Below are 114,528 nucleotides of genomic sequence, written 5' to 3'. Positions count from 1 at the left end.
TTTGGCGGAACGAATGCGAGCTTGTCGACCGGAGTATCATCATCCAGCGCAAAGAACGTATCGACCACGGGCAGGCCGTATTTGCGGCAGAAATCCAGATCGCGCTGATCATGGGCCGGGCATGCGAAAATCGCGCCGGTGCCGTAGTCCATCAGGATGAAGTTCGCGATCCAGACCGGCAGTTCCCAGTTCGGGTCCAGAGGGTGTTTGACCTTGATGCCTGTGTCGTAGCCCAGCTTATCGGCGGTTTCGATCGCTTCTTCGGTGGTGCCACCCTTCCGGCATTCAGCAACGAATTCAGCGACTTCCGGGTTTTCAGCCTCAAGCTGTTTGGCAATCGGGTGATCTGGCGAGATACCGACAAAAGACGCGCCCAGCAGGGTGTCGGGGCGAGTCGTGTATACGGTGATCGGCTCACCGCCATCGGTGCGTTCAAAGCCAAATTGCAGGCCACGCGACTTGCCGATCCAGTTCTCCTGCATCAGTCGGACTTTGGCGGGCCAGTTTTCAAGCGTGTCCAAGGCGTCCAGCAGCTCCTCGGAATAGTCCGAGATCTTGAAGAACCATTGCGTCAGCTCGCGCCTTTCCACCAAAGCGCCCGAGCGCCAGCCGCGTCCGTTTTCGACCTGCTCGTTGGCCAGAACGGTCATATCGACCGGGTCCCAGTTCACGACGGCGTTCTTGCGGTAGACCAGACCGGCTTCGAGCATATCGAGGAACAGTGCTTGTTGCTGGCCATAATATTCCGGGTCACAGGTGGCGAATTCGCGCGACCAGTCGATCGACAGGCCCAAAGGCTTCATCTGCCCGCGCATGTCGGCGATGTTGCCATAGGTCCAGTCTTTTGGGTGGCCGCCAATCGCCATCGCAGCGTTTTCTGCCGGCATCCCGAACGCGTCCCATCCCATCGGGTGCAAGACGTTGTGACCGGTCGCCAGCTTGTGCCGCGCGATCACGTCGCCCATCGTGTAGTTGCGCACGTGACCCATATGGATTCGGCCAGACGGGTAGGGGAACATCTCAAGCACGTAGTATTTGGGCTTGTCCGCCTTGTGGTCGGCGGTGAAGATTCCGGCCTTGTCCCAGACCTTTTGCCATTTTTTTTCGATTTCACTGGCCGAGTAGCGCGACATCATGCGGTCCTTCGTAACTGAAAACGCCGGGTATGAACCCGGCGTGGTCTTTAGAGCGATTTTGATCGGGTTGCTAGAACTTGTTGTCTGCAATCCGTAGCTGTCTTGCACGCGAGAGGATCGCATCCTCGACCGCGCGGGTGGTTGCGGCGCTGACCGGAGAGCCCCCGCTGGACTGCAGCGCAACCGAAAGAGAGCGCGCGGCAAGCGCCGGGTCACTTATATGCACGGTGGCGCGATACTGCCGCCCACCGCCCGGAGGGGTGCCGTAACCCGTTACGATCACACCGGTAAACGGGTCAACCTCTTGCACGGGCAGGAAATTCAGAACATCCAGCGACGCCGCCCAAAGGTAACGGTTCACATTGGTGGTCTGCTCGGCATTGTTGGCACTAAAGATATCCCAGATCGTGGTGCGTTCGGGATCGGCCAGCTCGCGCTCATCCGTACGCGTGCCCGTAGCCAGAATGTCTGAGCTGTTGACGACGCTCCGATTTTGCCCACATGCCGCCAGTGTCGCAGTCAGAATGATCAAACCCAAAGTCGTCGGCAAACGCATCGTCTATTGGTCCTATTTCACTAATATTGCGGTCTTTGGAAGCTACTCCTAGCCAAGCAAACCGCGCGCAACAAGCCTATTCTTCTCAATTACCAGTGTATACATCCGATCCGGGTTGAGCAGACTGTGGCATCCTTGCACCAATCCAACCTCAATGCGGTCAGCTTCTTTAGGCTGAGCTTGCGCAAAGGGGGGTAAACAAGCGAAACGATGTCCGTGCTGAGACGCATGCTTAGGTATGTGTCGAGTAGAAAACTCTTAAATGAAACCGAGGGTAACAAGATGAAAAAAGTTCTTCTCGCAACGACGGCGCTGGTAGCGACCGCAGGCGTTGCAGCAGCTGAGGTCAGCTTCAGCGGTTTTGGTCGCTTTGGTCTTCAGTATATTGAAGACAACGCCACCACCGAAATCGTTTCGGACACCAACACCACAAGCGGTGACACCGAGCGTACAGTCGTAACCACGGATGAAGACGATGCGTTCCTGGACTCGCGTTTCCGCCTGAACATCGACGCAAACGCTGAAACAGATGGCGGCGTAGGCTTCTCGGGTCGTGTACGTCTGCAGGCTGACGACAATGCTGACGGCTCTGCCGGCACTGCAGGTCTGAACGGCGCAGTCTTCACAACCACATACGGCGGTCTGCGTGTTGACGTTGGCAACATTGCCGGCGTTATCGACAACCTTCAGGACTACTATGGTTTTGAACCCGGCCTGACCCTGTTCACTGGTCAGTACGTTGGTGCCAACTTCGCGTTTGACGCTTACACCTCGACTGGTGCTGGCGAAAACGGCGTGTACGCTGGTTACACCTTCGGCGACTTCAACGTTGCTGTTTCGTACTCGGGTGACGACGCTGGCGACGATTACGAAATCATTGCCGACGATTTTGTCTGGGAAACAGGCGATTCCGAGCAGTGGGGCATCAGCGCAGCTTACGCAGGCAGCAACTGGGGTGTGGCTGTAGGCTACGCACAGTCTGACGACCTGGAAGCAACCATCGCGGACTATGATCCCGCCACTGGTGTCATCGACGACGCAGGCGCAACAACTGTTGCCGCTGATGCGGACATGGTCGTTCTGACCGGTCACGTCACGTTTGGCGATCTGACCATCACTGGTCTGGTTGGCGACGAAAGCTCGGATGGTGACCCGGACAATCTGGTGTTCGACACCTTCTGGGGTCTGTCGGCTGGTTACAACCTGGGCGCAGCGACTCAGATCCTGTTCTCGTATGGTGACGGTAGCGCCGAGTTTGACACCCAAGCCTTCGGTCTTGGTGCAATCTATGACCTGGGTGGCGGTGTATCGCTGCGCGGCGGCATCGGCAGCAACAAAGTTGGTGATGGCGACACCACCACTGTTGCAGACCTGGGTGTCCAGTTCAGCTTCTAAGTTGATCTGAACCACACGGTTCAAGGGCGGGTCTTCGGACCCGCCCTTTTCTTTTGTGCCGACTTGGTGTTTGTCTCGCTGCAAACCAGATTTGAGGATCGCCATGTCGCTGTCAGAGATTTCCGCCCGTATCGCAAAAGCCGAAGCCAAAGCAGGGCGGGCTGCCGGGTCGGTGAAGCTGATCGCCGTATCCAAGGTGCAGCCAAATGAGCGCGTGCAGGATGTGCTGGAACAAGGTCATCGGTGCTTTGGCGAGAACCGCGTGCAGGAAGCGGCCGGTAAATGGCCCGCGTTCAAGGAGCAATTCGCCGGCATTGATCTACACCTGATCGGCCCGCTGCAAACCAACAAAGCCCGTCAGGCGATGGAGCTTTGCGATGCGATCCACTCGGTCGATCGCCCGAAACTGGCCAAAACTCTGGCGCGCTTGGCGCAGGAGCTGGGCTCCAGCCCGGACCTCTTCATTCAGGTCAATACGGGGGAAGAGGAACAGAAGGCCGGTATCCTCCCTGCCGATGCGGATGGGTTCATTGCAGAATGCCGGACGTTGGACCTGCCAGTTCGCGGTCTGATGTGCATCCCGCCGGTCGAGGAAGAACCAGCGCTGCATTTTGCCTTGTTGGCGAAGATTGCTGCCCGCAATGACCTTAAGGGTCTTTCGATGGGCATGAGTGGCGATTTCGAACAGGCGATTGCGCTGGGGGCCACCCATGTGCGCGTCGGCTCAGCCATCTTTGGTGAACGGGTCAGACCTCAGGAATGATCAGGCGGGTGCCGGGCGTGATCCGCTCGGCTATCCAGCGCAGGTGGTCGCGACGGAAGGCGACACAGCCCTCGGTCGGATAACCCGGTCTCCGCCATTGGTGCAGGAAGATTGCCGAGCCTTTGCCCGGCACCGCATTCGGCCAATTCCAATCGGTCAGCAGCACCAGATCGTACAAAGGGTCCGCGCGGCGCAGCCGTTCATGACTGAACGTGTAGGGGGCAGTGACCAGTTGGTTGTAACGACTGTCTTTCGAATCGTCCGACCACAGGTCTCGCGGGCCGATCGGAATGGCCCATGACGTGGGGGCCGAGATCCGATCCGCGCGGTAGAGCATGCCGACAATGCGATGAACACCGACCGGCGTGGCGCCATCGCCTTCGCGTTTCGCAGTGCTCCGCCCGCCTTTCCCGATTGAGCAGGGAAAGGACCGTCCCCGGAACCGAATACCCCGCGGGGTCAGCACCAAATCTGCGGTTGTCACAGCAAATGCCCGGATTTTGCGGCCTTAGTCTCAAGATATCCGCGGTTATGGGCGGTCTCCCCGACTTTCAGCGGAACCCGCTCGGCGACGGCGATCCCCGTGCGCTCCATCATGGCGATCTTCGCGGGATTGTTGGTCAGCAACCGGACCGAGCTGAAGCCCAGCGATTTCAGAATATCCGACCCGAGGCGGAAGTCGCGCTCATCATCTTCAAACCCAAGGCGATGGTTGGCTTCGACCGTGTCAAAGCCCTGATCTTGCAGGAAATAAGCGCGCATCTTGTTGGCCAGCCCGATTCCGCGCCCTTCCTGATTCAGATAGAGCAACACGCCTGCGCCCTCCGCCCCCATCTGAGCCAGTGCGCCGCGCAGTTGAGGGCCGCAGTCACATTTCAGGCTGCCCATGATGTCGCCGGTAAAACAGGCCGAATGAAGCCGAGCCAAGACGGGCTTGCTGCGATCCGGTCGCCCGACCTCGACCGCGTAATGCTCTTCCCCGCCGTCTTCAGGGCGGAAAACGTGCAACCGGCCAGCTTCAGAAACTTCCATTGGTAAGCGCGCGGCGACAACCGGGTGCAGAGCGCTGCGATCTGCAAGATGCGGCGCCGCCCGGGAGTGATCTATGCAGGTCAACCCGTGGGTCGCCACGAAATTGCGGCCGTCTTCGACTGGCAGCACCACGGCGGCAGGCAGCAAGCGGGCGGATTTGGCCAGCGCGATAGCAATGCGATGCAGATTGGCATTGCCCTGCCTTTCCGTCATCAGCGGGCCTTTCATCGGCGCATTCAGATCGTCCGATGGGTCCGCCACAGCTTGTACCCATGCCATGTCAGCATCTGCCGGGATCAACACCCGCGCCAAATCGCCATCGTAAGCGCGTGCTTTCAGCGTTTCCGCCCGTCGCCCGGTGATAGCTACCACAGGTGCCCCACCCAAACTGCGCAGATCGGCCAATCGCTGGGGCGTGATGGTTTCGGCCGAGATGGCCAGAACGCTGCCGCCATTGTCATCCACCAGCACGATTGGCACGCCCATCCGCAGGTCAGCCCGCGCGCGCGCCAGCAATTCGGTGATATCGGGGATGAGACTCATCTATGTTACCCTATAACGTTCGACCCTTTTCCTAGCGCTTTCGGCTGGAATTGTGAAACATTTCCGCTGCGTCTGACACGAAGGCGTGAGACGGTTGCAGTAAATCTTGTTGATTGCATATTCCACACGCAAGTGATGGGAAAGGCTTTGGAGGACCCAAGAATGGCTCAGCTCAAGAAAATCCTGTTGGTGGATGATGACGAGGACCTGCGCGAGGCGCTCAGCGAGCAACTTGTGATGACCGAGGATTTCGACGTGTTCGAAGCCTCTGACGGAGCGTCCGCGATGGAGCGCGCGCGCGAAGCGATCTACGACCTCGTGATTCTGGATGTGGGTCTTCCCGACACGGACGGTCGAGAGCTGTGCCGCCTGATGCGCAAACAGGGTGTCAAAAGCCCGATCCTGATGCTGACGGGCCATGACAGCGATGCCGACACGATCCTGGGTCTGGATGCTGGTGCCAACGATTATGTTCCCAAGCCGTTCAAATTCCCGGTTCTGCTGGCCCGCATTCGCGCTCAATTGCGTCAGCATGAACAGTCCGAAGACGCGGTATTCGTACTTGGCCCCTACACGTTCAAGCCTGCCATGAAGATGTTGATCACTGAGGAAGACCGGAAAATCCGTCTGACTGAGAAGGAAACCAACATCCTAAAGTTCCTCTACCGCTCGACCGATGGCGTGGTGGCGCGCGATGTGCTGCTGCATGAGGTCTGGGGCTACAATGCGGGTGTTACGACCCACACGCTTGAGACGCACATCTACCGCCTGCGCCAGAAGATCGAGCCTGACCCGTCAAATGCGCGCCTTTTGGTCACAGAGTCGGGTGGATATCGACTGGTCTCTTGATCCGAGGTGGATTGATTTGGATCAAAGTGATACCCTGAACTCATAATTAGGTTGCTCCCAACCCGTGCATGTCCGGGTAATGACATGTACCTCCCTGTTGGACTGCCGGGCCAGATGGCCCGGCTTTTTTTGTTTTCGATGAAGCGGTCTCTTTGTACCCTTATTGGATTGCGGGCTACGAAAAAAGACACATTGAGCTATGTCACTGATCCAGGACCTCGAACAAGTCGTGTCAAAAGTTCTGCCGGCCGATCCAAGTTTTCGAGCGGTCGACCGCGAGATGGTGGATGTCTGCGTTCGTGATGCTCGGCGCAATGCGCTGCTGAATCGCAAAGACGAATTTCTACTTTCACTAATGCGTCTCATGGCGCTTCCGGGGAATGGGCATTCGCGGTTGATCCCAAATGATGCCATTTCGATTTTGCCACTTAGACTTGCGACTATAGGAACCAAAGTACGCCTTCTTGACGCCTCCTCGAACTTCCTTAGTGCGGTTGGAGGAGAATTGATGAGCATTAATGGCGTTTCGACCGGAGAAATCGAACGCGCGTCGAGGAAGTTCTTGGCAGGGACGAGACAGCGTCAGCGCGTGATTGGACCAATTCTCTTTGTATGGCCTGCTGCGTTAAAGAACTTCGGAATTCCGTCGAGCCACGGCGCGTTTCGATACCAGATTGCGGATGGGGAAGGTCGTACCATTGAGCTGCAGCTGAGTTCGACGAAGGTCGTCAATGGTTCGGTTTTCTATCCATTGAACGAGCACGGAAGAACCGACGCAGCATGGTCCCCGCGTGAATACTTGATGATAAAAGACTTCGGCAGTTCCGGCGTGCTAATGTCCCTGCCTAGCTTTTTTGACCCCAGCAAGGCCGCATTGTCCGATGCAATAGCCAAGGCGACCGAATTGGCTAAAGTGCGCTCTGACATCCCTCTGGTTTTAGACATCCGAGGAAACACGGGAGGCGATTTTCTTCGGACTTTGCCTTTGATTGACGCGATTTCACAGGGCAACAAAAACCGAAAAATGGCTGTACTTGTCGACAAATTCTCCTTCTCAGCGGCAATCGTTTTTGTGGCACTCTTAAAGTATCGTATAGGACGACGGCTCATGATTATTGGTGAAGAGATGGGGGATGGTCTGACGTTTTTCGCTGAAGGAGAAACAATCAAGTTACCTTTAAGTGGCGCGCAGGTTCGGTATTCATCAGCCTTTCATGATTGGGCGAGTGGACGTATCGACGAAACGACTCCCGAAGAAGTTGCAAGAAAAATTGTTCCGGTCGGAACGCTGGAAATAGACCGTAACTGGACAGCGAACCCGATCGGCGCAAATGAGTTGGATCTGTTTTACCGGGACGTTCTCGACAGCTTGAGCGTCTAGTCAAACGGCTGTTTGGTCTACACAAAGGCGTTTTTCAGATCGAGGGTATTTTGGCTTCTTTTCTCGTAGCGCCTTATTCAATGTCGGGCTAACCTCGCGCCCAACCGCGACAGAGGATTCCCTAATGCCCTTCACCCTTGCCACCTGGAACATCAACTCGGTCCGCCTGCGCGAGCCTATCGTGCTGAAACTGCTGCAGGAAGAAGCTCCGGATGTGCTGTGTTTGCAGGAATGTAAGTCTCCGGTTGAAAAGATTCCGACCGAAGGGTTTGCGGAATTGGGGTACACCCACATCGTAGCACGCGGGCAGAAGGGCTATAACGGTGTCGCAATCCTGTCGCGCATTCCGATGGAAGAGGTCGGCGACAAGGATTTCGCCGGTCTCGGCCATGCCCGCCACATCGCCGCGCGGTTGGAGAATGGCGTCACCATCCAAAACTTCTATGTCCCTGCAGGTGGGGATGTGCCAGATCGTGAGGTGAACGAGAAGTTCGGGCAAAAGCTCGACTACCTCACCGATATGCGCGACTGGTTCCATGCGGAAAAGCCTGAAAAATCCATTCTGGTCGGTGATCTGAACATCGCCCCGCGCGAGGATGATGTCTGGTCGCATAAGCAACTGCTCAAGGTCGTCTCGCACACGCCGATCGAGGTTGAGGCATTGGCTGAAACACAAGATGCGGGCGGTTGGGTGGATATCACCCGTCAGGATATCCCCGAAGGGCAGCTCTATAGCTGGTGGTCCTACCGAGCGCGCGATTGGGACGCTGCTGACAAGGGGCGGCGCCTGGATCACGTTTGGGCCACGCCGGATATCTCGAACGCTGGGCATTCCAGCCGTGTCCTGCGCGATGCGCGCGGGTGGGAAAAACCAAGCGACCACGCCCCCGTTTTCGCCAGTTTCGACCTGTAGACCCGCAACTCGGCCCTTGGTTTCTGCAGCAAGTGACTGCATATAGGGCGCACGTTTGAACCGGAGAGTGAATGCCATGGACCTTCTGAGCGGCGCGGAAAGCACCTCAGCCACCGATCTGATCAAGGACAGCAGCGAAGCCACCTTTATGGAGGATGTTGTCGAGGCGTCGCAGGAAATTCCGGTGATCGTGGATTTCTGGGCCCCTTGGTGCGGCCCCTGCAAGACACTTGGACCTGCGCTGGAAGAGGCGGTGACCGCGGCCAAAGGCGCGGTCAAGATGGTCAAGATCAACGTGGATGAGGCGCAAATGATCGCGTCTCAGATGCGCATCCAGTCGATCCCTACCGTTTATGCGTTTTTCAAAGGTCAGCCGGTGGACGGTTTTCAAGGCGCGTTGCCGGGGTCCGAGATCAAGGCCTTTATCGACCGCGTGATCGAGGCGGCCGGTGGCGAAAGCCCCGGTGGTCAACTGGAGGATGCCGTGCAGGCGGCCGAGGAAATGCTGGCAGAAGGCGCAGCCGTAGATGCGGCGCAGACCTTTGCCGCGATTCTGGGCGAAGACCCCAACCATGCCGCTGCCTATGGTGGTCTGGTGCGTGCGCATATTGCCTTGGATGATCTGGAACAGGCCGAGGCCATTCTGAATGGCGCGCCTGCCGAGATCTCCAACGCTCCGGAACTCGAAGCTGCCCATGCTCAGTTGGAATTGGCCAAGCAGGCGGCGGATGCGGGCCCGGTGGCCGAGTTGACCGCTGCCGTTGAGGCCGAGCCGGACAATCATCAGGCCCGGTTCGATCTGGCACAGGCCCTGCACGCCAATGGCGATGTGGAAGAGGCTGTGACGCAGCTGTTAGAGCTGTTCCGCCGCGATCGTGAGTGGAACGAGGGCGCGGCCAAATCGCAGTTGTTCACGATCTTCGACGCGCTCAAGCCCAACGATCCGATTGTTCTGAACGGGCGGCGTAAACTCAGCTCGATGATATTTGCCTAATTTCGGATCAGAGCTAGACTCGGGTCTATGATTCATCCCGCCGACTTGCCGGATACGATATCCGTGTTTCCACTGCCCGGGGCGCTGCTGCTGCCCCGGTCGCGACTGCCGTTGCACATCTTCGAGCCGCGCTACCTGCAGATGCTGGACGATGCCCTGAAAACAAAGGAGCGGCTGATCGGAATGGTTCAGCCGAACCCCTCGCTAAGCGATGACACAAAGCTGCATCGGATCGGTTGCGCCGGTCGCGTCACGCAATTCTCTGAGACTGAGGATGGCCGCTATCTGATCACCCTGACCGGTGTGTCCCGGTTCCGTATCAAGTCCGAACTGGATGCATTCACGCCTTATCGCCGGTGCGACGTGTCCTGGGAGGGGTTTGACCGTGATCTGGGCAAGGCCGAGAAGGACGATGTGTTCGACCGCAGCCGCTTTCTGAACCTGTTGGAACGCTTTTTCGACTCGCGCGATCTGTCGACGGATTGGGATTCGCTGAAAGAAGCAGATGATGAGCTTTTGGTGAATTCCCTGTCGATGCTGATGGATTTCGATCCGGAGGACAAACAGGCCCTTTTAGAGGCCCCCTGTCTGCGCACAAGGCGTGAGACGCTGGTGACATTGATCGAATTCGCGCTGCGGGGCGGATCAAACGAGGAAAAACTGCAATGAGCGAGCCTGAACACGCTTTTGACCGCCACATGCTTGAGGCGCTGATCTGCCCTCAGACGCATACGACGCTGCACTATGATGCTGAAAAGCAGGAGCTGGTGTCGAAGGCCGCCGGTCTGGCCTTTCCGATCCGCAACGGCATCCCCGTGATGCTGGTCGATGAGGCGCGCGCGTTGGACTGAGCGATTCTGAACGCTCAAATTCGCTCTAGATTGCCCGTCCTTGCAACAGCTTCGGCAGGTCGCCGGTCAACCCGGCAGCTTCGCGAACAAAGCCCCGGCGCAGGCCGGGCAGGGATCCGACAATGCCCATCCCGATGTCCCGTCCTAGACGCAGCAGCGGGTTGTCATTCGAAAACAGCTTGTTGAACACATCGGTCGCCATCGCCAGTGAGGCCGTGTCGAACCGCCGCCATTCCTGATAGCGTTCCAGCACCAGAACCGAGCCGATATCCTCGCCGCGCCGTCCGGCCAAGGTCAGCACTTCGGCCAAGGCTCCCACGTCCCGCAGCCCGGCGTTCAGGCCCTGGCCTGCAATGGGGTGCATCCCGTGGGCGGCGTCGCCAACAAGGGCCAGTCGATCCGAGATGAAGGAATTGGCGATGGTCAGGTTAAGCGGATAGGTAAAGCGGTCGCCTTGCAGGCGGATGTCGCCCAGAAAATCCCCGAACCGAGGGCGCAAGACCTGCAGATACTCGGCCTCGGGCAGGGCGTTGATGCGCTGCGCTACCTCGGTGCGTTCGCTCCAGACGATCGAGCTGCGATTGCCGGTCAGTGGCAGGATCGCAAGCGGGCCGGGGGGCATGAAGAACTGATGGGCAATGCCGTGATGCGGCAGGTCGTGTTCAATCGCGCAGACAAGGGCGGTCTGGCCGTAATCCCAGCCGGTTCGCTTGATCCCGGCGCGGGATGCGGTTCCACTACTGCGCCCGTCGCAGCCTACGATTAGATGACCCTCAACGGTCGCACCATCATCCAGCGTCAACGTCACAACAGTTGCATCGACCTGTTGCGAAACGACTGTTCTCCCGTTGATCTGGGTGATCCCTTTGTCTTGCCGCATTGCCTCAAGAAACGCGCGGCGCAGGTGACGATCTTCGACCATATAGCCCATCGGACCTTCCTCGATCTCGGCATGGTCGAAATGCATGAAAAAGGGGGACGGCCCGATACCTGCATGGCCATCGGTAACCTTGATTTCAAGCATGGGCTGAGCATGTTTCTCGACCCGCTCCCACACCCCGATTGCGTCAAGCAACCGTTTGGAGGCCAGCGCCAGCGCATAAGATCGCCCGTCGAATGCCGCGTTTTTGCGGAGCTTTTCGCCCAACGTGTCAATCACGCAAATAGAATGCCCGGTTTGCGCCAGTGCCAATGCCAGGGCCGCGCCGTTCAGGCCTCCGCCCACGATCAGGATTTTCGATGCCTGTGTCATGCCCTGCAATATGCGCGCCCTTTCGGGATTGTCCATGTGCGGTCCTGTCGCTACCGTCCCAGAAAGTCAGACGCAAGGAGGGGTGTGATGCAGGAATGGCTAACCATGACGGCCTGTGATTTGGGCCGAGGGATCGGCAAGGGGCAAATCGACCCCGTTGAACTGACCGAGACCTATCTGGCGGCCATTGACGCCCATCCCCACCGCGACCGTATCTATGCGTGCGTCACCCATGACCGTGCCCGGTCTGAGGCGAAAGCCGCGAAAGAGCGCGCCGCCTTGGGTCTGCGTCGGTCCTTGCTGGATGGCGTGCCGATCAGCTGGAAGGATCTGTTCGACACGGCTGGTATTGGAACCGAGGCGGGCTCGGCCCTGTTGAAAGGGCGTGTCCCGGACGCGGATGCTTTGGTCCTAAGAAACGCAACGGCCATGGGCACCGTGTGCCTCGGCAAAACCCACATGAGCGAACTGGCGTTTTCAGGGCTTGGTCTGAACCCGATCACGGATACTCCGCCCTGTGTAGATGATGAGGACGCCGTGCCGGGCGGGTCATCCTCGGGGGCCGGGGCCTCGGTAGCCTGGGGGCTGGCAGCTTGCGGGATTGGCTCCGACACGGGTGGGTCGGTGCGAATCCCGGCAGCCTGGAACAACCTGGTGGGGCTGAAAACTACGGCTGGTCGGCTCAGCCTTGAAGGGGTCGTGCCGCTCTGTTTGCGGTTCGACACGGTTGGCCCTCTGGCGCGTTCCGTCGAAGATGCCGCCCATATGCTGGCTTTGCTTGAAGGCGGCACGCCGGCGGATCTGCGGGGTGCCAGCCTGAAAGGCCGCCGTTTTGCCGAGTTGCAGAACGTCGCCAAGGACGACCTGCGAGATGCGCCGCGACAGGCGTTCGACGATGCGCTGGACCGTCTTCGCGATGCCGGGGCCGAGATCGTGCCGCTGGAAGTGCCTGAACTGCACGACGCAATGGCGCTTTCGGGTGTTCTCTACACGACCGAGGCTTACGGGTTGTGGAAAGACGTCATCGAAGCCAGCCCCGAGGCGATGTATCCCGAGATTCTTGAACGGTTCCGCGCAGGCAAAGACGTGTCAGGCCCTGACTATGTGGCCGCCTGGTCCAAGCTAAAGGCCTGCCGCGCGGCTTGGGATGCGGCGACCGCTGGGTTTGATGCGGTTCTGGCCCCAACCGCGCCCATCCTGCCGCCCAACCTGGATCGGCTCCTCAGCGATCACGACTATTACGTGACCGAGAATCTGCTGGCCCTGCGCAACACGCGTATCGGTAATCTGATGGGCCTTGCGGCACTGACCTTGCCGACGGGAACCGCGGGCTGTGGCTTGATGATGCTGGGCTATCCCGGCTCGGAAGAAGCGCTGCTGCGGTTGGGTTCGGCGGCGGAAACCGCATTGGCGTGAATGCCACAATCCCCTGATTCGGAACCTCTTTGTCTGGACGGGGCGGTGTTCGATCTGTAATCTGCCAATCAAACGGGGCGAAAACGATCCCGATATTGAGGCAGTAGATATGAATTTCCCCGAGCGGTTTTCGAACCTACCGGAATACGCATTCCCGCGTCTGCGCACCCTGTTGGACCACCATCAACCGGGCGGAGACGTGATTCACATGACCATCGGCGCGCCGATGCATGACTTTCCCGCTTGGGTCACAGGCGTCATCACGGAAAACGCGGCAGGGTTTCAGGGCTATCCCCCGAATGAAGGCTCGCCCGAACTGCGCGGTTCGATCACCGACTGGATCAAGCACCGCTACGGCGTGACGATGGATCCTGATACCAACGTGATGGCCCTGAACGGCACGCGTGAGGGGCTCTACAATGCCGCGATGGCGCTGTGCCCCGAACAGAAGAACGGGCAAGATCCCATCATTCTTTGCCCGAACCCGTTTTATCAGGTCTATATGGTCGCCTCGATCTCGGTCCGGGCGCAGCCTTATTTCGTGTCCGCCACCGCCGCGACCGGCCATTTGCCGGACTATACTGGCCTGTCTGAGGATGTGCTGAACCGGACGGTTGCTGCCTATATCTGCTCGCCTGCGAACCCGCAGGGGGCTGTCGCCTCGCGCGACTATTGGGCGGAACTGATCGGGTTGGCCGAGAAATACGATTTCCGCATTTTCGCGGATGAATGCTATTCCGAGATCTACCGCGATGAGGCTCCGAAAGGTGCTTTGACCGTCGCGCAAGAGCTGGGCGCGGATCCTGAGCGGGTCTTGCTGTTCAATTCTCTTTCGAAACGGTCGAATTTGGCCGGGCTGCGCTCGGGCCTGATTGCGGGCGGTCCGGACAGTATCAAACGGGTCAAACAGCTGCGCAACTATGCGGGCGCGCCTTTGCCGCTGCCGCTGCAGGCTGCCGCCGCGCGCGTCTGGACCGATGAGACGCATGTCGCCCAGAACCGCGCGCTTTATCAGGAAAAATACGCCATCGCGGATGAGGTCTTCTCGGGCCTGCAGGGCTACATGCCGCCCGAGGCCGGGTTTTTCCTGTGGCTGCCAGTCGAGAACGGCGAAGAAACCGCATTGAAGCTGTGGCAGGAGACCGGCGTTCGGGTCCTGCCGGGCGCATATCTTTCTCAAGGTGATCCGGGGCAAAACCCGGGCGAGCAATTTATCCGGGCCGCTTTGGTGGCTCCAAAAAAAGAGTTGCAGCAGGGGCTGATCAAGCTTCGTGACTGCATCTATTCGTGAGGTACGAGGGCAAAATGGCATCATTGAACGCGCGCAACCGCGATCCATTACTGGACAGCACGACTCAGGCCGCGATTGAGCGGCGTACCAAGGAACTGATCGGAATCGCTCTGATCCTGTTGGGGCTGGCCGCTGCGGCAATGATCTGGTCCTACACACCGGAAGATCCGAATTGGATGGTCTCGACCGACGCGCCAGTGCAGAACTGGATGGGGCGGATTGGTGCCTCGATCGCTGCGCCGTTGTTCATGATCGTTGGCTGGGGCAGCTGGGGGATCGCGCTGGTTCTAATCGGCTGGGGTGTCCGCTTTGCCGGTCATTTCGGCGAAGACCGCGCCGTGGCGCGGCTGATCTTTGCGCCGATCTGGATTGCCATTGTCTCGGTTTACGCCGCCACTCTGGTTCCAAGCGAGGTCTGGCGCGCGACACATAGCTATGGGTTGGGTGGACTGTTTGGCGACACTGTCATGGGGGCCTTGCTGACGCTTCTGCCTATTTCCTCGCACTTCCTGGTCAAGCTGATGTCGCTGGCCATGGCCGTCGGAATGCTGGCGCTGGGTATTTTTGTTCTGGGCTTCACCAAAGTTGATGTCGCGCGTGGAACGCGTGCTTTCCTACTGGGGCTGGTGATGTCCTACGACATGCTGATGAACCTGCTGGGTCGGGGTGCTTCGGCCACGGTACAGTCCGCGCGAGAGTGCCGTGAACAATGGAAAGAGCACCGCGCCGCGCGGATTGAACCCGTTTTCGACGATGAGATCGCGTTTGAAGACCCAATCTTCGAAGAGGCCGAGGAAGAACCCGAACCCGCCCCCAAAACCGGCCTGCTGGCGCGGATGCCAGCCTTGATCCGTCGCCCCGAGCCGCTGCCAGAGCCTGAATTGGTCGAAGCCATGCCAGTGCAGGGTTTTGATGAAATGCCGGGTGAAGATCGTATTCGCTCGAAGATTTCGGCCGCTGTGCGCAATCGTAAGGTGGCGACCGGTGAGATGGCCCCGGAACATGACCCCAACCTGCCTTTGACCAAGGGCCGCGGTCGTGGGCCGGACCCGCTGATCTTCAATCCCAGAGGGGCGGGTGAACTGCCGCCCGAGCCGCCCATGACCGCTGCTGGCCTGCCGCCCGAGCCTGTTTTGTCGGCGGAGCCGACGTGGCAAGACACGGCGCATGACTATCAGCCCGAGCCCGACTATGCGCCCGAGGCAGACTACATGGCCGAGGATGACTACGCCGCGCATGCCTACGATGATGACGCGGTGTTCGAAGATACGGCGACACCGGAAGCAGTTGTGCCACAGCGCCCAGCCGTAAAGATCCCGGTGGCCGAGCCGCGCAAGCCGGTTGTTGCCCAACCCGTCCGTCGTACTCCGCCACCGTCCCGTCGGGCACAGGCCGAGGCGCAGCCAACCCTGTCCTTCGAGGAACGCCATTCCGATTTCGAACTGCCCCCCTTGGGCCTGTTGTCCAACCCGGCCAGCATTCAGCGTCACCACCTGAGCGACGAGGCGCTGGAAGAAAACGCGCGGATGCTGGAAAACGTGCTGGACGATTACGGCGTGAAGGGTGAGATCGTCAGTGTCCGCCCCGGTCCCGTGGTCACCATGTATGAACTGGAACCGGCTCCGGGTCTGAAAGCCAGCCGTGTGATCGGTCTGGCCGACGATATCGCACGGTCTATGTCGGCGCTGTCGGCACGGGTTTCGACCCTGCCGGGGCGCTCTGTGATCGGGATCGAACTGCCCAATGAAAACCGCGAGATGGTGGTGCTGCGTGAAATCCTCGCCAGCCGTGATTTTGGTGATGGCAATCATGCTCTGCCCTTGGCATTGGGTAAGGATATCGGGGGCGAGTCCGTTGTGGCGAACCTGGCGAAAATGCCTCACCTCCTGATCGCGGGTACGACTGGCTCGGGTAAGTCGGTGGCGATCAACACCATGATCCTGTCGTTGCTTTACAAACTGAGCCCTGACGAATGCCGCCTGATCATGATCGACCCCAAGATGCTGGAACTGTCGGTCTATGACGGCATCCCGCACTTGCTGTCGCCCGTTGTGACCGACCCGAAAAAGGCGGTTGTCGCGCTGAAATGGGTCGTGGGCGAGATGGAGGATCGCTATCGCAAGATGTCCAAAATGGGTGTCCGCAACATCGCAGGCTATAATGGCCGGGTGAAGGACGCGTTGGCCAAGGGCGAGATGTTCAGCCGCACGGTCCAGACGGGCTTTGATGATGAGACCGGCGAACCCACCTTCGAGACGGAAGAGTTCGCGCCTGAGGCGATGCCCTATATCGTCGTTATCGTCGATGAAATGGCCGACCTGATGATGGTCGCGGGCAAAGAGATCGAAGCCTGCATCCAGCGTCTGGCGCAGATGGCGCGGGCCTCGGGAATCCACCTTATCATGGCCACGCAGCGCCCCTCGGTCGACGTCATCACTGGTACGATCAAGGCGAACTTCCCGACCCGGATTTCGTTCCAGGTGACCTCGAAGGTCGATAGCCGCACCATCCTGGGTGAGATGGGCGCCGAGCAACTGCTGGGGCAGGGCGACATGCTCTATATGGCGGGTGGCGCCAAGATCACCCGTTGCCACGGCCCGTTTGTCTCGGACGAAGAGGTCGAAGAAATTGTCAACCACCTGAAGCAATTCGGTCCGCCCGATTACATGAGCGGTGTGGTCGATGGCCCGGCTGAGGAAAAAGCCGACAACATCGATGCCGTCCTGGGCCTGAGCACCGGTGGCAACACCAACGGTGAGGATGCTCTGTACGACCAAGCGGTGGCGATTGTGATCAAGGATCGCAAATGCTCGACCTCGTACATCCAGCGGAAACTTGCCATCGGCTATAACAAAGCCGCCAGGTTGGTCGAACAGATGGAGGACGAAGGCGTTGTTTCGGCAGCAAATCACGTCGGCAAGCGGGAAATCCTCGTCCCCGAGCAGTAGGATATTTAATAACAAGGGCAGAAGCCTTATCTGAGTCTTATGAAACAGATTGCTTTTGCCCTTGCTTTGACACTGGCCGCGCCTGCCGCTTGGGCGGCGGACAAGCTGCCGCTGTCGGAGATCTCCAATTACCTGAACAAGATGAAAACGGTTCAGACCAGCTTTACCCAAGTGAATGATGATGGCTCGCTCAGTACCGGCAAGCTATGGATCCAACGACCCGGAAAGATGCGGTTCGAATATGATCCGCCCGACAGTGCTGTTGTTCTGGCGCGCACTGGCACTGTTCTAATCTTTGACCCGAAATCCAACCAGCCGCCCGAACAATACCCGCTGAAGCGGACGCCTCTGTCACTTGTGCTGGCCCGGAATGTGAATCTTGGGCAGGCCAATATGGTCGTTGGTCACGACTTTGACGGGACCGCAACCGTTGTGACGGCACAGGACCCAAAAAACCCTGAGTCGGGACGGATTGAGCTGATGTTCACGGACAAACCGGTCGAACTGCGGAAATGGGTGATCCACGACAATGCAGGCACCCAAACCACGGTACTTCTGGGAGAACTGACCGAGGGGGGACGCCTCGATCAGAGCTTATTCTCAAGCGGAAAGCGGGTCGGGTCAGGCAACCGCTGACCCAGCCAACTCAGTAGCGGCAGCTGGCCAGCTGAGCCTGATACAGGTTCGCCCGTGCATCAACATCGCTGGCCACATTCAACAGCCAGGATTTCTGGTTGTAGCTGCCGCGCGCATAACCTGTATGGCCTTCGTGATAGGCCAAATACTGGTTGCGCGTATCGCCCAGGTTGATGCCGTTCCGCTCGTAGGTCTTGTTCATGTACCAGCCGATGAAATCGGACGCGTCGCGAATACGGTCCCGCTTGGCGCGGCGTTTTCCGGTTTCACGCTGGTATTCTTCCCACGTGCCGTCCAGAGCCTGGCTGTAGCCAAAGGCGCTGCTTTGCCGACCCATCGGGATCACGCCCAGCACATAGCGGTGCGGGGTACGCGCATCGTGGCGGTAACGGCTTTCCTGATAGATCGTCGCCATCTGAACGTGAACGGGGACGCCCCATTTCCGCTCGGTTTTTTTGAAGGCTTTGATGTAGTCAGGTTTTTCGCGCGCAATGCTGCACGCGTCATTTAGTCTGCTGGGTGGCTGTTTAGACCCGCCACCACAGGATGCCAAAAGCAGCACCCCTAGGAGTACGAATAGAATTCTGCTCATGTGCCTCGTGCCTTTTTTCTGGCATTCTAGCGCAGATTGAGCGCTGAGGAAATCACAATCGTTACAGAACGATAGCCAAAACACCCGGTAACGCGGCGACAGACAGCACCGTCGAGACCATGACCATGCCTGCAACGGCGTCTGCGTCGGCCTCAAACCGCTCGGCCAGAAGGTATGAGGTGACCGCGACCGGGGTACACATTTGCAAGACCAGAACACCGAATGCGATCGTTTCAAGCCCGAAGAGGATCGCAACGCCCCATCCCAAGGCAAAGCAGACCGCCAGCTTGAGGAGCGACAGCCAAATGGCCCGGTGAAGACTGCGAGAGGTCAGGCGCGCGATCGCAACTCCGACGGTCACAAGCATCATCGGAACAGCCATTTGCCCAAGCAAATCCAGGGTGTTGGTTAGGAACAGAGGCGTTTCCCAGTCTTGCCACAGGAACAGCGCGCCCAGCAGCGTGGCCCAGACCATGGGCTGGCGGATGACTTGCCCGAACGCGCCTTTGCCCGCGACCAGATAGATCCCGTAGGTAAAGGAAAACAGCGCGGTCACGGCCAGAAAGATAACCGCATATCCCAAACCGGCCTGACCAAATGCAAAGATGCATAGGGGAAGGCCCAAATTGCCGGTATTTCCGAAGATCAGCGGCGAAAGGTAGGTGCGTTGCTCAAGCTTTAGCACCTTTACAATGACCCAAAACACGACCGCGAGAACCAGATTGGCCGCAATGGTGGCCAGAGTGAACCGTGAAAGGTCACCACCCGGAATTTCGGTCTGCATCAAGGCCACGAAAATCAGACTGGGGACTGCCAGCGTCATAGCAAAACGCGTCACAAACTGTAGGCGGTATTCAAAGCCTAGCTTGACCCAGACAAAGCCGATTGCTGACAAAAGGAACACGGGTGCCGCAATTTCGAACACTGTCAGTAAGAGGTTCACAGACTGTTTCCCTTAATTTCACATCAATGATTGGCTTTTCTGCCCGGAAAGAGGTAGTAACCTCTTTGGGGGCTGAAACAATGCTAAAGACACATGCCAAGTACGGCCTGGGACAAGTTGTGCGACATAAGAAACATCCCTTCCGAGGGGTGATTTTTGACGTGGATCCAGAGTTTTCGAATACCGAGGAATGGTACGAAGCCATCCCCGAAGACAGTCGGCCGATCAAGGATCAGCCGTTCTATCACCTGTTGGCTGAGAACGACCAATCCTTCTATGTAGCTTATGTTTCAGAACAAAATCTGATCGAGGACCGATCGGGTGAGCCGGTTGAGCATCCCGACATCCCTAACATGTTCGGCCCATTCGAAGATGGATCCTACCCGCTGCACTTCCATCTGAACTGAGCGGCGCGGCGCGACTGCGCGTTGATCAATACCCCAACGCGCAACCGTCCTTTCTGGGGTCACTGGCCCCCTCCAAAACACCGGCTTCACGGATTCGTATGGCCTGTGCGCCACCCAGTGGAGTTTCTGGGACCTCCACAGTGTGACCCATTTCGCTTAATTGTTGAGCAACCGCTTCGGGGAACCCGCGCTCGAGCTTCAGGATGCCTCCGTCGGCGAAGGCACGGGGGGCGTTGATGGCCTCTTGCAGGTCAAAGCCGAAATCCATCAGGTTTGACACGAACCGCGCATGTCCTGTGGGTTGATACGCCCCACCCATAACGCCGAAGGGAATCGTAACGCGGTTGTTCTCGGCCAGCATGCCGGGAATGATCGTGTGCATCGGGCGTTTGCCTCCGCCCAACTCATTTGGGTGCCCGGCTTGCAGGGTGAAGCCTGCGCCGCGGTTTTGCAGCAAGATGCCGTATTTCTCGGATGCGATCCCCGAGCCGAAGCTGTGGAAGATCGAATAGATCAACGACACGGCCATCTGATCGCGGTCGACGACAGTAATGTAGACGGTGTCCTTGTGAATCGCTTCGGTCAGCGGGGCGGCAGCGGGCATGGCCTGTTTCGGATCAATCAAAGCCGCGAGGGATGCGGCGATGTCTTTGTCCAAAAACCGCTCGGCCCGTGCCATATGATCGGGATCTGCGATGAAACGATTGCGCGCGTCATAGGCCAGTTTTGTCGCTTCGGCCTCGATGTGGACCCGTTCCGTGCCCAATGGGTTCATGCTGGCAAGGTCAAAATGCTTGAGGATATTCAGCAGCAAAATCGCCGTCGCGCCTTGGCTGTTGGGGGGATGCTCGACCAGATCAACGCCCTGATAGGTGCCGCGCATCGGATCAGAGGGGGTGCATTGGGTCGATTGGAAATCCTCGGCGGTGTGCGCCCCCCCCAAGGCGGAAAGGGCGGCGATCATATCCTCCGCGATTTCACCTGAATAGAAGGCCTCCCGGCCATCCTTTGCGATCCGCCGCAGGACCTCCGCCTGTTTTGGTGCTCGAAAGACCTGACCTGTCTTGGGGACTTGCCCGTGGATCAGATAGTGGTCCCGCGCGGCCCCTTGGAGGGTCGGTTCGCCGTTGTGCCAGTCGAAAGAAACGCGTGGGGCAACCGGCACCCCCTGTTCCGCATAGTGAATGGCCGGTTGCAGAATAGCATCCAGCCCCAGTCGGCCTTCGGTTTGGCTGAGATTACAGAACGCGTCGACCGCGCCCGGTATTGTAACCGCGTCGGGGCTGGTCAAAGGCACCGAGGTTAAGCCCCGATCCCGCAGCGCGCTGGCTTGCGCAGCAGCAGGTGCCCGGCCCGAGCCATTCAACGCTCGGATCTGGTTTTCCCCCGAACGGTTGTAGAGGACAAAGCAATCGCCACCCAAACCGGTCATCTGCGGCTCGCAAATCCCCAGCAAGACTGCCCCGGCAATGGCTGCATCCATGGCATTGCCGCCGCGTTCCAGAATGTCGACGGCGGTTTTCGCCGCAAGGGGGTGCGAGGTCGCACACATCCCGTTTGTGGCCAGAACTTCGGACCGGCCCGGCTTGTGTAAATCCCGCATCATCATCCCCTTACTTTGAACACCGCGAACCTATCGCGCAGGGAATGATTGTCCAGTTCTTCAATGAGGGGAGGGAGGTTCCTCGGCGCCGTTCACTGGGTGGGGGCTGTGACACTTGGCGCCGAGGGAAGCTATCTGAGCTACGGTGATATGTTTGACAGTCGTTTGGGGCGGCGCAATGGTTCGAAAAAGGCCTTATTGTGGCCATTTCGCGTCAAATCCCTTGGTTCATTCGGGTATTGGGACGTCAAACCGTAGCGACAACAGATTGCAACCATCGCGACGCTCATACCGAATCTCGCTGGTCAGTTCGTGAATCAGATACCACCCGAAACCCCCTTCTGGCAGGTCCTGCAGGCTGGTCTCAACCGAGGCCGCTGTCCCATCCGGAGGTTTGCAGCCGGGCAGCGGACGCCCAGTATCCGATATCAGAATATCCAGCTGGTTGTGCTCCAACCGGCAACACACCTGCACTTTGGCGGGTTCAATGCCAGAATAGGCATGCTCGACGACGTTGTTGATCGCTTCCGCCAAGGCAATCTTCACGTCGTCCGCTTTTTCGACAGGCAAGCCGTGGTGGGCCAGGCCTGCGCTCAACTCCGCAATGCCAGCGCTGGCTTCCGCTTCAATCGCCGGAAAACTCAGTTGCAGGCAGGTTTGATCACTGGACGGCGTTACACACATCTACGTTGGCCGCGTTAGTCTGCTTTTGCCGACAGCGCGTCGTCGAGGGAATCGAACAACCTGAAAACGGTGTCCATTCGTGTCAGACGAAACACTTTTTCGACCACGGGTTGCAGCCCGGCCAGATCCAGCCGGCGCTCGCTTCCGATTTGTTTCATCGAGGCGACGATGGCCCCCAATCCGCTTGAATCAATGAATTCCACGCCCGCTAGATCCAGAACGATGCGAGCTGCGTCGGTTTCTGTTTCGCGGCGCATGTCTTCCTTGAACTGGATCGCGATGGCCGCATCTATCCGTTCCGAATGAACGGTGATGATCTGAGCCGCGTCGGTTGTTGTGCTGGTCAGCCCCATGATTGACCGCCCTTTTCAGCTGAAATTGCGTCGTAGAAATACGCTAGACGGCAAATCTTACCATTCGGTATTCAAGTTCCGGCAAGAGGAGGGATTTCTGATGAAAGACGTAGTGATCGCAGGCGCGGCCCGTACACCTATGGGTGGGTTCCAGGGCATGTTCGATGGCATTCCTGCAGCGGAACTTGGCGGAACCGCGATTCGTGCCGCCTTGCAGCAGGCAGGTGCGGAGACTGTCGACGAAGTTCTGATGGGCTGCGTGCTTCCGGCGGGGCAGGGTCAGGCCCCGGCGCGTCAGGCGGGATTTGCCGCCGGATTGGGTGAAGAGGTGCCCGCCACGACCCTCAACAAGATGTGTGGCTCGGGTATGAAGGCCGCCATGATCGCCTTTGATCAGATCGCTTTGGGCCATACCGATACCATGATCGCGGGCGGGATGGAGAGTATGACGAACGCGCCCTACATGCTGCCCAAGATGCGCGGCGGTGCGCGGATCGGGCACGGGCAGGTTGTGGATCATATGTTTCTGGACGGGCTTGAGGATGCCTATGACAAAGGCCGCCTGATGGGAACGTTTGCCGAAGACTGCGCCGAGACCTATCAGTTCACCCGCGAGGCGCAGGATGAATACGCACTTCGATCGCTTTCGAACGCTCTGGCGGCGCAGGACAGTGGCGCATTTGATGGGGAAATTGCCGCGTTTACGTTGCAAACCCGCAAGGGGGCGTTGGTGCTCGATGCTGATGAGCAACCCAAATCCGCCCGGCCCGAGAAAATCCCGACGCTGAAACCAGCCTTCCGTCCGGATGGCACGGTGACGGCGGCAAACTCCTCTTCCATTTCCGACGGAGCGGCTGCTCTCGTTCTGGCCTCGGCCGACGCCGCTGAGGCGAAAGGACTAACCGTCCGTGCACGCGTTTTGGGCCACGCCAGCCATGCGCAGGCCCCGGGCCTGTTCACAACCGCTCCGGTTCCTGCGGCGCAAAAGCTGCTAAAGCGACTGGGATGGACCAAAGATGATGTGGACCTGTGGGAGGTGAATGAGGCCTTCGCCGTTGTCCCTATGGCTTTCATGCACGAAATGGGCCTGCCGGGCGACAAGCTCAACGTCAATGGCGGAGCCTGCGCCCTGGGCCACCCAATCGGCGCATCGGGCGCCCGGATCATGGTCACCCTTCTAAACGCTTTGGAAAAACGCGACCTGAAACGTGGGATCGCTGCGATCTGTATCGGTGGCGGAGAGGGCACGGCGATCGCCATCGAACGCGTTTGACCCACTGAGCTTTTGCAAATACTCCGGGGACTGGGGGCGTCGCCCCCCCAAGACCCGGATCGGAGCAACGCTAATATGACCGTCGACTATGACACCCTTGCCAAAACCATCGCCTCGCTGACCGAAGGCGAAACCGATCAGATCTCCTTGATGGCGACCGTTGCGTGTGAGGTGCATCACGCCGACAATCGCTTTGACTGGACGGGGTTCTACCGCGTCACCGAACCGGGCATGCTGAAAATCGGCCCGTATCAAGGCGGTCACGGTTGTCTGGTCATCCCGTTCGATCGCGGCGTGTGCGGCGCAGCCGCGCGCACGGGTGAGGTGCAGCTGGTTCCGGATGTGGATGCCTTTCCGGGTCATATCGCCTGCGCGTCTTCCACAAGGTCAGAGCTTGTTTTGCCGGTGCGCGATGCCTCGGGCGCCGTTATTGCCGTGTTTGACATCGACAGCGACCAGCCGGATGCTTTCACGGATGTGGACGCGTCCGAACTGACCAAAATTCTTCAGAACGTGTTCTCCGCCTAGCTGCAACCCTAACTAAATCCTTGTGTTACTTGGGTTTGGTCGCTGACCTACGATTTGCCGTGAAAAAATGCTTTGAAATTTCACGAAACTGAGGCATCGTGAAAAACGCAAAACGAATTTCACGAGAATCGGAGTCTGGCTTTGAACACGCAAACCCCTCAGCGCGCGACGCTCGGAGCGGACTTGCGGGCCTTGCGCAAGGCAAGGGGTTTGACGCTGACTGAAATTGCCGACCGCCTGAACCGCTCGGTCGGGTGGCTGAGTCAGGTCGAAAGGGACATGTCCGACCCTTCAATCTCGGACCTGCGTCAGATCGCGGAATGTCTGGGCGTTCCCATGTCGATGCTGTTTTCGCATTCCGCCGCTCCGGTCGAGGAGCAAGGTTATGTGGTTCGCGCCGTGTCACGACGCCCGATGGGTTCAGGCGAGGAAGGTCTGATCGAAGAACTGCTTTCACCGGATCTGACCGATGATTTCGAGATGGTGCATTCCACCTTTGAACCCCGATCCAAAATGCAAAAACCCGCTGACCGACCTACACAGGAGGTCGGATATATGATTTCGGGCCAATTGGACCTGACGATCGGTGCGCGGCACTTCACGGTCGGGCCGGGTGACAGTTTCCGCATCAAGCACGAACCCTATCAATGGGCAAACCCCTATGATGAGCCCGCCGTGGCCATTTGGGTCATTGCACCTCCGGTATACTGATGAGCTTTGAGGCCTGGACCATATTCGCGCTGTTCTGGGTGGTGTTCGTCACCACTCCGGGGCCGAATGCCGTCAATTGTATTTCAAACGGTATGAGCTTGCCTTTCCCCAAGGCGATGCTCGGTGTGCTTGCGATCCTGACACAGGCCAGCGCGTTTCTGATCTTGTCGGCATTGGGTGTAACGGCCTTGATCGCAGCCTCACCTACCGCCTTCTTCATTGCCAAACTGATCGGGGCGGGGTTCTTGATCTGGGTCGGTATTCGCGGATGGATCAACGCGAAACGGCCGGCGCCTGCCACTGAACGCCCGGCGCAGCATGTCTATCTGCATGCGCTGGCGGTGGCGACAATCAATCCAAAAAGCGTTGCTGGCTATCTGGCGGCCTTTTCGCAATTCGTGCAGCCCGACGTGCCGATCTGGCAGCAGATGGGGGTGATCATGCCGACCGCTCTGATCATCACGACGCTCAGCTATACCGGCTTCACCCTGTTGGGCGCGCTGATGGGCAAGGCGGCGTTGGGCGCTGTGTTCAATATCTGGGTCCGCCGGATCATGGCAACCTGTTTCATCATCTATGGCGTGTTGCTGGGTGCCAGCTCTGCGCCCGCAGCAAGGGGGTAGCTACATGCAGACGGGATCCTGCCTTTGCGGCAAAGTCGCGTTTACGATTGACGGAGACCTCTCGCCCCCCTCTGCCTGTCATTGCGGTCAGTGCCGCAAACAATCCGGTCATGTCTGGTCATCGACCTCAACACATCAGGACAACCTAAACTTCACCGCCAGTGACACGCTGCGTTGGTTCCGCGCCTCAGAGACCGCCCGGCGTGGGTTCTGCAGCGCGTGCGGCTCATTCCTGTTCTGGCAGCACAATGAAGAAGACACGATTTCGGTCTCGATGGGGGCGCTCAGCGAACCAACGGGCCTGAAACTCTCAAAGCACATCTTTGTCGCGGACAAGGGTGACTACTACGACATCTCAGACGATCTGCCCCAGCGGGCACAGTAACAGAGGATCAAAACACATGAGTGATTTTCCAACCAAGGCCCGTGTGGTCATCATCGGTGGCGGCGTTGTCGGCTGCTCATCCCTGTATCATCTGGCGAAGAAGGGCTGGACAGACTGCGTTCTGCTGGAAAAGAACGAACTGACTGCGGGGTCTACATGGCACGCGGCGGGTAACGTGCCGACCTTCTCGACGTCATGGGCGATCATGAACATGCAGCGCTATTCGACCGAGCTGTATTCGCGTCTGGCCGAAGAGGTCGACTATCCGATGAACTACCACGTTTCGGGGTCGATCCGTTTGGCGCACAGTAAAGAGCGCATGCAGGAATTCGAACGCGCGATGTCGATGGGTCTGTACCAGGGCATCCCGATGGAGATGTGGACCCCAGAGCAGGCGAAAGAGCGCTACCCATTCCTCGAAACCCATGACCTTGAGGGCGTGCTATACGACCCGACCGATGGTGATATCGACCCGGCGCAGTTGACGCAAGCCTTCGCCAAAGGCGCGCGTGATCTGGGCCAAAAAATCATCCGATTCTGCCCGGCCACCGATGCAACGCAACACGATGACGGCACTTGGACCGTTCACACCGAAAAGGGCGACATCGCTTGTGACTACGTTGTCAACGCAGCCGGATACTACGCGCAGCGCGTGGGTGAGATGTTCAAACCCTATGGCGGCCGCATGGTGCCTGCCATGGTCATGAGCCACCAGTACCTGCTGACCGATGAAGTCCCCGAGGTTGAGGCGTGGTCGAAGGAAAACGGCGGCAAGCTGCCTCTGCTGCGCGACGTGGATATCTCGTACTACCTGCGTCAGGAAAAGAACGGCTTCAACCTCGGTCCCTATGAGCCCAACTGCAAGGGCCATTGGATGACCGAAGACGATCCGATGCCCGAGGATTTCAGCTTCCAGCTTTGGAACGATGATCTCGACCGGATCGAAGACATCGTCACCGACGCGATGGAGCGGGTGCCGCTGATGGCAACCTCGGGCGTTGGTCGCGTGATTAACGGCCCGATCCCTTACGCGCCGGACGGTCTGCCGATGATCGGCCCAATGCCCGGCGTGAAAAACGCGTTTGAAGCGCACAGCTTTACCTTCGGCATCGCGCAGGGCGGCGGTGCAGGCAAAGTGCTGGCCGAATGGATCGTCGATGGCCACACCGAGTGGGATATGTGGGCCGTCGATCCGCGCCGCTACACCGACTACACCGATCAGGACTACTGCAACCAGAAGGGCATGGAGGTCTACGGCAACGAATACGCCATGCACTTCCCGCACCATGAATGGCCTGCTGCGCGCGACAAGAAGCTGTCGCCAGTCCATGCCAAGGTCAAAGAACTCGGCGGTGTCATGGGGGCCTATAACGGCTGGGAACGTGCCAACTGGTTTGCCAAGCCGGGCGACGACACCTCGCTAGAGGCTACGCATACATGGGGACGCTCGGGCCCGTGGGAGCAGCGCATCAAGGAAGAGTGCGAAGCCGTCCGCGACAATTGCGGCGTGCTGGACCTGCCGGGCTTCTCGCGTTTCATGGTCAAAGGTGAAGGAGCGGCCGAAGCTCTGCGTGGCCTGATCACCGGTGGTCTGCCCAAGATTGGCCGCATCAACCTCGTCTACATTTCGGACGACCGTGGCCGTATCCTGACCGAGATGTCCTGTATCCGTCTGGGCGAGGATGAGTTCGTGATGATCACTGCTGCCACCGCGCAGTGGCACGACCGCGACATCCTGATGTCCGCCATGCCCTCCAGCGTTTCTGTCGAGGACGTCACCACCACCCGCGACACGCTGATCGTGACCGGCCCGAAATCGCGCGAGATACTCTCGGGCCTCAGCAATGCGGATCTGTCCACCGGCTGGCTGACGCATCAGTCCGCGACCGTGGCGGGCAAACCAGCCTTCCTGATCCGCGTCTCCTTCGCCGGAGAGCTGGGGTGGGAGGTTCACGCCCTCAACGAAGACATGCCAGCCATCTACGAGGCGATCCTCGATGCGGGTGCCACGCCGTTCGGCATGTACGCCCTGAACTCGCTGCGTATCGAGAAAGGCTACCGTGCGTGGAAGGGCGATCTGTCGACCGACTACTCGCTGCTGGAAGGCGGGCTGGAGCGGTTCGTCAAACTGGACAAACCGCAGGACTTCCCCGGCAAGGCCGCGATCCTGAACGAAAAGCAGCAGGGCGTGAAGAAGTCCTTTGTCACGCTGACAGTGGACGCAGGCGATTGCGACGCGCCTTACATGTCCTGCATCTGGCAGGGCGATCAGATCGTAGGCGAGACCACCTCGGGTGCATGGGGCTATCGCGTTGGCAAGTCCATCGCGTTGGGCATGGTCAAGACCGACGTCGCAAACCCGGGCACAGAGCTTGAAGTTGAGATCTACGGCCAGAAGTACCGTGCCGTTGTTCAGGAAGACCAGCCGCTCTGGGATCCCGCCAACGAGCGTCTGCGCGCCTGATCCCTTTGGGGATTGCCAAATTGGCACAAAACTCCAAGCTGGGGCCCATGGCGGGCCCCAGTCTGCCTTTCACCAAAGTCCAAATCGGAAGGCTGAAATGACGATCCCTGCACATATGTCCGGCGTTTACCTCACCCATCACGGCGGGCCGGAGGCGTTGCAGTGGCGCGAGGATATTCCCGTTCCAACGCCCGGTCCCGGGCAGGTTCTGGTCCGCGTCGCAGCTGCCGGGGTCAACAACACCGATATCAATACGCGGGTCGGGTGGTACTCCTCGGACGTGACCGGGGCCACCGATGACGTCGATCAGGATGTCGACGCCGGAGGGTGGGGCGGTGCGCTACAGTTCCCTCGAATTCAAGGCGGCGACCTGTGCGGCATTGTCGAAGCGGTCGGTCCGGGTTCAGGGTTTCAACCCGGTCAGCGCGTGACCTGCCCGATCAATCTGCCGCGCCCGCGACCTGGCCATCCACAGGGGTTTATTGCCTTAGGCTCTGAGATTGATGGCGCCTTTGCCCAATACTGTCTGGTCGAGGCGTATGATCTTTACGATGTCTCTGCCTCGCCCCTGTTAGACACCGAGATCGCGGCCATTCCCTGCGCCTTTGGCACGGCCGAGAACCTTTTGACCCGCGCCGGGGTCACCGCTGGCCACAAGGTGCTGATCACGGGGGCTTCGGGGGGTGTTGGTCTGGCGGCAGTGCAACTGGCCCGCCTGCGCGGCGCGTCCGTCTGGGGCATAACCGGTGCCGCCAAGGCCGAGGTTGTGAAATCCCAAGGCGCGGTTGAGACCTTTGATCGCGATGCTGCGTTGCCTGCAGATATGTTCGACGTCGTGATCGACGTGGTTGGCGGCCCGACCTGGGCGGGCCTCGTGCTGGCCCTGAAACCTGGCGGGCACTATGCTGTATCAGGCGCGATTGCAGGCCCAATGGTGCAGGCCGATCTGCGCGACATCTACCTGCGCGATATCACCATTCACGGCTGCACCCAACAGTCGCCCGAGGTGTTTGGCCGTCTGGTTGAGCTGATGAATGCCGGTCGGATCAAGCCTTTGATTTCCCGTACCTATCCCCTAAGGGATATTGCCAAGGCACAAGAGGATTTCCAATCCAAAGCGTTGCCGGGGAAACTGGTGCTGATCCCGTAAGGAGTTTATGACATGGCCGAAATTACTCTGTTAGATGGCTCGATCGGGCAGGAGCTGGTCAAGCGCAGCGGCAAGCAACCGACGCCGCTCTGGTCGACGCGGGTGATGATCGATCAACCGGAATTGGTGCGCGATGTTCATGCCGAATACTTCCGGCGCGGGGCTACTGTTGCGACGACGAACACCTATGCCGTCCACCGCTCGCGCCTTGTGCGCGAAGGGATCGAGGACCAGTTGGCGCAATTGATCCACACCGCCGTGTCTCAGGCCGATCTGGCGCGCGCAGGAAACGGAGGGCGCATCGCTGGGGCGCTAGGGCCGCTATTGGCCTCCTACAGACCCGATCTTGAGCCTGATCCGGAGGAGGCCGGACGCAAATTCGCTGAACTGGTCGCGCTTATGGGGGATGGTGTGGACCTGATCCTGATCGAAACCGTCTCGTCGGTGATGGAGGCCGAAGGCGCCCTGAGGGGCACTGCTGGCTGCGGGAAACCTGTGTGGCTGGCCCTGTCTCCGATGGACGAAGACGGAACGCGTCTGCGATCCGGCGAGCCGTTGGATCAGATTGCCCCCTTGGTCGAGCGTTACAATCCGCAAGCCGTGCTGATCAACTGCACCCGCCCCGAAGCGGTTCCAGCCGGGCTTGAGATTTTGTCAGGGATGGGGCTGCCCTACGGCGCCTATGCCAACGGCTTCACCCATATCGCCGAGGGGTTTTTGCAAGACGCCCCCACGGTTGATAGTCTCGCACAGCGCCACGATCTCAGCCCCGAGGCCTATGCCGACCACGCGATGGTCTGGGTCGAGCAAGGCGCAACAATCATTGGCGGATGCTGCGAGATCGGCCCGGATCATATCGAGGCCCTCGCGCGTCGCCTGGAATCAGCCGGTCATCGGATCGTCTGAACCGACAAGGGAACGGTATGTCCGAGACACCATCGCCAGCCTCCGACACGCGTCAGACCAGTCCCGTGCATTTCGACATTCTGGTCGCGCCGGGCTTTGTGCTGCTGGAACTCGCGTCGCTGGTGGATGTTCTGCGGATTTCCAATCGGGTGTCTGCAACACCGCCGTTCACCTATACCTACCGATCCCTGCGTGGCGGTCCGGTGGCAAGCAGCAGCGACGCGACGGTGCAGACCGAAACCGTGCCTACCCAACCCGATGCCACTTATCTGTTTGTGATCGGCAATTCGAACCCGGATCACCCTGATCTGTCTTTGGGCCGTGTGGTGTCGAACTATACCTATCGCGGCGCGCAGGTGTTTTTGCTGGCAGAAGCGGCAAGCCGGTATATTGACGAGCAGGGCACCGCTGATCTCGCAACCCATTGGGAAAACGCCTCATTCCTGCGTGAACGCGGCGCGCGGTTCGAAGCGAAACTGTCCATCGCAACCGAGCGCGGCGCAGTTGTCACCTGTGCAGGTATGGGGGCCACCACCGATATCGCACTGGTCGTGATCGGGCGGCATATCTCGGGGCCCACGCAATTGACCGTGGCGGATGTCATGCTGCATGAAAACATCCGCGATTTTTCGTCGATGCAACCGTTCTCGGGAGCAAAAAACACCGCAACTGGGGACAAGAAACTGGATCAGTGCATCAAGCTGATGCAGGCCAACATCGAAGACCCTTTGCCGATCCAGGACCTCGTGGACAGCCTGAGCATCTCGAACCGGTCGCTGGAGCGGAAGTTCAAGGCGTTCTTCGGCACCACACCCAACGGATTCTATCGTGAAATGCGACTGGCCAAGGCGAACAACCTCTTGCTGAACACCACCATGAGCGTGCGCGAAATAGGCTTGGCCTGCGGCTTCCCGAACGGGTTCTCATCTGTTTACCGGAGTTTTTTCGGTGTGACGCCCTTTGTAATGCGCCAACAAAAGAGACAAGCCGCGCAGAGATGATTTTTGCGGATGCGATGACGTTTTTGATGGATTTCGCGCCGATTTTTCATGCCATTCAGGGACAAACCTGAACGAACGGAGTCTTCACTATGGTTGATCTTCCCAGCAAGGCCCGCGTGGTCATTATCGGCGGCGGCGTGATCGGATGCTCGGTTGCCTATCACCTGACCAAGAAGGGCTGGAAAGATGTTGTGCTGCTTGAGCGCAAGCAACTGACCAGTGGTACAACCTGGCATGCGGCTGGTCTGATTGCGCAGCTGCGCGCGACGGCGAACATGACCAAGCTGGCGAAGTACAGTCAGGAACTCTATGGCTCGCTCGAGGAAGAAACCGGTGTGGCGACGGGCTTCAAACGCTGCGGTTCGATCACTGTCGCGCTGACCGAAGAACGCAAGGAAGAGATCTACCGCCAAGCCGCCATGGCCCGCGCTTTTGGGGTCGAGGTCGAAGAGATCTCGAACGAGCGCGTGGCCGAGCTGTATCCGCATCTCAATATCGAAGACGTCAAAGGGGCTGTGTATCTGCCGCTGGACGGGCAGGGTGACCCGGCGAATATCGCGCTGGCGCTGGCCAAGGGCGCGCGCCAGCGCGGTGGCATTGTCAAAGAGCGCGTGAAGGTCACCGATGTCGTCAAGCAAGGGCGTAAGGTCACCGGCGTCGACTGGGTTGCCGACGATGGCAGCGCCTCGGGCCATATCGAATGCGATATGGTGGTGAACTGCGCCGGGATGTGGGGCCACGAAGTGGGTCGCATGGCGGGCGTGAACGTCCCGCTGCATGCTTGCGAGCATTTCTACATTGTGACCGAGGGCATTGACGGCCTGACTCAGCTGCCAGTTCTGCGCGTTCCGGATGAATGCGCCTACTACAAAGAAGACGCGGGCAAAATCCTGCTGGGTGCCTTTGAACCGAATGCCAAGCCTTGGGGCATGAATGGTATCCCCGATAGCTTTGAGTTCGATCAACTGCCAGAGGATTTCGATCATTTTGAACCAATCCTCGAAGCGGCGGTGAACCGTATGCCGATGCTGGCCGAAGCCGGGATTCATACCTTCTTCAACGGACCTGAATCTTTCACTCCCGATGATGCTTATCACTTGGGTCTTGCACCCGAGATGGACAATGTCTGGGTTGCGGCAGGCTTCAACTCGATCGGTATCCAGTCGGCCGGTGGCGCGGGCATGGCGCTGGCCGAATGGATGGACAGCGGTGAGAAGCCGTTTGATCTGGGCGATGTCGACATAAGCCGGATGCAGCCCTTCCAAGGCAACAAGCAGTACCTGTTCGAGCGCTCGAAAGAGACTCTGGGCCTGCTCTACGCCGATCACTTCCCGTATCGTCAGAAAGCCACCGCACGCGGGGTACGGCGAACTCCGTTCCACCATCACCTGCTGGAGCAAGGCGCGGTCATGGGGGAACTGGCCGGTTGGGAACGCGCCAACTGGTTCGCGAATGAAGGTCAGGAACGCGAATACCAATATAGCTGGAAGCGTCAGAACTGGTTCGAAAACTCTGCCGCAGAACACCGCGCCGTACGCGAAAATGTCGGCATGTATGACATGTCCTCCTTCGGCAAAATCCGCGTTGAAGGTCCGGATGCCGAGGCATTCATGAACTATATCGGCGGTGGCGACTACTCGGTGCCGAATGGCAAGATTGTTTACACCCAGTTCCTGAACCGCACCGGCGGGATCGAGGCCGACGTAACCGTGACCCGCCTGACCGAAACTGCCTATCTGGTCGTCACGCCAGCCGCGACCCGTCTGTCAGATCAAACATGGATGCAGCGCCATGCAGGCAACTTCAACGTGGTCATCACCGATGTGACCGCCGGCGAAGGCGTCCTGGCCATCATGGGACCGAACGCGCGTGCTTTGCTTGAGAAAGTCTCGCCCAACGATTTCTCAAACGCGACCAACCCATTTGGTACCGCGCAAGAGATCGAGCTTGGCATGGGCCTCGCCCGCGCGCATCGCGTCACCTATGTGGGAGAGCTGGGATGGGAGATCTATGTCTCTTCTGACATGGCAGGACATGCCTTCGAGACGCTGCACGCAGCCGGGCAGGATATGGGTCTAAAGCTGTGCGGTATGCACATGATGGACAGCTGCCGCATCGAAAAGGGCTTTCGTCACTTTGGGCATGACATCACCTGTGAAGACCACGTGGTTGATGCCGGGCTTGGTTTTGCCGTGAAGGTCGACAAGGGCTGTGACTTCATCGGCCGCGAAGCCGTGATTGCACGCAAAGAGAGCGGGCCCAAAAACCGTCTCGTGCAGTTCAAGCTGACCGACGCCGAGCCGCTTTTGTTCCACAACGAACCTATTGTGCGCGATGGTGAATATGTCGGCTACCTGAGTTCGGGCAACTACGGACACACGCTGGGTGGCGCTATCGGTCTGGGCTATGTGCCGTGCGAAGGCGAAAAAGCTGTGGATGTGCTGGGGTCGAGCTACGAGATCGACGTTTGCGGTGTCAAAGTGAAGGCCGAGGCGTCTTTGAAGCCTATGTATGATCCCAAGTCCGAGCGCGTGAAGGTCTGAGCCGCAGATCAGGGGGCTCTGCCCCCGCCGCGGCAAGCCGCGACTCCCCCGGGATATTTAGGGCCAGATGAAGCAAGGGATCCAGTCTTCATCTGGCTAAAAATATCCCGGAGCGCGAGGCAGAGCCTCGCTAAAAACGCGGTTTCGAAGTCGACCCATCACAATTCGTTATGTGCGACTTCACCGTTTTCAGAGTTTTCAACCCTTCAGAAACTGCCGTAAATGGGTCCGACACTTGTCGGAGATTTCCCGTGACGACTGCCTCCTCACCTTCACAGAATGCGGACACTCCAAAAGGGTTTGTGCTGGCGGTTTCTGCCTATGTCATGTGGGGTTTCCTGCCTCTCTATATGAAAGCCCTCAGCCATATTGGCCCGGTCGAGGTTGTGGCGCATCGTGTCATCTGGTCGGTGCCGGTGGCGGGGCTTCTGCTGGTCATTCTGGGGCGGACCCGAGATCTTAGGGCGGCGTTGGGCAATCCTAAGATGTTGGGAATGGCGGCTTTGACGGCGGCGCTGATCTCGGTGAACTGGGCGATTTATGTCTGGGCGATCTCAACCGGTCATGCGTTGGATGCGGCGCTCGGGTATTATATCAACCCTTTGTTCAGCATCGCCTTGGGCGCTGTGTTGCTGCGAGAACCTCTGACGCGCATGCAACTGGTTGCTGTCGGGCTGGCAGCTTTGGGCGTTTTGGTTCTGGTGGTCGAGGCGGGGCGTCTTCCTTGGGCGGCGCTGGGTTTGATGGTGAGCTGGGGGTTCTATGCCTTCTTCAAAAGGTCTCTGCCGATTGGACCCAATCAGGGGTTTTTGCTTGAGGTTCTGATCCTTTTGATTCCCGCGATTGCCTATGTGACGTGGCTGGGGGTGCAGGGGACTGGGCATTTCGGGGTGTTGGCATCGGATACGTTCCTATTGTCCTGCGCTGGTGTCGTGACGGCGGTGCCTTTGCTGGTCTATGCCAATGGGGCCAAGCTCGTCAGGCTGTCGACGATGGGTATCCTGCAATACATCGCGCCCACCATGATCTTCATAACCGCAGTTGCCGTGTTCGGAGAACAGATTGACCGGGGCCGTATGATTGCCTTTCCTCTGATCTGGGCGGCGCTTGTGGTGTATTCGATCCCGATGATCCGACAGGCGAGGGCTCAGGCCTGAAGCAGAAGACGCGCGGCGCTTTCAGCCCAAATCGCGTAGGTTTTGGGGCTGGGGTGGTATCCATCCGGTGCAGCCAGTGCCGGATCATCCGGTAAATCCAGCGACAAGTGTCGGAGTTGCGGATGGGCGGCAACGACCTGTTGCAGACCACGATCCAGGCGCTCGGATTGTCGACCCAATACCCATGCCAAAGGATGGGGCAGGGACGGAAACCGATTCATCTGTGGCACTGCTGTCACCACAACGCGTCGCGCACCGAAGCGTTGGGTCAATATCCTGGCCAACTGGTTTTGCCGTTCGACGAAGCGGGCGTAGGTCACGCCTCGGGTCACGTCGTTTACGCCGAGCGCGGTGACGACCGCATCGTATGTGCCTTCAATCGTTTGCAACCTCTCGAGCGTATCTCGGGTCGTGTGTCCGGTTGTCGCCTCAAGCCGCCATTCGACCGAGTGATGCCGCGCCAAGTGTTTGACCAAATGGCCCGACAGCGCCTGATCCTGTGTGCCCGCGCCGACGCCGGCGGCAGAACTGTCGCCCGCAATCAACAGGCGCAGGCGAGGCCCACGGCCCGTTCGCCCCTCGCGTGGACCGATTGGTTCCGGCAGCAACTGGGCCTTGCGGCGTACAGCCAAGCCCTGAGCCGCCAGAACTGGCAGCAGGGGCACACGCAGTATCTGATCAGCGGCAAGCGGAATTGACATGATTAGCTCAGGGCGGATTTGAATTCCAGAAACCGCGGGTCGGTCATCACACGGGCCATCATCGCTTCACGCAGGGCACCAATGGTCTTATGAGGGCGCATGACGACCTCGAATTGCTGGATCAATCCGTCGTCGTTCAGTGTGATCAGGTCCACGCCGACCGCATCCAGATCTCCGACCTTGCATTGAAACTCCAGCGCCCAGTCATTGCCGCTGCCCATGATCCGCCGGTAGCGAAAGTTGGAAAATACCTTGCCCACATGGCCCAACACCGCCGCAACCGGCGCGCGGCCGGTCCATGTGCTGTAGTAGGTGGGCGGCATGAAGCGGACGTCCTCGGCCAAAAGCTCGTGAATGAGGGCTTCGTCCGCTTTGGCGACAACCTCTTGCATGCGTTCGATTGTTGGATGCATGTCCTCTCCCCTCTTTGCCTCAACGGTTCACGATACGCGCGCCGCACGCAAGGACGACGTTGCGGGAAGTGGCGCTGTGGGATAGGCACGCGGGCATGAGCGAGACTTACGATCCCCCCCAGACACCGCTGGATGTGCTGCATGAAGATGCGCAACTGATTGTGGTGAACAAGCCCTCGGGCTTGTTGTCGGTGCCGGGGCGGGGTGCGCATTTGGCGGATTGCCTGTTGACCCGCGTGCAGGCGGTGTTTCCGCAGGGCCTGCTGGTGCATCGGTTGGACCGGGACACCTCGGGCGTGATGGTCTTTGCGCAGACACCCCACGCGCAACGCAATCTGAGCATGCAGTTCGAGCAGCGCCAAACCCGCAAAACCTACATTGCCCGCGTTTGGGGGAGGGTTGAGGGCAAAACGGGGACGGTTGATCTGCCGCTCATCGTCGACTGGCCGAACCGACCGCGTCAGATGGTGTGTCATGACACGGGCAAGCAGGCAGTTACCGATTGGCGTGTCGTCAAATACGAAGGGGATACGACGCGCATGCGTCTGTTTCCGAAAACCGGTCGCTCGCATCAGTTGCGCGTTCACATGCTGGCCTTGGGCCACCCGATTTTGGGTGACCCGTTTTACGCCGAAGGCGCAGCGCGCGATTTCCCACGCCTCATGCTGCATTCCGAGGAATTGCGCCTGAAAAGCCCCGAGGGCGGCGTGGCAATGAAGTTTCGTGCCAAGGCGGATTTCTAGGTTCAGGCCACGTTGGTCCACAGCAATTTCAGGTTCCCGAGGGAAAACCGCCGCGAACGTTTGCGGCGCGCGGGTTGTGCGCGGTGTCGATCTGCGGCTAGTTCACGCTCGATCTCATAGGCGCGAAGCGTGTGATCCTGCGACCAGCGTTCAAGTTTCAGGTGCATCAGAACATGGTTGTCCAGACTGGGCATATTGGGCCTCCGGGTTTTTGAAATTTGACCCAATCTCGCGCACCACTCCTGACACCCCCTTGTCAGGGGGATGTGCTAGGCTGTCAGCAGTTTGACAGGAGACCCCGACATGAGCCGCTCGACCCGGTTGTTCGAAATCATCCAGATGCTCAGGGCCGCAGATGCGCCCGTGACGGCTGATCAACTGGCCGAAAAGCTCGAGGTCTCCACGCGCACGGTCTACCGCGATATCGCCGAGCTACAGGCCCAGCGCACACCGATCGAGGGGGAGGCAGGTGTGGGCTATTTGATGCGGCGCGGCTATGATCTTCCACCGCTGAATTTTGACGCCGAAGAGGTTGAGGCGCTGTGGGTTGGGCTGTCGATGCTGGCGCGCACCGGGGACAGTCATCTGCAACGGGCAGCGCGGCGCATCTGTGACAAGATCGACGCGCTCCATTGTCCTGCCGATTGGCTGCAGGTCTCGACCTGGGGTGCGCCGGTTGATGATCCCGCGAAAGGATGCATCCCTGTGGCCAGTTACCGCGAAGCGATACGGGCCGAGCAGAAACTGCGCATCACCTATGTCAACGGTGCGGGCGAACGCTCGGAACGGGTCATTCGGCCTGTGGCTTTGGTCTACCACATCGAATGTACGATGCTGGCCGGGTGGTGCGAGCTGCGGGGCGGGTTCCGGCATTTCCGGACGGACCGTATCTGGGCCTGTGAAGACACGGGCCAAAGTTTCCGGGGCCAAGGCAGTTCGCTCCGGGATTTGTGGAACGAGCAGGAGGGCAAAGATCCGGCCCCGCAAACCGCCTGAGCCGCTATGGGCGGGGAATCGCCGACTTCACCGCTTTGTTGCTTGAGCCTGCGCAAGGCTGCCGTGATATACTGGCCTGCAACAAGGCAAACCCGATCAACGGGGGCCGGAGCAGAAGGTGATACCATGACGATTTCCAAGTTTTTTCTGGCAACCGGGCTATGCTCGGCCATGGCTTTGGCGGCCTGTACCGATCCGGGCACGTTAAACCTGCCCGCCGATCCGAATCAGAATGCAAAGCAGGGCGCAGTTTTGGGTGGTTTAGTCGGTGCTGGTGTCGGCGCAATCGCGAATAATTCGAACCCTCTTTTGGGCGCGGTAGCGGGCGGAGCCATCGGTGCAGCTGGCGGAGGCCTGATCGGCAACCAGCTTGATAAACAGGCCGCAGAATTGCGTCAGCAACTGGCCAATGACGGGATCACCATCGTCAATGCGGGCGACCGGCTGATTGTGACCGTTCCCAATGACATCACGTTTGATACCGACAGTGCGACGGTCCGCCCGGCCTTGCGCGCCGATCTGGTGCGGGTTGGTCAGAACCTCGTGAATTATCCGAACTCCAACGTGCAGATCATCGGTCACACCGACAGTGATGGCGAGGCTTCTTATAACCAAGGCCTGTCCGAGCGTCGCGCCAATGCGGTTGCAGACGTCCTTCAGGCGAACGGTGTGAACTACAGCCGGATCGTCACCATCGGGCGCGGTGAAGATAACCCGGTTGCCTCAAACCTAACACCGGAAGGGAAGTCGCAGAACCGCCGGGTCGAGATCGTGATCGTACCCAGCGCGAACTCGTAATCCTATATGCATTTCGGGCGGCCTTCGGGCTGCCCCTTTGCGCGCACAGTCTGTGCAAGAAATGGGGTTTGGATCGGGCGCGTCTCGGTCTACCTATTGGGAAACACTGAAACGGAGTTTCCCGCAATGTCCCAACCGACCCTTCTTGGCCTGTCCGGTTCCCTGCGTCAGTCAGCAACAAACCGTAAGCTTCTGCGCGAGGCGGCACGCCTTTTTGATCCTGCCAGCTTTGTCGAAGCGGATCTGAACCTGCCCCTCTATGATGGGGATCTGGAAGAGGGTGATGGCATCCCGGCCGCCGTGCAAATGCTGGCTGACCAGATCGCGCAAGCGGATGCGGTGATTATCTCCACACCGGAATACAACAAGGGGCCGTCGGGCGTGCTGAAGAATGCTCTGGACTGGGTCAGCCGCACGTCGGGCAACCCTTGGGCCGACAAGCCGGTTGCGGTGATGTCCGCCGCAGCGGGTCGGGCCGGAGGGGAGCGCGCACAAATGATCCTGCGCGCCTATATGGTGCCGTTCCAGCCGCGTATTCTGCAAGGTCCCGAGGTCCATCTGGCCGACAGCTCCAACGCGTTTGATGACGGGGGACGGCTGACAAGTGAGCGTTATGAAAAGACCATTCATGCGTTGATGCAAAAGCTGCGGGCCGAGGTCGAGCTTCTTTAGGCGGATTCGGTATGCAGGGGGATCTGCAAAGCGATGTGATGGACCCTGCCCGGGCGGCGGCCTTGCAGGTTGCGCTGGGGTTGGAGCCTACGGTCTCGGCCGGTTCCGCGTTGCCACCGTTCTTTCATCAGCTTTACTTCTGGTCCCCGCGTGCACCATCTGATCTGGGGCGTGACGGGCATCCTCGGGTCGGGATTGACTTGATCCCGGACATGGGCCTGCCGCGTCGGATGTGGGCCGGGGGGCGGTTGCACTTCCACACCCCCCTGCGGGTAGGCGCAGAGGCCAAGCGGCACTCAGTTCTCGAGAAGCAGAGCCGCAAAACCGGGCGCACCGGGCCATTGGGTTTTGTCACGCTTAAGCATGAGATCTGGCAGGTCGGGGCGCTCTGCGTCACCGAATGGCAGGATTTGGTCTATCGCGAAGATCCCGTTCTGGACGAGGTGAAGCCAACGCCGCCCGTGGCGCGTCGGGACGAAACGGAGCGCCGCGAGGTGCGTTTCGACAGCACCCTGTTGTTCCGGTATTCCGCGCTTACCTTCAACGGCCACCGGATTCACTACGATTTGGATTATGCGCGCGATGTCGAAGGGTATGGCGGGCTTGTCGTACACGGGCCGCTATTGGCGCAGCTGCTGATGTTGTTTGCTGAGGAGGTGATCGGCCCGCTAACGCGCTTTTCGTTCCGGGCGACCGCGCCGCTTTTGCATTTCGAGACGGCCACACTCTGCCGCAATGGGAAAGACCTGTGGGTTCGAGGCCCCGACGGGCGACAGTGCATGCAGGCCGAGGCGCAGTCAGAGTGATGCTTCGGGCCGAAAGTCCGAAGGGATTTCATCGCGACCGTCCAGCATGAGGTCCGCCATCACCTCGGCCACTTTCGGAGCCATGCCGAAGCCGATCTTGAAGCCACCATTGGCGATGAACTGACCGTCGTGCAGCGGGTGTGCGCCCAGCATCGGAGCGCGGCTTTTACTGCGGGGGCGGACACCGGCCCAACGCTCGATCACCTCGGCTCCGTGCAGCACGGGAACCGCGCGAGTGGCGCGGTCGATCACATCCTCAAGCGCGTCGTCGGTGCTGGTCGGATCGTCATAGTCCCGCTCAGAGGTCGAGCCGATGGCAAGCGTGCCGTCTGCATGCGGCACGATATGGATCGTGTCGGCAAATAGCTGCGGCACCGCGCCCGCATCAAAGCGCAGCAAGGCCGCCTGTCCCTTGACGCCATTGCCGACGGTTTTCCCGAAGCTCTGGCTGAGCTCCTGCAATCCGGTGACACCTGTTGCATGTAGCACATGGCCCTTGTCCGGGGCCTCACCAACCACCTCAACCCCCATGACCGAGAGCGCGGCAACCAGCGCGGCACAGGCCCTGCGCGGGTGCATCCGCGCGGTCAGGGTGTCGTGGATGACATAGCCGGTCGGGCTGGGTGGGCACCATTGGCCTGCCTCCGACGTGGAGAGCACCTGCCACTCGGCCAGGCCCTGCCAGAGCTCTTGCGCGGTGGCATGCCGTTGGTGCGCCAGCTGCAGGCTGCGCTCATCCATGATCGGTTGCAGACGTCCCAGACGCCCATAGCCGGCTGAGACCCCTCCGGTCGCTTCGACCTGCGCCCAAAAGGGGTCCGCCATGATCAGGCTGTCGAACTGAAAGGCTTTCTTGGCGTTCCAGTTCTCGGGCACATGCGGGGCCAGGGCGCCGACCAACCCTCCGCTGGAGCCCGCGCCGGGGCCAAAGGGATCGACAACCTGCACCTTCGCGCCGCGTCTGGCGCAGGTCCAGGCGATGGACAGGCCAAAAATGCCAGCGCCGCGTACCGTCACATCGACCATTGCCAAACCCTTCGTCCTTGTTCAGTGTCGCGCCGCTTAGCTACAGGATTCCCCGATGGCAGACCAGCACGCCGAATTGACATGGAAAGAGGACCGGATTCCGGTTTCGGACCAGTTCGATGACCCCTATTTCTCGTTGCAGAACGGGCTGGAGGAGACGCGACATGTCTTTCTGTCGGGCAACGACCTGCCCGCACGCTTTGCGCCAGGGTTTCATATTGCCGAACTGGGCTTCGGCACCGGCCTGAATCTGCTGACCGTCTGGTCCGCGTGGGAGGCCACAGGCCAGACCACCCCGCTGCGGTTCACCAGTTTTGAGGCCTTCCCCATGGCCCCCGAGGATATGGCGCGCGCCCTGGCCGCTTTCCCCGAGGTGCAACCCTGGGCCGACCGCTTCCTTTCGCGATGGCGCGGCGGATCCTGTCAGTTCGACACGCTGCACCTTGAGGTGATCGAGGGCGACGCTCGCCAAGCGCTGCCGGGCTGGATCGGCAAGGCCGATGCGTGGTTTCTGGACGGCTTCTCGCCCGCCAAAAACCCCGAACTCTGGGGCGCGGATCTGATGCAGCAGGTATCCGATCACACGGCACCGGGCGGCACCGCGGCCACCTACACCGCAGCAGGTTTTGTCCGCCGCGGGTTGGAGGAGGCCGGTTTCGCAGTCACCCGCGCGCCCGGATACGGTCGCAAACGGCATATGACACGGGCGGTAAAGGCGTGACGCAGCAGAACAATATCTCGGCCGGGATCGCGCTGATGGTCGCCTCGACAGTGGTTTTCGCCTTGCAGGACGGGATCTCGCGCCATCTGGCGGGGACGTATAACACCTATATGGTGGTGATGGTCCGCTATTGGTTCTTCGCGGCTTTTGTCATCGCATTGGCGGCGCGCGCTCCGGGTGGCTTGAAGGCTGCGGCGCGCACCGACCAGCCGAAACTGCAGATTTTTCGCGGCGTTCTGCTGGTGACTGAGATCTGTGTCGCCGTTTTCGGCTTCACCAAGCTGGGTCTGATAAACAGTATGGCGGTCTTTATCTGCTACCCCCTTCTGGTCGCGGCTCTCAGTGGCCCGGTTCTGGGTGAAAGCGTGGGCTGGCGGCGTTGGACGGCGATCGGGGTTGGCTGTGTCGGCGTGCTGATCATCCTGCAACCGGGGGTCGGCGTGTTTAACCCCTGGGCGATCATTCCGTTGATCTCGGCCTTTTTGTTTGCGGTCTATTCGCTTCTCACCCGCTATGCCGCGCGCCGAGACAGCGCCGCCACCAGCTTTTTCTGGACCGGCGTCAGCGGAGCCGTTGCCATGACGCTGGTCGGCATGTGGTTTTGGGAGCCGATGGCACAGGCGGATTGGGCCTGGATGGCGACGCTTTGCGTTAGCGGTGCCTTTGGCCATTGGCTGCTGATCAAATGCTACGAGGCGGCCGAGGCCAGCGCGGTGCAGCCCTTTGCCTACCTCCATCTGGTCTGGGTGGCGATCCTAGGCATCGCAATCTTCAACGAGGTCCTCCGCCCCGAGGTCGTCATCGGCGCAGGGCTGGTTGTTGCGGCAGGGCTGTTCACCCTATGGCGCGAACGCCGCAAGGGTTGATCCGGTCAGCTCCTGCGAGAAGGGCACGGGCAGGGCGGGTTTGCCCAGACGCGCGCGGTAGACCGGCAGGCTTTCGGTCACGCGCATCACATAGTTGCGCGTTTCGCTGAAAGGGATGGTCTCGATCCAGTCGACCACATCCACCTCACCGGCGCGAGGGTCTCCATAGCGCTCCATCCATGAGATCGGTCGGCGTGGTCCTGCATTATACCCAGCGGCCATCATGACCACATTGCCGTTGAAATCCGCCGCAAGGCTGGACAGGTAGTTGGCCCCCAGCTTGGCATTATACTCCCAGTCCGTGGTCAGCCGCCCGGTCTGATGTCCGCTTAGGATCCCCAACTCCTGCGCGACCAGTTTGGCGGTCGCTGGCATCACCTGCATCAAGCCGCGCGCGCCTGCGCCACTGATCACCACGGGATCAAATTCGCTTTCACGCCGGGCGATGGCCAATGTCATCTCTTTGGCCATCGGCAAGCCGATATCTGCGACCGGATGCACAGGGTAATAAGCTGCGGGCAGAACCGTTCCAGTGGTCGCGGCGCGTTTGGCGATCATCACGGCCAGATGCGGCTCTTTCAACTCGATGACCAGATCGCCCAGCTGATTGGCTTGCTCTGTATCCAGGCTTTCGACCAGATGGGTCAGAAACCGTTCCGAAAGGTTACCTTCCCCAGCTTTCAACAGCAGCAGACCGGCCTCCAAAACGCTGGAGTTCGCAAATTCGGCTTGCCGCCAATGCGCGGCGCGGGGTGGGTTGGAAAGGGTGCTGTCGAACGGTCGCCCGATCTGCTCGGCTGCCAGAATGCCGTAGAACGACGTCTGATAATCTGCACCCATTGCATAAGCGTCATAGGCTTTCTCGGCATCCCCTTGTGCCGCGTAAGCGCGACCCAGCCAATAGCCGGCGCGGCCACGTGATATCGGAGACTTCACTGCGCCTTCGAAGTTTTGGAAATGCCGAACTGCCGTTGCCGGGTCGTTCAACTTGCGCAAAGCCAGGAACCCGGCCAGCCATTCCAGATCGGCGTATCCATAGCCCATTTCGGGCGTCATATGGTGATTGGCGGCAACCTCATAGGCACGGGCCGCACTGCCCTGCCGCATCTCAAGCCGGGCCAGTCGGCGTCGCCCCTCGGCCCATTTGTCCGGCTCACCTAGGGCGTCTGGGCCAGTCGATCGCGCCAGCATCAAATCAATGGCGCTGTCGTCCAGCTCTTTCTTGTCGCGCCAGACAAAGCGATCAAAAGCCAGTCCCGGAGATCCTGCCAGAGCCTTGGGCACGGCAGAAATCTTGCCGTCCACGCCCGGTTCGCGTTTTTGCAGGGCAATGCGGGCTTCTGCCAGCTTCCGCTGATCGGTGCTAACCAGAGGCAGCATACGCCCGGCGCTAACCAGATGATTGTCCCACAGCATCCGATCCAGCCGCGCAGTGTGGTGCGGTTTTAGCAACTTGCCGAAATTCTCAAGATAATCCTTTTGTAACCCCGAACCCATGGGCATGGTGCGCCAGGCTGTTACGATATCCGCCTCGGCGTCCCCAATCCGGCCCTTGGCTTTCAGGGCAACGGCATAGTTCAGCGCGCCTTCGGCCGTTTGCGGCGGCTGATCGGCGTAGAAGTTCACCGCTCGATCCGGGTCTGCTCCGGTAAAGGACGGCTCGCTCTTGCGGCGCAGCCAAGCCAGTCCGGGCCAGTCGGGGCGACGCTCAAGAAACACAAGCACATCGCCTGAGCTGCCAAAGCCTTCGCGCAGCCAGTGCCACACGATGATATCACGCGTGACCGAGCCGCGTGCGCCAGAAACCGCTAGCGCTTCGTTCCAGTCACCTTTGCGCATTTCGGCCAGCCCGGCGCGCAGATCACCGGCGGCATCGGCCCGCGCGGCGCTTGCCTGCATCCCAAAACACAGAATCACTGTTGCCAAAAAGGCCAGAACGCGTGTCATCCCTTGCATTTCCCAACCAACCGAGGATAGAGCCATTCAGGATAAACCTTGCGCCGCCAGTATCAACTCACAAAGCCAAAAACGTGAGTGAAGATGGCGCAAATACTGCAACCGCACTTCAAGGAGCGCGACCCATGTTCAAAGGCTCAATGCCAGCCCTCGTCACCCCGTTCAGCAACGGCGAGTTGGACCTGGATACGCTCAAACACTTGGTAGAGTGGCAGATAAAGGAAGGCTCGACCGGTTTGGTTCCCGTAGGCACCACCGGCGAAAGCCCGACGTTGAGCCATGAAGAACACGAAACCGTCGTGGCCGAAGTGGTCAAAGCTGCTGCAGGTCGGGTGCCGGTGATTGCGGGGGCAGGTTCGAACAACACGGTCGAGGCAGTTCGATTCGTCCAGTTTGCCAAGACTGTCGGGGCCGATGCGGCACTGGTGGTCACGCCCTATTACAACAAGCCGACCCAAAAAGGCCTATTGGCACATTTCCGTGCCCTGCACGATTGCGCCGAGATTCCGATCATCATCTACAACATCCCGGGCCGTTCGGTCATCGACATGACCCCCGCGACCATGGGTGAACTGGCCAAGCTGCCGCGCATTGTCGGTGTCAAAGACGCGACCGGCGATCTGGCGCGCGTCAGCCAGCAGCGCGCAAGCTGTGGTGCCGACTTCTGTCAGCTGTCGGGCGAAGACGCCACCGCGCTGGGCTTCAACGCGCATGGCGGTGTGGGCTGTATATCCGTTACGGCCAACGTGGCTCCGAAACTTTGCGCCGAGTTCCAACAGGCCACGCTGGCGGGCGACTATGCCAAGGCTCTGGAGTATCAGGACCGCCTGATGCCGCTGCACGAAGCGATCTTCATCGAGCCCGGCCTGGTCGGCGCGAAATACGCGCTGAGCAAACTGGGTCTTTGCAGCACTGAAGTTCGCTCCCCTCTGACCGAACTGGAAGACAGCACCAAGGCTGCGATCGAAGCCGCGATGGCGCATGCGGGCCTGATCTGAAACAGGGTCCGCTCTTCATCTGGCTAAAAATATCCCGGGGGTGAATTGGCCCAAAGGGCCAAGAGGGGGCTGGCCCCCTCACTCCTTATCGCTGCCGTAATACAGCCCGACGACATGCTCCGCCTGCGCGAAGAACAACCAGCGCGACGCGGCAACCCCGGCCAAATGCGAAACAACCGCCAGCAGCGCAAGCAGGTGTTTCAGTGCGATCCCCTCCAACGGAATTGCGATGAACAGAACGGGAAGCGCAAAGGCCAGAAGGAACGAGATGATCCGCAGCTTCTCAGCATGTTTGCGGCCAACCACGTGGACGAACTCTCGTAGCAAGTAGTTGGTCCCGGTATGCGGAGGCTCAAACGCCCGCACCGACCCGCGCTGACCCAATCCTGTTGCTGTCCCAAGGTCAGTCCCCGAGCTGGCAAGCGCCTTGTCCCCCTGACGCCAGTACAGAATCTGCACGAGAGCGGCGATCAACAGCAAAGGCAGCGCGACCGAGGTTTGACCGGCCATCAGGGCTCCTCCGGCCAGGCTGAAGCTGAGGAACATGGCCGGCGTTAGCTTCATGTTCCAACGGGGGATCGTCTTGAGCTGGGTGTAGATCATTGATGTGGTGAACACCGTGGCCAGCGAGAACAACGCGCCGAGCCAACCTAAAAGGCTCCAGCGTTCGCCCATGAAAACTGAACCGATGGCGAACAGGCCCATCAGGACCAGTGCGATCACTGCGCACCAACCCTCGCGGCTGAGCCAGCTAGAGCGCCATTGCGTGAACGCTTTCCACGCTCGCTCTGGGTGACCGAGGTGAAAGGTCGACGCCAGCAATCCGCCGACGGCCAGCACGTAGGCAATCAGGAAGAAGACAAACGCAACCCAGCCTGTGACCTCGGGCATTCCGAGGCCAAGGAAGAACAGCAGCCCAAAGCCGAGGCCGGACAAGGTGGTGAAGATGATAACGGAAGGGGCCGGATGCATCAGAGCTTCTCCAGAGTTTTGTCAAGCCAGCCGAGGAACCCTTTGGGCTCTTCCGCGACGGGGGCCAGCAGCGGGGCCAGAATGTCGATCTGGTCCTCGATCTGATCCTTGGGTCTGGGCGGCAGGTATTTGTTGACCGGTTTGGTGCCCATTTCGGGCATCAGGTCCATGCCGTCGCGTTCGGCCACCAGTTTGCTGACATCGCTTTCAGGGTCTCCGAGGTCACCGAAATGACGCGCGCCCGCGGGACAAGTGCGGACGCAGGAGGGCACTCGGTCCACCTCGGGCAGGTTTTCGTTGTAGATACGGTCGACACAGAGTGTGCATTTCTTCATCACGCCTTCGGCCATATCCATCTCACGCGCGCCATAGGGGCAGGACCATGCGCACAAGCCACAACCGATGCAGTCGCTTTCGTTGACCAGCACAATGCCGTCTTCCACCCGTTTGTAGCTGGCCCCGGTTGGGCAGACAGTCACGCAGGGGGCATCTTCGCAATGCAGGCAGGATTTCGGGAAGTGGATGAGCTGGGCCGGGCTTTCGGTGGGCAGCACCTCGTAGGAATGCACGCGGTTCAGAAAGGTGCCTGAAGGGTCGGCGCCGTATGCGTCCTGATCTGACAGGGGCGCACCGTAGTTTTCCGTATTCCAGCCCTTGCACGAGATCACGCAGGCATGGCAGCCAACGCATGTATCCAGGTCGATGACGAGACCCATTTTGCGGTCTGTGGACGTGGGGAGCTGGGTCATGTCAGTGAACCTATGCTGTGGCACGCGGGCAAGGGGGCCAGCCCCCTCTTGAGCCTGCGGCTCAATTCACCCCCGGGATATTTTTGGCCAGATGAAGGACGGATCATTTGCCCACCTTCCAGGCGAGGTCTTTGGGGCCGGTGCCGACAGGGGATTTAATTGGGGCAAACTCGGGTTGGCTTTCCGCGTCGCTTGGGGCGGCGGTTTTTTCGATTTTCACTTTCAGGTCGAACCAGGCAGCCTGACCCGTGATCGGATCGGAATTGGCCCATCGCATGCCGTCGCCTTTGGGTGGCAGGAGCTCGTGGATCAGGTGGTTGAGCAGGAAGCCTTTGGTGGCCTCGGGCGCGTCTTCCTGCAGGGCCCATGCGCCTTTGCGTTTGCCGATGGCGTTCCACGTCCAAACGGTGTTGTCGTTGAGCGCCGCCATTTCCATGACCGGGACGGTGATTTCCCCATGAGGGGAGGTGACTTTTGCCCAATCTCCGTCTTGCAGGTTGTGTTCGCGCATCAGTTTGGTTGGCACGTAGAGTGGGTTGCGCCCGTGCAATTGCCTCAGCCATGCGTTCTGGGTGCCCCAACTGTGGTACATCGCCATCGGACGCTGGGTCAGGGCGTTGACGGTGAAGCCCTCGTTGCCATGCTGGTCAGATTCGTACCAGATGGGCAGGGGGTTCATTGTTTCTTTGAGGCGCTGGCGTAGGTGGCCCGGGGGCTGACGGTCACCGTGCCCCTCGGCGGCTAGCTGGAATTTGCGCATCGGCTCGGAGTACAGCTGAAACAAATAGGGCTGCGGGCTGTCGTAGAGGCCCATGCCAACGGCCCAGTCCTGATAGGCGGTATTCCACGGTTTGTAGTAATCCGCGCCTTCGGGGATATGCGCGACGTAGAAGCCTCCGTTGTCGATATAGCGGTTCAGTTGGTCCGGGTTGACCTCTCCGCGGCCTTCTTTGGAGCCGTCCTCGCCCCGGAACCCGGCCAGTGGGCCGATGCCGGGTTTGCGCTGGTGATTGACGATATAGTCGGCATAGTCCTTCCACTTGGGTGTGCCGTCTTCGTTGGTGAAGCCCGGCAGGCTCATGCGGTTGGCGAGTTGAATCAGCACCGATTGGAACCCGCGCACGTCGCGGTCGGGTTCAACCACCGGCCAGCGGATGGCATCAGCGGCGGCATCTGCCTCGCAGATCGGGCGATCCAGCAACGATATACAATCGTGCCGTTCCAGATATGTGGTGTCGGGCAGGATCAGGTCGGCATAGGCGACCATTTCCGAGGAATAGGCATCCGAGTAGATGATATGCGGGATAACGTATTTGCCGTCTTCGGTTTTGGCCGACAGCATCTCCGTCACACCTTTGGTATTCATGGAGGAGTTCCACGACATATTCGCCATATACATGAACAACGTGTCGATCTTGTAGGGATCGCCTGCGGCGGCGTTCGAAATCACCATGTGCATCAGCCCGTGGGCTGACATCGGGTTTTCCCATGTAAAGGCTTTGTCGATACGCTGAGCAGTGCCGTCTTCGTCTAGCAGCAGATCTTCGGGGCCGCGCGGGAAGCCAAGGTGAGGGCCTTCCAGCGGGCGACCCGGACGGCGGTCTCCGTGCGGTGTGGGGTGCGCCTCGACGGGTTTGGGGTAGGGCGGTTTGAAGCGGAAGCCGCCGGGGACCTCGACCGTACCCAGCAGGATCTGCAGCACATGTAGCGCGCGACAGGTCTGGAAGCCGTTGGCATGGGCCGAGATCCCCCGCATGGCGTGGAAGCTGACCGGGCGGCCCGTCATTTTGCTGTGCTTTTCGCCCCGGAAGTCGGTCCATTCCTGGTCAAGCTCGATGGCCTCATCAAAGGCAACGCGGGCGATTTCGGCGGCGATGGCGCGGATTTTCTGGGCCGGTATGCCGCAGCGCTCGGCCACGTTTTCGGGGGCGTGATCGTCCGAGAGGTATTTCTCGGCCATCAGGTGAAAGACGGGGCGGTGGGTGACGCCATCCTTGTCGTAGGTGGCTGACAGGTCCGGGCGCACGCCGGGTTTGTCAAAGGCGGCGGGCTCACCGGTCACACGGTCGATCACCAGAGGCTTTCCGTCTGCATCGCGCAGGAACAGGCCCTTCTCCGGGCCGTCAGAAGCATTCACAAGAACCGGCGCGTTAGTGTAGCGGGCAAGGTAGTCGAGGTCGATCCTGCCAGCCTTCATCAGCACATGGATCAGCGACAGGATGAACAGCCCATCGGTGCCCGGCGTGATCCCGACCCAATCATCGGCCACCGCGTTATAGCCCGAGCGGATCGGGTTCACCCCGATCACCCGCGCGCCGCGCGCCTTGATCTTGCCGATGCCCATCTTGATCGGGTTGCTGTCATGATCCTCGGCCACACCGAAAAGCATGAACAGCTTGGTGTGGTCCCAATCGGGTTGGCCGAACTCCCAAAACGCGCCGCCCATCGTGTAAATGCCGCCCGCTGCCATGTTGACCGAGCAGAACCCGCCATGGGCCGCATAGTTGGGCGTACCAAAATTCTGTGCCCAGAAGCTGGTGAAGCTTTGGCTTTGATCGCGACCGGTGAAGAAGGCCAGCTTGTGCGGTGCGGTCTCGTGCAACTCGTTCAGCCAACCGACGGCAGTGCTGATCGCCTCGTCCCATTCGATCTCGCGGAACTCACCTGAGCCGCGCGGACCGACGCGCCGCAGAGGCTTGCGCAGGCGTGAAGGCGCGTTGACCTGCATGATCCCGGCGCTGCCCTTGGCGCAAAGTACGCCTTTGTTGACTGGGTGGTCACGGTTGCCCTCGATATAGGCAACCTTGCCGTCCTTCATGTGAACATTGATGCCGCAGCGACAGGCGCACATATAACAGGTGGTGCGCCGGATCTCGTCCGAGACTTTCGGGCTGGTGTCGATCTTCGGTTGCTGGATTGTCATCTGGCGTCCTTATGTCGGGGCGGCGGGTCAGGTTAGGAATGTTAGTCCGGCGAGGATAATTCCTGCAATAAAAAGAGTTTCCACGACGATCAGGGCAATGGCTGCGCCTCCGACCGAGAGGATTTGTTTCAGGTTTGTCTTCATTCCAACCGCAGCGATCGCGATCAGAAGCAGCCAGCGCGATGTCTGGCTGAGCAACTCGGACAGGAAGGGCGGGATCAGGCCGAACGAGCTGGCCGCGGCCAGTACCAGAAACCCGATCACAAAGCCGGGTAGGATCGGAGGGCGCTTGCCCGCTTCGTCCATGTCGGTGACGTTGCGGATGATCAGCGAGGCGACCAGAACCACCGGGGCCAGCATCGCTACGCGGAACAGTTTGACCAGCGTGGCGGTGTCACCGGTTTGTTCCGAGATTGAGAACCCCGCGCCGACAACCTGTGCCACATCGTGGATCGTGCCACCCAGAAACACACCGCCCGCCACGTCATCCATGCCTAGCGTGCGCACCAGAATCGGATAGGCGATCATGGCGATGGTCGACAGGACCGTAACGCCCAAAACGGTGAAAATCAGCCGCTCTTCGGATCGTTCATCCTTGGGCAGGATGGCACTGATCGCCATTGCCGCTGACGCGCCGCAGATGGCGACAGAGCCCGCCGTCAGGAACGCAAAACGCCATTTGTGACCAAAGAACCGTGCGATCAAAAGGCCGAATCCAATGGTGGCCAATACGCCGCCAACCACAAGGGCGATCAGGTCCCAACCCAACCCCATCATCAGCGTCATGGAAATCCGCACACCCAAAAGCGCCACGCCGAGGCGCAGCAGGGTTCTGGCTGCAAAACCGATGCCGGGCACGGTTTTGCCCTCTTCGCCCAGAAAGCTGAGCGCGATGCCAATTAGCAAGGCCATCAGCATGGCTGGGGTCGCGTAGTGTTCCGACAGGAATTTTGCCGTTACGGCAACGGTGATCGCCACCATAACCCCGGGGAACATGGTTCGAGCCGTCTGGGCGACATCCGCGCCGAAGGAGCTTTTGAGTTCAGTCTTACCCAGCATCGGTTCGTTGATCTTTCTTGAACACGTTTACAGTTAAGCGGCAAAGCCGCAGAGGTTATGCAGTAGCTGTATGAACTGGCTCTTGCGATGAACCCACTTGTTGTGCCTGCACGGCGGTCACGGCGATCATGTGCAACACATCGTCCGAAGAACAGCCGCGCGAGAGGTCGTTTGCGGGTTTTGCCAAGCCTTGCAGAACGGGACCAATGGCCTCGGCCCCGCCAATGCGCTGGGCGATCTTGTACCCCAGGTTGCCCGCATCGAGATTGGGAAAGACAAACACGTTTGCTTTCCCTTCCAGTGGCGAATTCTTGGCTTTCTTACTGGCGACCTCTGGCACATAGGCAGCGTCGAACTGCAACTCTCCGTCGATGACCAGGTTTGGATTGGCGGCTTTGGCAATTTGTGTGGCCTCAACCACCTTGGACACTTTCGGATGGCTGGCACTGCCGCTGGTAGAGAAAGACAGCATCGCAACACGAGGCTCTTTTCCGGTGAGTGTACGATAGGACGCGGCTGAGGCCTGAGCAATCTCGGCCAACTCGCGTTCGTTCGGATCAACAACCAACCCGCAGTCGGCGAAAATATGGGCACCCTGAACTGCGTGATGGTCGCGGTCATAGATCATCAGAAAGAAACTGGACACCATATGGGCGTCAGGTGCTTTGCCGATGATCTGCAAAGCGGCACGAACGGTGTCCGAGGTGGTTTCCACAGCACCGCCGACCGTGCCGTCAGCCAGCCCGAGATGGACCAACATCGCCGCGTAGTTCAGACGGTTTTGCACCAGCGACTTCGCAGTCTCAGGCGTTACGCCTTTGTGTTTGCGCAGTTCGAAATAGGCATCGGCAAAGCGATCCAAATGGGGCGAAGTTGCCGGATCGTGGATATCTATCCCGGCTATATCACTTCCGCCTTTTTCAGCCAGTAAAGAGGCAACTTTGGCCTGATCGCCGACAAGGATAATATCGGCTGCATCTTCGGCACGTGCTTTCAGCGCACCTTCTACAACACGTGGATCATCGCCCTCAGCAAGGGCGATGATCTTTTTGGAACTGGTCGCAGCCCCGAGAATTTGATGGAGGGGCTTCACCGCGATCAGGCCTCGACTTGCGGCTTCATGTCTGCTGCTTCGATACCCGCAACCTCAACCGGCTTTTTCATCGCGTCGCGGCGGAACGGCTCACCCAGTTCCTGGTTGATCATGGCTTCGATCAACGTGGTGATACCGTTCTTCTGGTCTTCGATCGCCTGGTTCAGGGCCGATGTCAGTTCGTCCTGAGTACGGGCGACGACGCCTTTCAGACCACATGCCTGTGCGATTCCGGCGTATGAGACCTTGGTATCCAACTCGGTGCCGACGAAGTTGTCGTCGAACCACAGGGTCGAGTTCCGCTTTTCAGCGCCCCACTGGTAGTTGCGGAAGACGATCTGGGTCACGGCGGGCCATTCCTCACGGCCGATTGCCGTCAGCTCGGTTACAGCGATGCCAAATGCACCATCGCCCGAGAAACCAACAACGGGCACATCCGGACAGCCGATTTTGGCGCCGATCACTGACGGCAGACCATAGCCACAGGGGCCGAACAGGCCAGGGGCGAGGTATTTACGGCCTTCTTCAAACGAGGGGTAAGCGTTGCCGATGGCGCAGTTGTTGCCGATGTCGGACGAGATGATCGCCTCTTTCGGCAGCGCGGACTGAATCGCACGCCATGCCATACGCGGGCTCATCCAGTCCGGCTTGGCCGCACGGGCGCGTTCATTCCAGGTGGTGCCCGGGTCGTCCTGCTCGTGATCCATCGAGGTCAGTTCCTGCGCCCAGCGCGACTTGGTTTCGGCGATTTTCGCCTTGCGCGCATCGCGGCCTTCATCGCCTGCGGTGCCCGAAAGCTGTGCCAGGATGCTGGTTGCAACGGTGGCTGCGTCACCCACGATCCCAACCGAGACCTTCTTGGTCAGACCGATGCGGTCCGGGTTGATGTCGACCTGAATGATTTTTGCCTCAGTCGGCCAGTATTCCAGACCGTATCCGGGCAGGGTCGAGAACGGGTTCAGACGGGTGCCGAGGCACAGAACCACGTCCGCTTCCTTGATCAGCTCCATCGCAGCCTTCGAGCCGTTGTAACCCAGAGGGCCGGCAAACAGCGGGTGCGAGCCGGGGAAAGCGTCATTGTGCTGGTAGCCAACGCACACCGGGGCGTCCAGACGCTCGGCCAGCGCTTTCGACGCTTCGATGCCGCCTGCGGACAGGACCGTGCCAGCACCGTTCAGAATGACCGGGTTCTTGGCGTCCGACAGCAGAGCGGCAGCTTCGGTCACGGCAGAGGCGCCACCCGAAGGCAGTTCGAATTCCACCACGGCAGGCAGCTCGATATCGACAACCTGAGTGAAGAAGTCACGCGGCACGTTGATCTGCGCCGGGGCCGAGGCGCGCTTTGCTTTGGTGATCACGCGGCTGAGGACTTCGGCCATGCGCGACGGGTCGCGCACTTCTTCTTGATAGCAGACGCAGTCTGCGAACATCCGCATCTGTTCCATTTCCTGGAAACCGCCCTGACCCATGGTCTTGTTCGCAGCCTGAGGGGTGACCAGCAGCAGTGGGGTGTGGTTCCAGTAGGCGGTTTTGACGGCGGTGACAAAGTTGGTGATGCCGGGTCCGTTCTGCGCGATCATCATCGACATTTTGCCGGTGGCGCGGGTGTAACCGTCGGCCATCATGCCGCCAGAGCCTTCATGCGCGCAATCCCAGAACGTGATGCCTGCTTTCCCGAAAATATCCGAGATCGGCATCATGGCAGAACCGATGATGCCAAAGGCATGCTCGATCCCGTGCATCTGCAGAACCTTAACAAAGGCTTCTTCCGTGGTCATTTTCATCGGTGGCTCTCCAAGACTGAATACGTGAATTGGCCGGGGTTTTCAGCCCGGCCTTTGATAGGGTTTTGGCGCAAGGCTGCGCATGGCGTTAGGGCCAGATGCGGCAGCGGAATACGTCCAGCCGAGGGTCAACTGGCCCGGATCGCATCCGCGATCAGTTTCACCCCGGCCTCGATGCGGTCGGGCGTAATCGAGGAATATCCCAGACGGTAGAAATTCCGAGGTGGCTTCGGCCCCGAAAAGAACGGCGCGCCGGGTTCGATATGCACCCCTTGCGCCTGCAATGTGACCGCTAGCTGCGCGGTGTCTACATGCGCGGGGGCCTGCATCCATATGGAGGACCCGCCGAGCACGCCGCGCCCCGCAACCTGCAGCGCATGGGTCTGAACGGCTTTGTCCAACGCCTCGCGCCGTTGGGCTAGGGCGTTCGACATGCGCCGAATCTGAGCGTCGTAGTGCCCGAGCGACAGGAAATAGGCTGCCGTGCGCTGAACATGCCCCGGAGGATGCCGCAACACGAGCGAGCGAAGCGCGCGTGCCTCGCGGATGAAGGTCTCGGATCCGACCATGTAGCCTAGACGCAACCCCGGAAACAGCGATTTCGAGAAGCTGCCCACATAGACCACCCGCCCGTCGCGATCCATGGATTTGAGCGCGGGTGAGGGCGCGCCCAGATAAGCCATCTCGAATTCGTAGTCGTCCTCAACGATCATTGCGTTCAACTCGCTCGCGCGTTCCAGCAAGGCGGTCCTGCGGCTGACGGGCATGGTGGCCGTTGTCGGGCTTTGGTGGCTGGGGGTGGTAAAGATCACATCTGTGTCGTCTGGCAGGGCCTCGGGCGGCAGCCCGTCACCATCCACACGGATCGGGGCCATGGTGCAATCCGAATGGCTCAGCAGCTCACGCAAAGCGTAGTAGCAGGGGTCTTCAATTGCAGCTGTACGCCCCTTTTTCAGAAGAATGCGCGAGGCCAGCCACAACGCGTTCTGCGCACCCAGCGTGATCAGGATCTCTTCGGGGCGGGCGGTGATGCCTCGGCGGGGCAGGGTGTGGCGGGCAATGAACTCGACCAGCAGCGGATCGTCCTGATCAGCGTAGTCAGTCGTCAGGGACTCGAAATCCTTGTGTCCCAGTGCCCGAACCGCGCAAAGCCGCCAATTCGCATGGTCAAACAGAGTCCGATCAGCCTGCCCGTAGATGAACGGGTATTTGTAGTTGCGCCAGTCCTGAGGTTTGGTCAGCACATTGCCGCCCGAGAACCGCCGGGCCAGCGCGTTGTCCCAGTCGACCGTCTCTTCGCTGCGCGGGACGGGTGTGTATTTCGGAGGGACCGGCGCATTTTCTGACACATAGTAGCCGGATCGCCCTTTGGCGGTCAGGTAGTCATTGGCCAGAAGCTCGGTATAGGCCAGCGTCACGGTAATCCGACTGACGCCCAGATGGGTTGCCAGCTTGCGGGACGAGGGCAGCTTTTCCCCGATGTGGAACCGACCCGACAGGATGCCTTCGGCGATCATCTGCTGGATTTGCGCCTGCAGAGTCCCCTGTCCGTTCAGCTCAAGAAAGAAAGTGTCAACAGAGATAGCCATGAGCGCTTATAGATTGGACTTAAGGCAGTGGCAATCTGGACTTACGCGCTGCATGAAATTTTCCGCAACTTGACGACAAAACTCGAATCACCTAAATAACTAGAAATCTAGTTTAATGGAGAGTTCGGATGTGGGAAACCGCTGCAGCAGGATTTTCGGCCATGGGGTCCGAGGCCCGGTTGAAGGTTCTGAAAACACTTGTGAGGGCCGGGCAGGCCGGTCTGACCGTGGGTGAGATCCAGACACGTACCGGCATCGCTCCCTCCACGCTTGCGCATCACCTTCGGTTTCTGGCTGCAGGTGGTGTGGTTGAACAGGAAAAGATCGGGCGCACGACGATCAATCGCGCCTGTTTCAACGAGTTGCGAAACCTGGCGCAGTTTATTCTCAGTGAATGCTGCGCAGACGAAGTCGGAAAGGCCGCAAACGATGGCTGAACTATCACAAAACCCGAAAGCCTCGGCCAAACTCGCGCTGGATGTGATCAAAACGCCTTGGGCCTTGATCGTCGTGATACTGGCGTTGGTCGCAGTTTTCGATCCGGGCAACTGGGCTGAGGTCGTAGCCTTTGCCGCCAAGGCGCTGGCGCATACAGGCCAGTATATCCTGTTCGCTGTCCTTCTGCTGTCCTATCTCAAGGCCACCGGGACCGAAGTCATGGTGGCCCGTGCCTTTGAGGGGCGAGAAACCCGGATGATCTTTCTGGCCGCCCTATTCGGAGGGCTTGCGCCGTTTTGTTCCTGTGAGGTGATCCCGTTCATCGCCGGGCTTCTGGCACTGGGCGCGCCGCTGTCTGCGGTGATGGCCTTCTGGCTCAGTTCGCCTCTGATCGACCCGCCGACACTGCTAATCACCGCAGGCGCATTGGGGTGGCCCTTTGCAATCGGCAAGGCCGTTGCAGCGGTTGCCTTGGGTCTGTTCGGCGGGTTTGCCGTGCGTCTTCTGATGCGCAACGGAGCCTTCGTTCAACCCCTGCGCGAATACAAACCCGCCGGATGCTGTGGTTGCGGCCCCAAGCTGGATGACAAACCCGTCTGGACGTTCTGGCAGGAACCCGAACGCCGTCAGCGTTTCCGCTCTGAGTTCGTGCATAACGGTATTTTCCTGCTGAAATGGCTTGCTCTGGCCTATGTGCTTGAAGCGCTTCTGGTCAGCTATGTGCCTGCAGATCTGATCGCGCGCGTCGTCGGCGGAGAAGGCGTGCTGCCCATCGTCGTTGCCGCGCTGGTCGGAATGCCCGCCTATCTGAACTCCTACGTCGCGCCACCGCTTTTGGCGGGGCTGATGGAGCAAGGCATGACGGCGGGGGCGGCCATGTCCTTCATGGTGGCAGGGGCGGTCAGCTCAATCCCGGCCATGGCTGCGGTTTGGTCACTGGTGAAACCGCGCGTCTTCGCCACCTATCTGACCCTCGGGGTCGGGGGCGCGATTGTCGCTGGGATTCTGTTCCAGATGCTCTGAAAAAGAAAACGCCCGGCGCAGTGCCCGGGCGTTTTCCTCTGGTTCGTTAGGTTTTAACCAGCCTCGCAGAACCGAGGCAGTTTGAACCGGTATCTTGCCTCACCGCTTTCCACGTAGACGCGTTTTTCCACGCAGGCGCTGGTGCCCACCGATTGGGAAACCGGCGCTTTGGTCGAGGTGATCGACGTGGCCGTCCCATCCGGCAGACGGACCGAAGCGATGACCCCGTTCTTGAGATCGCCGTTGATCGCTGTGGCCGACAAAACCGGGACGGTCATGAAGGAATGATGCTCATGCTCGCCGTCATCCCCCAGCAGGAACAGGCCACCGACGATGACCGCCATGACCACAGCAGCGGCCAAACCCAAGCCCCAGGTCTTTAGGAAGGCATAGATCGTAACGGCGCGGTGTGGGCCAAAGATGGCAGATAGAATGCTCAGCATGAGAGGTCCCGAGAAAACGCCCCAGCCAGTTTAGACCGGGGCGGGTCAGAAATCAGGGGCGCAGATCGTCTTCTTCTTCGTCGTCCCCGCCACCTTTGGGCAGGTTGAAGAAGCTGTCGGCGTCCACGATCGGATCGCTGTCTTCCTTTTCGGCTTCCGGCTCATCCGACAGCGAGAAGGTTTCCAGACCCTCAATCGCGGTCGGGATCTTCGGCGCTGCGTCCATCTCCAGCGACTGCTCGGTCGAGACCAGCTTGCGGCGCTCGTCATCGCTCATCACACCGCCTTCGGCGGCTTTCTTCGCAGCGGCTTTTTGCACCACGGCGTCCAGTTCGGACTGTTTGCACAGGCCCAAGGCAACCGGGTCGATGGGCTGCATGTTGGCGATGTTCCAGTGCGTGCGCTCGCGGATCGACTGGATGGTGGGCTTGGTGGTGCCCACCAGCTTGGCGATCTGACCATCGCTGAGCTCGGGGTGGAACTTGACCAGCCACAGGATAGAGTTCGGACGGTCCTGACGCTTGGACAGTGGGGTATAGCGCGGGCCACGGCGCTTTTCCTCGCCCGTTGCCGACGGGTTGAACTTGAGCTTCAGCTTGTGCAGCGGGTTGTTCTGCGCTGCATCGATCTCTTCCTGCGTCAGCTGGTTGTTTGCAAGCGGGTCGAACCCTTTGACGCCAGCGGCCACATCGCCATCGGCAATGCCCTGCACCTCAAGCTCGTGCATTCCTACGAAATCCGCGATCTGCTTGAAGCTGATCGTGGTGTTGTCCACCAGCCATACGGCTGTTGCCTTGGCCATAAGCGGTTTTGCCATCAGCCCGTCTCCTATACATACATCTGTCCCGTCGCCGGAATTCGGCGGCCCCGGGGTTTTGGGGCAGGTTTCCGTTGTCGGGGAACTTGGGGTGTATATAGTCGCCGCGACGCAAGAAGGGAAGAGGCGAATGCGCCAAGGGTTTTTAGCGCTGGTTTTGTGGGTCACAAGCGCCGTTGCCGCGCTGGCCGAGGGCGAAAAGGCCGGTGAGTTCGACTACTACGTTCTGGCGCTGAGCTGGTCTCCGAACTGGTGCGCGCGCGAAGGGGATGCACGTGGATCGGACCAATGCGACGCCCGGCATGACCATGGCTGGATTTTGCACGGGCTGTGGCCGCAGTTCCATCAGGGCTGGCCCTCCTATTGCCGCACACCCGAGGCCCCGCCGTCGCGCGCAATGACCCGCGCGATGGAAGATATTCAGGGCAGTGCCGGCCTTGCATGGCATCAGTGGAAGAAACACGGCACCTGTTCGGGCCTGTCAGCGCGGGGCTATATGGATCTGTCGCGCGAAGCCTATGGCCGCGTGACCCGGCCCGAGGTGTTCCGCCAACTTGATACCTCGGTCAAACTGCCCGCGTCGATCGTCGAAGAGGCCTTTCTAAAGGCCAATCCCAAGCTCGAGCGCGACATGATCACGATCACCTGCAAACAGGGCTATATCGAAGAGGTTCGCCTGTGCCTGTCTCGCGACCTTGATCCCGTGCCCTGCGGCCGCGATGTCATCCGGGACTGCACGGCCAAGGACGCCCTGTTCGACCCGATTCGTTAGAGCTTTTTGTTCTGACAGTCCCGCGCGTATTCCAGCGCCTTGGCGGTGCCTTTGAGGTCGATGGCCATCACCACGTCGCCAGCCGGGTTGTAAACGGTCATCGTCTTGTTCTGAGCAATCGCGGTGACGAAATTCCGGTCAGTGAAAAAGACGGTCGCGCCGGGGACGTCACGCTCGTTAAAGCCAATGGCGGTGGCGTCATAGCTTTTGCCGTCCAGATCAAAGCGGATCGGATAGGTTTTGCCCTGTTCGATTTCGCCCCAGGCCTTGTTGTAGACGGCGAAATACCCGCGATTGTCCAGCGCGTCATAACCGATCCTCACGACCGAGAGGTCCTGATACACTGTCTGAATCAGGCACCCATTGCCCAGAGCGGGGTCCATCATGATGTTCCAGCCATCGACAAAGCCCTTGTCGACGAGATCTTGAGCGAGGGCGGAGATTGCGGTGAAGGTGGCGAGGGTTAGGGCGAGGAGGCGGGTCATGTGATGCTCCGGGTTTAGTGTGTTTATTCCACTTAACTGATACGAGGGCCGCAACGCTCCGGACAATACCATTGAACGTGTAGGCACACTTCGGACAGGTTAATCAGGTTTTTTTTTCTGAGTTTGACTTCGGAGTTAAACGCTTTCATGTGACCCTTTTGACGCGCGGCCGCGCGCCATAGCTTTTTCCGAATATCTGCAGGTTCGAAATCGGCATATTCACCTCCGGAGTATTTGGGCCAATCCAGTGCAAGGCCCAGTTTCACAAGCTCTGCGGCAAGATCTGTTCCGTCAGGAAGGTGGCACTTGGCGACCAACCTGTCGTATGAAAGGTCCTCTTGGATCGTCGCAGTGACAACTTGGCCCTTACAAAGCTGGATAAGCGCATATTTCGACTTCTTGCCCCAAGGGTGTTCGAGTTCAGGCGCGTCGATTCCCGCAATTCTGATTTTCGAACCACTTATGATGATCGTGTCACCGTCTATGACGTGACATTTTCCCCGAAGTGACCTGACCGTCGGCTGACTTGATGGTTTTAGGGAATCCGGCGTCCGCTTTACTTCGAGCCGCGGTAGGTCCGAAGAACGCTGTTGCGTTGCTTTTGGCTTGCTGAAAGAACCCATCAGGGCTCTGAACAAAAATCGTAGCATCTGTGTGGTTTCTGAAAATAGAATGGCACTTCGATGCATGCTAATTGATGAATGCGTTCGATGTAAACTCTTTCAAAGCCGCTAAAGGCATCGTCGGAGGGCTTAAAGCTCCTTTCGTGCCCTCAACGCCGCCGTAATCGTTCCGTCATCCAGATAGTCTAGCTCTCCCCCAATCGGCACGCCCTGCGCTAGTGAGGTCAAGCGGACCTGCCCCTCCAACTGATCGGCGATGTAATGCGCTGTGGTCTGGCCGTCGACGGTGGCGTTCAGGGCCAGAATGATCTCGGAGACGCCTTCGGCAACAACCCGGTCCTTGAGGCGGGGAATGCGCAACTCATCCGGGCCGACGCCATCCAGCGCCGACAGCGTGCCGCCCAACACGTGATAGCGGCCTTTGAACACGCCTGAACGCTCCATCGCCCAGAGGTCGGCGACGTCTTCGACGACGCAAAGCTCTCCGGTCGCACGGGCCTCATCGTTGCAGATGTCGCAAATGTCGGTGGTGCCTACATTGCCGCAATTCAGGCACTCGCGGGCAGTGATGGCGACCTGCTGCATGGCGTCCGACAGGGGCGTCAGCAGCAGGGCGCGTTTGCGGATCAGGTGCAGCACCGCGCGGCGGGCCGAGCGGGGACCTAGGCCGGGGAGCTTGGCCATCAGGTCGATCAGATTGTCGATGTCGCTGTTGGAACTCACGGCCTGTCCTGTCTGACGCCGGAGGGGGTCTCCGGCGGGAGTATTTGGGAAAAGATGAAGATCAGAACGGCAGTTTGATGTCTGCGGGCAAGCCCATGCTTTCGGTCAGCTTGGCCATTTCAGCCTGCGAGCGCTCGGCGGCTTTGGTCTGAGCGTCCTTGATGGCGGCCAGGATCAGGTCCTCGACCACTTCCTTGTCGTCGCCATTGAAGATCGACGGGTCGATATCCAGACCCTTCAGCTCTCCCTTGGCGGTTGCCGTCGCCTTGACTAGCCCCGCGCCGGACTCGCCTACAACCATCAGGTTGTTCAGCTCTTCCTGCATCTCGGTCATCTTGGTCTGAAGATCCTGCGCGGATTTCATCATCTTGGCCATATCGCCCAGGCCGCCTAGTCCTTTTAGCATGTTGCTTCTCCTGTAAGTCCGGTTTGTGCCTAGATACGGGGGTCACCGTGGTGACACAAGAGCAGAGCGCGCTCCCGCCTGTCGTCAAGGTCTTTGGCAAAACCTTTCCTCCCGTTGGGCCCGGCAGCGCTCGGGCAAAGCCCGAGCGCTGCCGGGCCCAAGGCCGCTCAGGGTGATCGGCTTTAGCCGACTGCCCGTGGCGGGCGCGGGAGGGTGTGGTTTTGAATAGAGGTCAGTCTTCTTCGAAAGGATCCCATTCATCTTCGACCTCGGGTAGGGCTTCGGTCTCGACTTGGGCGGCGCGTTGTTCCGGTGTTTCGATCCTGGTGATTTTGGCCTTGGGGAAATTTGCCAGAACGGCCTGAACCAGGGGATGCGCCGTGGCCTCTTCTTTCAGCGCCAGTTCGGCTTTGTCGCGGATTTCGGCGATCGTCGGAGCGTCACCATCCGACACGATGGATACCGCCCATCTGTTGCCAGTCCAACGTTGCAGGGCCGAGCCCAGCCGTGGTGCAAGATCGGTCGGGGCTTGCGAAGATGGGGTGAATTCGATCCGTCCCGGCTGGTAAGAGACCAGCCGCACGCCGTTTTCGACCTCGACCAAAAGTTTGACGTCTCGGTTGTTCCGGATCAGCTCGACCACATGTTCGAAACTTGGGTATCGCGCCAGTGCCGTCTGTGTATCTTGCGCCAAGGCGGCGACGGGTGCGCCGCCGGACCCGCGTGGCGCAGGGGTGTAGCTTGTAGCGGCGCGGGCTTCGACCGGGGCCGCGCCGTTGCTTTGAATGGGCTTCCCGCCACCCGGTCCGCCACCGGGGGGAGGAGGCGTATCCTGCAACCGTTTGATCAGCTCCTCCGGGCTGGGCAGGTCGGCCACGTGAGTCAGTCGGATCACCGCCATTTCGGCGGCCATCATGGCGTTGGGGGCGGCTGAGACCTCCTCAAGTGCTTTCAACAGCATCTGCCACATCCGAGTCAGCACTCGCATGGGGAGGGCCTCGGCCATTTGCTGGCCCCGGGCGCGTTCATCCGGGGAAACAGTGGGGTCTTCGGCTGCGTCCGGGGTGATCTTCACGACCGAAACCCAATGGGTGATCTCGGCCAAATCACGCAGCACGGCCAGTGGGTCAGCCCCTTCGGCATATTGGCCACCAAGCTCAGTCAGCGCCCCAGCTGCATCGCCCCGCAGGATCATGTCCATGAGGTCCAGAACCCGGCCACGATCCGCCAGGCCCAGCATCGCGCGCACCTGATCTGCCGTCGTCTCTCCGGCCCCGTGTGAGATCGCCTGATCCAGCAATGAGGTCGCGTCGCGGGCAGATCCCTCGGCAGCACGGGTGATCAGCGCCAACGCATCCTCGGCAATCTCTGCGCTCTCAGCCGAGGCAATCTTGCGCAACAGGCCGATCATGTCTTCGGGTTCGATCCGGCGCAGGTCGAAGCGCTGACAGCGTGACAGGACCGTAACCGGCACCTTGCGGATCTCGGTTGTGGCGAAGATGAACTTCACATGCGCCGGCGGTTCCTCGAGCGTCTTGAGCAGCGCGTTGAAGGCGCTGGTCGACAGCATGTGGACCTCATCGATGATATAGATCTTGTAGCGGGCCGAGGCAGCGCGGTAGCGAACACTGTCGATAATCTCGCGAATATCATTCACGCCGGTGCGGCTGGCGGCGTCCATCTCAATAACGTCGACATGACGGCCTTCCATGATGGCGACGCAGTGTTCACATTGGCCGCAAGGATCGGTCGTGGGTCCGCCATTTCCGTCCGGTCCGATACAGTTCATGCCTTTCGCAATGATCCGTGCGGTCGTGGTTTTGCCGGTTCCGCGAATGCCTGTCATGACAAAGGCTTGCGCGATGCGATCCGCTTCAAACGCGTTTTTCAGCGTGCGGACCATCGCATCCTGACCCACCAGATCGGCAAAGGTTTCCGGGCGATATTTGCGGGCGAGAACCTGATAGGCGGGGCTGTCTGAGTCGGTCATGTCTGCTCTGGCGGATTCGGAACGTCACCGCAGCGTAGAGGCCCGCGCCGCCCGCGTCCACATGAGTTGAAGAACGATTTTGTTTTGGAAACCGGCGCGTCAGAGGTACACTCCGCGGATTGTGAATCAAGCCTAGAGCGTTTCGGGTTTAACTTGAGACACGAATACCCTGCCACGCCTGCGGCGTTCTCGGGACATTCGTGTCGCAGAGTGATTCAGATAAAACCCGAAACGCATTAAAGTCAGGATCAACGCTTCCGGGGGGATGCTGTCATGACGAATTTGGTTATTCATGCTTTGCAAGTGGGCGGGGGCACACTTGCCCTGACGTCGATGCCGGGAAGGGGCGGCGACTATGCAGGCGACCTTGAAACGATCGGAGATTGGAAGCCGGGCCTCGTGCTGTCGATGACAACCGAGGCCGAGCTGGTCCAGTTCGGAGCCCGCGATTTTGGCCGCGACGTTCAGGGTCGCGCCAGCCGCTGGGTGCATCTGCCGATTCAGGATTTCGGCGTGCCACCGGCAGAGGTTGATGCGCAATGGCCCGATGTTAGTGCAGCGGCGCGGCAGGCTTTGTCTGGCGGAGGGCGCGTGCTTGTCCATTGTCAGGGCGGATGTGGTCGCTCCGGCATGGTTGTGTTGAGGTTGATGATCGAATGCGGTGAAGCTCCAACCCAAGCGCTGGACCGGTTGCGCAAGCTACGCCCCTGCGCGGTCGAAACTGACGCGCAGAAGCACTGGGCCACCTTGCCCGCCCGAGCTTTGGCGGATTCTTAAGCCGACAGTTGCAGTTCCGCCGGGGCCGGTTTGCGCGGCGCAATCACTGATGCCTCAAGCATGGCGCAGGGCAGAGATGTCATCGCAGCGGCTGGGAAGCTATTGGCTTCTGTGTCGAACATAAGGTCGGCATAGCGATCGAGGGTCTCGCAGTCGGCATCAGGGTCCGCTCCGCAATAGACCCGCACCCGAGACTGGCTGGCCCGAAACCGGGCGTGGCAGCCGTCCGAGCAATGGGTCAGATCGCTACTGCCTTCGATTTCGAAATCCGATGTGGTCGCCGGACCGGCTTGCTCCAAGGCGTCAACCATCGAACGCGCCAGTCGCGCCAGTGCCGGGCAAGTCTTACCGGTATGTTGGCAGATGGTTGCTGAGAACCTATGTGTCTTCGTCTTCCAGATCATCCTGCGCCCTCCGCGCGGTGGACAGGGGCTGGGATCAGGTAGGCAGATAGGGTCTGTCACGGCCTGCCCGGACACCCCGCCCGAGTTTGGGTTATGTTGACGATGGCAGGTCTCCTGACTTGCGGGTCATCGCTTTGCCGACCTTCCCGGCCTTTCGGCCAGTGGCTCTTCGACATCGCTCACCGCTTACAGTTGCGGGGGCAGTCGCGGATTTGGTTTGACCCGATCAAGTCGGGGAAAACCGCACCGTGTTCCCTTTTCATCCCGACCTCTAGTGAAAGCCGGGAACCATCGCACCATCGCTAGCGTTCATAACCATCCTGAGTCAAGTTGAACTTTCTGCGCCGCGGAAAGACTGCGCGCGAAGTGGACGCGTGGTCATGCGGGATCGCAGTTGACTCGCGCGGACAGTCTGGGGTCATGTGACAGTGAACTCATCAGTTTAGTTTTCGCCAAGGATGCCCATGTTGGATTCAAACCAAACAGTGCTGATTGAAGATGTTCAGATCCCGGTGGGAGATGGCGCCCTGTCCGGGCGGATCTACCGGCCCGTAGCGCAGCCCGAAACCGTAGTGGTGGTCAACAGCGCGACGGGCGTTCCACGTGACTACTACAAGCATTTTGCACAATGGTTGGCGTCGGATCGGGATATCGCCTGTTTGATATATGACTACCGGGAATTCGGTCATTCGAAATCGGGGCCACAGCGGCGTTCGAAGATCTCGATGGCGGATTGGGCTTTGCAGGACATACCAGCCGCGCGGGCCGAGATGCGCCGCCGATTCCCGCTGGCGCAGCAATGGTCAGTTGGTCATTCGCTTGGAGGGATGCTGGGGCCAGTGCAGCCGGATATCGATAAGATTGATCGCATGATCTGCGTCTGTTCCGGCCTTGTGAAACTGGGTGATCACCCTTGGCCGTACCGCGCTCTGGCCGGGTTGTTCTGGTATGGGCATGTGCCTCTGGTCGTGCGCGGCCTGGGGTATTTGCCGGGCAAGGCACTTGGGTTTGGAACAGACCTACCGCCTAAGGTCTATTGGCAATGGCGCAAATGGTGCACCGCGCCGCAAAGCTATCTGCCCGAGATCGGAGACACTCTGCCCCAAGCCACATGGCAGGATTCCAACGTTCCCGTTGACCTCTTTGCCTGCACTGATGATGATTTGGTCCCTGAGGCCGCTGTTTGGCGGTTGGCAGATCTTTACGGACCGAAGGCACGCCGCCACCTGTTGTCGCCAGAAGAATTCGGCGTTCCGGAAATCGGCCATATCGGTGTGTTTGCCCGCCGCAATGCGGCAGTCTGGCCCCGATTGATCGCTTGATGGAAGACGCCGGCGAACCGGCGCCCCTTTTTCAGCGCGTGTTTTAGTCGCCGCGCCGCGCGGACTTTCCGTGCATCGCGGATCGGACCATTTTGCCGAAGGCTTTGTCGCGTGCCCGCGCCTCGGCCACGGTTTCAGAGTTGCGCTGATCCTCGCGCCTCAGCTTGCGCCAGCGTTCCAGCCGATCTGCATCCAGCGTGCCTTCTTCTATTGCCGCCTGCACAGCGCAGCCGGGCTCGGCCTCATGCTGGCAATCCGAAAAACGACAGTTTTGGACTAGCTCCAGAATGTCCGAGAACACTTCGTCCACCCCGTCCTGCGCATCGAGCAGACGCAGGGCGCGCATGCCGGGGGTGTCGACCAGCCAACCGCCATTTTGCATCGGATGCAAGGCGCGCGACGTCGTGGTGTGGCGGCCTCGTGCATCATCCTCGCGGATTGCTGCAGTTGCCTGATCCTGACCGGTCATTCCGTTGGCGAGCGTTGTTTTGCCAACCCCGGAGGACCCGACCAAAGCCGCTGTCTGACCCGCCGGGCACCATGTCAGAACCTGTTGCATGTCTGACGCGTCATGCGCGTTGACCGTCAGGACTGTCAGAAACGGGGCCAGCGCTTCGGCCTGCTTGGCATAGGCTGCGGGGTCCGAGCAGTTATCCGCCTTGGTCAGGACCACGACAGGATAGCACTCCGCCTGATGCGCCAGCGCCAGATACCGTTCGAGCCGTGGCACATTGAAATCCGCATTGCACGAGCTGACGATGAACAGCACGTCAACATTGGCTGCGATCAACTGCGCCTCGGCTCCGGTTCCGGCAGCACGGCGTTGCAACAGGCTGCGCCGGTCAAGCAGATGCTGAACCCGGTTTTGGTCGTCGGCCAGCACCCAATCTCCGACCGCAAAATCGCCGGTGGAGTGACCAGGGGCCAACAGAGACGTTTCACCAGTCTCGTTCATCCCGACCAGACGGTCCCTGTGAACGGCGGTGATACGAAAAGGCATGAATTGCGCGTGCGCCGCGTGTTGTGCAGCAAAGTGAGAGGACCATCCCAGATCCGAAAGAGAAAAAGACATTGGTTTGCCTGTGTTCAGATATAGCAATCGCATCGGATGGCAGACGCGCATCCGTTGGTGATGTGTTCAGGCAATCGGAGAGTTGGGTTTAGAACCGATCTGCCCGAAGGGTGTTTGCTACAATCATAAAGCCCTCCTGCGGCTGATGGTTTCTATAAAGTGAGAGGTTGGACATCGACCCAAGCGGGGCTCGTTGTGGCTGCTTCCTTCCGGACCTGACCAGGTTGGCGAGGCGCTCGCCCGCGCCAACCTCTCAACGCCTGATATAGGGAAGCGATGTGAAAATGACAACCCGTCACAAGGACAGTCGTATCCTTTCAAAGCCCTCGGCATCAGGCCCCAGCAATTCAGGGGAGTATCTGCTTAACTCGGGCAAATACTTCAACGCTCCGCCGCCGGTTCTGAGGATCGTGTGCGCACCATTCAATGGAGTTAAGGAGAACGGGTAGGGGGCCTGATCCAGAGGGTCTGCGGGCAGGCGATCTGACAGGTAGTCACGCAGTATCTCTCTGATATCCTTAGATGGAAGCGGAATGGTCTCCGCCTGCGCTACGAAGGGGAAATGCCCGCCGCCACTGGTGCGATAGTTGTTGAGGGCGACCACAAAGCGCTGGTCGTCCCCAACCGCCTGACCGTCAAAGCACAGGTTGCGGATGCGCCGGGCGGCGGGATCGCTCAGGGTGCCGGTACTGTCAAACCGCGCCGGGTTGGAGAGGTCGATCTGATAGGTGACGCCAAACACGACGTCAAAGTTATGCCCCGCCCGGCGGGAATCGACCAGCTCGGCTTCGGCGTCTGGCTGGATCTGGTTGAGAACACCCGCCGACATCTCAAGCCAGTCCCGCAGTTGCGCGCCGGTGATTTCGACGGCCCGCAATTCGTTGGAAAAGACATGCAGGTCAGCGACGTGTCGCAGGCAAATCTCGCCCACAGGCACGTCCGTGTAGTTTCGAGGCCCAGCCCGGCCGCCGAATTTGTAAGGGGACACTGCAGACAGAAGCGGTAGGTCGGCGAAAGCGGTGCCGTGCAGAAACGGGCGCAAACCCGCCGCTTGCGCCGCCGCCACCAGGGCGAGGCCTCGATCCGGAGCGCAGAAACTGAAATAGCTGTGCAGGCTCTGCTTGGTCTGGCTGACAGGTTCGGCCATCATCTTGCGCGTGGCCAGATGAGCGGGCTTGAATATCTCGCTCAGGTTGGTGTCTTCGACCTCATCGGCTGTGGCGACAAGGTTGCAGCGGTGATCCGTGATCTGCCAGCGCCCCTCGGGCGTTTTGGTCATATGCAGGTCTATGACCCCCAGATAAGACCCGGCAGACCCGGCCATGACCACAGGTGTGCCGTGGACCAGACCGTTTTCGGTATCAACATTGTCAAGCCCGTGATGCCCCGCGCCGGGCAGTGTCAGATGCGTGTGACCGGCCACAATCGCGTCAATGCCCTCAATCTCGGCGAGGGGAATCACCGCATTCTCAAGCCCCGGCTGAGATGCCGATTGCTCCAACCCCGAATGCGCCAGCGCGACGACCAGATCGCAGCCTTGCGCGCGCAACGTCTCAGCTGTTCGTCGGGCGGCGGTCAGGGCGTCCTCGGCAATGACCTTGTCCTTTAGATGATGCGCCTCCCACATGGTTGTTTGAGGCGGGAGTACGGACAGCACGCCGATTCGAAGCGCGGTGCCTCGCGCGTTGGACCGGGTTAGGACGGCGCTGCGCAGCCAAGGCTGCTGGTCGTCAACATGGGTCAGATTGCTGCAAATCACGGGGCACGGGGCTTGGTCTAAGACGCGCTCTAAAACATCCAGACCGAAGCCGAAATCATGGTTGCCCAAGCCGATCGCGTCATATTCCAACGCCTGGAAGGCCTGCATCATCGGGTGCGGGCCGTCTCTTTCCACCGCCCAGTCCCCAATTGGCGTCCCCTGCAGCGAATCGCCGTTATCGAACAACAGGGTCAGTGCGCCCTCGGCCTGTCGGCGGGCGTTTCGGATCGCCGTCGCCGTGCGCGTCATACCGATGCTCGGGTCCGGTTTGTCCGCATAGTAGTCGAACCCGGTCAGGGTCATATGCAGATCGGTGGTTGCCAGAATACGGATATGCACCCCGGCGTCCTGCGCGTCTTTCATGCGCGGGGAGATTGCGGTCACGTTCGGTTGTCTACTTTTGTACTATGAGAGTTAAGAAAATTTACCAAGAAGACAAATAAATGAAAAATCCGAGGCGGTCATGCGGTGTTTCGGTGGCACCTGTCGATATGCCGCAGTAGTGAATTGACATTGCAACACCTGCGCGGACATGGCAGCCCTAGGCGCAAAAACCCGAGGGGACCCCAATGAAAAACGCAGAGACCGTGACATTCGGCAGCTCAGGCCTTGATCGAGCGGCCCATCTTCGCGGGGATGCGGACAAGCTGGCTGAGGCGGCCCAAGACCCAAACGCCCGGTGCTTGTTGCTGTGGCGTGGAAAAGTGCTGGTGCAGGGTGAGGCTCTGGATCGGTTGGGGCTGGTCAATATGGCGCATCCTCTGGTCGCCAATGGCCCCGGTGGCGTGGTTGAAGCTCCGATCCTGCTGGGCTGTTCCGATGATGGGGCGGCGATGTTTGCCGCAGATATCTCTGAATGGCAGGCCGAGGGGCTGGATCTGTCGAGCTTGGGCAATTTCATCGACCCGTCCGAGCAACAACATCCCGATCTGCCTGAGGGCCATGTGTTTGCCGAGCTGCGTCGGATCATGACACGCCTATCCGCCCGCGATGCCGAGCTTGCGGCGACAGCCAAGGCGGTGATCGGCTGGCACGAGACGCATCGCTTCTGTGCTCGCTGCGGTGCGCCAAGCGACGTATCGCAAGCTGGATGGCAGCGCAGTTGCGCGTCCTGTGGTGGCCAGCACTTCCCACGCACCGACCCAGTTGTGATTATGTTGATCACCCATGGCGACAGCGTGCTGATGGGGCGCTCGCCGGGATGGCCCGAGGGCATGTTCTCGTTGCTTGCAGGGTTCGTCGAGCCGGGCGAGACGCTTGAATCCGCTGTCCGGCGCGAGGTGATGGAAGAGGCGGGCGTTCCCGTGGGCGCCGTGTCCTATCTGTCCAGCCAGCCCTGGCCGTTTCCGGCGTCACTGATGTTCGGCTGCGCAGGTGAAGCTCTGTCTCGGGACATTCAGATCGACCCGGTTGAGATCGAAGAGGCAATGTGGGTCAGCAAATCCGAGATGATGCAGGCCTTCGCGGGGGAGCATCCGCGCCTGCTGCCCGCTCGCAAAGGAGCGATTGCGCATTTCCTGCTGCAGAACTGGCTTGCAGATACGTTGGACTAAAGAAACACTAAACGGAAAGAACGAGCAGCAAAGGCCCCCATGCAGTTTTCAGCGCGCGAAGATATCGAGGCTCCCATCCACTCGGTTTTTGACATGGTTGCCGATTTCGATCGGTTCGAACGTATGGCGATGCGCCGTGGCGTTGACGTGCGCCGAACCACCGTCGGGGTTGCACCTTCCGCGGGTATGGCATGGGAGACCGAATTCAAGTTGCGCGGCAAACCCCGCCAGATGTCCGTGTTGCTGACCGATTGCGACCACCCCTCTCAAATGCGATTCGAGGCGACGGGCAAGGGCATGATCGGGGTTACAGTGGTTGACTTTATGGCTCTTTCTCAGCATCGAACCCGCTTGAATGTGGACTTGTCACTCAGCGCCAAGTCCCTGCCTGCGCGGTTGCTGCTGCAGTCGATGAAGCTGGGCCAAGCGCGGTTTCGCAAACGCTTTCAAATGCGCCTGGCGGAATTCGCCCGAGAATTGGAGCAGCGCCACCGGCATGGCGCCTAGACTCACCTTTATCTGAAGCGGGGTCCTAGCCGCGTGGTTGGGCCGCCGGGTAGACGCCAAGTATTTCCACATTGGTGGTGAAATGCTCAAGTTCGTCCATGGCCAGTTGCACGTTCCGGTCTTCTGGATGCCCGACGATATCGGCATAGAACTGGGTCGCGGTGAACGAGCCATCGACCATGTAGCTTTCCAGCTTGGTCATGTTGATCCCATTGGTCGCAAACCCACCCATCGCTTTGTATAGCGCCGCTGGAATGTTGCGGACCTGAAAGACAAAGCTGGTGATCATGCCATGCGCGCCCCGACGCGACAGGTCGGCTTTGGGCGACATGACCAGAAACCGCGTGGTGTTGTCGCCATGATCCTCGATATGACGGGCGAGGACGTTCAGGCCGTAGATCTCTCCGGCGAGTTCGCTGGCCAGAGCGGCGGAATGGATTTCACCCGCCTCGGATACCTCACGCGCGGCGCGGGCGTTGTCGGGGCTGACCCGCCCATGAATACCGTGCTCGCGCAGGAAGCCCGCGCATTGGGGCAGCAGGACCAGATGGGAATGCGCCTCGGTGATGTCGTCCAGCGTCGCGCCGGGCACGGCCAGCAGGTTGATATGGACGCGCACGAAGGCCTCATCAATGATCTGCAGGCCACTATGCGGCAAAAGCCGGTGGATATCGGCCACCCGCCCATAGGTCGTGTTTTCGACCGGCAACATCGCCAGATCAGCCGCGCCGGACCGAACCGATTCGATCACATCCTCGAACGTACGGCAGGGCAGCGCCTCCATTTCCGGGCGCGCGTTGCGGCAGGCTTCGTGGCTGTAGGCGCCGGGTTCGCCTTGAAAGGCAATGCGATTGGTCATTTGGTCGGTCCCGTGCAACAAGTTACAGAATTGGGCGTTTCGTCGCGGTGTCTATACCTTGCCTCTCGCAAGGGGAAGCCTTAGACACCTTTTCAGACAGCTGAAATGGACTAGCGATCAATGTTCGACACGATGACAGTTACAAAGGCCGCTGCGGGCCTGTTCGGCACGTTCCTTGTGCTGCTTCTTGCCAAATGGGGTGGTGACATCCTGTACCATTCGCATGGGGGCCATGGGGATGCACAGGCTGCGTATATCATCGAAACCGAAAGCTCGGGCGAAAGCGCCGATGGCGAAGAGGTGGTCTTTGCAGACCTGCTGGCCGCGGCAGACCCTGAAAAGGGTGCCAAAGTTTTCCGCAAATGTACTGCGTGCCACAAGCTGGAAGACGGCGCGAACGGCACCGGCCCCTACCTTTACGGCGTAGTAGACCGGCCTGTTGCCTCGGCCAAAGGCTTCACCGGCTATTCGGCGGCGATGCAGGCGCATGGCGGCAACTGGACCCCCGAAGCGCTTGACGCCTTCGTTGAAAGACCCAGCGCCTATATCTCGGGCACATCCATGAGCTTTGCCGGCCTGAAAAAGCCGCAAGACCGCGCGGACCTGATTGCCTATCTGCAAACCATCGGCAACTGATTGCCATCACGTTTGCGAAAAAACCCAAAGCCGCTGCCTTGTGCAGCGGCTTTTTTTATGTCGAAAATCTTCACAAAGCGTTCACGCATTCTAAACTTGAATCAGCCAGGACTGGCGATTTAGCTGGCGGAACAAACATAGATGACGACAACAATCCAGAGGATGAGCCATATGAAACCCCTCCTGCCTGCTGCGCGCGACATGAGTATTCGGCATTGGGGGGTGGTCTTAGGGTTGGTCGCCGTGACGCTCGGATCAGCCGAGGTCGCCCAAGCGAATGATGAAAACGTTACAACCAGTCACGGGTACTCCTATTTTGGAAATCTGGACTACCCGGCTGACTATCCGCATCTGAATTACGTGAACCCCGACGCTCCAAAAGGCGGTGAGATGTCACTGGCAGCGTCTGGAACCTTTGACTCGCTGAATCCTTACTCACGAAAGGGTCGTAGCGGAGCGTTAACCACAATCCAATATGATCGGCTGTTCGAAAGCGCGGATGACAGTGTCGGTCAGTACTACGGTGTTCTGGCGGAAAGTCTCGAGTACGACGAAGGCCGCAACTACGTCATTTTCAACTTGCGCCCTGAGGCCATGTTCTGGGATGGAACACCGGTCACGGCCGAAGACGTTGTTTACAGCCACCGTTTGTTTATCGAGCAGGGCCTGCCGTCTTACGCGCAGGCTGTCGGGCGCATGGTCACCGAGGCCGAGGCGCTAGATGATCACACTGTAAGGTTCACGTTCAACCCAGAAGTCACGCGCCGTAGCTTGATCGAAACCGTAGGATCGACGCCTGTCTTCTCGAAAGCGTGGTTTGAAGCAGACGAGTCGCGTCGTCTGGATGAACCTCGGCTGGAAGTGGCGGTCGGTTCGGGTCCATACAAGCTGGACAGTTATGACATCAACCGCCGTATCGTCTACAAGCGCCGCGACGACTATTGGGGCAAAGACCTGCCATTCAACGTAGGCCGCAACAACTTTGACACTATTCGCGTCGAATATTTTGCTGACCAGACTGCCGCGTTCGAAGGTTTCAAGGCGGGCGAATATACGATGCGGATCGAGAGCGACCCCAAGCTTTGGGCGACAAGCTATGACTTCCCCAAGCTGACAGAGGGTTCGGTTGTGCGCGACGAAATCATGGATGGCAGCCCGCCGACGCCGTCTGGTTTTGTGTTCAATCTCGGCAAGCCCCAATTCGCAGATAAGAACGTTCGAAAAGCGTTGGCTCTGGCGTTCAACTTCGAATGGGCAAACGAATCTCTGTTGTTTGGCTTGAATTCACCGCGCAACTCATTTGTGCAAGGCACACCGCTTGAAGCGCAGGGCACCCCATCGGGCCCAGAGCTGGCTTTCTTGGAAACGCTTGGCGATGCCGTCCCAGCCGATTTTCTTTCCGAGGATGTCGTCGTCGCGCATGAATCCAACCCAGCGCGCCTGAATGACCGGCGCAACCTGCGTAAAGCGTCGAAGATGTTGGACGAGGCGGGTTGGCCCGTGGGCGAAGGCAACGTGCGTCGCAATGCCGAAGGGCAGACGCTGAAAGTAAACATCCCATACCCTTCGAACTTGCCGACATCCACGGCGACGATGATCGAAACCTACGTTCAGAACCTTCAGGCATTGGGTGTAGATGCATCTGCGGAAAAGGTTGATCCGGCACAATACACATTGCGTAGCCGAGAGCGCGACTACGATATGGTCTATTCCACGCGGTATGGGTCATTCCTGTCGACGGGCGGCGGATTGAGCCAGATGTATGGGTCCGAAGAGGCAGCCTTTAGCCTGTTCAATCCCGCTGGCCTGGCAAGCCCGTTGGTCGACGCGATTATTGAAGCGTCGTTTGCAACCGACAATCAGGCTGATCAGGACGCAGCACTTATGGCTTTGGATCGTGCCCTGAGGTATGAGTTTTTCGTGATCCCTGTGGGATACATCGCGCACTACTGGACAGCCTATTACGACATGTACGAATACCCTGAGAACCTGCCACCCTATTCGTTAGGTCATTTGGACCTTTGGTGGATCAACCCCGAGAAAGAAGCCGATTTGAAGGCAAAAGGCGCGCTGCGGTAAAATGGGCGCCTATATTCTAAGACGCCTGCTTTTGGTCATTCCGACCTTGCTGGGCATTATGGTCGTTAACTTCACGCTGGTGCAGTTTGTTCCGGGTGGACCCGTTGAACAAATCATCGCTCAGATCGAAGGACAGGGCGATGTCTTCGCGGGCTTCGCTGGGGGCGGAGACGCAGGTGCAGGGTCCGAGCCCGCAGGCGGTGTGTTCGACGACAAATATGTGGGTGCGCGCGGCCTGCCTCCTGAGTTTATTGCCGAATTGGAAAAGGAGTTCGGTTTCGACAAGCCGCCGCTTGAGCGTTTTCTTGGCATGATGGGCAATTACCTAACGCTCGATTTTGGCGAGAGCTATTTCCGGTCGATCAGCGTGATTGATTTGGTGTTGGAAAAGATGCCCGTGTCTATCTCACTGGGTCTGTGGTCGACGCTGATTGCCTATCTGGTTTCGATTCCGCTAGGCATCCGCAAAGCAGTCAAGGACGGGTCGCGGTTCGATACCGTGACCAGTGGAGCGATCATCGTGGCCTACGCCATCCCAGGTTTCCTGTTTGCCATTCTCCTGCTGGTACTCTTTGCCGGTGGATCCTACTGGCAGATCTTCCCGCTGCGGGGGCTGACCTCTGATAATTGGGACAGCCTCAGCCTTTTGGGCAAGATAGCCGACTATTTCTGGCACATCGCGCTGCCGATCATTGCCCTGACGATTTCAGCCTTTGCGACGCTGACACTGCTGACCAAGAATTCGTTTCTGGATGAGATCAAAAAGCAATATGTCATGACTGCTCGCGCCAAGGGATTGGGGGAGCGCAAAGTCCTCTATGGTCATGTCTTCCGCAACGCGATGCTGATCGTGATTGCGGGTTTCCCGGCGGTGTTCATTGGTGTCTTCTTTGGCGGTTCGATCATTATTGAAACGATCTTTTCCCTGGACGGTCTGGGTCGCCTCGGGTTCGAGGCCGCCGTGGCGCGGGACTACCCGGTGATCTTTGGCACTCTGTTCATCTTTGGTCTGATGGGGCTGGTTGTCGGTATCATCAGCGACCTGATGTATGTGCTGGTCGACCCACGCATCGATTTTGAGAAGAGGGAGGGGTAAATGGCGCTTTCCCCTCTCAATCAACGGCGTTGGCGCAATTTCCGACGCAATGGCCGGGCTTTCTGGTCGCTGATCATCTTTTCGGTGCTGTTCGGCCTGTCCCTATTCGCCGAGTTCATTGCCAATGATAAACCGATCCTAGTGCAATACCGTGGTCAATTCTACACGCCGATTTTTAATTTCTATCCCGAAACTGAATTTGGCGGCGATTTCCAGACCGAAGCGATCTATCGCGACCCCGAGGTCCGCTGCCTGATCGACAGTGGCGGGCTTGAGGAGTGTTTCGACGACCCCGAAGGTATCGTCGAGCAGATCGAGGCGGGGACATTTCAAGCCGAAGGGTTCGAGCGAGGTTGGGCCATCTGGCCGCTGATCCCCTATTCCTACAACACCAGCGTTGATCGCCCCGGTGCAGCCCCCTTGCCGCCGAATGGTCAGAACCTGCTGGGAACGGATGATACCAAACGGGACGTGCTGGCGCGGGTTATTTACGGCTTTCGCCTGTCGATCCTGTTCACTTTGATGGTGACAGGCGTGGCCAGCCTAATCGGTATTTTCGCTGGGGCCATTCAAGGCTTCTTTGGTGGCTGGCTCGACCTGATTTTTCAGCGGGTCATCGAGATATGGTCCGCGACCCCGTCTCTTTACGTCATCATCATCATGTTCGCCATTCTGGGCCGAAGTTTCTGGCTTCTGGTGATCCTGATGATCCTGTTCAGCTGGACCGGATTGGTCAGCGTTGTGAGGGCCGAGTTCCTGCGGGCGCGCAATCTGGAATATGTCCGCGCCGCGCGGGCGCTGGGCGTCGGTAACATGACCATCATGTTCCGTCACATGCTGCCAAATGCGATGGTTGCGACGCTGACCTTCATGCCCTTCATCGTGACTGGTACAATTGGCGGGCTAGCCTCATTGGATTTCCTTGGCTTCGGTCTACCCTCTTCGGCCCCGTCTCTGGGTGAGCTGACTCTGCAAGCCAAACAGAACCTGCAGGCCCCGTGGCTGGCCTTCACCGCCTTTTTCACCTTCGCCATCATGCTGTCGCTGTTGGTCTTCATTTTTGAAGGCGTCCGCGATGCGTTTGATCCCAGAAAGACCTTCTCATGAGCCTTTTGGATGTAAACAACCTCAAGGTCTCGTTCCGCCAGGACGGAGAGGTATCGGCTGCGGTTAAAGGCGTCTCCTTCACCGTGGATCGGGGGGAGACGGTTGCCTTGGTGGGTGAGTCCGGCTCGGGCAAGTCGGTGACGGCATTGTCGACAGTGTCGCTGCTGGGCGACAGCGCCATGGTCGAAGGTTCGGTCAAATATGACGGGGCCGAGATGATCGGCGCGTCGGAGGACAAGCTGATGGAGGTGCGCGGCAACGATATCAGCTTCATCTTTCAGGAGCCGATGACCTCTCTCAACCCGCTTCATACGATCCAGAAGCAGATGGCGGAATCGCTGGCGCTGCATCAGGGCTTGGCAGGGGATGCCGCGCGCAACAGAATTGTGGAGTTGCTGAACAAGGTTGGCATTCGCGACCCTGAGGATCGTCTGGACAGTTATCCGCACCAGCTTTCGGGCGGGCAGCGGCAGCGTGTGATGATTGCTATGGCGCTGGCCAACAAACCGGATGTTCTGATCGCGGATGAACCAACGACCGCCTTGGACGTGACCATTCAGGCGCAGATACTCGAGCTGCTGGCTGAGCTACAGAAATCCGAGAACATGGGGATGCTCTTCATCACCCATGACCTTGGAATTGTGCGTCGGATCGCCGACCGGGTCTGTGTGATGAAGGATGGTGAGATTGTCGAAACCGGAATCACGGCTGAGATTTTCAACAACCCACAGCATCCCTATACGCGTAAACTGCTGGAGGCCGAGCCTTCGGGGCACCCCGACCCCGTCGCCGCAGACGCGGAAGAGGTCGCCCGGACCGACCACCTGAAGGTCTGGTTCCCGATTCAGCGCGGCTTTCTGAAACGCACGGTCGGTTATGTGAAGGCTGTCAACGATGCGACGTTCAGCGTCCGGGCCGGGGAAACCCTTGGCATCGTCGGAGAAAGCGGCTCGGGCAAGACGACGATGGCGCTGGCCATCATGCGGTTGATCGCGTCCGAGGGTGGGATCACCTTCCGCGATCAGGATGTGCGCCGCTGGTCCACGCGAGAGTTGCGGCGCCTGCGCAAGGACATGCAGATCGTGTTTCAGGACCCGTTCGGCAGCCTGAGCCCACGTATGACGTGCCAGCAGATCATCTCGGAGGGGCTCTCTATTCACAATGTCGACCCCCATCGCGCCCCGCGCGAGCTAGTGGCCGAAGTGATGAGAGAGGTGGGCTTGGACCCAGCCTCAATGGACCGCTACCCGCATGAGTTTTCGGGCGGGCAGCGTCAGCGGATTGCAATTGCGCGGGCCATGGTGCTGCGTCCGAAACTACTGGTTTTGGATGAGCCGACAAGCGCGCTGGACATGACGGTGCAGGTGCAAATCGTTGATCTCCTGCGCGATCTGCAGCGGAAATACGGGCTGGCGTATCTATTTATCAGTCACGACCTAAAGGTTGTGCGGGCGATGTCCCACAAGGTCATCGTCATGCGCAACGGCGACGTGGTCGAGATGGGCGCGTCCGAGGACCTGTTTGAAAATGCGCAAACAGATTACACCCGTGAATTGATTGCGGCGGCGGGCTGAAGCCCGCCCTACTGTCCGCTCAGGCGTTGGCTTTTTCGCGATCGGCGGGTTTTGGGACCGGTCCGCGCAGTTCTTCATAGTGATCGAAGCTCAGTTTGACCCACCCCGTGCCCCGCGTGGCACTGGCGAGGGTTCGGTGCAACTCATCTTGCGCGACAGCGGGCAGTTGGGCGTTGAAGATTTCCCAACCTGAGGCATCCGGATTGCCCTCGAACCCCAAAACCTGCCCTTGCAGAGAACTGATCGTAGGGACCAGATCGCCGACGAAATCTGACGGCAGATGAATCTCGGCTGTGAGAATCGGTTGCAGCACCACGGGTTTCGCCTGCGGCAATGCCTCGCGCACTGCGTTCTTTCCCGCCGTTCGGAACGCGTAGTCCGAACTATCGACATTGTGGTGTTTGCCGTCGCTTAGGGTAATTTTGACATCCACGACCGGGAAGCCTTCGGGGCCTTGTACCAAAGCGTCTTTGGCCCCGTGCTCCACGGATGGGATGTAGTTCTTCGGCACCGCGCCACCCTTCACAACCTCTTCGAATTGAAAGCCCGAGCCACGGGGTAGAGGCGCGACCGAGATCACAACGTCGGCGAATTGTCCGGCGCCGCCCGATTGCTTGCGATGACGGTGGCGATGTTCGACCGGCGTGCGGATGGTTTCGCGATAGGCGGTCTCGACCGGGTCGGTTTCGATCTCGATCCCGAAATCCTCCAGAAGTTTGGCCGTCACGCGCCGCATGTGTTGTGGGCCCTGAGAGCCGAGTACGGAATGTCCGCTCAGCTCGTCTTGTTCCGTATGCAGCCCCGGGTCTATCTCGACCAAACGGCTCAGAGCATTTGACAGGCGCACGTCGTCGCGCTCATGCGCGGGTGAGACGACCTGCCGGTGCGCAACCGGATGCGAAGACGCCCAATCCGGAAGCGACGTAGCCGACCGGCTGTCGTATATGTATCCGGGGTTCAGGTGATCAGACTTGACCGCAAGCCCAATCTGTCCGGCCTCCAACGCACCGATCTGTGTTTTGGCGTCGAGGCTCGTCAAATTGCCGACCGTTTCGCCTCCCAAAGCCTCATGCGCTTTGACGCCATCGCCCAGCCCGCGCAGCACGGTGATCTTGCCGATATGTTTCTTCACATCGGCAAAGCCCGCAATCGCGCGCGCATTGTCTGCGGCCTCATCCCGCCCGGCGGCGATATCGAACTCGGGCGCTTCGTGTCGCAGCGCTTTCATCAAGCGGGTGAGCCCATTGCCATGTTGCGCGGCTCCCAGACAGGCTGGAATCAGCTGGTGATTTTGCAGGACCTGAGCGGCCAGATCGTAAATTTCGGCGCTGGGGGGCTGCTTGTCTTCGATCAGCTGCTCCAGTAGATGGTCATCGAAATCGGAAAGCGTTTCCAGCAATTCAGTGCGTGCTTCCTGTTCACGGTCCTCGACGGATTGAGGCAGTTCGATCAAGGCCGAGGGCTGGCCTTCTTGGTACTTCCACGCGCGTTCCGAGATCAGATCAACAGCGCCTATGATTGTATCGCCGTCGCGGATCGGGACCTGCCGCAAGGCGATGTGATGGGTGCAATAGGTCTGCAAGGCCGCGATGATGTCGCGGATACGGCCGTTGGGGTTGTCCATTCGGTTGATGAACAGAAAGCAGGGGATGCCTGCCTCTTCCACCAACCGTAGGTACGGCGCGCATAGTACGGCGGCATCGGGGTCTGGCGGGACGACAACCACGGCGGCGTCCGAGATCGCCATGGCCGGTCCAACATAGGCCAGAGCATCGCCGCCGCCATCCACGTCAACCGCGCACCACGGTTCGTCCAAATAAGAAAAACCGTGCAAATGCACGGTTCCGGCGATGTCGAATGTTGTCGGGCGCCCGTCGAGGCGGCTGATGGCCTCGACCAGAGTGGATTTGCCCGATTGACTGGGGCCTAGGACGGTGAAAACGCGCATATGTGCTGTCCCTCTTTCAGGTTGCAGAGTGGCTGCACGAAAGGGGCTGCCTTGCGCAAATGCGTTGGCATGGTTTGTCTGCGGATTTGCCTGCCTCGGGCTGTGGATCTGATCGAAGACCCACGCCCCGAGTGTGGAGAAAACACCAGCCTTGCGTCAAGCCCCCGTTCGGGATCGGCTCGGGTCTGCCGAAAACCGGGCCGCTTGCCCGAGGTTAGATCGCAGAGCTATGTCCGGCTTTGCTCAGGTCATAGGCATCGAAACTGCGGGCGACTATTCGGGTCAGGGCGCGCGCTTCGGGCGGGATGAACAGCCCGTCATCGGTGACACGCAGCAGGCCGTCAAATCTTGCGTTCACCTCGGCATACATCTTGTTCAGCTCTGCGCTGGACACATCATAGCCGCGCAGGATCTCGGCCGAGTCGATCCGGAAATCGCACATCAACGCTTCGATCAGACGGGCGCGCAGCACGTCCTGCCCCTTGAACAAATGCCCGCGCGAGGTCGAGAACTGACCGTCGCGGATTGCCTTGGCATGGGCCGAGGTCGCGGGGTTGTTTTGCGCGTAGCCCTGAGGAAAGCGTGAGATCGAGCTTGCTCCGACGCCGATCAGAACCTCGGCCTGATCATCGGTATAGCCCTGGAAGTTGCGTTTTAGCTGGCCCGCTTTCAGTGCTTTGGTCAGGCCGTCCTCTTGCGTTGCGAAGTGGTCGATTCCGATCTCGGCGTAGTTGTCCCACATGAACAGGCGGCGGGCGGTGTCGAACAGATCAAGACGCTGCTCGGGCGTTGGCAGAGCCTCGGACGGGATCAGTTGCTGCCGTTTCGCCATCCACGGCACATGGGCATAGCCATAAAGCGCGACACGATCCGGGCTGAGCGACAGAAGCTTCTGAACGCTTTCGGTCATCCGCGCTTTGGTCTGATGCGGCAGGCCAAACAGGATGTCGGCATTCAGGCTGGTAATCCCGCGCGCGCGGATCATATCGACCGCATCCCGCGTGGTATCGTAGCTTTGGATGCGCCCGATGGTTTTCTGGATCTCATCATCGAAATCCTGCACTCCGATCGAGGCGCGGTTCATGCCCGCTTCGGCAAGGACGTCCAGACGCGCTTCGTCAATCTCATTCGGGTCGATCTCGACCGAGAACTCGGCATCCGGTCCCAGCGGCACGATATCCAGAATGTAGCGCGCCAGATCGCGCATCAGGTCTGCATTCAACAGGGTCGGGGTGCCACCGCCCCAATGCAGGCGGGATAGAACCACCCCCTCGGGCAGGCGCGCGGCCAATAGGTCAAGCTCGGCCTTCAGTACGTCCACATAGGCCACCACGGGGCTGTCGGTTTGCGTGCCTTGCGTGCGGCAGGCGCAGAACCAGCAAAGACGCCGACAGAAGGGGACATGGACATAGAGCGAAATGGCGGTACCGGGCTTAATCCGGGCGATCCAGTCACCAAAAAGATCAGCCCCCACATCATTGCTGAAATGGGGGGCGGTCGGGTAGCTGGTGTAGCGAGGCACTTTCGCGTCAAAAAGTCCAAGCCTTGCCAATTGTGATTTATCTATCATGGAGATACCTTTAAGGGACCCAAGTCTTGGTTGCTTTGACAGAGATCAAGTAGGAAAGCGAATGTCAGTAGAGCTAAAGTTTGATCATTCCAACTGTGATGAATGCCCGATTCGTCATCGGGCCGTCTGTGCGCGGTGCGATGCGGACGAGCTGCAGTCCCTTGAAGAGATTAAATATTATCGCAGTTTCGAAGCGGGTCAGACGATCATCTGGTCCGGCGATCAGATGAATTTTGTCGGCTCGGTGGTTTCGGGTATCGCGTCCCTGACCCAGACGATGGAGGACGGGCGGACCCAGATGGTGGGTCTGTTGCTGCCCAGTGATTTCGTCGGGCGACCGGGGCGTGATTCTGCGCCCTATGACGTTCAGGCCACCACAGATGTGGTGATGTGCTGCTTCCGCAAGAAGCCGTTTGAGGCATTGCTGGACGAGACCCCTCATATCGCGCATCGGCTATTGCAGATGACATTGGATGAGCTGGACGCCGCGCGGGAATGGATGCTTGTTCTGGGTCGCAAGACGGCGCGGGAGAAGATCGCCAGCCTGCTTTCGATCATCGCGCGCCGGGATGCCTCGATCACGCAGAAAGGGCTGTCAGGTCCGCTCGTGTTCGACCTGCCGCTGACGCGAGAGGCGATGGCGGACTACCTCGGTCTGACGCTTGAAACGGTGAGCCGGCAGATCTCGGCCCTGAAAAAGGACGAGGTTATCGTGCTGGAAGGCAAGCGCCACGTGACCATCCCAGACTTGGGTCGTCTGATGGAAGAGGCCGGAGACGACTCGGACGGTGGTTTCCTCGTTTAGACGCCACCTGCCAGTCATTTATCAAGGTGATCAAGCCGCCCCGCAGGGCGGCTTTTTTTGGTTCAGGACGCGATCAGTGTGCCATGAAGACCGGTACAGCGGATTGTTCCAGCATGTTGCGCGTCGCACCGCCCAGGATCGCTTCGCGAAAGCGGGAATGGCCGTAGGCGCCCATGACAATCATATCTGATTCCGTATCCGTAGCGTGGCGGTTCAGAATGTCAGACACCCGCGTCATGGTTTTGCTGAGGACTTCGATATCGCACCGGACACCGTGCCGCGCGAGCATCTGGGACAGCATGCCACCTGGGTCAGAGCGGTCGGGCCCATGCCGTGGCGGGTCGATCACCACGATACGTGCCAGATCGGCATCTTTCAGAAATGGCAGGGCGCAGCGCACCGCGCGCATAGCCTCGACGCTTTCGTTCCACGCGATCATGATGTTTTTAGGCTTCGAAACAGGTTGCCCCGCGTTCGGGACGACCATGACCGGAGCGTGACCTTCGAACATGGCGGCTTCGACAATCGATTCCGCCTCGGCCCCGCGCCCTTCGCCATAGGGATGTGGCAGGACAACCAGATCCGAGAATCGGGCCCGATGGGCCACGTGGCGTCCGATGTCCGCGATCTGGGCGACTCCGTTTTCGGCCGACCAGCGCGCGTTGGTTTTTCCCAGAAAGTTCTGAGCATAGCTGAGCAGCTCATCGGCCTCGGCATTCGCCCGGCTGAGGGTTTCCTGAAGGATAAGTGCGTTCGCCCCGGCGTAGTAATACCCTGTCTGACTGCGATCGACACCCAGGCACAGGGCCTCGGCATGACCATCCTGCGCTTCGGCCAATGCCGCTGCCTGAGACAACGCTGCCTGCGCATTCGTAGTTTCCGTCATGATTGTGAGAATTGATTTGTAAGCCATATCGACCTCGTCTTTCGAGCAGCCGATCCAATGCGACCAGCGCCCCTCCACTTGACTATGGGTGTCACAGAAAACAACGGATTGTCTTGACTCAGATCAAAGCGGCAGAGGGTGTTCTTCTACATTACGGTGGACAGTCAAAAAGGTTCTGTGCGGCACGTAAATCGCGCAGGGCAGGGTAAAGGGACGCAATATGTCGAATTACATCAAGCTGATCGTGCTTGGTCTGGTCGTGCTGTTTGCCGCGATCGGGTCCAATTATGCACGCGATTTGGCGTATCAGGTGCATGCGATACTGGTGATGATCATCGCCGGTGGTCTGTTCATCTGGACGCTTCGAAACACGGATGAGCCAGATATTCTTGTCGATCGCTCCGGCGAGTACATGGACGGCGTGATCCGCTACGGCGTGATCGCAACTGCCTTCTGGGGCGTGGTCGGGTTCCTGGCGGGAACTTTTATTGCGTTCCAGCTGGCATTTCCGACGCTCAACTTCGAATGGGCGCAAGGCTATCTGAACTTTGGGCGGTTGCGTCCGCTGCACACCTCGGCGGTGATTTTTGCCTTTGGCGGTAACGCTCTGATCGCGACCTCGTTCTACGTGGTCCAACGCACCAGCGCGGCGCGTCTGTGGGGCGGAAACCTGGCCTGGTTCGTGTTCTGGGGCTATCAGCTGTTCATCGTTCTGGCAGCGACCGGATATGTTCTGGGTGGCACGCAGTCCAAGGAATATGCCGAGCCTGAATGGTATGTGGACCTGTGGCTGACCATCGTCTGGGTCGCCTATCTGGCTGTCTATCTGGGTACGATCATCAAACGGAAAGAGCCGCATATCTATGTGGCCAACTGGTTCTACCTGGCCTTTATCGTGACCGTTGCGATGCTGCACGTGGTCAACAACATGACCATCCCGGTCAGTATCTGGGGTTCGAAATCGGTTATCGTCTGGTCGGGCGTACAGGATGCTATGATCCAGTGGTGGTATGGCCACAACGCTGTGGGCTTCTTCCTGACTGCGGGCTTCCTGGGCATGATGTACTACTTCATCCCGAAACAGGCCGAACGTCCCGTATTCTCCTACAAGCTATCGATCATCCACTTCTGGGCGCTGATCTTCCTGTATATCTGGGCCGGTCCGCACCACCTGCACTATACTGCGTTGCCGGATTGGGCCTCGACGCTGGGCATGGTGTTCTCGATCGTACTGTGGATGCCGTCCTGGGGTGGTATGATCAACGGTCTGATGACCTTGTCGGGCGCATGGGACAAGCTGCGCACCGACCCGATCATCCGTATGATGGTCATCTCGGTTGGCTTCTATGGCATGTCCACCTTTGAGGGTCCGATGATGTCGATCCGTGCGGTGAACTCGCTCAGCCATTACACCGACTGGACCATTGGTCACGTACATTCGGGCGCGCTGGGCTGGAACGGCATGATCACCTTTGGTGCGCTGTACTATCTGGTGCCTGTCCTGTGGAAGCGTGAGCGTCTGTACTCGCTACAGATGGTCAGCTGGCACTTCTGGCTCGCCACGATCGGTATCGTTCTCTACGCCGCATCGATGTGGGTCACCGGTATCATGGAAGGCCTGATGTGGCGCGAAGTGGATGCCAACGGCTTCCTGGTGAACTCGTTCGCTGACACCGTTGCCGCCAAGTTCCCGATGTATGTGGTTCGCGGTCTGGGTGGGGTTCTGTTCCTCGCTGGCTCGGTGATCATGTGCTACAACCTGTGGATGACTGTGCGTAAGGCACCGGCCAAAGAGGCCAGCCTGACCGTCGCAGTCCCGGCTGAATAAAGGAGGCCGGAGCAATGGCAATTCTTGACAAACACAAAGTGCTTGAGACCAACGCGACCCTTTTGCTGATCTTCAGCTTTCTGGTCGTGACCATCGGTGGCATCGTTCAGATCACCCCGCTGTTCTATCTTGAGAACACAATCGAGAAGGTGGAGGGCATGCGCCCTTACACCCCTCTCGAGATGGCGGGCCGTGAAATCTACATCCGCGAAGGCTGCTATGTCTGCCATAGCCAGATGATCCGCCCCATGCGGGACGAGGTCGAACGCTATGGCCACTACTCGCTGGCGGCCGAGTCGATGTATGACCACCCGTTCCAGTGGGGGTCCAAGCGGACCGGGCCTGATCTGGCACGTGTCGGCGGCCGTTACTCGGACGATTGGCATGTACGCCACCTGCGCGATGCGCAATCGGTGGTACCGGAATCGGTGATGCCGAAATATGGCTTCCTCGAAAACCGCAAGATCGACGGCAAGTATATCGGCGATGTTATGGCGGCAAACGCTGTGGTCGGTACTCCGTACACCGACGAGATGCTGGAGAACGCGCAAGCGGACTTCTACGCTCAGGCTGATCCCGACAGTGACTATGACGGGCTGCTGGAGCGCTACGGTGACAAGGTCAACGTGCGCAACTTCGATGGTCAATCCGACCTGACCGAAGCTGACGCGCTGATCGCCTATCTGCAAATGCTGGGCACGCTGGTCGACTTCTCGACCTTCACGCCTGACGCAAGCCGCTGAGGGAGGGTGTAATGGAAGAATATACTCTCCTGAGGCAGTTCGCAGATAGCTGGATGTTGCTTCTGCTGTTCGCCTTCTTTGTTGGCATCATTGTCTGGGTGTTCCGCCCAGGCGCCAGCAAGGAATACAGCGACACCGCCAACATCCCTTTCCGGCACGTTGATGCACCCGCACCGCAGCAAGACCAACCCGCCACATCCAAGGAGGCGCGGCCATGAGCAAGATACCTGACAAACAGCCGGGTGACCCGAATACAACCGGTCACAGCTGGGACGGCATCGAAGAATTTGACAACCCGATGCCCCGCTGGTGGCTGTGGACCTTCTACGCCACGATCTTCTGGGGTGTGATCTACACGATCATGTATCCCGCATGGCCTCTGGTTCAGTCGGCGACAGCAGGGATCACAGGCTGGTCATCCCGGGCCGAGGTACAGCAAGAGCTGGTTTCGTTCGAAGAGGCCAACGCCCCGTGGAACGCCAAGCTGGTCGAAACCCCGCTCGAGGAAATCTCGGCGGACCCTGAGTTGCAGCAATATGCCGTCAACGCAGGCAGCGCCGTGTTCCGCACCTGGTGTGCGCAGTGCCACGGCTCGGGCGCGCAGGGCGCGGCGGGCTTCCCGAACCTGCTGGATGACGCATGGCTGTGGGGCGGCACGATGGAAGATATCCATTTCACCGTCAGCTATGGGATCCGGAACGAGGAAAGCGACGATGCGCGTTACTCCGAAATGCCGGCCTTTGGCGAACTCCTCGAAGGTGAAGAGATCACTCAGGTGGTTCAATACGTGATGTCGCTGACCAATGCGCAGACCGACGATGCGGCGGCGCAGGCAGGTAAGGTTGTCTTTGAAGACAATTGTGCCGCTTGTCACGGCGAGGACGGTAAAGGCGACGTCTTCCAGGGCGCGCCGAACCTGACGGATGCCATCTGGCTCTATGGCGGCAGCGAAGAGGCCCTCACTGAGACGGTGACCTACAGCCGCTTTGGCGTGATGCCCAACTGGGATACCCGCCTGACCGAGGCGCAGATTCGCGCCGTGACCGCCTATGTCCACCAACTGGGTGGCGGTCAGTAAGGCTACAAGAATACCTTGGGGCGGCTTGCTGCCCCTGGGTCCCGGCACCGGCTGTTCCATCTGTTCGCGCGTTTCCTGAACAGCCGGTGCCTATTTCCAAACCTAAACCAGAACAGGCCGCGTTTCAAAGGCTGTCAAGATCGACCGTACGCGGGTGTTTCCTCCACCAGTGATGCTCGGGCAACCAGCGCGCTTTATTGCGGGTTGGTTTCGGCACGTCCCTGAGATTGGGCTCGTTGATCCGTGTCGCAGTCATGAACGATTTCGCAAAAACACTCAGCATGGGGCTTTCCTTTCGCGTTTTCTGTATGCGTCAAGGATGATGTTTCCCTGTACAGGATGCGAGCCAATTGCTATTTCTATATGTAAGCAAGGATTACATATGAACTGGTTGAAACTGCCTCCGCTCTCGTCCCTTCGCGCTTTTTCGGCCTTTGCTGAAAAGGGTGGTGTGGTGCAGGCCGGAGCGGCGCTGAATGTGAGTCACGCTGCCATAAGCCAACAGTTGCGCGTGCTGGAGAAGCACATGGGTGTCGCTCTGGTCCGGCGCGATGGAAAGTCCCTCTCCCTGACACCCGAAGGCGTGCATCTGGCCCGTGCCGTGCAGCTTGGGTTCGGTTCAATCGGCGCTGCCGTGGAAGAGGTGATGAGCGCAGGTGGCGCCCGTCCGGTTCACGTGTCGCTGACGCCAACCTTCGCCGCTTCGTGGTTGATGCCGCGACTGCCGGAATTTCAGGCCAAGTTCCCTGAAATCAGCCTGACGATCGACCCTTCTCCGCATTTGGTGGAACTGACGCCGGGCGGTGTTGATGTTGCGATCAGATACGGGTCCGGTGGGTGGCCCGGTGTGGACTGCGAAATGCTGCTTGAAACCCCTTTTGTCGTCGTCGCGGCCCCCAGCCTGCTGGGCGGTCGATCAGATTGGACGCCGGAAGAGTTGAGCCAGCTGCCTTGGCTGGAAGAGTTCGGCACCACCGAGGCCTCGACCTGGCTGGCCAGACGCGGGGTGGATCACCCGCCTCAGGGGCGGCGCATCTCATTACCGGGGACCTTGCTGCTGGAAGGGCTGCGGGCAGGGCAGGGCGTCACAGCCACGGTGCGACATTTCGTCGAGCATGACATCAAGGCGGGCCGCCTTGTTGAGCTCCATACTGAGCCTGAAAGCAGCGGATATCACGTTTTGACGGCTAAAACGCCTCTTAGACCGGCGGTAAAGACATTTGTGAGCTGGCTGAGGCGGCAGGCGGGTGACGTGCGGTAAAAGGTGATTGTCCGATGCGCGTTTTGACCCATGTCAATGTTTGCGCGTCCATGATCTGGAAGAACACACTTCCATAAGACCCATCCTTGGAGCCAGCCAGTGAGCGATTCCGATCCCGCCCCCAGCTTGTATGCCGCCCGAGAACCTATCTTTCCTCGGCGTGTCTCAGGTCCGTTCCGGAACCTGAAATGGATTATCCTGATTGTGACCTTGGGGATCTACTACGTCACCCCATGGATCAGATGGGACCGGGGGCCCAGCCTGCCGGATCAGGCTGTGCTGCTGGACCTGGCAAACCGCCGTTTCTATTTCTTCTGGATCGAGATCTGGCCGCATGAATTTTACTTTGTTGCGGGCCTGCTGATCATGGCCGGTCTTGGCCTGTTCCTGTTCACATCGGCCTTGGGCCGGGTGTGGTGCGGATATGCCTGCCCGCAGACCGTCTGGACCGACCTGTTCATTCTGGTCGAACGCTGGATCGAGGGCGACCGCAATGCCCGCTTACGCCTGCACCGGCAAGAGAAGATGGACCTCCGCAAGGCCCGTTTGCGTCTGACGAAATGGACCGCATGGTTCCTGATCGGCCTCGCAACCGGCGGGGCCTGGGTCTTCTACTTTGCCGACGCGCCAACCCTTCTGCGGGATCTGGTGACCGGCAACGCACACCCCGTTGCCTATACGACCATGTTGATCCTGACCGGCACCACCTTCCTCTTTGGTGGCTTCGCGCGCGAACAGATCTGCATCTATGCCTGCCCATGGCCACGCATTCAGGCCGCGATGATGGACGAGGACACTCTGGTCGTCGGCTATCGCGAATGGCGCGGTGAGCCACGCGGCAAAGGCAAGCGCACGGCCGATTCCGAGCTGGGCGATTGCATCGACTGCATGGCCTGCGTGAATGTCTGCCCCGTTGGTATCGACATTCGCGATGGTCAGCAGTTGGAGTGCATCACCTGCGCCCTGTGCATTGACGCCTGCGACGACATGATGGCCAAGATCGGCAAACCTCGGGGTTTGATCGACTATATGGCGCTGAGTGATGAGGCGCATGAACGCGCAGGTCAGCCCCCCAAGAATATCTGGAAACACATTCTACGTCCGCGCACGATCATGTATACCGCGTTGTGGTCTCTGGTCGGTTTCGCGCTGCTGTTTGCTCTGTTCATCCGGTCCGAAATCGACCTGACGGTTGCGCCTGTGCGCAATCCGACCTTTGTAACGATGTCGGACGGCACCATCCGCAACACCTATGACGTGCGCCTGCGCAACAAACATGGCGAAGAACGTCCGTTCGATCTGTCTCTGACTGGCGATCTGGCCTTGGCTCTGGAAATCGAAGGCGTTGACGGGCAAACTGTGACTGTGGCCCCCGATACTGCGCAACTGGTGCGCGTCTACATTACGGCGGCGCCTGACACGGGGCCTGCGCGTACAGATACGTCTGCCGTGCGGATTTGGGTCGAGGATCTCGACAGCGGTGAACGCGCCTATAAAGACACAAGCTTCAACGGACGAGGGAACTGATCATGTCCGAGCGGAAATTCACCGGTAAACACGCCCTTGCGGTGTTCGTATGTGCCTTTGGTGTGATCATCACGGTGAACCTGATCCTAGCCTATAGCGCGGTCAAAACCTTCCCGGGGCTGGAGGTCAAGAACTCCTACGTCGCCAGTCAGGAGTTCAATGACCGCCTCAAGGAACATCAGGCGCTGGGTTGGGAAGTACGCGCAGAAAACACGGGCGGTCTGCTGATCCTGCACATCACCGACGCCACCGGCGCGCCAGTGCAAGTGGCCGAGTTGCAGGCCGTTGTAGGCCGAGCCACCCATGTGCGCGATGATTTCTCGCCCGATTTCACCTTTGACGGCCTTGCCTATGCAACGCCAGCCACGCTGGGCAAGGGGAACTGGAACATCCGTTTGGTCGCCCGCGATCACTCGGGGGCCGAGTTCGCTCAGCGGGTTCCTTTGTACGTGAAAGGGTAGGGCGGTGACGGCTCAGCTTTCCTCAGGTACGGCGGCTTGTCCGGGGTGTATCGCCGCCCCGGCGGAACCTGCGCGGCCGATCCCTGAGGATGTGCAGATCGCGCTGTCTCTGCCCGGTATTCATTGCTCGGCCTGTATCGCCAATGTCGAGAGGGCTTTGAACGCCCTTCCCGGTGTCGAGGATGCGCGCGTCAACCTGACCCTGAAACGTGCGATGATCAAAGCCGCGCCTGAAATGCGCGCTGCTGATCTGATCCCCGTGTTGGAGCGCGCGGGTTACGAGGCGCATGAGCTGGACGCCGGAGCCCTGTCGGCCACCAGTGCGGACAAGGCGGGGCGGGACCTGCTGATGCGCTTGGCGGTGGCCGGGTTTGCCTCGATGAACGTGATGCTGCTGTCGGTCTCGGTCTGGTCGGGGGCGACGGACGCGACGCGGGACATGTTCCACTGGATCTCTGCTGCGATCGCCCTGCCTGCGATTGCTTTCTCGGCCCAGCCCTTCTTTGCTAACGCGTGGTCCGCTTTGCGTGTGCGTCGGCTGAACATGGATGTGCCGATTGTTCTGGCAATTCTGCTGGCGTTGGTGACATCGCTTTGGGAAACAGCACTCAGCGGCGAGCATGCCTATTTCGATGCCGCCCTGACGCTGACCTTCTTTCTGCTGGCAGGTCGATACTTAGACTACCGCACCCGCGCCGCTGCGCGGTCCGCGGCTGAGGAACTAACAGCGCTGGAGGTTCCCCGCGCCCTTCGACTGGTCGATGGCACCGAAGAAGAGGTTGCTGTATCCACCCTGGCCGTTGGCGACCTGATCCTTGTGCGGCCCGGAGGGCGGATGCCGGTGGATGGCCAAATCGTCTCGGGTCAGTCGGAATTGGACCGCTCCCTGCTGACGGGTGAGACTCTGCCGGTGTTTGCCGAGGCAGGCCAGATCGTCAGCGCTGGCGAGGTCAACCTGACCGGCCCTCTGACCATCCGCGCCACGGCGGTCGGTGAAGATACATCCCTGCATCGTATGGCCGATCTGGTCGCCATCGCCGAATCCGGCCGGTCTAGATACACCTCTCTGGCGGACAAAGCGGCCAAGCTTTACGCCCCCGGCGTCCACATCCTGTCGGCGCTCAGCTTCGTGGGCTGGTACATCTATTCCGGCGACCTGCGCACAGCTTTGAACATCGCGGCGGCGGTGCTGATCATCACCTGCCCCTGTGCGCTGGGGCTGGCAGTTCCTGCGGTGACCACCGCGGCCTCGGGCCGGTTGTTCCGCAAAGGCATGCTGATCAAACACGCCACCGCGCTGGAACGTCTGGCCGAGGTTGATACGGTCGTCTTCGACAAAACCGGCACGCTGACCTCAGGCGCGCCCGAGGTGATCAATCTGGGCGACCACAGCACGGCCGATCTTGAGATCGCACTGGCCCTGGCCGAGGCGTCGGCGCATCCCTTGTCGGTCGCTCTGGCCAAAGCCGCGCGTGAGGCTGGGATCAAACCCGCGACGCTGCGCGATGTCACCGAGGTTCCGGGCTATGGCACCGAGGCCCAGTATCGAAACCAGCGCGTGCGTCTGGGACGCGCGGCTTGGGTTGGTGCGGAACAAGGGGTCGAGACCTCTGCCTGGCTGTCAGTTGGAACCAATGCGCCGGTGGCCTTCCGGTTTACCGATGCCTTGCGACCGGGCGCGGCTGAGGCCGTCTCGGGCTTCGCCAAAGCCGGAAAGCAGGTGATCCTGATTTCGGGCGATTCGACAGGTGCTGTGAAAGCTTTGGCCGAGAAACTGGGGATCGAGAACTGGATTGCCGAAGCGTTGCCTCAGGACAAAGCGCAGCGCATTCAGGAGCTCAGTGAGAAGGGCCACAAGGTCCTGATGGTGGGCGATGGTCTGAACGATACGGCAGCCCTTGCGGCAGCGCATGTGTCGATCTCGCCGGCCTCGGCCTTGGATGCGGCGCGGGTTGCGTCCGATATCGTTCTGTTGGGGACCGACTTGTCCCCCATCGCCGATGCCTGCGACACTGCCGTCAAAGCCACGAAACGGATTCGCGAGAATTTCCGGATTGCTACGGTCTATAACGTGATTGCGGTGCCGCTGGCGGTGATTGGGCTTGCCACGCCTTTGATTGCGGCGTTGGCGATGTCGACCTCGTCGATTACCGTATCTTTGAATGCCTTGCGGCTGAGGTAACTGCCATGGAAGTGCTCGCCTATCTGATCCCGATTTCCCTGTTTCTGGGCGGAATTGGCCTGGTTGCATTTGTCTACACGGTCCGCTCGAACCAATACGAAGACCCCGAGGGCGATGCGCGCCGTATCCTCAGCGATGAATGGGATGACAAACCCAAGCAGTAGCTGGCTGAGGATGCAAAATCACAGTTGATCCCAACCGCCCTTGAAATTGCCGCAATGCCCGGCTATGTCCGGCCTATCCGCTAGCAGAGAGAACCCGCCAAATGGCCACCACCAACCCGATCCAGTTCATTCAGCAAGTTCGAGCCGAAGTTTCCAAGGTCGTTTGGCCGACCCGGCGCGAGGTGCTGCTGACCACGGTCATGGTGTTCATCATGGCTGCTCTGACCGCTGTTTTCTTTGCCCTGGTTGATCTGGGCATTCGTGGCGGCTTGCAACTGATCCTGGGCGCGTTCAGCTAACTGCCCTTAGTCGCGGAAACACCGCAGCCCCCCTTGCACAGCGCGGAATCTCAGAGTAGTTCACACGGGACTATTCGGAATGGGCGTGTGGCGATTCGGGCTGCGCGCCGCTTTTTATTCCGGAACTCGCGGGCAGGCCGCGACAGGATTTCAATACAGGGCGAACCCGCGATGCGGGACTTGGCCCAAGACAAACAAGGACGACAGGTTCATGGCGAAACGGTGGTACTCGGTCAGCGTTCTTTCGAATTTCGAAAAGAAGATCGCAGAGCAGATCCGCACGTCGGTGGCTGAACAGGGCCTTGAGGACGATATCGACGAAGTACTGGTCCCCACCGAAGAGGTGATCGAAGTGCGCCGGGGCAAGAAAGTCACGACCGAGCGCCGCTTCATGCCGGGCTACGTGCTGGTACACATGGAAATGTCGGATCAGGGTTATCACCTGATCAACTCGATCAACCGCGTCACCGGTTTCTTGGGGCCCCAAGGCCGCCCGATGCCGATGCGCGACGCCGAAGTTAACCAGATCCTGAACCGTGTTCAGGAAGGTGAAGAAGCACCGAAACTGATGATCAGCTTCGAGGTCGGCGAGAAGGTCAAGGTCAACGACGGTCCGTTCGAAGATTTCGATGGCATGGTCGAAGGCGTAGACGACGAAGCGCAAAAGCTGAAAGTCTCGGTTTCGATCTTCGGGCGGGAAACGCCGGTCGAGCTGGACTTTACGCAGGTCACCAAGCAGAGCTGAACAGCCTTATTCGAAGATGTACGAAGCCACGCAGCCCGGGCAGCGTGGCTTCTTCTGTTTGGCCTGCCGTGCCAAAGCGGGATTTGGTGCTGGGATAGATTATCCGGAAACTTGACGAGCCCTCGAAAAAACTGCTGCATTGCAGATGAATTCGCCCCTGCCAAGATGGCGTTGATCCAACGAAGATGTTTGAGGAGCGTGAAATGGCGCGAAAACTCCCAAATGAAAGTGACAAACACTTCCTTGTCTATGCGGGTACAGGTACGGACCTGATCTTCAATCACGGCATTGAACTTCCTGGGTTCGCGTCTTTCCCCTTGCTGGAGAAACCTGAAACGCGGGCCGTTCTGGCGCAGCAAATGCAGGAATTGGTTGAGTTGTCTGGGGATATGGGGGTGAGTTGTATACTCGACGCTCCGACCTGGATGGCGAATGCCGATCGGGCCGCGCCGTTGGGTTACGATGCAGAGAAGCTCCGAGAAGTGAATAAAGACGGCGTTGCTTTGATGGACGAGGTGCGCAATGCCTCTGGTCGCGACGATGTCTTGGTTTCTGCTTGTGTCGGTCCAAGATATGATCCCTATGCAGATATTGCTCCCATGCCGGTTGAACAGGCTCGCGAATACCACAGTGTGCAACTTTCGACCCTGAAAGAAACCAGTGTCGATCTGGTCACGGCCTATACGTTTAATCACGTGAATGAGGCCGTTGGTTGTGTTCTGGCGGCGCGAGACTTCGAATTACCAATCATCATGTCTCTCGTTTTAGAAACTGACGGGTGTCTTGCTGACGGGACAAAGCTGACAGACGCATTGAACCAAATCGAAATGGAAACAGACAGCGCGGCGCTTTTTTATATGGTGAATTGTGCGCACCCCACGCACTTTGCGGAGGCTCTAAACAAACACCCAAGACTCAAAGGTGTGGTGGCCAACGCGTCGCGCTGTTCGCATGCGGAACTGGATGAAGCTAAGGAATTGGACGAGGGTGACCCTGTTCAACTGGGTCAGGAGATTGCGCATGTTGTGCGGGACAATCCATTTATTCGCGTGTTTGGCGGTTGTTGCGGAACGGACATGCGACACCTAAGGCAAATGGCGCTAGAGGTGGCCATCTATAACTCTGTGGGGTGTCGCCTGGTTCCTTCCAAAATTGTGATGCCTGGTGTCGATGCAGTCTTTTCCGATTGCAGCTCCAACCCCTTGCCAACCCACTCATTCCCCTATAAACGCCGCCTCTATCGTCTTCGGGCGAGATTCTCTCGTGGGAGGTTTCAGGGATCGCGATCCCGGATCGGACCACGCAACATAAACCGGGTGGGACGCGTCCTGCCTACGTTGAAAGGAAAACCAAATGGCTAAGAAGCTTGCTGGTACAATGAAACTGCAGGTTCCTGCAGGTCAGGCGAACCCGTCGCCTCCAGTTGGTCCGGCGCTGGGTCAGCGCGGCATCAACATCATGGAATTCTGCAAGGCGTTCAACGCCAAGACCGCAGACATGGAGCAGGGCGCTCCTTGCCCGACCGTGATCACCTATTATCAGGACAAGTCCTTCACCATGGACATCAAGACGCCACCCGCGTCTTACTACCTGAAAAAAGCAGCTGGTCTGAAGCCGGTTGGCAAGCGTAACCGCCCCCGTGGTGCGGAGAACCCTGGTCGTGAGACCGTGGCCACTGTGACCACCAAGCAGGTTCGTGAAATCGCCGAAGCCAAAATGAAAGATCTGAACGCCAACGACGTCGAAGGCGCGATGCAGATCATCCTGGGCTCGGCCCGCTCTATGGGCATCGAGGTGAAATAAGATGGCAAAACTCGGTAAACGTACCCGCGCTGCGCGCGAAGCTGTCGCCGGCAAGGAAAACCTGTCGGTTGAAGAAGCAGTTGCCCTGGTAAAAGGCAACGCGACCTCGAAATTTGACGAGACCATCGAAATCGCGATGAACCTGGGCGTTGACACGCGTCACGCAGACCAGATGGTTCGCGGCGTTGTCGGCCTGCCGAACGGCACCGGTAAAGCGATGCGCGTTGCTGTATTCGCTCGTGGCCCCAAGGCAGACGAAGCGAAAGAAGCTGGCGCAGACATTGTTGGTGCAGAGGACCTGATGGAAACCATCCAGGGCGGCACCATCGAATTTGATCGCTGCATCGCGACCCCTGACATGATGCCGATCGTTGGTCGTCTGGGTAAAGTTCTGGGCCCGCGCAACCTGATGCCAAACCCCAAAGTTGGCACCGTGACCATGGACGTGAAAGCGGCCGTGGAAGCTGCCAAAGGCGGTGAAGTTCAGTTCAAAGCTGAAAAAGGTGGCGTTGTGCACGCAGGCGTTGGCAAAGCGTCCTTCGACGAAGCCAAGCTGGCTGAAAACGTCCGTGCCTTCATCTCGGCTGTTGCAAAAGCCAAGCCGTCGGGCGCCAAAGGCACCTACATGAAGAAGATCGCGCTCAGCTCGACCATGGGCCCGGGTGTGACCCTGGACGTGGCGGCTGCAGCAGGCGAATAAGCCTTAAAGCAGACGAAGCAATCCTTGAAACCCGAGTAGCGCAAGCTGCTCGGGTTTTTTGCTGCCTTAGCGGAAGGCCTGTTGCAGTCGTATTTGCAGCCGGTCGCGTTTGCGCAGTTCGAACTCGCTGCAGGTGAAGTCCGGTTGCCAGAGGCGAAGCCAGTCCTTCAGCAACCGGCCCCGCAGGCAGCATTCAAGAATCTGCGTGTCGATCGGGTGGCGATACTGGCGGAAGAACATCTCCTTGTTGCGGGTCAGAGCGCCGCTTCGGTCGACTTCCCTGTCGGCCCCGTCCCGGTAGATGTCCGCTTTCAGAAAGTCGACGATATCATAGACGGCCAGCTTGTCGCGGGCCTCGGTGAAATCCAGCCCGATGGCAGTTCCTTGGCCCATGATCAGGTTCAGGCCGTGAAAATCCCCATGTGAAAATACACGCAGGTCGGGGCGGTTTTTCAAGGATGCGGCTTCAGCCAGAAATTCCTCGACCATGGGTTGGCTGATGTCCGAGACGTGCGAGGGCACTTGGGTGGACTGCTCGCGTATGCTGTCGATCATCCATCGCGGGCGAAATGCGTAGTCCGTGGCGTTTTGAACCCCGTGGAGGTCATGCAGCCACGACCCCGCACGGCGATAGACTTGCGCCACCTGAGCGTCGTCTTCGCTGTTGTAGATGATGTCCGTCGCGGTTGGACGCTTAACAAACTCAGTCACCATGAACACGCCGCTTGGCGACATGTAGACGGGACGAACGACCCGATTGTTTTTGGACGTCTTGAAGTGTTCGGTCAGTTGCACCAGCAGGTCGAACTCTTTGCGCAGGCGGCCTGTTTCAGGCGACATCGTATCAAGCTTCAGCGCATAGGAGCGGTTCGACGTTTCGACCTTCCACACCAGACGTGTATCGGGAAAGGCATGGGATCGGCAATGGAACCGGATCTGTGTGATGGGCGTGTCCAGACAGTCCTGTGCCAGCTCATCGGCGCAGGCATTGGCCTTGTCGAATTCTTCCAGAGTAACCGCTGTCATTTTGCCTCAAGCCCGGAGTGTTTTCGGGCATTCATACCGGAGGTGACCGTAGCTGAAACCCACTGTCAATGACATTGCTGGCCTCTATTGACCCTTGCGGAGATCGTCCCGCATAAAAAGGGTGTATTCCGCCTTGATGCCGCAAGTGCAAATAGGGGCAATTTACCCCTTGGAAACCCCTGTCATCTGCCCTAAGTAAGGCTGCGAAGTAAAGCGTGCGATTCGTCGTGCGCTTTATTTCGTTTCGTCCAAGACGGTGGGTGGTGCCATATGGCCCCTTAATTCCCTGCCTGAGACGGGTAAGACCAAAGAATTCTGAGGGTCCCACCCTCGGGCGCATTTTGGCCAATCCCGTAACAACGGACCTGAACGCCGGGGTTAACCCCTCGGCAAATATGAGCCGGGGTAAGTGATTGCCCCAAACTTGGAGAGAACTGTGGATAGAGCCCAGAAAGAGAAAGTGGTCGAGGAACTCGGCCAAATCTTCGAAAGCTCTGGCGTCGTAGTGGTTGCTCACTACGCCGGTCTGACAGTTGCCGAGATGCAGGACCTTCGCGCACGTGCTCGTGACGCGGGTGGTGCCGTGCGTGTTGCCAAGAACAGGCTCGCCAAAATCGCCCTTGAGGGTAAGCCGTGTGAAAGCATGGCCGACCTGCTGACGGGGATGACCGTTCTGACCTATTCCGAGGACCCTGTGGCAGCAGCCAAGGTGGCCGAGGACTTCGCCAAGGAGAACAAGAAGTTCGAAATCCTTGGCGGTGCAATGGGCGAGAACGCTCTGGACCGCAAAGGCGTCGAAACAGTTTCGAAAATGCCGTCTCGCGAGGAGCTTATTGCTTCGATCGTGGGCTGCATTGGCGCACCTGCTTCGAACATCGCCGGCGCGATTGGCGCACCTGCAAGCAACATCGCAAGCATCCTTTCCACCATCGAAGAGAAGGCGGAAGCTGCGTAAGCGGTTGGCACTGAATGATCTGCGTAGGGGATTGCCCCTGACGTTGGAACACACACTGTAAACGGAAAGAGCTGATAAAATGGCTGATCTGAAAGCACTCGCAGAAAGCATCGTGGGTCTGACCCTGCTGGAAGCACAAGAACTGAAAACCATCCTCAAAGACGAATACGGCATCGAGCCCGCAGCAGGCGGCGCAGTTGTCATGGCTGCTGGTGGCGACGCCGGCGGTGCAGCTGAGGAAGAAAAAACCGAATTCGACGTCGTTCTGAAGAACGCCGGCGCATCGAAAATCAACGTCATCAAAGAAGTTCGCGGCATCACCGGCCTGGGCCTGAAAGAAGCCAAGGAACTGGTCGAAGCCGGCGGCAAGATCAAAGAAGGCGTGGACAAAGCAGAAGCAGAAGACGTCAAAGCCAAGCTGGAAGCAGCTGGCGCCGAAGTCGAACTGGCCTAAGCTTAGTCTCTGGCGCATCGCTGATGTGCTGAAAAATTTGGCTGGGTCCGGAGAAATCCGGGTCCAGCCGAACCTGTCTTAGAAAGGGCCTCATGTCGTGGGGCGTTTTCTAAGACACGGTTTTCGGATCGGGAGGCCGCCTTCGGGACGGTGGCCACGAATTGATCCGGGCGTGTCGTCTCGAATGTGCAAGATGCCGGGGCCCGACGGTGTCTTTGCCCGCTGAGAACATCGAAAGGTGACATCTGACATGGCTCAAACGTTCCTTGGCCAGAAACGTCTTCGTAAATATTACGGCAAAATCCGCGAAGTGCTGGAGATGCCGAACCTCATTGAGGTACAGAAATCTTCTTATGACCTTTTTCTGCGCTCCGGCGATGCAGAACAGCCCACAGACGGCGAAGGCATCAACGGTGTGTTCCAGTCGGTTTTCCCGATCAAGGATTTCAACGAAACCTCCGTTCTGGAGTTCGTGAAATACGATCTGGAAAAACCGAAATACGACGTCGAAGAGTGCATGCAGCGCGACATGACCTACAGCGCGCCGCTGAAGGTCACTCTGCGTCTGATCGTGTTTGATGTCGATGAGGACACCGGCGCGAAATCGGTCAAAGACATCAAAGAACAGGACGTGTTCATGGGCGATATGCCCCTGATGACACCGAACGGAACGTTCATCGTGAACGGCACCGAGCGTGTGATCGTGTCCCAGATGCACCGCTCGCCCGGTGTGTTCTTTGACCACGACAAGGGCAAAACCCATTCCTCGGGCAAATTGCTGTTTGCCTGCCGCATCATCCCGTATCGCGGCAGCTGGCTGGACTTTGAGTTCGACGCCAAAGACATCGTCTTCGCCCGTATCGACCGTCGCCGCAAACTGCCTGTGACGACCCTGCTGTATGCATTGGGTCTGGATCAGGAAGCGATCATGGACGCGTATTACAACACCGTGTCCTATAAGCTGGACAAGAAGAAGGGCTGGGTCACGCCGTTCTTCCCCGAGCGTGTACGCGGCACCCGTCCGACCTATGATCTGGTTGACGCCAAATCCGGTGAAGTGATTGCCGAAGCGGGCAAGAAAGTCACCCCGCGAGCGGTCAAAAAGCTGATCGACGAAGGCACCGTCACCGACCTGCTGGTTCCGTTCGATCACATCGTTGGCAAATATGTCGCCAAGGACATCATCAACGAAGAAACCGGTGCGATCTATGTCGAAGCCGGTGATGAGCTGACGCTGGAATATGACAAGGACGGCGATCTGATCGGCGGCACCGCTAAAGAGTTGATCGACGCGGGTATCACCGACATTCCGGTTCTGGACATCGACAACGTCAATGTTGGTCCGTACATGCGCAACACCATGGCGCAGGACAAGAACATGAACCGCGAAAGCGCGCTCATGGACATCTACCGCGTTATGCGTCCGGGCGAGCCGCCCACCGTCGAAGCGGCCTCGGCCCTGTTTGACACCCTGTTCTTCGACAGCGAGCGTTATGACCTGTCCGCTGTTGGCCGCGTGAAGATGAACATGCGTCTGGCTCTGGACGCGCCGGACACCCTGCGCACCTTGCGCCGCGAAGACATCGTGGCCTGCATCAAGGCGCTGGTTGAACTGCGCGACGGCAAAGGCGACGTGGACGATATCGACCACCTCGGCAACCGTCGTGTGCGTTCGGTCGGCGAGTTGATGGAAAACCAGTACCGCGTAGGCCTGCTGCGCATGGAGCGCGCGATCAAAGAGCGCATGTCGTCGGTCGAGATCGACACCGTCATGCCTCAGGACTTGATCAACGCGAAACCCGCTGCGGCTGCTGTCCGCGAATTCTTCGGCTCTTCGCAGCTGTCGCAGTTCATGGACCAGACCAACCCGCTGTCGGAAGTTACCCACAAACGCCGCCTCTCGGCGCTTGGCCCCGGTGGTCTGACACGTGAGCGTGCGGGCTTTGAGGTGCGCGACGTACACCCGACCCACTATGGTCGGATGTGCCCCATTGAAACGCCGGAAGGTCCGAACATCGGTCTGATCAACTCGCTGGCCACCTTTGCCCGCGTGAACAAGTATGGCTTCATCGAAACACCCTACCGCGTCGTTAAAGACGCCGAGGTGACCGATGAGGTTCACTACATGTCTGCGACCGAGGAGATGCGCCACACCGTGGCGCAGGCGAACGCGACGCTGGATTCCGATGGCAAGTTCATCAACGATCTGGTCTCGACCCGTCAGGCTGGTGACTACACCCTCGCCCCGCGCGAGAATGTGGACCTGATCGACGTGTCGCCGAAACAGCTGGTCTCGGTCGCCGCATCGCTGATCCCGTTCCTTGAAAATGACGACGCCAACCGGGCTCTGATGGGCTCGAACATGCAACGTCAGGCGGTTCCGCTGCTGCGCGCCGAAGCGCCGCTGGTCGGTACCGGGATCGAGGAAAAGGTCGCGATCGACTCGGGTGCCGCGATTCAGGCGAAACGCGCTGGTATCATCGACCAGGTCGATGCCCAGCGTATCGTTATTCGCGCCACCGAGGATCTGGAACTGGGCGACGCTGGCGTTGACATCTATCGTCTGCGCAAATTCCAGCGTTCGAACCAGAACACCTGCATCAACCAGCGTCCGCTGATCAAGGTGGGTGACACCGTCCAGAAGGGCGAGGTCATTGCCGATGGTCCGTCGACCGATATGGGTGAACTGGCCCTGGGTAAGAACGTGGTCGTCGCGTTCATGCCGTGGAACGGTTACAACTACGAAGACTCGATCCTGATCTCGGAACGTATCGCGCGTGATGACGTCTTTACTTCGGTCCATATCGAGGAATTCGAAGTCGCCGCCCGTGACACCAAGCTGGGCCCGGAAGAGATCACCCGCGACATCCCGAACGTTGGTGAAGAAGCGCTGCGCAACCTCGACGAGGCGGGCATCGTTTACATCGGTGCGGATGTTGAGCCGGGCGATATTCTGGTCGGCAAGATCACCCCGAAGGGCGAAAGCCCGATGACCCCGGAAGAAAAACTGCTGCGCGCCATCTTTGGTGAAAAAGCATCGGACGTGCGCGACACCTCGCTGCGCGTGAAGCCGGGCGATTACGGTACGGTCGTTGAGGTCCGCGTCTTCAACCGACACGGCGTTGAAAAAGACGAGCGTGCGCTGCAGATCGAGCGTGAGGAAGTCGAACGTCTGGCCCGTGACCGGGACGACGAACTGGCGATCCTGGACCGCAACATCTATGCGCGTCTGCAGGGCCTGATCCTGGGTAAAACCGCTGTCAAAGGCCCGAAAGGCGTCAAGGCAGGGTCGGTGATCACCGAAGAGCTGCTGGAAACCCTGACCCGTGGTCAGTGGTGGCAGCTGGCGCTGGAAGGTGAGCAGGACGCACAGATCGTTGAGGCTCTGAACGAGCAGTACGAAGTGCAAAAGCGTGCTCTGGACGCCCGTTTCGAAGACAAGGTCGAGAAGGTTCGCCGTGGCGACGACCTGCCGCCGGGTGTGATGAAGATGGTCAAAGTCTTCATCGCCGTGAAGCGCAAGCTGCAGCCGGGCGACAAGATGGCTGGTCGTCACGGGAACAAAGGTGTGATCTCCAAGGTTGTTCCGATGGAAGACATGCCGTTCCTGGCCGATGGTACGCCGGTTGACTTCTGTCTGAACCCGCTGGGAGTGCCTTCGCGTATGAACGTGGGTCAGATCCTTGAAACCCATATGGGTTGGGCCGCACGCGGTCTGGGTCTGAACATCGACGACGCACTGGGTGAATACCGCCGGTCCGGCGACCTGACCCCGGTTCGCGAAGCGATGAAGCTGGCCTATGGCGAAGATGTCTACGAAGAAGGCATCACCGGTCTGGACGAGGATGGCCTGATCGAGGCTGCGGGCAATGTGACCCGCGGTGTTCCGATCGCAACCCCGGTTTTCGACGGTGCCAAAGAGGCTGACGTCAACGACGCGCTGGTGCGTGCGGGCTTCTCGGAAAGCGGTCAGTCGGTTCTGTTCGACGGTCGCACCGGTGAGCAATTCGCACGTCCGGTAACCGTGGGCATCAAGTACCTGCTGAAACTGCACCACCTTGTGGATGACAAGATCCACGCGCGTTCGACTGGGCCGTACAGCCTGGTGACCCAGCAGCCGCTGGGTGGTAAGGCGCAGTTCGGTGGTCAGCGCTTTGGTGAGATGGAGGTCTGGGCTCTGGAAGCTTACGGCGCCGCTTACACCCTGCAGGAGATGCTCACCGTGAAATCGGATGACGTCGCCGGCCGGACCAAGGTCTATGAGTCGATCGTCAAGGGCGAGGATAACTTTGAAGCGGGCGTACCGGAATCGTTCAACGTTCTGGTGAAAGAAGTCCGTGGCCTCGGCCTGAATATGGAACTCCTGGATGCGGAGGTTGAGGAATAAGGGCGAGATTTTTCGTCGAAAAATCTGGGTGATTTTCTTCGGCGAAGAAAATTGCCCGCCCGACCCCAGCCAATCGCACAAATTTGAGGTATCAAAATGAACCAGGAAATCACCAACAACCCGTTCAACCCGCTGACGCCCCCGAAGGTTTTCGACGAGATCAAGGTCTCGCTGGCGTCGCCCGAGCGGATTCTGTCTTGGTCCTATGGCGAGATCAAGAAACCCGAAACCATCAACTACCGGACGTTCAAGCCCGAGCGTGACGGTCTGTTCTGCGCGCGCATCTTTGGCCCGATCAAAGATTACGAATGTCTGTGCGGCAAATATAAGCGGATGAAGTATCGCGGCGTTGTCTGCGAGAAATGCGGTGTGGAAGTCACCCTGCAGAAAGTCCGCCGTGAGCGTATGGGCCATATCGAACTGGCCGCGCCCGTTGCGCATATCTGGTTCCTGAAATCGCTGCCGTCCCGTATCGGTCTGATGCTGGACATGACTCTGCGCGATCTGGAACGCGTTCTGTACTTTGAAAACTACGTCGTCATCGAGCCCGGTCTGACCGACCTGACCTATGGCCAGATGCTGACCGAAGAAGAGTATATGGATGCGCAGGATGCCTATGGCATGGACGCGTTCACCGCGAATATCGGTGCCGAAGCCATCCGTGAGATGCTGGCCCAGATTGATCTGGAAGCCGAAGCCGAGCAGCTGCGTGCTGATCTGGCCGAAGCAACCGGCGAGCTGAAGCCCAAGAAGATCATCAAGCGTCTGAAGGTTGTTGAATCCTTCCTCGAGTCGGGCAACCGCCCCGAGTGGATGGTGATGACCGTGATCCCGGTCATTCCGCCGGAACTGCGTCCGCTGGTTCCGCTGGACGGTGGCCGTTTCGCGACTTCGGATCTGAACGATCTGTATCGCCGCGTCATCAACCGGAATAACCGTCTGAAGCGTCTGATCGAACTGCGCGCGCCTGACATCATCGTCCGCAACGAAAAGCGGATGCTGCAGGAATCTGTTGACGCTCTGTTCGACAACGGCCGTCGTGGCCGCGTGATCACTGGCGCCAACAAGCGCCCGCTGAAATCGCTGTCGGACATGCTGAAAGGTAAGCAGGGCCGCTTCCGTCAGAACCTTCTGGGGAAACGCGTCGACTTCTCGGGCCGTTCTGTCATTGTGACCGGGCCGGAACTCAAGCTGCACCAGTGTGGTCTGCCCAAGAAGATGGCGCTGGAGCTGTTCAAGCCGTTCATCTACTCGCGCCTTGAAGCCAAGGGTCTGTCTTCCACCGTGAAACAGGCGAAGAAACTGGTCGAGAAAGAGCGTCCCGAAGTGTGGGATATCCTCGACGAGGTGATCCGCGAACACCCTGTTATGCTGAACCGTGCGCCGACGCTGCACCGTCTTGGCATTCAGGCGTTCGAACCGGTTCTGATCGAAGGTAAAGCCATCCAGCTGCACCCTCTGGTCTGCTCGGCCTTTAACGCCGACTTCGACGGAGACCAGATGGCCGTTCACGTCCCGCTGAGCCTTGAGGCGCAGTTGGAAGCGCGCGTCCTGATGATGTCGACCAACAACGTGCTGTCGCCTGCAAACGGTGCACCGATCATCGTTCCGTCGCAGGATATGATCCTGGGTCTCTACTATGTGACCCTTGAACGTGAAGGCATGCCGGGCGAAGGCAAGGTGTTCGGGTCGATCGACGAAGTTCAGCACGCGCTGGATTCCGGTGAAGTGCACCTGCACACCAAGATCACCGCGCGGATCACGCAGATCGACGACGAAGGCAACGAAGTTCAGAAGCGTTACGAGACCACTCCGGGCCGTCTGCGTCTGGGTGCCTTGCTGCCTATGAACAACAAAGCGCCGTTCGATCTGGTCAACCGCCTGCTGCGGAAGAAAGAAGTGCAGCAGGTGATCGACACCGTCTACCGGTATTGCGGTCAGAAAGAGTCGGTCATCTTCTGTGACCAGATCATGTCGATGGGCTTCAAAGAAGCGTTCAAGGCGGGCATCTCGTTTGGTAAGGACGATATGGTCATTCCGGACGACAAGTGGGGCATCGTTGATGACACCCGCGGTCAGGTGAAGGACTTTGAACAGCAGTACATGGATGGCCTGATCACTCAGGGCGAAAAGTACAACAAAGTTGTCGATGCCTGGTCGAAGTGTAACGACCGCGTGACTGAGGCGATGATGAGCACGATCTCGGACGTCGCCAAGGGTGACGACGGGTCGGACCAGGAGCCGAACTCGGTTTACATGATGGCCCACTCGGGTGCGCGTGGCTCGGTCACTCAGATGAAACAGCTGGGCGGTATGCGCGGCCTGATGGCCAAGCCGAACGGTGACATCATCGAGACGCCGATCATCTCGAACTTTAAAGAAGGTCTGACCGTTCTCGAGTACTTCAACTCGACCCACGGTGCCCGTAAGGGTCTGTCGGATACCGCTCTGAAGACGGCGAACTCGGGTTACCTGACCCGCCGTCTGGTTGACGTGGCGCAGGACTGTATCGTTCGTGAGATCGACTGTGGCACCGAGCGTGCGATCACTGCCGAAGCCGCCGTGAACGATGGTGAGGTTGTTGCCTCGCTGGCCGAACGTGTGCTGGGCCGTGTGGCGGCTGACGATGTTCTGCGCCCGGGCACCGATGAGGTGATCGTGGCCGCAGGCCAGTTGATCGACGAGCGCATGGCAGACACCATCGACGAAGCCGGCGTTGCCTCGATGCGCATCCGCTCGCCTCTGACCTGTGAGTCCGAGGAAGGCGTCTGTGCAACCTGCTACGGTCGTGACCTTGCACGCGGTACTATGGTGAACACAGGTGAAGCTGTCGGCATCATCGCCGCGCAGTCGATCGGTGAACCCGGTACACAGCTGACCATGCGTACATTCCACATCGGTGGTGTTGCGCAGGGTGGTCAGCAGTCGTTCCAGGAGGCCAACCAGGAAGGCGTTGTCGCGTTCGAGAACCCGCAGATCCTGGTCAATGCCGCAGGCGAAAGCCTGGTCATGGGCCGGAACATGAAGCTGGTGATCAACGACGAACACGGCGAAGAGCGGGCCAGCTTCAAACTGGGCTACGGCTCCAAGCTGTTCGTCAAGGACGGCACCAAGGTGGCCCGTGGCGACAAGCTGTTCGAATGGGATCCCTACACCCTGCCGATCATCGCCGAAAAAGCCGGTACTGCGAAATACGTTGACCTGGTTTCGGGCCTTGCTGTCCGCGACGAGACCGACGAAGCAACCGGTATGACCCAGAAGATCGTGATCGACTGGCGCGCGGCCCCCAAAGGCAGCGACCTCAAGCCCGAGATCATTCTGGTCGGCGAAGATGGCGAACCGGTCCGCAACGATGCGGGCAACCCGGTTCACTATCCGATGTCGGTGGATGCGATCCTGTCGGTCGAAGACGGTCAGAAAGTCGAAGCCGGTGACGTTGTCGCGCGTATCCCGCGCGAAGGTGCCAAGACCAAGGACATCACCGGTGGTCTGCCGCGTGTGGCCGAACTGTTCGAAGCACGTCGTCCGAAAGATCACGCGATCATCGCAGAAGCCGATGGTTACGTGCGCTTTGGCCGCGACTACAAGAACAAGCGTCGCATCAGCATCGAACCGGCTGATGAGACCATGGAGACCATCGAGTACATGGTGCCCAAGGGCAAACACATCCCGGTCGCCGAAGGGGACTTCATCCAGAAGGGTGAATACCTGATGGACGGTAACCCGGCTCCGCATGACATCCTGTCCATCATGGGTGTCGAAGCGCTGGCGGATTACATGATCGACGAGGTGCAGGACGTGTATCGTCTGCAGGGCGTGAAGATCAACGACAAGCACATCGAGGTCATCGTGCGCCAGATGCTGCAGAAGTGGGAGATCCTGGATTCAGGCGACACCACCCTGCTGAAAGGCGAACATGTCGACAAGCAGGAGTTCGACGCAGCCAACGAGAAGACCATCGCCCGCGGTGGTCGTTCGGCACAGGGCGAGCCGATCCTTCTGGGGATCACCAAAGCCTCGCTGCAAACGCGTTCGTTCATCTCGGCGGCGTCGTTCCAGGAAACAACGCGCGTGCTGACCGAAGCTTCGGTTCAGGGCAAGAAAGACAAGCTGGTTGGCCTGAAAGAAAACGTCATCGTTGGTCGCCTGATCCCTGCCGGTACAGGTGGGGCCACTCAGGCCGTCCGCCACATCGCGCAGTCGCGTGACAATGTGGTCATCGAAGCCCGCCGGGAAGAGGCCGAAGCCGCCGCTGCTCTGGCCGCGCCCAGCTTTGACGACGACATGGTCGGGGATGAGCTGGACGTTCTGGTGGAAACACCGGAAAGCCGCGAGTAACCCTCGGACCAAAAAATAGAAAAGGCCCTGCGATTTCGCGGGGCCTTTTTTGTTTGCGCCCGTCGAAGCGCGCTTTCGCAAAGAAAATTATCAATGTGACCCGGTTTGTGGCATGCTTGCGCAAAGCAGAGGAGGGGGCCGCCATGACAACCCGGCAAACGCAAGGGCGCAAGCGCCTGTATGACAGCATTCTGGACACTGTCGGAGACACGCCCTGCGTGCGCATCAACAGGATCGCGCCCTCAAACGTGACGGTTTACGTGAAGTTCGAAGCGTTCAATCCGGCCAGTTCCGTGAAGGACCGCCTGGCGCTGAACATCATCGAAGCGGCCGAGCGGGACGGTCGGCTGAAACCGGGGCAGACGGTGGTTGAGGCGACCTCGGGCAATACAGGGATCGGATTGGCGATGGTCTGCGCGGCCAAGGGCTATCCTCTGGTTGTGACCATGGCCGACAGTTTTTCGGTCGAACGGCGCAAGCTGATGCGGTTCCTGGGGGCAAAGGTTGTCCTGACCCCGCGCGCCCAGAAAGGGTTCGGCATGTATACCAAAGCCAAGGAACTGGCCGAACAGAATGGCTGGTTCCTCGCCAGCCAGTTTGAAACCGCGGCCAATGCCGACATTCATGAAAACACCACCGCGCGAGAGATTCTGGCGGATTTCGACGGGCAGAAGCTCGACTATTGGGTGACGGGTTATGGCACTGGCGGAACCGTCTCGGGCGTGGCGCGGGTTCTGAGGAAAGAACGCCCGGAGACAAAGATTATCCTCACGGAACCTGCGAATGCGGCGATTGTCTCGTCGGGCTATGTGAATACCCGCAACGACACGCATCAGCCGACCGAAAGCCATCCGAACTTCGAGCCGCATCCGATTCAGGGCTGGACACCTGATTTCATTCCCTGGGTCCTGCAGGAGGCTATAGACAACGGCTTCTATGATGAGTTGATCCCCGTGCCCGGCGCAGACGGGATTGCCTGGTCGCGCCGTCTGGCTGCCGAAGAGGGGATTTTCACCGGCATATCGGGCGGGTCCACATTTGCGGTGGCGATGAAACTGGCTGAGACCGCGCCGGACGGATCGGTGATGTTGGTGATGCTTCCAGATACCGGTGAACGGTATCTTTCGACCCCGCTGTTTGAAGGGGTGGAGGAAGAGATGACGGAAGAGGAGATCGCGATCTCCAAATCGACGCCGTCGGCCCAGATGACGGGCTGAAGCGACTGGAAAACGGCCAATTGCAGCCGATCTTCACGAATAAAACTTTAGGATTACCACGCGCGAATTGACTTAGCGTCAGATTGAAGCGTGAATATCGCCATTGTTTGAAGGCCGAGTATTGGTTGAATGAGTCCGAATGTTAGAGGCGCGCTGCTGATGATGGCCAGCATGGCCGCGTTTACAGTGAATGACACGCTGGTCAAAGTCGCGCTGCGAGACCTCCCCTTGTTTCAGTTGGTTGCGATCCGGGGGGGGTTGGCGTCTCTGCTTGTTTACGGGTTGGCGCGCCATCTTGGGGCGTTGCACCTGAATTTTTCACGGCATGACAAATGGCTGGTTTCTATTCGCTGTGTTGCCGAGCTATCCGCGACCTTTTTCTTCCTGACCGCACTCAAGAACATGCCGCTGGCGAATGTGACTGCGGTTCTTCAGGTGTTACCGTTGACCGTGACGCTGGGGGCGGTCCTGTTCTTCTCGGAACATATTGGCTGGCGGCGCATCATGGCCATTATTGTCGGGTTCATGGGCATGCTGCTGATCGTGCGGCCCGGGCCGGACGGGTTCAGCGTTTATGCGATCTATGCGTTGCTAGCCGTGGTCTCGGTGACGATCCGAGACTTGATCACCCGGCGCATGTCACCGCAGGTTCCATCACTGGTGGTGACCCTTGCCACCTCGCTGTCGATCTCGGTTGCGGCGGGTCTGGTGTCGACGTTTGAGGGCTGGGTCAACCTGTCCAGTGGAAATGCAGCGCTGGTGGCCTCAGCGGCTGTGTTTGTCCTGATCGGATACTTATGCAGCGTGATGGTGATGCGAGAAGGCGAGGTTGGGTTTATCGCCCCTTTCCGATACTCCAGCCTGATTTGGGCCTTGGGGCTGGGCTGGGTTGTGTTTGGCGAATGGCCCGATGCGGTAACCTTGTTTGGCGCTGGGCTGGTTGTCGCGGCTGGATTGTTCACACTGTTCCGCGAAAGGACAACTCAGGGCGCGCCGTGAACTTGTCGGACGACGCTTTGATCAATGGCAAAACGGGCGATGAACTCTCCCTCAAGTTCGGGGCTTAGTGCTGAGAGTTCGCGGTCATAGTTGCGCGCCCCGCGTGAGTCGTTGAACCCGTTGAGCGAACGCACCCACATTGGTGCATCGGTATAGCTGACGATGGGCATGAAGCGGCCCATGCGATGATGGGTAAAGCTGATGATGGTCTGTTTGCAGCCGCCTGCGATATGCATTCCAAGACCCACGCCCAAAAGCGGTTTATGCGTCGGTTTCGCTGTGATCCCATCGGCGTTGAGACGGGCAAAGAAGCCCTGATTGAAATCAATGCCGACAATGGTGCTGCGCTCCATCAGGCCTTTGCTGTCGCGGACGGCTTCGCGCAGACGCTCGACGAAATCCACGGATACGGCGTCGTCATCGTCATGGCGGAATTGGATGCAAGGCTGATCCGGATCCTTGCGGGCCGCGTTCAGGATGTCCTTCATGATATGGCGATGCGATTTGTCGGTCCGAGGCGATTCCTGAACGATCCGGACCTGTTTCACGTCGACCGTCAGGTCGTGCAGCCGGTCGTAGGCGTCTTTGGGCAGGCAGTCTCCGATCACCACCAGCAATTCGAAATCCTCATCGGTGTGTTCGCGAAAACAGGGCAGGGTCGAGGATTCGAATAGGCGAAACCTCTCTTCCAGACGGGCAGGGCTGTAGAGGTGACGACGCCGATCATCCAGAGTTTCATGTTCGGTCTGAAAGCTGCCAAGGGCCGGAAAGGAAAAGCGGCAAAGGCCGATAACCTGCATCTGTCATCCATCGCTAAGAGGTCTGCGCGCACTATGCCGGGCAATGCCTGCCCCCGCAACGCCAGAAGAGGCTGGCCGGGACCCGCAATCGTTGATATCACAGCGCAATCCGGCCAGTTTGGCGCCCAGATTTTCGCGCTGGGGTAAGTGCTGTTGACACTTGGGCCGACTCCCCCTATTACGCGCGTCATCTCGGTACCGGGGGCCGCCCCAAAACCGATTTCAGTAATGAACTGGTCAAGACCCGGACAATTTTGCCGTTCGCGTCCTCTGATAACCAACCGCGACGTTCACCTCGGAATGGGAACGCTCGCGGGTTTTGCGCTTGTGGACGCATGAGTGCAGCAAATTTAACCGCACGCAATGCGCGTGCATGTCATGTGTGTTGCAAAACGGGGAAGAAACCGGAATGCCAACTATTCAACAGCTGATCCGCAAGCCGCGGCAGCCCAAAGTAAAACGCTCGAAGTCCATGCACCTGGAGCAGTGCCCGCAGAAACGCGGCGTCTGCACACGTGTATATACAACCACACCGAAAAAGCCGAACTCGGCTATGCGTAAGGTTGCCAAGGTGCGCCTGACCAACGGGTTCGAGGTCATCTCGTACATCCCCGGTGAAAGCCACAACCTGCAGGAACACTCGGTTGTTCTGATCCGTGGCGGCCGTGTAAAAGACCTTCCCGGTGTGCGTTACCACATCCTGCGCGGTGTTCTGGATACTCAGGGCGTCAAAGATCGTAAGCAACGTCGTTCGAAATACGGCGCGAAGCGTCCCAAGTAAGAAGGAGAGGCTGATATGTCACGTCGTCACGCCGCCGAAAAACGCGAAGTCCTGCCTGACGCCAAATTTGGCGACAAGGTACTGACCAAATTCATGAACAACCTGATGATCGACGGCAAAAAGTCGGTCGCAGAGCGCATCGTTTACAACGCCTTTGACCGCGTTGAGAACAAGATCAAGCGCGCACCTGTCGAAGTGTTCCACGAAGCGCTCGACAACATCAAACCGTCGGTCGAGGTTCGCTCGCGCCGGGTTGGTGGTGCAACCTATCAGGTTCCGGTCGAAGTGCGCCCCGAGCGCCGCGAAGCACTGGCCATCCGTTGGCTGATCACTGCTGCGCGTGGCCGCAACGAAAACACCATGGAAGAACGCCTCGCCGGCGAACTGCTGGACGCTGTACAGTCCCGCGGTACCGCCGTGAAGAAGCGCGAAGACACCCACAAGATGGCCGAGGCGAACAAAGCCTTCAGCCACTACCGTTGGTAATTCAGAGGCTTATCAAAAATGGCACGCGAATATCCGCTCGAACTATACCGTAACTTCGGTATCATGGCGCACATCGACGCAGGTAAGACCACCTGCTCGGAGCGTATCCTGTATTACACTGGTAAATCCCACAACATCGGTGAGGTGCACGATGGTGCAGCCACCATGGACTGGATGGAGCAGGAGCAGGAACGCGGCATCACCATCACTTCGGCTGCGACCACCACTTTCTGGGAGCGCACCGAAGACGGTAAAACCGCCGACAGCCCCAAGCACCGCCTGAACATCATCGACACCCCCGGCCACGTTGACTTCACCATCGAAGTTGAGCGCTCGCTGGCGGTTCTCGACGGTGCCGTCTGCGTTCTGGACGCAAACGCCGGTGTTGAACCCCAAACCGAAACCGTGTGGCGTCAGGCTGACCGCTACAAGGTTCCGCGTATGGTTTTCGTCAACAAGATGGACAAGATCGGCGCAGACTTCTTCAACTGCGTTCGCATGATCGAAGACCGCACCGGCGCACGCGCTGTTCCGGTTGGTATCCCGATCGGCGCCGAGACCGAGCTGGAAGGCCTGGTTGATCTGGTCAACATGGAAGAATGGCTGTGGCAGGGCGAAGACCTGGGCGCAAGCTGGATCAAAGCCCCCATCCGCGACAGCCTGAAGGACATGGCTGACGAATGGCGCGGCAAAATGGTCGAAGCGGCCGTCGAAATGGACGACGACGCCATGGAAGCCTATCTGGAAGGCGAAGAGCCTGACGTGCCAACCCTGCGCAAACTGCTGCGCAAAGGCACTCTGGAAATGGCTTTCGTTCCGGTTCTGGGTGGCTCGGCGTTCAAGAACAAAGGCGTTCAGCCTCTGCTCAACGCTGTGATCGACTATCTGCCCAGCCCGCTGGACGTTGTTGATTACATGGGCTTCAAACCCGGCGACGAAGAAGAAGTTCGTGACATCGCACGTCGTGCAGACGACGAAATGGCCTTCTCGGGTCTGGCGTTCAAAATCATGAACGACCCGTTTGTTGGCTCGCTGACCTTCACCCGGATCTACTCGGGCACCATGAACAAGGGTGACTCGATCCTGAACTCGACCAAAGGTAAGAAAGAGCGCATCGGTCGTATGATGATGATGCACTCCAACAACCGGGAAGAGATCGAAGAAGCGTTTGCAGGCGACATCATCGCGCTGGCGGGTCTGAAAGACACCACCACCGGTGACACCCTGTGTGACGCGAAAGAGCCGGTGGTTCTGGAAACCATGACCTTCCCCGATCCGGTGATCGAGATCGCGGTTGAGCCCAAAACCAAGGGCGACCAAGAGAAGATGTCCCAGGGTCTGGCCCGTCTGGCCGCCGAAGACCCGTCCTTCCGTGTGGAAACCGACCTGGAATCGGGTCAGACCATCATGAAAGGCATGGGCGAACTTCACCTGGACATCCTGGTTGACCGTCTGAAGCGCGAGTTCAAGGTGGAAGCGAACATTGGTGCACCGCAGGTGGCCTATCGCGAAACCATCTCGATGCCGGTCGAGCACACCTACACCCACAAGAAACAGTCGGGTGGTTCGGGTCAGTTCGGTGAGGTTAAGCTTGAGATCACACCGACCGAGCCGGGCGAAGGTTACTCGTTCGAGAGCCGCATCGTTGGTGGTGCCGTTCCGAAGGAATACATCCCGGGTGTCGAAAAAGGCATCCAGTCGGTTATGGACAGCGGCCCTCTGGCTGGCTTCCCCGTGATCGACTTCAAGGTTGCCCTGCTGGACGGTAAGTTCCACGACGTTGACTCGAGCGTTCTGGCGTTCGAAATCGCAGCCCGTATGTGTATGCGTGAAGGCATGCGCAAAGCTGGCGCGAAACTGCTGGAACCGATCATGAAGGTCGAAGTGATTACCCCGGAAGAATACACCGGCGGTATCATCGGCGACCTGACCTCGCGTCGTGGCCAGGTGTCTGGTCAGGAACCGCGCGGCAACGCGATCGCGATCGACGCGTTCGTTCCGCTGGCGAACATGTTCGGCTACATCAACACTCTGCGTTCGATGTCGTCGGGCCGTGCCCAGTTCACCATGCAGTTCGACCACTACGATCCGGTTCCGCAGAACATCTCGGACGAGATCCAGGCGAAATACGCATAACCAAAGATTTGAGGGAGCGTGGGTATCACGCTCCCTTCATTACCGAAAAAGGAGGCCATCATGGCAAAGGAAAAGTTTGAGCGTACAAAACCACACGTCAACATCGGCACGATTGGGCACGTTGACCATGGTAAGACGACGCTGACCGCAGCGATCACCAAGTATTTTGGTGACTTCAAAGCGTATGACCAGATTGACGGTGCGCCGGAAGAAAAAGCGCGCGGCATCACCATCTCGACCGCCCACGTGGAATACGAGACCGAGAACCGCCACTACGCGCACGTTGACTGCCCCGGTCACGCCGACTACGTCAAGAACATGATCACCGGTGCTGCCCAGA

The 114,528-nt window shown here is 59.2% G+C and carries 108 protein-coding genes, 1 other RNA gene and 1 riboswitch (1 of these 110 only partly in view); of the genes, 69 read left to right on the top strand and 40 right to left on the bottom strand.

Annotation, left to right across the window (positions count from 1 at the left end; genetic code table 11):
• Both leuS and J7394_RS11000 read right to left on the bottom strand, forming a co-directional pair.
• Nucleotides 1–1,133 carry the beginning of a leucine--tRNA ligase gene (gene leuS / locus J7394_RS11005; RefSeq protein WP_209252998.1) on the bottom strand. The gene continues 1,420 nt to the left of window position 1, outside the view, so 1,133 of the gene's 2,553 nt are visible here — the first part of the coding sequence; its start codon is at nt 1,131–1,133; its stop codon lies beyond the left edge, outside the window.
• Between the two features lie 73 nt (nt 1,134–1,206).
• Nucleotides 1,207–1,692: a DUF3576 domain-containing protein gene (locus tag J7394_RS11000; protein ID WP_209252996.1), complete on the bottom strand. Its 486-nt coding sequence runs from the start codon at nt 1,690–1,692 to the stop codon at nt 1,207–1,209.
• A gap of 282 nt (nt 1,693–1,974) precedes the next feature.
• On the opposite strand from J7394_RS11000, the gene J7394_RS10995 reads away from it, so the two are divergent.
• Together J7394_RS10995 and J7394_RS10990 are read left to right on the top strand one after the other, a co-directional pair.
• Nucleotides 1,975–3,087: a porin gene (locus tag J7394_RS10995; RefSeq protein ID WP_209252994.1), complete on the top strand. Its 1,113-nt coding sequence runs from the start codon at nt 1,975–1,977 to the stop codon at nt 3,085–3,087.
• A 103-nt stretch (nt 3,088–3,190) separates the two neighbouring features.
• Nucleotides 3,191–3,850, top strand: a complete 660-nt coding sequence (locus tag J7394_RS10990) for a YggS family pyridoxal phosphate-dependent enzyme (protein ID WP_209252992.1) — start codon at nt 3,191–3,193, stop codon at nt 3,848–3,850.
• On the opposite strand, the gene J7394_RS10985 is transcribed toward J7394_RS10990, so the two are convergent.
• The gene (locus tag J7394_RS10985) at nt 3,834–4,334 is read right to left on the bottom strand and encodes a L,D-transpeptidase family protein (RefSeq protein WP_209252990.1); all 501 of its coding nucleotides are present in this window, start codon (nt 4,332–4,334) and stop codon (nt 3,834–3,836) included. The genes J7394_RS10990 and J7394_RS10985 overlap by 17 nt on opposite strands.
• Nucleotides 4,331–5,425 carry a GTP cyclohydrolase II gene (ribA, locus tag J7394_RS10980; RefSeq protein ID WP_170661563.1) on the bottom strand — a complete coding sequence of 365 codons (1,095 nt, stop codon included), beginning with the start codon at nt 5,423–5,425 and terminating at the stop codon, nt 4,331–4,333. Before ribA ends, J7394_RS10985 begins: the two co-directional genes overlap by 4 nt.
• Nucleotides 5,426–5,587: 162 nt before the next feature.
• On the opposite strand from ribA, the gene J7394_RS10975 reads away from it, so the two are divergent.
• From J7394_RS10975 to J7394_RS10950, 6 genes are all read left to right on the top strand, one after another.
• On the top strand, nt 5,588–6,274 hold the full coding sequence (locus tag J7394_RS10975) for a response regulator transcription factor (protein WP_170375588.1): 687 nt from the start codon (nt 5,588–5,590) through the stop codon (nt 6,272–6,274).
• A gap of 199 nt (nt 6,275–6,473) precedes the next feature.
• A complete protein-coding gene (locus J7394_RS10970) occupies nt 6,474–7,655 on the top strand; it encodes a peptidase S41 (protein ID WP_209252988.1) in 1,182 nt (393 codons plus the stop codon).
• A gap of 124 nt (nt 7,656–7,779) precedes the next feature.
• Nucleotides 7,780–8,568, top strand: coding sequence for an exodeoxyribonuclease III (locus J7394_RS10965; protein ID WP_209252986.1), 789 nt, complete (start codon nt 7,780–7,782; stop codon nt 8,566–8,568).
• A gap of 76 nt (nt 8,569–8,644) precedes the next feature.
• The gene (gene trxA / locus J7394_RS10960) at nt 8,645–9,562 is read left to right on the top strand and encodes a thioredoxin (RefSeq protein WP_209252984.1); all 918 of its coding nucleotides are present in this window, start codon (nt 8,645–8,647) and stop codon (nt 9,560–9,562) included.
• A gap of 27 nt (nt 9,563–9,589) precedes the next feature.
• Nucleotides 9,590–10,231: an LON peptidase substrate-binding domain-containing protein gene (locus tag J7394_RS10955; protein WP_209252982.1), complete on the top strand. Its 642-nt coding sequence runs from the start codon at nt 9,590–9,592 to the stop codon at nt 10,229–10,231.
• Nucleotides 10,228–10,413, top strand: coding sequence for a Trm112 family protein (locus tag J7394_RS10950; RefSeq protein WP_209252980.1), 186 nt, complete (start codon nt 10,228–10,230; stop codon nt 10,411–10,413). Before J7394_RS10955 ends, J7394_RS10950 begins: the two co-directional genes overlap by 4 nt.
• Before the next feature lie 25 nt (nt 10,414–10,438).
• Here the strand turns inward: J7394_RS10950 and J7394_RS10945 are convergent, their stop codons facing one another.
• Complete coding sequence (locus tag J7394_RS10945) at nt 10,439–11,701, bottom strand: FAD-dependent monooxygenase (RefSeq protein WP_247748168.1); 1,263 nt, start codon at nt 11,699–11,701, stop codon at nt 10,439–10,441.
• A gap of 51 nt (nt 11,702–11,752) precedes the next feature.
• Here J7394_RS10945 and J7394_RS10940 point away from each other — a divergent pair, with 51 nt between their 5' ends.
• The 4 genes from J7394_RS10940 (at nt 11,753) to J7394_RS10925 (ending at nt 17,956) form a co-directional block, all read left to right on the top strand.
• A complete protein-coding gene (locus J7394_RS10940) occupies nt 11,753–13,081 on the top strand; it encodes an amidase (protein WP_209252978.1) in 1,329 nt (442 codons plus the stop codon).
• Between the two features lie 109 nt (nt 13,082–13,190).
• Entirely contained in the window at nt 13,191–14,372 is a 1,182-nt protein-coding gene (locus tag J7394_RS10935) for an aminotransferase class I/II-fold pyridoxal phosphate-dependent enzyme (protein WP_209252977.1), read from the top strand.
• A gap of 14 nt (nt 14,373–14,386) precedes the next feature.
• Entirely contained in the window at nt 14,387–17,320 is a 2,934-nt protein-coding gene (locus J7394_RS10930; protein ID WP_209252976.1) for a DNA translocase FtsK, read from the top strand.
• A 39-nt stretch (nt 17,321–17,359) separates the two neighbouring features.
• Entirely contained in the window at nt 17,360–17,956 is a 597-nt protein-coding gene (locus J7394_RS10925) for an outer membrane lipoprotein carrier protein LolA (protein ID WP_209252975.1), read from the top strand.
• Nucleotides 17,957–17,966: 10 nt separating this feature from the next.
• On the opposite strand, the gene J7394_RS10920 is transcribed toward J7394_RS10925, so the two are convergent.
• Entirely contained in the window at nt 17,967–18,548 is a 582-nt protein-coding gene (locus tag J7394_RS10920; RefSeq protein WP_170375559.1) for a lytic transglycosylase, read from the bottom strand.
• 61 nt (nt 18,549–18,609) lie between these two features.
• Complete coding sequence (locus J7394_RS10915; RefSeq protein WP_209252974.1) at nt 18,610–19,491, bottom strand: AEC family transporter; 882 nt, start codon at nt 19,489–19,491, stop codon at nt 18,610–18,612.
• A gap of 80 nt (nt 19,492–19,571) precedes the next feature.
• Between J7394_RS10915 and hspQ the strand changes: the two genes are divergently transcribed.
• Nucleotides 19,572–19,898: a heat shock protein HspQ gene (gene hspQ, locus J7394_RS10910; protein ID WP_170375556.1), complete on the top strand. Its 327-nt coding sequence runs from the start codon at nt 19,572–19,574 to the stop codon at nt 19,896–19,898.
• Between the two features lie 25 nt (nt 19,899–19,923).
• On the opposite strand, the gene ggt is transcribed toward hspQ, so the two are convergent.
• The 3 genes from ggt to J7394_RS10895 form a co-directional block, all read right to left on the bottom strand.
• A complete protein-coding gene (gene ggt / locus J7394_RS10905) occupies nt 19,924–21,501 on the bottom strand; it encodes a gamma-glutamyltransferase (protein WP_209252973.1) in 1,578 nt (525 codons plus the stop codon).
• Nucleotides 21,502–21,729: 228 nt separating this feature from the next.
• On the bottom strand, nt 21,730–22,185 hold the full coding sequence (locus J7394_RS10900) for an ATP-binding protein (protein ID WP_209252972.1): 456 nt from the start codon (nt 22,183–22,185) through the stop codon (nt 21,730–21,732).
• A 14-nt stretch (nt 22,186–22,199) separates the two neighbouring features.
• On the bottom strand, nt 22,200–22,538 hold the full coding sequence (locus tag J7394_RS10895) for an STAS domain-containing protein (protein WP_209252970.1): 339 nt from the start codon (nt 22,536–22,538) through the stop codon (nt 22,200–22,202).
• A 100-nt stretch (nt 22,539–22,638) separates the two neighbouring features.
• On the opposite strand from J7394_RS10895, the gene J7394_RS10890 reads away from it, so the two are divergent.
• The 11 genes from J7394_RS10890 (at nt 22,639) to rarD (ending at nt 35,279) form a co-directional block, all read left to right on the top strand.
• Nucleotides 22,639–23,811: an acetyl-CoA C-acyltransferase gene (locus J7394_RS10890; RefSeq protein WP_209252968.1), complete on the top strand. Its 1,173-nt coding sequence runs from the start codon at nt 22,639–22,641 to the stop codon at nt 23,809–23,811.
• A 75-nt stretch (nt 23,812–23,886) separates the two neighbouring features.
• Nucleotides 23,887–24,339, top strand: coding sequence for a GAF domain-containing protein (locus J7394_RS10885; RefSeq protein ID WP_209252966.1), 453 nt, complete (start codon nt 23,887–23,889; stop codon nt 24,337–24,339).
• A gap of 141 nt (nt 24,340–24,480) precedes the next feature.
• Nucleotides 24,481–25,050, top strand: a complete 570-nt coding sequence (locus tag J7394_RS10880; RefSeq protein WP_170375545.1) for a helix-turn-helix domain-containing protein — start codon at nt 24,481–24,483, stop codon at nt 25,048–25,050.
• Nucleotides 25,050–25,673, top strand: a complete 624-nt coding sequence (locus tag J7394_RS10875) for a LysE family translocator (protein ID WP_209252964.1) — start codon at nt 25,050–25,052, stop codon at nt 25,671–25,673. Before J7394_RS10880 ends, J7394_RS10875 begins: the two co-directional genes overlap by 1 nt.
• Before the next feature lie 4 nt (nt 25,674–25,677).
• Complete coding sequence (locus tag J7394_RS10870) at nt 25,678–26,058, top strand: GFA family protein (RefSeq protein ID WP_209252963.1); 381 nt, start codon at nt 25,678–25,680, stop codon at nt 26,056–26,058.
• A gap of 16 nt (nt 26,059–26,074) precedes the next feature.
• Nucleotides 26,075–28,522 (top strand): FAD-dependent oxidoreductase, encoded by a 2,448-nt coding sequence (locus tag J7394_RS10865; RefSeq protein WP_209252961.1) that lies wholly within the window; start codon nt 26,075–26,077, stop codon nt 28,520–28,522.
• 97 nt (nt 28,523–28,619) lie between these two features.
• Nucleotides 28,620–29,672: an alcohol dehydrogenase family protein gene (locus J7394_RS10860; protein ID WP_209252959.1), complete on the top strand. Its 1,053-nt coding sequence runs from the start codon at nt 28,620–28,622 to the stop codon at nt 29,670–29,672.
• A gap of 12 nt (nt 29,673–29,684) precedes the next feature.
• Nucleotides 29,685–30,578: a homocysteine S-methyltransferase family protein gene (locus J7394_RS10855; protein ID WP_209252958.1), complete on the top strand. Its 894-nt coding sequence runs from the start codon at nt 29,685–29,687 to the stop codon at nt 30,576–30,578.
• 17 nt (nt 30,579–30,595) lie between these two features.
• A complete protein-coding gene (locus tag J7394_RS10850; protein ID WP_209252956.1) occupies nt 30,596–31,579 on the top strand; it encodes a GlxA family transcriptional regulator in 984 nt (327 codons plus the stop codon).
• A gap of 89 nt (nt 31,580–31,668) precedes the next feature.
• Complete coding sequence (locus tag J7394_RS10845) at nt 31,669–34,122, top strand: FAD-dependent oxidoreductase (RefSeq protein ID WP_209252954.1); 2,454 nt, start codon at nt 31,669–31,671, stop codon at nt 34,120–34,122.
• Between the two features lie 251 nt (nt 34,123–34,373).
• Nucleotides 34,374–35,279: an EamA family transporter RarD gene (gene rarD / locus J7394_RS10840; RefSeq protein WP_371811999.1), complete on the top strand. Its 906-nt coding sequence runs from the start codon at nt 34,374–34,376 to the stop codon at nt 35,277–35,279.
• Here the strand turns inward: rarD and J7394_RS10835 are convergent.
• The gene (locus J7394_RS10835) at nt 35,270–35,980 is read right to left on the bottom strand and encodes an SGNH/GDSL hydrolase family protein (RefSeq protein WP_209252950.1); all 711 of its coding nucleotides are present in this window, start codon (nt 35,978–35,980) and stop codon (nt 35,270–35,272) included. The genes rarD and J7394_RS10835 overlap by 10 nt on opposite strands.
• Before the next feature lie 2 nt (nt 35,981–35,982).
• On the bottom strand, nt 35,983–36,393 hold the full coding sequence (locus J7394_RS10830) for a nuclear transport factor 2 family protein (protein ID WP_209252948.1): 411 nt from the start codon (nt 36,391–36,393) through the stop codon (nt 35,983–35,985).
• A gap of 95 nt (nt 36,394–36,488) precedes the next feature.
• On the opposite strand from J7394_RS10830, the gene J7394_RS10825 reads away from it, so the two are divergent.
• A complete protein-coding gene (locus J7394_RS10825) occupies nt 36,489–37,136 on the top strand; it encodes an RluA family pseudouridine synthase (RefSeq protein WP_209252946.1) in 648 nt (215 codons plus the stop codon).
• 2 nt (nt 37,137–37,138) lie between these two features.
• On the opposite strand, the gene J7394_RS10820 is transcribed toward J7394_RS10825, so the two are convergent.
• Nucleotides 37,139–37,330 (bottom strand): hypothetical protein, encoded by a 192-nt coding sequence (locus tag J7394_RS10820; RefSeq protein WP_170471344.1) that lies wholly within the window; start codon nt 37,328–37,330, stop codon nt 37,139–37,141.
• Nucleotides 37,331–37,439: 109 nt separating this feature from the next.
• Between J7394_RS10820 and J7394_RS10815 the strand changes: the two genes are divergently transcribed.
• From J7394_RS10815 to J7394_RS10800, 4 genes are all read left to right on the top strand, one after another.
• Nucleotides 37,440–38,132: a YafY family protein gene (locus J7394_RS10815; protein WP_209252944.1), complete on the top strand. Its 693-nt coding sequence runs from the start codon at nt 37,440–37,442 to the stop codon at nt 38,130–38,132.
• A 126-nt stretch (nt 38,133–38,258) separates the two neighbouring features.
• Complete coding sequence (locus J7394_RS10810; RefSeq protein ID WP_209252942.1) at nt 38,259–38,930, top strand: OmpA family protein; 672 nt, start codon at nt 38,259–38,261, stop codon at nt 38,928–38,930.
• Between the two features lie 126 nt (nt 38,931–39,056).
• Nucleotides 39,057–39,602, top strand: a complete 546-nt coding sequence (locus J7394_RS10805; RefSeq protein ID WP_209252940.1) for an NADPH-dependent FMN reductase — start codon at nt 39,057–39,059, stop codon at nt 39,600–39,602.
• 11 nt (nt 39,603–39,613) lie between these two features.
• Nucleotides 39,614–40,408 carry a MaoC family dehydratase N-terminal domain-containing protein gene (locus tag J7394_RS10800; RefSeq protein WP_209252938.1) on the top strand — a complete coding sequence of 265 codons (795 nt, stop codon included), beginning with the start codon at nt 39,614–39,616 and terminating at the stop codon, nt 40,406–40,408.
• On the opposite strand, the gene J7394_RS10795 is transcribed toward J7394_RS10800, so the two are convergent.
• Nucleotides 40,400–41,434: an FAD-binding oxidoreductase gene (locus J7394_RS10795; protein ID WP_209253165.1), complete on the bottom strand. Its 1,035-nt coding sequence runs from the start codon at nt 41,432–41,434 to the stop codon at nt 40,400–40,402. The genes J7394_RS10800 and J7394_RS10795 overlap by 9 nt on opposite strands.
• A 55-nt stretch (nt 41,435–41,489) precedes the next feature.
• On the opposite strand from J7394_RS10795, the gene mnmD reads away from it, so the two are divergent.
• Together mnmD and J7394_RS10785 are read left to right on the top strand one after the other, a co-directional pair.
• The gene (gene mnmD / locus J7394_RS10790) at nt 41,490–42,155 is read left to right on the top strand and encodes a tRNA (5-methylaminomethyl-2-thiouridine)(34)-methyltransferase MnmD (protein ID WP_209252936.1); all 666 of its coding nucleotides are present in this window, start codon (nt 41,490–41,492) and stop codon (nt 42,153–42,155) included.
• Nucleotides 42,152–43,021 carry a DMT family transporter gene (locus J7394_RS10785; RefSeq protein ID WP_371811998.1) on the top strand — a complete coding sequence of 290 codons (870 nt, stop codon included), beginning with the start codon at nt 42,152–42,154 and terminating at the stop codon, nt 43,019–43,021. Before mnmD ends, J7394_RS10785 begins: the two co-directional genes overlap by 4 nt.
• On the opposite strand, the gene J7394_RS10780 is transcribed toward J7394_RS10785, so the two are convergent.
• Nucleotides 42,995–44,968: a transglycosylase SLT domain-containing protein gene (locus J7394_RS10780; protein ID WP_209252934.1), complete on the bottom strand. Its 1,974-nt coding sequence runs from the start codon at nt 44,966–44,968 to the stop codon at nt 42,995–42,997. The two genes, J7394_RS10785 and J7394_RS10780, sit on opposite strands and share 27 nt — an antisense overlap.
• 134 nt (nt 44,969–45,102) lie before the next feature.
• Here J7394_RS10780 and dapA point away from each other — a divergent pair, with 134 nt between their 5' ends.
• Nucleotides 45,103–45,975 (top strand): 4-hydroxy-tetrahydrodipicolinate synthase, encoded by an 873-nt coding sequence (gene dapA / locus J7394_RS10775; protein WP_209252932.1) that lies wholly within the window; start codon nt 45,103–45,105, stop codon nt 45,973–45,975.
• Nucleotides 45,976–46,053: 78 nt separating this feature from the next.
• Here dapA and J7394_RS10770 read toward each other — a convergent pair whose 3' ends face one another.
• From J7394_RS10770 to J7394_RS10740, 7 genes are all read right to left on the bottom strand, one after another.
• Entirely contained in the window at nt 46,054–46,947 is an 894-nt protein-coding gene (locus J7394_RS10770; RefSeq protein ID WP_209252929.1) for a DmsC/YnfH family molybdoenzyme membrane anchor subunit, read from the bottom strand.
• Entirely contained in the window at nt 46,947–47,696 is a 750-nt protein-coding gene (locus J7394_RS10765) for a 4Fe-4S dicluster domain-containing protein (protein ID WP_209252927.1), read from the bottom strand. The genes J7394_RS10770 and J7394_RS10765 overlap by 1 nt, the downstream gene beginning before the upstream one ends.
• A 103-nt stretch (nt 47,697–47,799) precedes the next feature.
• A complete protein-coding gene (locus J7394_RS10760) occupies nt 47,800–50,619 on the bottom strand; it encodes a molybdopterin oxidoreductase family protein (RefSeq protein WP_209252924.1) in 2,820 nt (939 codons plus the stop codon).
• A gap of 27 nt (nt 50,620–50,646) precedes the next feature.
• Entirely contained in the window at nt 50,647–51,678 is a 1,032-nt protein-coding gene (locus J7394_RS10755; RefSeq protein ID WP_209252922.1) for a putative sulfate exporter family transporter, read from the bottom strand.
• A gap of 55 nt (nt 51,679–51,733) precedes the next feature.
• A complete protein-coding gene (gene pta, locus J7394_RS10750) occupies nt 51,734–52,771 on the bottom strand; it encodes a phosphate acetyltransferase (RefSeq protein WP_209252920.1) in 1,038 nt (345 codons plus the stop codon).
• 5 nt (nt 52,772–52,776) lie between these two features.
• Nucleotides 52,777–54,555, bottom strand: a complete 1,779-nt coding sequence (gene xsc, locus J7394_RS10745; protein ID WP_209252918.1) for a sulfoacetaldehyde acetyltransferase — start codon at nt 54,553–54,555, stop codon at nt 52,777–52,779.
• Between the two features lie 128 nt (nt 54,556–54,683).
• Nucleotides 54,684–56,144, bottom strand: a complete 1,461-nt coding sequence (locus J7394_RS10740) for a PLP-dependent aminotransferase family protein (protein ID WP_209252917.1) — start codon at nt 56,142–56,144, stop codon at nt 54,684–54,686.
• Between the two features lie 128 nt (nt 56,145–56,272).
• Here J7394_RS10740 and J7394_RS10735 point away from each other — a divergent pair, with 128 nt between their 5' ends.
• Both J7394_RS10735 and J7394_RS10730 read left to right on the top strand, forming a co-directional pair.
• On the top strand, nt 56,273–56,581 hold the full coding sequence (locus tag J7394_RS10735; protein ID WP_170375462.1) for a helix-turn-helix transcriptional regulator: 309 nt from the start codon (nt 56,273–56,275) through the stop codon (nt 56,579–56,581).
• On the top strand, nt 56,574–57,605 hold the full coding sequence (locus J7394_RS10730) for a permease (protein WP_209252916.1): 1,032 nt from the start codon (nt 56,574–56,576) through the stop codon (nt 57,603–57,605). The genes J7394_RS10735 and J7394_RS10730 overlap by 8 nt, the downstream gene beginning before the upstream one ends.
• Nucleotides 57,606–57,658: 53 nt before the next feature.
• On the opposite strand, the gene J7394_RS10725 is transcribed toward J7394_RS10730, so the two are convergent.
• Entirely contained in the window at nt 57,659–58,048 is a 390-nt protein-coding gene (locus tag J7394_RS10725; protein ID WP_209252915.1) for a hypothetical protein, read from the bottom strand.
• A gap of 52 nt (nt 58,049–58,100) precedes the next feature.
• Nucleotides 58,101–58,865 carry a DUF1013 domain-containing protein gene (locus J7394_RS10720; protein ID WP_170375456.1) on the bottom strand — a complete coding sequence of 255 codons (765 nt, stop codon included), beginning with the start codon at nt 58,863–58,865 and terminating at the stop codon, nt 58,101–58,103.
• Nucleotides 58,866–58,995: 130 nt separating this feature from the next.
• Between J7394_RS10720 and J7394_RS10715 the strand changes: the two genes are divergently transcribed.
• Entirely contained in the window at nt 58,996–59,637 is a 642-nt protein-coding gene (locus J7394_RS10715; protein ID WP_170552506.1) for a ribonuclease T2, read from the top strand.
• On the opposite strand, the gene J7394_RS10710 is transcribed toward J7394_RS10715, so the two are convergent.
• From J7394_RS10710 to J7394_RS10690, 5 genes are all read right to left on the bottom strand, one after another.
• Nucleotides 59,634–60,122, bottom strand: a complete 489-nt coding sequence (locus J7394_RS10710) for a hypothetical protein (protein ID WP_209252914.1) — start codon at nt 60,120–60,122, stop codon at nt 59,634–59,636. The genes J7394_RS10715 and J7394_RS10710 overlap by 4 nt on opposite strands.
• 32 nt (nt 60,123–60,154) lie before the next feature.
• The gene (locus tag J7394_RS10705; protein WP_209252913.1) at nt 60,155–60,745 is read right to left on the bottom strand and encodes a thermonuclease family protein; all 591 of its coding nucleotides are present in this window, start codon (nt 60,743–60,745) and stop codon (nt 60,155–60,157) included.
• 129 nt (nt 60,746–60,874) lie between these two features.
• On the bottom strand, nt 60,875–61,468 hold the full coding sequence (recR, locus tag J7394_RS10700; RefSeq protein ID WP_209252912.1) for a recombination mediator RecR: 594 nt from the start codon (nt 61,466–61,468) through the stop codon (nt 60,875–60,877).
• A 61-nt stretch (nt 61,469–61,529) separates the two neighbouring features.
• Nucleotides 61,530–61,874 (bottom strand): YbaB/EbfC family nucleoid-associated protein, encoded by a 345-nt coding sequence (locus J7394_RS10695; protein WP_170328851.1) that lies wholly within the window; start codon nt 61,872–61,874, stop codon nt 61,530–61,532.
• 232 nt (nt 61,875–62,106) lie between these two features.
• Nucleotides 62,107–63,864: a DNA polymerase III subunit gamma/tau gene (locus tag J7394_RS10690; RefSeq protein ID WP_209252911.1), complete on the bottom strand. Its 1,758-nt coding sequence runs from the start codon at nt 63,862–63,864 to the stop codon at nt 62,107–62,109.
• A gap of 273 nt (nt 63,865–64,137) precedes the next feature.
• Between J7394_RS10690 and J7394_RS10685 the strand changes: the two genes are divergently transcribed.
• Nucleotides 64,138–64,641 (top strand): protein-tyrosine phosphatase family protein, encoded by a 504-nt coding sequence (locus J7394_RS10685; RefSeq protein ID WP_209252909.1) that lies wholly within the window; start codon nt 64,138–64,140, stop codon nt 64,639–64,641.
• On the opposite strand, the gene J7394_RS10680 is transcribed toward J7394_RS10685, so the two are convergent.
• Nucleotides 64,638–65,045 carry a hypothetical protein gene (locus J7394_RS10680; protein WP_209252907.1) on the bottom strand — a complete coding sequence of 136 codons (408 nt, stop codon included), beginning with the start codon at nt 65,043–65,045 and terminating at the stop codon, nt 64,638–64,640. The two genes, J7394_RS10685 and J7394_RS10680, sit on opposite strands and share 4 nt — an antisense overlap.
• Nucleotides 65,046–65,131: 86 nt before the next feature.
• Nucleotides 65,132–65,353: riboswitch (cobalamin riboswitch) on the bottom strand.
• A 156-nt stretch (nt 65,354–65,509) separates the two neighbouring features.
• Here J7394_RS10680 and J7394_RS10675 point away from each other — a divergent pair.
• Nucleotides 65,510–66,367, top strand: a complete 858-nt coding sequence (locus J7394_RS10675; RefSeq protein WP_209252905.1) for an alpha/beta fold hydrolase — start codon at nt 65,510–65,512, stop codon at nt 66,365–66,367.
• A 43-nt stretch (nt 66,368–66,410) separates the two neighbouring features.
• Here the strand turns inward: J7394_RS10675 and rsgA are convergent, their stop codons facing one another.
• The 3 genes from rsgA to J7394_RS10660 all read right to left on the bottom strand — a co-directional run bounded on the left by rsgA (nt 66,411) and on the right by J7394_RS10660 (nt 69,582).
• Nucleotides 66,411–67,439: a ribosome small subunit-dependent GTPase A gene (rsgA, locus tag J7394_RS10670; RefSeq protein ID WP_209252903.1), complete on the bottom strand. Its 1,029-nt coding sequence runs from the start codon at nt 67,437–67,439 to the stop codon at nt 66,411–66,413.
• A gap of 157 nt (nt 67,440–67,596) precedes the next feature.
• An RNA gene (gene ffs, locus J7394_RS10665) (signal recognition particle sRNA small type) lies at nt 67,597–67,695 on the bottom strand.
• Nucleotides 67,696–67,734: 39 nt separating this feature from the next.
• Nucleotides 67,735–69,582: a bifunctional 2',3'-cyclic-nucleotide 2'-phosphodiesterase/3'-nucleotidase gene (locus J7394_RS10660; protein WP_371811997.1), complete on the bottom strand. Its 1,848-nt coding sequence runs from the start codon at nt 69,580–69,582 to the stop codon at nt 67,735–67,737.
• 185 nt (nt 69,583–69,767) lie between these two features.
• On the opposite strand from J7394_RS10660, the gene nudC reads away from it, so the two are divergent.
• On the top strand, nt 69,768–70,751 hold the full coding sequence (nudC, locus tag J7394_RS10655; RefSeq protein ID WP_209252901.1) for an NAD(+) diphosphatase: 984 nt from the start codon (nt 69,768–69,770) through the stop codon (nt 70,749–70,751).
• Nucleotides 70,752–70,790: 39 nt separating this feature from the next.
• Nucleotides 70,791–71,258 carry an SRPBCC family protein gene (locus J7394_RS10650; protein WP_209252899.1) on the top strand — a complete coding sequence of 156 codons (468 nt, stop codon included), beginning with the start codon at nt 70,791–70,793 and terminating at the stop codon, nt 71,256–71,258.
• Between the two features lie 25 nt (nt 71,259–71,283).
• Here the strand turns inward: J7394_RS10650 and J7394_RS10645 are convergent, their stop codons facing one another.
• A complete protein-coding gene (locus J7394_RS10645) occupies nt 71,284–72,117 on the bottom strand; it encodes a prephenate dehydratase (protein ID WP_209252896.1) in 834 nt (277 codons plus the stop codon).
• Between the two features lie 120 nt (nt 72,118–72,237).
• Between J7394_RS10645 and J7394_RS10640 the strand changes: the two genes are divergently transcribed.
• The 5 genes from J7394_RS10640 (at nt 72,238) to J7394_RS10620 (ending at nt 78,609) form a co-directional block, all read left to right on the top strand.
• Nucleotides 72,238–72,753: a cytochrome c family protein gene (locus tag J7394_RS10640; protein ID WP_209252894.1), complete on the top strand. Its 516-nt coding sequence runs from the start codon at nt 72,238–72,240 to the stop codon at nt 72,751–72,753.
• A 171-nt stretch (nt 72,754–72,924) separates the two neighbouring features.
• Nucleotides 72,925–74,832 carry an extracellular solute-binding protein gene (locus J7394_RS10635; RefSeq protein ID WP_209252892.1) on the top strand — a complete coding sequence of 636 codons (1,908 nt, stop codon included), beginning with the start codon at nt 72,925–72,927 and terminating at the stop codon, nt 74,830–74,832.
• Nucleotide 74,833: 1 nt separating this feature from the next.
• Complete coding sequence (locus J7394_RS10630) at nt 74,834–75,928, top strand: microcin C ABC transporter permease YejB (RefSeq protein WP_170460207.1); 1,095 nt, start codon at nt 74,834–74,836, stop codon at nt 75,926–75,928.
• Nucleotides 75,929–77,035 (top strand): ABC transporter permease, encoded by a 1,107-nt coding sequence (locus J7394_RS10625; protein ID WP_209252890.1) that lies wholly within the window; start codon nt 75,929–75,931, stop codon nt 77,033–77,035.
• A complete protein-coding gene (locus tag J7394_RS10620) occupies nt 77,032–78,609 on the top strand; it encodes an ABC transporter ATP-binding protein (RefSeq protein WP_209252888.1) in 1,578 nt (525 codons plus the stop codon). The genes J7394_RS10625 and J7394_RS10620 overlap by 4 nt, the downstream gene beginning before the upstream one ends.
• 19 nt (nt 78,610–78,628) lie before the next feature.
• On the opposite strand, the gene J7394_RS10615 is transcribed toward J7394_RS10620, so the two are convergent.
• Both J7394_RS10615 and hemN read right to left on the bottom strand, forming a co-directional pair.
• A complete protein-coding gene (locus tag J7394_RS10615; protein ID WP_209252886.1) occupies nt 78,629–80,557 on the bottom strand; it encodes an elongation factor G in 1,929 nt (642 codons plus the stop codon).
• Between the two features lie 214 nt (nt 80,558–80,771).
• Nucleotides 80,772–82,127 carry an oxygen-independent coproporphyrinogen III oxidase gene (hemN, locus tag J7394_RS10610; RefSeq protein ID WP_209252884.1) on the bottom strand — a complete coding sequence of 452 codons (1,356 nt, stop codon included), beginning with the start codon at nt 82,125–82,127 and terminating at the stop codon, nt 80,772–80,774.
• Nucleotides 82,128–82,188: 61 nt separating this feature from the next.
• Between hemN and fnrL the strand changes: the two genes are divergently transcribed.
• Entirely contained in the window at nt 82,189–82,932 is a 744-nt protein-coding gene (gene fnrL, locus J7394_RS10605) for a transcriptional regulator FnrL (protein ID WP_209252882.1), read from the top strand.
• A 73-nt stretch (nt 82,933–83,005) separates the two neighbouring features.
• On the opposite strand, the gene J7394_RS10600 is transcribed toward fnrL, so the two are convergent.
• Nucleotides 83,006–83,845 (bottom strand): universal stress protein, encoded by an 840-nt coding sequence (locus tag J7394_RS10600; RefSeq protein WP_209252880.1) that lies wholly within the window; start codon nt 83,843–83,845, stop codon nt 83,006–83,008.
• 193 nt (nt 83,846–84,038) lie between these two features.
• Here J7394_RS10600 and ccoN point away from each other — a divergent pair, with 193 nt between their 5' ends.
• Genes ccoN through ccoP form a run of 4 tightly spaced genes read left to right on the top strand, consistent with a single transcriptional unit; the run spans nt 84,039 to nt 87,467 of the window.
• A complete protein-coding gene (ccoN, locus tag J7394_RS10595) occupies nt 84,039–85,646 on the top strand; it encodes a cytochrome-c oxidase, cbb3-type subunit I (protein ID WP_209252879.1) in 1,608 nt (535 codons plus the stop codon).
• Nucleotides 85,647–85,660: 14 nt separating this feature from the next.
• Nucleotides 85,661–86,389 carry a cytochrome-c oxidase, cbb3-type subunit II gene (ccoO, locus tag J7394_RS10590; protein WP_209252878.1) on the top strand — a complete coding sequence of 243 codons (729 nt, stop codon included), beginning with the start codon at nt 85,661–85,663 and terminating at the stop codon, nt 86,387–86,389.
• Between the two features lie 11 nt (nt 86,390–86,400).
• Complete coding sequence (locus J7394_RS10585; RefSeq protein ID WP_170483339.1) at nt 86,401–86,607, top strand: cbb3-type cytochrome c oxidase subunit 3; 207 nt, start codon at nt 86,401–86,403, stop codon at nt 86,605–86,607.
• Nucleotides 86,604–87,467, top strand: coding sequence for a cytochrome-c oxidase, cbb3-type subunit III (gene ccoP, locus J7394_RS10580; protein ID WP_170642682.1), 864 nt, complete (start codon nt 86,604–86,606; stop codon nt 87,465–87,467). Before J7394_RS10585 ends, ccoP begins: the two co-directional genes overlap by 4 nt.
• Before the next feature lie 124 nt (nt 87,468–87,591).
• On the opposite strand, the gene J7394_RS10575 is transcribed toward ccoP, so the two are convergent.
• A complete protein-coding gene (locus J7394_RS10575; RefSeq protein WP_209252877.1) occupies nt 87,592–87,750 on the bottom strand; it encodes a hypothetical protein in 159 nt (52 codons plus the stop codon).
• Between the two features lie 99 nt (nt 87,751–87,849).
• On the opposite strand from J7394_RS10575, the gene J7394_RS10570 reads away from it, so the two are divergent.
• The 10 genes from J7394_RS10570 to rplA all read left to right on the top strand — a co-directional run bounded on the left by J7394_RS10570 (nt 87,850) and on the right by rplA (nt 96,609).
• Entirely contained in the window at nt 87,850–88,728 is an 879-nt protein-coding gene (locus J7394_RS10570; protein WP_209252876.1) for a LysR family transcriptional regulator, read from the top strand.
• A gap of 99 nt (nt 88,729–88,827) precedes the next feature.
• Nucleotides 88,828–90,255, top strand: coding sequence for a cytochrome c oxidase accessory protein CcoG (ccoG, locus tag J7394_RS10565; RefSeq protein ID WP_209252875.1), 1,428 nt, complete (start codon nt 88,828–88,830; stop codon nt 90,253–90,255).
• Nucleotides 90,256–90,257: 2 nt separating this feature from the next.
• Nucleotides 90,258–90,716 (top strand): FixH family protein, encoded by a 459-nt coding sequence (locus J7394_RS10560; RefSeq protein ID WP_170460237.1) that lies wholly within the window; start codon nt 90,258–90,260, stop codon nt 90,714–90,716.
• A gap of 4 nt (nt 90,717–90,720) precedes the next feature.
• Nucleotides 90,721–92,898, top strand: coding sequence for a heavy metal translocating P-type ATPase (locus J7394_RS10555; RefSeq protein ID WP_209252873.1), 2,178 nt, complete (start codon nt 90,721–90,723; stop codon nt 92,896–92,898).
• Between the two features lie 5 nt (nt 92,899–92,903).
• Complete coding sequence (gene ccoS, locus J7394_RS10550; protein ID WP_170375394.1) at nt 92,904–93,062, top strand: cbb3-type cytochrome oxidase assembly protein CcoS; 159 nt, start codon at nt 92,904–92,906, stop codon at nt 93,060–93,062.
• A 101-nt stretch (nt 93,063–93,163) separates the two neighbouring features.
• Nucleotides 93,164–93,361 carry a preprotein translocase subunit SecE gene (gene secE / locus J7394_RS10545; RefSeq protein ID WP_050605011.1) on the top strand — a complete coding sequence of 66 codons (198 nt, stop codon included), beginning with the start codon at nt 93,164–93,166 and terminating at the stop codon, nt 93,359–93,361.
• A gap of 211 nt (nt 93,362–93,572) precedes the next feature.
• Nucleotides 93,573–94,106 carry a transcription termination/antitermination protein NusG gene (nusG, locus tag J7394_RS10540; protein WP_008758130.1) on the top strand — a complete coding sequence of 178 codons (534 nt, stop codon included), beginning with the start codon at nt 93,573–93,575 and terminating at the stop codon, nt 94,104–94,106.
• A 203-nt stretch (nt 94,107–94,309) separates the two neighbouring features.
• Nucleotides 94,310–95,467, top strand: a complete 1,158-nt coding sequence (locus tag J7394_RS10535; RefSeq protein ID WP_247748167.1) for a homocysteine S-methyltransferase family protein — start codon at nt 94,310–94,312, stop codon at nt 95,465–95,467.
• Nucleotides 95,460–95,909 (top strand): 50S ribosomal protein L11, encoded by a 450-nt coding sequence (gene rplK, locus J7394_RS10530; protein WP_113791694.1) that lies wholly within the window; start codon nt 95,460–95,462, stop codon nt 95,907–95,909. Before J7394_RS10535 ends, rplK begins: the two co-directional genes overlap by 8 nt.
• Nucleotide 95,910: 1 nt before the next feature.
• A complete protein-coding gene (gene rplA, locus J7394_RS10525; protein ID WP_170375389.1) occupies nt 95,911–96,609 on the top strand; it encodes a 50S ribosomal protein L1 in 699 nt (232 codons plus the stop codon).
• A gap of 66 nt (nt 96,610–96,675) precedes the next feature.
• On the opposite strand, the gene J7394_RS10520 is transcribed toward rplA, so the two are convergent.
• On the bottom strand, nt 96,676–97,635 hold the full coding sequence (locus J7394_RS10520) for an aminoglycoside phosphotransferase family protein (protein WP_209252871.1): 960 nt from the start codon (nt 97,633–97,635) through the stop codon (nt 96,676–96,678).
• Nucleotides 97,636–98,071: 436 nt separating this feature from the next.
• Here J7394_RS10520 and rplJ point away from each other — a divergent pair, with 436 nt between their 5' ends.
• The 6 genes from rplJ (at nt 98,072) to J7394_RS10490 (ending at nt 109,985) form a co-directional block, all read left to right on the top strand.
• A complete protein-coding gene (gene rplJ, locus J7394_RS10515; RefSeq protein ID WP_209252870.1) occupies nt 98,072–98,590 on the top strand; it encodes a 50S ribosomal protein L10 in 519 nt (172 codons plus the stop codon).
• Between the two features lie 79 nt (nt 98,591–98,669).
• Complete coding sequence (rplL, locus tag J7394_RS10510; RefSeq protein WP_008204003.1) at nt 98,670–99,044, top strand: 50S ribosomal protein L7/L12; 375 nt, start codon at nt 98,670–98,672, stop codon at nt 99,042–99,044.
• Nucleotides 99,045–99,294: 250 nt separating this feature from the next.
• Complete coding sequence (gene rpoB, locus J7394_RS10505; protein WP_209252868.1) at nt 99,295–103,431, top strand: DNA-directed RNA polymerase subunit beta; 4,137 nt, start codon at nt 99,295–99,297, stop codon at nt 103,429–103,431.
• Nucleotides 103,432–103,527: 96 nt separating this feature from the next.
• Complete coding sequence (gene rpoC, locus J7394_RS10500) at nt 103,528–107,769, top strand: DNA-directed RNA polymerase subunit beta' (protein ID WP_209252866.1); 4,242 nt, start codon at nt 103,528–103,530, stop codon at nt 107,767–107,769.
• Between the two features lie 143 nt (nt 107,770–107,912).
• Entirely contained in the window at nt 107,913–108,986 is a 1,074-nt protein-coding gene (gene cysK / locus J7394_RS10495) for a cysteine synthase A (RefSeq protein ID WP_209252864.1), read from the top strand.
• Nucleotides 108,987–109,115: 129 nt separating this feature from the next.
• Nucleotides 109,116–109,985, top strand: a complete 870-nt coding sequence (locus J7394_RS10490) for a DMT family transporter (protein ID WP_209252863.1) — start codon at nt 109,116–109,118, stop codon at nt 109,983–109,985.
• On the opposite strand, the gene J7394_RS10485 is transcribed toward J7394_RS10490, so the two are convergent.
• Nucleotides 109,970–110,785 carry a putative rhamnosyl transferase gene (locus tag J7394_RS10485; RefSeq protein ID WP_209252862.1) on the bottom strand — a complete coding sequence of 272 codons (816 nt, stop codon included), beginning with the start codon at nt 110,783–110,785 and terminating at the stop codon, nt 109,970–109,972. The genes J7394_RS10490 and J7394_RS10485 overlap by 16 nt on opposite strands.
• 409 nt (nt 110,786–111,194) lie before the next feature.
• On the opposite strand from J7394_RS10485, the gene rpsL reads away from it, so the two are divergent.
• The 4 genes from rpsL to J7394_RS10465 all read left to right on the top strand — a co-directional run.
• Nucleotides 111,195–111,566, top strand: coding sequence for a 30S ribosomal protein S12 (rpsL, locus tag J7394_RS10480; RefSeq protein ID WP_005621086.1), 372 nt, complete (start codon nt 111,195–111,197; stop codon nt 111,564–111,566).
• A 15-nt stretch (nt 111,567–111,581) separates the two neighbouring features.
• Nucleotides 111,582–112,052, top strand: coding sequence for a 30S ribosomal protein S7 (gene rpsG, locus J7394_RS10475; protein ID WP_039529242.1), 471 nt, complete (start codon nt 111,582–111,584; stop codon nt 112,050–112,052).
• An 18-nt stretch (nt 112,053–112,070) separates the two neighbouring features.
• Nucleotides 112,071–114,188, top strand: coding sequence for an elongation factor G (gene fusA, locus J7394_RS10470; RefSeq protein ID WP_209252861.1), 2,118 nt, complete (start codon nt 112,071–112,073; stop codon nt 114,186–114,188).
• Between the two features lie 60 nt (nt 114,189–114,248).
• Nucleotides 114,249–114,528 (top strand): GTP-binding protein (locus tag J7394_RS10465; protein ID WP_209252860.1); only part of this gene is annotated, 280 nt, incomplete at its 3' end.

The sequence above is a fragment of the Ruegeria sp. R13_0 genome (assembly GCF_017743995.1).
Lineage (GTDB): Bacteria > Pseudomonadota > Alphaproteobacteria > Rhodobacterales > Rhodobacteraceae > Ruegeria.
Note: the sequence above shows the minus strand (reverse complement) of the source record. Positions and strands in the feature narration are given on the sequence as shown.

Bases quoted from the DNA above. Each gene is read 5' to 3' on its own strand.
- J7394_RS11000 (WP_209252996.1), bottom strand. From the start codon at position 1,692: ATGCGTTTGCCGACGACTTTGGGTTTGATCATTCTGACTGCGACACTG.
- J7394_RS10995 (WP_209252994.1), top strand. From the start codon at position 1,975: ATGAAAAAAGTTCTTCTCGCAACGACGGCGCTGGTAGCGACCGCAGGC.
- J7394_RS10990 (WP_209252992.1), top strand. From the start codon at position 3,191: ATGTCGCTGTCAGAGATTTCCGCCCGTATCGCAAAAGCCGAAGCCAAA.
- ribA (WP_170661563.1), bottom strand. From the start codon at position 5,425: ATGAGTCTCATCCCCGATATCACCGAATTGCTGGCGCGCGCGCGGGCT.
- J7394_RS10975 (WP_170375588.1), top strand. From the start codon at position 5,588: ATGGCTCAGCTCAAGAAAATCCTGTTGGTGGATGATGACGAGGACCTG.
- J7394_RS10970 (WP_209252988.1), top strand. From the start codon at position 6,474: ATGTCACTGATCCAGGACCTCGAACAAGTCGTGTCAAAAGTTCTGCCG.
- J7394_RS10965 (WP_209252986.1), top strand. From the start codon at position 7,780: ATGCCCTTCACCCTTGCCACCTGGAACATCAACTCGGTCCGCCTGCGC.
- trxA (WP_209252984.1), top strand. From the start codon at position 8,645: ATGGACCTTCTGAGCGGCGCGGAAAGCACCTCAGCCACCGATCTGATC.
- J7394_RS10955 (WP_209252982.1), top strand. From the start codon at position 9,590: ATGATTCATCCCGCCGACTTGCCGGATACGATATCCGTGTTTCCACTG.
- J7394_RS10950 (WP_209252980.1), top strand. From the start codon at position 10,228: ATGAGCGAGCCTGAACACGCTTTTGACCGCCACATGCTTGAGGCGCTG.
- J7394_RS10945 (WP_247748168.1), bottom strand. From the start codon at position 11,701: ATGGACAATCCCGAAAGGGCGCGCATATTGCAGGGCATGACACAGGCA.
- J7394_RS10940 (WP_209252978.1), top strand. From the start codon at position 11,753: ATGCAGGAATGGCTAACCATGACGGCCTGTGATTTGGGCCGAGGGATC.
- J7394_RS10935 (WP_209252977.1), top strand. From the start codon at position 13,191: ATGAATTTCCCCGAGCGGTTTTCGAACCTACCGGAATACGCATTCCCG.
- J7394_RS10930 (WP_209252976.1), top strand. From the start codon at position 14,387: ATGGCATCATTGAACGCGCGCAACCGCGATCCATTACTGGACAGCACG.
- J7394_RS10925 (WP_209252975.1), top strand. From the start codon at position 17,360: ATGAAACAGATTGCTTTTGCCCTTGCTTTGACACTGGCCGCGCCTGCC.
- J7394_RS10920 (WP_170375559.1), bottom strand. From the start codon at position 18,548: ATGAGCAGAATTCTATTCGTACTCCTAGGGGTGCTGCTTTTGGCATCC.
- hspQ (WP_170375556.1), top strand. From the start codon at position 19,572: ATGCTAAAGACACATGCCAAGTACGGCCTGGGACAAGTTGTGCGACAT.
- ggt (WP_209252973.1), bottom strand. From the start codon at position 21,501: ATGCGGGATTTACACAAGCCGGGCCGGTCCGAAGTTCTGGCCACAAAC.
- J7394_RS10900 (WP_209252972.1), bottom strand. From the start codon at position 22,185: ATGTGTGTAACGCCGTCCAGTGATCAAACCTGCCTGCAACTGAGTTTT.
- J7394_RS10895 (WP_209252970.1), bottom strand. From the start codon at position 22,538: ATGGGGCTGACCAGCACAACAACCGACGCGGCTCAGATCATCACCGTT.
- J7394_RS10890 (WP_209252968.1), top strand. From the start codon at position 22,639: ATGAAAGACGTAGTGATCGCAGGCGCGGCCCGTACACCTATGGGTGGG.
- J7394_RS10885 (WP_209252966.1), top strand. From the start codon at position 23,887: ATGACCGTCGACTATGACACCCTTGCCAAAACCATCGCCTCGCTGACC.
- J7394_RS10875 (WP_209252964.1), top strand. From the start codon at position 25,050: ATGAGCTTTGAGGCCTGGACCATATTCGCGCTGTTCTGGGTGGTGTTC.
- J7394_RS10870 (WP_209252963.1), top strand. From the start codon at position 25,678: ATGCAGACGGGATCCTGCCTTTGCGGCAAAGTCGCGTTTACGATTGAC.
- J7394_RS10865 (WP_209252961.1), top strand. From the start codon at position 26,075: ATGAGTGATTTTCCAACCAAGGCCCGTGTGGTCATCATCGGTGGCGGC.
- J7394_RS10860 (WP_209252959.1), top strand. From the start codon at position 28,620: ATGACGATCCCTGCACATATGTCCGGCGTTTACCTCACCCATCACGGC.
- J7394_RS10855 (WP_209252958.1), top strand. From the start codon at position 29,685: ATGGCCGAAATTACTCTGTTAGATGGCTCGATCGGGCAGGAGCTGGTC.
- J7394_RS10850 (WP_209252956.1), top strand. From the start codon at position 30,596: ATGTCCGAGACACCATCGCCAGCCTCCGACACGCGTCAGACCAGTCCC.
- J7394_RS10845 (WP_209252954.1), top strand. From the start codon at position 31,669: ATGGTTGATCTTCCCAGCAAGGCCCGCGTGGTCATTATCGGCGGCGGC.
- J7394_RS10835 (WP_209252950.1), bottom strand. From the start codon at position 35,980: ATGTCAATTCCGCTTGCCGCTGATCAGATACTGCGTGTGCCCCTGCTG.
- J7394_RS10830 (WP_209252948.1), bottom strand. From the start codon at position 36,393: ATGCATCCAACAATCGAACGCATGCAAGAGGTTGTCGCCAAAGCGGAC.
- J7394_RS10825 (WP_209252946.1), top strand. From the start codon at position 36,489: ATGAGCGAGACTTACGATCCCCCCCAGACACCGCTGGATGTGCTGCAT.
- J7394_RS10820 (WP_170471344.1), bottom strand. From the start codon at position 37,330: ATGCCCAGTCTGGACAACCATGTTCTGATGCACCTGAAACTTGAACGC.
- J7394_RS10815 (WP_209252944.1), top strand. From the start codon at position 37,440: ATGAGCCGCTCGACCCGGTTGTTCGAAATCATCCAGATGCTCAGGGCC.
- J7394_RS10810 (WP_209252942.1), top strand. From the start codon at position 38,259: ATGACGATTTCCAAGTTTTTTCTGGCAACCGGGCTATGCTCGGCCATG.
- J7394_RS10805 (WP_209252940.1), top strand. From the start codon at position 39,057: ATGTCCCAACCGACCCTTCTTGGCCTGTCCGGTTCCCTGCGTCAGTCA.
- J7394_RS10800 (WP_209252938.1), top strand. From the start codon at position 39,614: ATGCAGGGGGATCTGCAAAGCGATGTGATGGACCCTGCCCGGGCGGCG.
- J7394_RS10795 (WP_209253165.1), bottom strand. From the start codon at position 41,434: ATGGTCGATGTGACGGTACGCGGCGCTGGCATTTTTGGCCTGTCCATC.
- mnmD (WP_209252936.1), top strand. From the start codon at position 41,490: ATGGCAGACCAGCACGCCGAATTGACATGGAAAGAGGACCGGATTCCG.
- J7394_RS10780 (WP_209252934.1), bottom strand. From the start codon at position 44,968: ATGACACGCGTTCTGGCCTTTTTGGCAACAGTGATTCTGTGTTTTGGG.
- dapA (WP_209252932.1), top strand. From the start codon at position 45,103: ATGTTCAAAGGCTCAATGCCAGCCCTCGTCACCCCGTTCAGCAACGGC.
- J7394_RS10770 (WP_209252929.1), bottom strand. From the start codon at position 46,947: ATGCATCCGGCCCCTTCCGTTATCATCTTCACCACCTTGTCCGGCCTC.
- J7394_RS10765 (WP_209252927.1), bottom strand. From the start codon at position 47,696: ATGACCCAGCTCCCCACGTCCACAGACCGCAAAATGGGTCTCGTCATC.
- J7394_RS10760 (WP_209252924.1), bottom strand. From the start codon at position 50,619: ATGACAATCCAGCAACCGAAGATCGACACCAGCCCGAAAGTCTCGGAC.
- J7394_RS10755 (WP_209252922.1), bottom strand. From the start codon at position 51,678: ATGCTGGGTAAGACTGAACTCAAAAGCTCCTTCGGCGCGGATGTCGCC.
- xsc (WP_209252918.1), bottom strand. From the start codon at position 54,555: ATGAAAATGACCACGGAAGAAGCCTTTGTTAAGGTTCTGCAGATGCAC.
- J7394_RS10740 (WP_209252917.1), bottom strand. From the start codon at position 56,144: ATGGCTATCTCTGTTGACACTTTCTTTCTTGAGCTGAACGGACAGGGG.
- J7394_RS10735 (WP_170375462.1), top strand. From the start codon at position 56,273: ATGTGGGAAACCGCTGCAGCAGGATTTTCGGCCATGGGGTCCGAGGCC.
- J7394_RS10730 (WP_209252916.1), top strand. From the start codon at position 56,574: ATGGCTGAACTATCACAAAACCCGAAAGCCTCGGCCAAACTCGCGCTG.
- J7394_RS10725 (WP_209252915.1), bottom strand. From the start codon at position 58,048: ATGCTGAGCATTCTATCTGCCATCTTTGGCCCACACCGCGCCGTTACG.
- J7394_RS10720 (WP_170375456.1), bottom strand. From the start codon at position 58,865: ATGGCAAAACCGCTTATGGCCAAGGCAACAGCCGTATGGCTGGTGGAC.
- J7394_RS10715 (WP_170552506.1), top strand. From the start codon at position 58,996: ATGCGCCAAGGGTTTTTAGCGCTGGTTTTGTGGGTCACAAGCGCCGTT.
- J7394_RS10710 (WP_209252914.1), bottom strand. From the start codon at position 60,122: ATGACCCGCCTCCTCGCCCTAACCCTCGCCACCTTCACCGCAATCTCC.
- J7394_RS10705 (WP_209252913.1), bottom strand. From the start codon at position 60,745: ATGGGTTCTTTCAGCAAGCCAAAAGCAACGCAACAGCGTTCTTCGGAC.
- J7394_RS10695 (WP_170328851.1), bottom strand. From the start codon at position 61,874: ATGCTAAAAGGACTAGGCGGCCTGGGCGATATGGCCAAGATGATGAAA.
- J7394_RS10690 (WP_209252911.1), bottom strand. From the start codon at position 63,864: ATGACCGACTCAGACAGCCCCGCCTATCAGGTTCTCGCCCGCAAATAT.
- J7394_RS10685 (WP_209252909.1), top strand. From the start codon at position 64,138: ATGACGAATTTGGTTATTCATGCTTTGCAAGTGGGCGGGGGCACACTT.
- J7394_RS10680 (WP_209252907.1), bottom strand. From the start codon at position 65,045: ATGATCTGGAAGACGAAGACACATAGGTTCTCAGCAACCATCTGCCAA.
- J7394_RS10675 (WP_209252905.1), top strand. From the start codon at position 65,510: ATGTTGGATTCAAACCAAACAGTGCTGATTGAAGATGTTCAGATCCCG.
- rsgA (WP_209252903.1), bottom strand. From the start codon at position 67,439: ATGTCTTTTTCTCTTTCGGATCTGGGATGGTCCTCTCACTTTGCTGCA.
- nudC (WP_209252901.1), top strand. From the start codon at position 69,768: ATGAAAAACGCAGAGACCGTGACATTCGGCAGCTCAGGCCTTGATCGA.
- J7394_RS10650 (WP_209252899.1), top strand. From the start codon at position 70,791: ATGCAGTTTTCAGCGCGCGAAGATATCGAGGCTCCCATCCACTCGGTT.
- J7394_RS10645 (WP_209252896.1), bottom strand. From the start codon at position 72,117: ATGACCAATCGCATTGCCTTTCAAGGCGAACCCGGCGCCTACAGCCAC.
- J7394_RS10640 (WP_209252894.1), top strand. From the start codon at position 72,238: ATGTTCGACACGATGACAGTTACAAAGGCCGCTGCGGGCCTGTTCGGC.
- J7394_RS10635 (WP_209252892.1), top strand. From the start codon at position 72,925: ATGAAACCCCTCCTGCCTGCTGCGCGCGACATGAGTATTCGGCATTGG.
- J7394_RS10630 (WP_170460207.1), top strand. From the start codon at position 74,834: ATGGGCGCCTATATTCTAAGACGCCTGCTTTTGGTCATTCCGACCTTG.
- J7394_RS10625 (WP_209252890.1), top strand. From the start codon at position 75,929: ATGGCGCTTTCCCCTCTCAATCAACGGCGTTGGCGCAATTTCCGACGC.
- J7394_RS10620 (WP_209252888.1), top strand. From the start codon at position 77,032: ATGAGCCTTTTGGATGTAAACAACCTCAAGGTCTCGTTCCGCCAGGAC.
- J7394_RS10615 (WP_209252886.1), bottom strand. From the start codon at position 80,557: ATGCGCGTTTTCACCGTCCTAGGCCCCAGTCAATCGGGCAAATCCACT.
- hemN (WP_209252884.1), bottom strand. From the start codon at position 82,127: ATGATAGATAAATCACAATTGGCAAGGCTTGGACTTTTTGACGCGAAA.
- fnrL (WP_209252882.1), top strand. From the start codon at position 82,189: ATGTCAGTAGAGCTAAAGTTTGATCATTCCAACTGTGATGAATGCCCG.
- J7394_RS10600 (WP_209252880.1), bottom strand. From the start codon at position 83,845: ATGGCTTACAAATCAATTCTCACAATCATGACGGAAACTACGAATGCG.
- ccoN (WP_209252879.1), top strand. From the start codon at position 84,039: ATGTCGAATTACATCAAGCTGATCGTGCTTGGTCTGGTCGTGCTGTTT.
- ccoO (WP_209252878.1), top strand. From the start codon at position 85,661: ATGGCAATTCTTGACAAACACAAAGTGCTTGAGACCAACGCGACCCTT.
- J7394_RS10585 (WP_170483339.1), top strand. From the start codon at position 86,401: ATGGAAGAATATACTCTCCTGAGGCAGTTCGCAGATAGCTGGATGTTG.
- ccoP (WP_170642682.1), top strand. From the start codon at position 86,604: ATGAGCAAGATACCTGACAAACAGCCGGGTGACCCGAATACAACCGGT.
- J7394_RS10575 (WP_209252877.1), bottom strand. From the start codon at position 87,750: ATGCTGAGTGTTTTTGCGAAATCGTTCATGACTGCGACACGGATCAAC.
- J7394_RS10570 (WP_209252876.1), top strand. From the start codon at position 87,850: ATGAACTGGTTGAAACTGCCTCCGCTCTCGTCCCTTCGCGCTTTTTCG.
- J7394_RS10560 (WP_170460237.1), top strand. From the start codon at position 90,258: ATGTCCGAGCGGAAATTCACCGGTAAACACGCCCTTGCGGTGTTCGTA.
- ccoS (WP_170375394.1), top strand. From the start codon at position 92,904: ATGGAAGTGCTCGCCTATCTGATCCCGATTTCCCTGTTTCTGGGCGGA.
- secE (WP_050605011.1), top strand. From the start codon at position 93,164: ATGGCCACCACCAACCCGATCCAGTTCATTCAGCAAGTTCGAGCCGAA.
- nusG (WP_008758130.1), top strand. From the start codon at position 93,573: ATGGCGAAACGGTGGTACTCGGTCAGCGTTCTTTCGAATTTCGAAAAG.
- J7394_RS10535 (WP_247748167.1), top strand. From the start codon at position 94,310: ATGGCGCGAAAACTCCCAAATGAAAGTGACAAACACTTCCTTGTCTAT.
- rplK (WP_113791694.1), top strand. From the start codon at position 95,460: ATGGCTAAGAAGCTTGCTGGTACAATGAAACTGCAGGTTCCTGCAGGT.
- rplA (WP_170375389.1), top strand. From the start codon at position 95,911: ATGGCAAAACTCGGTAAACGTACCCGCGCTGCGCGCGAAGCTGTCGCC.
- J7394_RS10520 (WP_209252871.1), bottom strand. From the start codon at position 97,635: ATGACAGCGGTTACTCTGGAAGAATTCGACAAGGCCAATGCCTGCGCC.
- rplL (WP_008204003.1), top strand. From the start codon at position 98,670: ATGGCTGATCTGAAAGCACTCGCAGAAAGCATCGTGGGTCTGACCCTG.
- rpoB (WP_209252868.1), top strand. From the start codon at position 99,295: ATGGCTCAAACGTTCCTTGGCCAGAAACGTCTTCGTAAATATTACGGC.
- rpoC (WP_209252866.1), top strand. From the start codon at position 103,528: ATGAACCAGGAAATCACCAACAACCCGTTCAACCCGCTGACGCCCCCG.
- cysK (WP_209252864.1), top strand. From the start codon at position 107,913: ATGACAACCCGGCAAACGCAAGGGCGCAAGCGCCTGTATGACAGCATT.
- J7394_RS10490 (WP_209252863.1), top strand. From the start codon at position 109,116: ATGAGTCCGAATGTTAGAGGCGCGCTGCTGATGATGGCCAGCATGGCC.
- J7394_RS10485 (WP_209252862.1), bottom strand. From the start codon at position 110,785: ATGCAGGTTATCGGCCTTTGCCGCTTTTCCTTTCCGGCCCTTGGCAGC.
- rpsL (WP_005621086.1), top strand. From the start codon at position 111,195: ATGCCAACTATTCAACAGCTGATCCGCAAGCCGCGGCAGCCCAAAGTA.
- rpsG (WP_039529242.1), top strand. From the start codon at position 111,582: ATGTCACGTCGTCACGCCGCCGAAAAACGCGAAGTCCTGCCTGACGCC.
- fusA (WP_209252861.1), top strand. From the start codon at position 112,071: ATGGCACGCGAATATCCGCTCGAACTATACCGTAACTTCGGTATCATG.